The 114,677-nt window shown below is 72.7% G+C and carries 106 protein-coding genes and 1 other RNA gene (2 of these 107 running past the window's edge); 49 read left to right on the forward strand and 58 right to left on the reverse strand.

Annotated features, from left to right (window positions below; translation table 11 throughout):
• The 4 genes from M3666_RS09380 to M3666_RS09395 form a co-directional block, all read left to right on the forward strand.
• Nucleotides 1-608 carry the 3' portion of a PspA/IM30 family protein gene (locus M3666_RS09380; RefSeq protein ID WP_066654658.1) on the forward strand. The gene continues 118 nt to the left of window position 1, outside the view, so 608 of the gene's 726 nt are visible here — the last part of the coding sequence; the start codon falls outside the window, past its left edge; it ends in the stop codon at nt 606-608.
• A gap of 45 nt (nt 609-653) precedes the next feature.
• Complete coding sequence (locus M3666_RS09385; protein ID WP_251155065.1) at nt 654-1,484, forward strand: arginase family protein; 831 nt, start codon at nt 654-656, stop codon at nt 1,482-1,484.
• Nucleotides 1,485-1,552: 68 nt separating this feature from the next.
• On the forward strand, nt 1,553-2,956 hold the full coding sequence (locus M3666_RS09390; RefSeq protein ID WP_251155066.1) for an NAD(P)/FAD-dependent oxidoreductase: 1,404 nt from the start codon (nt 1,553-1,555) through the stop codon (nt 2,954-2,956).
• A gap of 2 nt (nt 2,957-2,958) precedes the next feature.
• Nucleotides 2,959-3,315 carry a Fe-S oxidoreductase gene (locus M3666_RS09395; RefSeq protein ID WP_066654662.1) on the forward strand — a complete coding sequence of 119 codons (357 nt, stop codon included), beginning with the start codon at nt 2,959-2,961 and terminating at the stop codon, nt 3,313-3,315.
• A 204-nt stretch (nt 3,316-3,519) separates the two neighbouring features.
• Here M3666_RS09395 and M3666_RS09400 read toward each other — a convergent pair whose 3' ends face one another.
• Together M3666_RS09400 and M3666_RS09405 are read right to left on the reverse strand one after the other, a co-directional pair.
• Nucleotides 3,520-4,293 carry an ABC transporter ATP-binding protein gene (locus M3666_RS09400; RefSeq protein WP_251155149.1) on the reverse strand — a complete coding sequence of 258 codons (774 nt, stop codon included), beginning with the start codon at nt 4,291-4,293 and terminating at the stop codon, nt 3,520-3,522.
• 62 nt (nt 4,294-4,355) lie between these two features.
• Entirely contained in the window at nt 4,356-5,285 is a 930-nt protein-coding gene (locus tag M3666_RS09405; protein ID WP_066654664.1) for a siderophore-interacting protein, read from the reverse strand.
• A 60-nt stretch (nt 5,286-5,345) separates the two neighbouring features.
• Between M3666_RS09405 and M3666_RS09410 the strand changes: the two genes are divergently transcribed.
• The 6 genes from M3666_RS09410 to M3666_RS09435 all read left to right on the forward strand — a co-directional run bounded on the left by M3666_RS09410 (nt 5,346) and on the right by M3666_RS09435 (nt 11,469).
• Entirely contained in the window at nt 5,346-6,290 is a 945-nt protein-coding gene (locus tag M3666_RS09410) for an alpha/beta fold hydrolase (protein ID WP_066654666.1), read from the forward strand.
• 60 nt (nt 6,291-6,350) lie between these two features.
• Entirely contained in the window at nt 6,351-7,871 is a 1,521-nt protein-coding gene (locus tag M3666_RS09415) for an ABC transporter substrate-binding protein (RefSeq protein WP_251155067.1), read from the forward strand.
• A 79-nt stretch (nt 7,872-7,950) separates the two neighbouring features.
• Nucleotides 7,951-8,904 carry an ABC transporter permease gene (locus M3666_RS09420; RefSeq protein ID WP_066654670.1) on the forward strand — a complete coding sequence of 318 codons (954 nt, stop codon included), beginning with the start codon at nt 7,951-7,953 and terminating at the stop codon, nt 8,902-8,904.
• The gene (locus M3666_RS09425) at nt 8,901-9,881 is read left to right on the forward strand and encodes an ABC transporter permease (protein WP_251155068.1); all 981 of its coding nucleotides are present in this window, start codon (nt 8,901-8,903) and stop codon (nt 9,879-9,881) included. Before M3666_RS09420 ends, M3666_RS09425 begins: the two co-directional genes overlap by 4 nt.
• On the forward strand, nt 9,878-10,690 hold the full coding sequence (locus tag M3666_RS09430; protein WP_251155069.1) for an ABC transporter ATP-binding protein: 813 nt from the start codon (nt 9,878-9,880) through the stop codon (nt 10,688-10,690). The genes M3666_RS09425 and M3666_RS09430 overlap by 4 nt, the downstream gene beginning before the upstream one ends.
• Complete coding sequence (locus tag M3666_RS09435) at nt 10,687-11,469, forward strand: ABC transporter ATP-binding protein (RefSeq protein WP_209682341.1); 783 nt, start codon at nt 10,687-10,689, stop codon at nt 11,467-11,469. Before M3666_RS09430 ends, M3666_RS09435 begins: the two co-directional genes overlap by 4 nt.
• 369 nt (nt 11,470-11,838) lie before the next feature.
• On the opposite strand, the gene M3666_RS09440 is transcribed toward M3666_RS09435, so the two are convergent.
• Together M3666_RS09440 and M3666_RS09445 are read right to left on the reverse strand one after the other, a co-directional pair.
• Nucleotides 11,839-13,278 carry an amidase gene (locus M3666_RS09440; protein ID WP_251155070.1) on the reverse strand — a complete coding sequence of 480 codons (1,440 nt, stop codon included), beginning with the start codon at nt 13,276-13,278 and terminating at the stop codon, nt 11,839-11,841.
• An 11-nt stretch (nt 13,279-13,289) separates the two neighbouring features.
• The gene (locus tag M3666_RS09445) at nt 13,290-14,204 is read right to left on the reverse strand and encodes an NmrA family NAD(P)-binding protein (RefSeq protein WP_251155071.1); all 915 of its coding nucleotides are present in this window, start codon (nt 14,202-14,204) and stop codon (nt 13,290-13,292) included.
• Between the two features lie 121 nt (nt 14,205-14,325).
• Between M3666_RS09445 and M3666_RS09450 the strand changes: the two genes are divergently transcribed.
• Genes M3666_RS09450 through M3666_RS09460 form a run of 3 tightly spaced genes read left to right on the forward strand, consistent with a single transcriptional unit; the run spans nt 14,326 to nt 17,343 of the window.
• Nucleotides 14,326-15,297, forward strand: coding sequence for a CPBP family intramembrane glutamic endopeptidase (locus tag M3666_RS09450; protein WP_251155072.1), 972 nt, complete (start codon nt 14,326-14,328; stop codon nt 15,295-15,297).
• Nucleotides 15,284-16,678: a sensor histidine kinase gene (locus M3666_RS09455; protein ID WP_251155073.1), complete on the forward strand. Its 1,395-nt coding sequence runs from the start codon at nt 15,284-15,286 to the stop codon at nt 16,676-16,678. Before M3666_RS09450 ends, M3666_RS09455 begins: the two co-directional genes overlap by 14 nt.
• A complete protein-coding gene (locus M3666_RS09460) occupies nt 16,675-17,343 on the forward strand; it encodes a response regulator (protein ID WP_251155074.1) in 669 nt (222 codons plus the stop codon). The genes M3666_RS09455 and M3666_RS09460 overlap by 4 nt, the downstream gene beginning before the upstream one ends.
• Before the next feature lie 7 nt (nt 17,344-17,350).
• Here M3666_RS09460 and M3666_RS09465 read toward each other — a convergent pair whose 3' ends face one another.
• The 3 genes from M3666_RS09465 to M3666_RS09475 form a co-directional block, all read right to left on the reverse strand.
• The gene (locus tag M3666_RS09465) at nt 17,351-18,052 is read right to left on the reverse strand and encodes an HAD family hydrolase (RefSeq protein WP_251155075.1); all 702 of its coding nucleotides are present in this window, start codon (nt 18,050-18,052) and stop codon (nt 17,351-17,353) included.
• Nucleotides 18,049-18,645 (reverse strand): NAD(P)H-dependent oxidoreductase, encoded by a 597-nt coding sequence (locus M3666_RS09470; RefSeq protein WP_251155076.1) that lies wholly within the window; start codon nt 18,643-18,645, stop codon nt 18,049-18,051. The genes M3666_RS09465 and M3666_RS09470 overlap by 4 nt, the downstream gene beginning before the upstream one ends.
• Nucleotides 18,646-18,745: 100 nt before the next feature.
• On the reverse strand, nt 18,746-19,609 hold the full coding sequence (locus M3666_RS09475) for a 3-hydroxyacyl-CoA dehydrogenase family protein (RefSeq protein ID WP_066654690.1): 864 nt from the start codon (nt 19,607-19,609) through the stop codon (nt 18,746-18,748).
• Between the two features lie 76 nt (nt 19,610-19,685).
• Between M3666_RS09475 and M3666_RS09480 the strand changes: the two genes are divergently transcribed.
• The 4 genes from M3666_RS09480 to M3666_RS09495 all read left to right on the forward strand — a co-directional run bounded on the left by M3666_RS09480 (nt 19,686) and on the right by M3666_RS09495 (nt 23,772).
• Entirely contained in the window at nt 19,686-20,438 is a 753-nt protein-coding gene (locus M3666_RS09480; protein WP_251155077.1) for an acetoacetate decarboxylase, read from the forward strand.
• Between the two features lie 9 nt (nt 20,439-20,447).
• Nucleotides 20,448-21,059 carry a TetR/AcrR family transcriptional regulator gene (locus tag M3666_RS17080; RefSeq protein WP_251155078.1) on the forward strand — a complete coding sequence of 204 codons (612 nt, stop codon included), beginning with the start codon at nt 20,448-20,450 and terminating at the stop codon, nt 21,057-21,059.
• A gap of 30 nt (nt 21,060-21,089) precedes the next feature.
• Nucleotides 21,090-22,754 (forward strand): ABC-F family ATP-binding cassette domain-containing protein, encoded by a 1,665-nt coding sequence (locus tag M3666_RS09490; RefSeq protein ID WP_251155079.1) that lies wholly within the window; start codon nt 21,090-21,092, stop codon nt 22,752-22,754.
• Between the two features lie 94 nt (nt 22,755-22,848).
• Nucleotides 22,849-23,772, forward strand: coding sequence for a L,D-transpeptidase (locus M3666_RS09495; protein WP_251155080.1), 924 nt, complete (start codon nt 22,849-22,851; stop codon nt 23,770-23,772).
• A gap of 6 nt (nt 23,773-23,778) precedes the next feature.
• Here the strand turns inward: M3666_RS09495 and M3666_RS09500 are convergent, their stop codons facing one another.
• Together M3666_RS09500 and M3666_RS09505 are read right to left on the reverse strand one after the other, a co-directional pair.
• Nucleotides 23,779-24,327 carry a gluconokinase gene (locus M3666_RS09500; RefSeq protein WP_066654701.1) on the reverse strand — a complete coding sequence of 183 codons (549 nt, stop codon included), beginning with the start codon at nt 24,325-24,327 and terminating at the stop codon, nt 23,779-23,781.
• Entirely contained in the window at nt 24,327-25,892 is a 1,566-nt protein-coding gene (locus M3666_RS09505; protein WP_251155081.1) for a GntP family permease, read from the reverse strand. The genes M3666_RS09500 and M3666_RS09505 overlap by 1 nt, the downstream gene beginning before the upstream one ends.
• 255 nt (nt 25,893-26,147) lie before the next feature.
• Between M3666_RS09505 and M3666_RS09510 the strand changes: the two genes are divergently transcribed.
• Nucleotides 26,148-26,888 carry a FadR/GntR family transcriptional regulator gene (locus tag M3666_RS09510; protein ID WP_251155082.1) on the forward strand — a complete coding sequence of 247 codons (741 nt, stop codon included), beginning with the start codon at nt 26,148-26,150 and terminating at the stop codon, nt 26,886-26,888.
• Nucleotides 26,889-27,258: 370 nt separating this feature from the next.
• Here the strand turns inward: M3666_RS09510 and M3666_RS09515 are convergent, their stop codons facing one another.
• From M3666_RS09515 to M3666_RS09535, 5 genes are all read right to left on the reverse strand, one after another.
• The gene (locus M3666_RS09515; protein ID WP_209682310.1) at nt 27,259-27,867 is read right to left on the reverse strand and encodes a GNAT family N-acetyltransferase; all 609 of its coding nucleotides are present in this window, start codon (nt 27,865-27,867) and stop codon (nt 27,259-27,261) included.
• A 53-nt stretch (nt 27,868-27,920) separates the two neighbouring features.
• A complete protein-coding gene (locus M3666_RS09520) occupies nt 27,921-28,601 on the reverse strand; it encodes a uracil-DNA glycosylase (RefSeq protein WP_251155083.1) in 681 nt (226 codons plus the stop codon).
• A 5-nt stretch (nt 28,602-28,606) separates the two neighbouring features.
• Nucleotides 28,607-29,326 (reverse strand): Type 1 glutamine amidotransferase-like domain-containing protein, encoded by a 720-nt coding sequence (locus tag M3666_RS09525; RefSeq protein WP_251155084.1) that lies wholly within the window; start codon nt 29,324-29,326, stop codon nt 28,607-28,609.
• Nucleotides 29,323-29,856: a phosphoribosyltransferase gene (locus tag M3666_RS09530; protein ID WP_235426338.1), complete on the reverse strand. Its 534-nt coding sequence runs from the start codon at nt 29,854-29,856 to the stop codon at nt 29,323-29,325. The genes M3666_RS09525 and M3666_RS09530 overlap by 4 nt, the downstream gene beginning before the upstream one ends.
• Before the next feature lie 94 nt (nt 29,857-29,950).
• Nucleotides 29,951-30,760: an SDR family oxidoreductase gene (locus tag M3666_RS09535; RefSeq protein WP_251155085.1), complete on the reverse strand. Its 810-nt coding sequence runs from the start codon at nt 30,758-30,760 to the stop codon at nt 29,951-29,953.
• 71 nt (nt 30,761-30,831) lie between these two features.
• Between M3666_RS09535 and M3666_RS09540 the strand changes: the two genes are divergently transcribed.
• A complete protein-coding gene (locus M3666_RS09540) occupies nt 30,832-31,929 on the forward strand; it encodes an acyltransferase family protein (RefSeq protein ID WP_251155086.1) in 1,098 nt (365 codons plus the stop codon).
• A gap of 4 nt (nt 31,930-31,933) precedes the next feature.
• On the opposite strand, the gene M3666_RS17235 is transcribed toward M3666_RS09540, so the two are convergent.
• Entirely contained in the window at nt 31,934-32,476 is a 543-nt protein-coding gene (locus tag M3666_RS17235; RefSeq protein ID WP_374109576.1) for a DivIVA domain-containing protein, read from the reverse strand.
• Between M3666_RS17235 and M3666_RS09550 the strand changes: the two genes are divergently transcribed.
• The 5 genes from M3666_RS09550 to M3666_RS09570 all read left to right on the forward strand — a co-directional run bounded on the left by M3666_RS09550 (nt 32,385) and on the right by M3666_RS09570 (nt 38,451).
• Entirely contained in the window at nt 32,385-33,716 is a 1,332-nt protein-coding gene (locus M3666_RS09550; RefSeq protein ID WP_066654715.1) for a bifunctional o-acetylhomoserine/o-acetylserine sulfhydrylase, read from the forward strand. The genes M3666_RS17235 and M3666_RS09550 overlap by 92 nt on opposite strands.
• A 104-nt stretch (nt 33,717-33,820) precedes the next feature.
• Nucleotides 33,821-35,020, forward strand: a complete 1,200-nt coding sequence (locus M3666_RS09555) for a homoserine O-acetyltransferase (protein WP_251155087.1) — start codon at nt 33,821-33,823, stop codon at nt 35,018-35,020.
• A 186-nt stretch (nt 35,021-35,206) separates the two neighbouring features.
• Nucleotides 35,207-36,364 carry a sensor histidine kinase gene (locus M3666_RS09560; protein WP_066654721.1) on the forward strand — a complete coding sequence of 386 codons (1,158 nt, stop codon included), beginning with the start codon at nt 35,207-35,209 and terminating at the stop codon, nt 36,362-36,364.
• Nucleotides 36,361-37,683 (forward strand): hypothetical protein, encoded by a 1,323-nt coding sequence (locus M3666_RS09565; RefSeq protein ID WP_066654722.1) that lies wholly within the window; start codon nt 36,361-36,363, stop codon nt 37,681-37,683. The genes M3666_RS09560 and M3666_RS09565 overlap by 4 nt, the downstream gene beginning before the upstream one ends.
• A gap of 96 nt (nt 37,684-37,779) precedes the next feature.
• Nucleotides 37,780-38,451 carry a response regulator transcription factor gene (locus tag M3666_RS09570; RefSeq protein WP_066654724.1) on the forward strand — a complete coding sequence of 224 codons (672 nt, stop codon included), beginning with the start codon at nt 37,780-37,782 and terminating at the stop codon, nt 38,449-38,451.
• Nucleotides 38,452-38,531: 80 nt separating this feature from the next.
• Here the strand turns inward: M3666_RS09570 and M3666_RS09575 are convergent, their stop codons facing one another.
• Together M3666_RS09575 and M3666_RS09580 are read right to left on the reverse strand one after the other, a co-directional pair.
• Complete coding sequence (locus M3666_RS09575; RefSeq protein ID WP_251155088.1) at nt 38,532-39,797, reverse strand: MFS transporter; 1,266 nt, start codon at nt 39,795-39,797, stop codon at nt 38,532-38,534.
• A gap of 360 nt (nt 39,798-40,157) precedes the next feature.
• Nucleotides 40,158-40,373 (reverse strand): hypothetical protein, encoded by a 216-nt coding sequence (locus tag M3666_RS09580; protein WP_066654728.1) that lies wholly within the window; start codon nt 40,371-40,373, stop codon nt 40,158-40,160.
• Between the two features lie 98 nt (nt 40,374-40,471).
• Here M3666_RS09580 and M3666_RS09585 point away from each other — a divergent pair, with 98 nt between their 5' ends.
• Both M3666_RS09585 and M3666_RS09590 read left to right on the forward strand, forming a co-directional pair.
• Nucleotides 40,472-40,651 (forward strand): hypothetical protein, encoded by a 180-nt coding sequence (locus M3666_RS09585; RefSeq protein ID WP_066654730.1) that lies wholly within the window; start codon nt 40,472-40,474, stop codon nt 40,649-40,651.
• 2 nt (nt 40,652-40,653) lie between these two features.
• Complete coding sequence (locus M3666_RS09590) at nt 40,654-41,094, forward strand: hypothetical protein (protein WP_251155089.1); 441 nt, start codon at nt 40,654-40,656, stop codon at nt 41,092-41,094.
• A 48-nt stretch (nt 41,095-41,142) separates the two neighbouring features.
• On the opposite strand, the gene M3666_RS09595 is transcribed toward M3666_RS09590, so the two are convergent.
• Nucleotides 41,143-41,451, reverse strand: a complete 309-nt coding sequence (locus M3666_RS09595) for a thiamine-binding protein (protein ID WP_066654734.1) — start codon at nt 41,449-41,451, stop codon at nt 41,143-41,145.
• Nucleotides 41,448-42,728: a DUF2029 domain-containing protein gene (locus M3666_RS09600; RefSeq protein ID WP_251155090.1), complete on the reverse strand. Its 1,281-nt coding sequence runs from the start codon at nt 42,726-42,728 to the stop codon at nt 41,448-41,450. Before M3666_RS09600 ends, M3666_RS09595 begins: the two co-directional genes overlap by 4 nt.
• A 61-nt stretch (nt 42,729-42,789) precedes the next feature.
• Here M3666_RS09600 and M3666_RS09605 point away from each other — a divergent pair, with 61 nt between their 5' ends.
• A complete protein-coding gene (locus tag M3666_RS09605) occupies nt 42,790-43,506 on the forward strand; it encodes a YceI family protein (protein WP_251155091.1) in 717 nt (238 codons plus the stop codon).
• A 284-nt stretch (nt 43,507-43,790) separates the two neighbouring features.
• Here the strand turns inward: M3666_RS09605 and M3666_RS09610 are convergent, their stop codons facing one another.
• Complete coding sequence (locus M3666_RS09610) at nt 43,791-44,651, reverse strand: ADP/ATP-dependent (S)-NAD(P)H-hydrate dehydratase (protein WP_251155092.1); 861 nt, start codon at nt 44,649-44,651, stop codon at nt 43,791-43,793.
• A gap of 24 nt (nt 44,652-44,675) precedes the next feature.
• On the opposite strand from M3666_RS09610, the gene M3666_RS09615 reads away from it, so the two are divergent.
• The 4 genes from M3666_RS09615 (at nt 44,676) to M3666_RS09630 (ending at nt 49,113) form a co-directional block, all read left to right on the forward strand.
• Nucleotides 44,676-45,314, forward strand: a complete 639-nt coding sequence (locus M3666_RS09615; RefSeq protein WP_066654754.1) for an HAD family phosphatase — start codon at nt 44,676-44,678, stop codon at nt 45,312-45,314.
• The gene (locus M3666_RS09620) at nt 45,311-46,393 is read left to right on the forward strand and encodes an NADH:flavin oxidoreductase/NADH oxidase (protein WP_251155093.1); all 1,083 of its coding nucleotides are present in this window, start codon (nt 45,311-45,313) and stop codon (nt 46,391-46,393) included. Before M3666_RS09615 ends, M3666_RS09620 begins: the two co-directional genes overlap by 4 nt.
• A 237-nt stretch (nt 46,394-46,630) precedes the next feature.
• A complete protein-coding gene (locus M3666_RS09625) occupies nt 46,631-48,019 on the forward strand; it encodes a hemolysin family protein (protein ID WP_066654758.1) in 1,389 nt (462 codons plus the stop codon).
• A gap of 23 nt (nt 48,020-48,042) precedes the next feature.
• The gene (locus tag M3666_RS09630) at nt 48,043-49,113 is read left to right on the forward strand and encodes a hemolysin family protein (RefSeq protein ID WP_066658342.1); all 1,071 of its coding nucleotides are present in this window, start codon (nt 48,043-48,045) and stop codon (nt 49,111-49,113) included.
• A 241-nt stretch (nt 49,114-49,354) separates the two neighbouring features.
• Here M3666_RS09630 and M3666_RS09635 read toward each other — a convergent pair whose 3' ends face one another.
• Entirely contained in the window at nt 49,355-50,794 is a 1,440-nt protein-coding gene (locus M3666_RS09635; protein WP_251155094.1) for a GuaB1 family IMP dehydrogenase-related protein, read from the reverse strand.
• A 289-nt stretch (nt 50,795-51,083) separates the two neighbouring features.
• Here M3666_RS09635 and M3666_RS09640 point away from each other — a divergent pair, with 289 nt between their 5' ends.
• Nucleotides 51,084-54,830 (forward strand): multifunctional oxoglutarate decarboxylase/oxoglutarate dehydrogenase thiamine pyrophosphate-binding subunit/dihydrolipoyllysine-residue succinyltransferase subunit, encoded by a 3,747-nt coding sequence (locus M3666_RS09640; RefSeq protein ID WP_251155095.1) that lies wholly within the window; start codon nt 51,084-51,086, stop codon nt 54,828-54,830.
• Nucleotides 54,831-54,995: 165 nt separating this feature from the next.
• On the opposite strand, the gene M3666_RS09645 is transcribed toward M3666_RS09640, so the two are convergent.
• From M3666_RS09645 to M3666_RS09655, 3 genes are read right to left on the reverse strand one after another with little or no spacing between them, the layout of a single operon-like run.
• Complete coding sequence (locus tag M3666_RS09645) at nt 54,996-55,436, reverse strand: GNAT family N-acetyltransferase (RefSeq protein ID WP_251155096.1); 441 nt, start codon at nt 55,434-55,436, stop codon at nt 54,996-54,998.
• A 52-nt stretch (nt 55,437-55,488) separates the two neighbouring features.
• Nucleotides 55,489-55,731, reverse strand: a complete 243-nt coding sequence (locus tag M3666_RS09650; protein WP_066654764.1) for a zf-HC2 domain-containing protein — start codon at nt 55,729-55,731, stop codon at nt 55,489-55,491.
• The gene (locus M3666_RS09655) at nt 55,728-56,504 is read right to left on the reverse strand and encodes a sigma-70 family RNA polymerase sigma factor (protein WP_066658348.1); all 777 of its coding nucleotides are present in this window, start codon (nt 56,502-56,504) and stop codon (nt 55,728-55,730) included. Before M3666_RS09655 ends, M3666_RS09650 begins: the two co-directional genes overlap by 4 nt.
• Nucleotides 56,505-56,639: 135 nt before the next feature.
• Here M3666_RS09655 and aroA point away from each other — a divergent pair, with 135 nt between their 5' ends.
• From aroA to M3666_RS09705, 10 genes are all read left to right on the forward strand, one after another.
• On the forward strand, nt 56,640-58,019 hold the full coding sequence (gene aroA / locus M3666_RS09660) for a 3-phosphoshikimate 1-carboxyvinyltransferase (RefSeq protein WP_251155097.1): 1,380 nt from the start codon (nt 56,640-56,642) through the stop codon (nt 58,017-58,019).
• Between the two features lie 4 nt (nt 58,020-58,023).
• Nucleotides 58,024-59,082 (forward strand): ribosome small subunit-dependent GTPase A, encoded by a 1,059-nt coding sequence (gene rsgA, locus M3666_RS09665; protein WP_251155098.1) that lies wholly within the window; start codon nt 58,024-58,026, stop codon nt 59,080-59,082.
• Between the two features lie 221 nt (nt 59,083-59,303).
• The gene (locus tag M3666_RS09670) at nt 59,304-60,344 is read left to right on the forward strand and encodes a hypothetical protein (protein ID WP_251155099.1); all 1,041 of its coding nucleotides are present in this window, start codon (nt 59,304-59,306) and stop codon (nt 60,342-60,344) included.
• Nucleotides 60,345-60,362: 18 nt separating this feature from the next.
• A complete protein-coding gene (locus M3666_RS09675; RefSeq protein ID WP_209682271.1) occupies nt 60,363-61,148 on the forward strand; it encodes an inositol monophosphatase family protein in 786 nt (261 codons plus the stop codon).
• Nucleotides 61,149-61,674: 526 nt separating this feature from the next.
• Nucleotides 61,675-64,401 carry a LuxR family transcriptional regulator gene (locus tag M3666_RS09680; protein WP_251155100.1) on the forward strand — a complete coding sequence of 909 codons (2,727 nt, stop codon included), beginning with the start codon at nt 61,675-61,677 and terminating at the stop codon, nt 64,399-64,401.
• 418 nt (nt 64,402-64,819) lie between these two features.
• Nucleotides 64,820-66,658, forward strand: a complete 1,839-nt coding sequence (gene glmS / locus M3666_RS09685; RefSeq protein ID WP_251155101.1) for a glutamine--fructose-6-phosphate transaminase (isomerizing) — start codon at nt 64,820-64,822, stop codon at nt 66,656-66,658.
• Between the two features lie 167 nt (nt 66,659-66,825).
• The gene (locus tag M3666_RS09690; protein ID WP_251155102.1) at nt 66,826-67,539 is read left to right on the forward strand and encodes a M50 family metallopeptidase; all 714 of its coding nucleotides are present in this window, start codon (nt 66,826-66,828) and stop codon (nt 67,537-67,539) included.
• A gap of 195 nt (nt 67,540-67,734) precedes the next feature.
• Complete coding sequence (locus tag M3666_RS09695) at nt 67,735-68,307, forward strand: NUDIX hydrolase (protein ID WP_251155103.1); 573 nt, start codon at nt 67,735-67,737, stop codon at nt 68,305-68,307.
• A 75-nt stretch (nt 68,308-68,382) separates the two neighbouring features.
• Nucleotides 68,383-69,786, forward strand: coding sequence for an O-acetylhomoserine aminocarboxypropyltransferase/cysteine synthase family protein (locus M3666_RS09700; protein ID WP_251155104.1), 1,404 nt, complete (start codon nt 68,383-68,385; stop codon nt 69,784-69,786).
• A gap of 2 nt (nt 69,787-69,788) precedes the next feature.
• Nucleotides 69,789-71,093 carry an LLM class flavin-dependent oxidoreductase gene (locus M3666_RS09705; protein ID WP_251155105.1) on the forward strand — a complete coding sequence of 435 codons (1,305 nt, stop codon included), beginning with the start codon at nt 69,789-69,791 and terminating at the stop codon, nt 71,091-71,093.
• 20 nt (nt 71,094-71,113) lie between these two features.
• Here M3666_RS09705 and M3666_RS09710 read toward each other — a convergent pair whose 3' ends face one another.
• The 7 genes from M3666_RS09710 to M3666_RS09740 form a co-directional block, all read right to left on the reverse strand.
• Nucleotides 71,114-71,944: a hypothetical protein gene (locus M3666_RS09710; RefSeq protein ID WP_251155106.1), complete on the reverse strand. Its 831-nt coding sequence runs from the start codon at nt 71,942-71,944 to the stop codon at nt 71,114-71,116.
• A 174-nt stretch (nt 71,945-72,118) separates the two neighbouring features.
• Nucleotides 72,119-72,496, reverse strand: a transfer-messenger RNA (tmRNA) gene (ssrA, locus tag M3666_RS09715).
• Nucleotides 72,497-72,628: 132 nt separating this feature from the next.
• Complete coding sequence (gene smpB / locus M3666_RS09720; RefSeq protein WP_066654782.1) at nt 72,629-73,105, reverse strand: SsrA-binding protein SmpB; 477 nt, start codon at nt 73,103-73,105, stop codon at nt 72,629-72,631.
• A gap of 213 nt (nt 73,106-73,318) precedes the next feature.
• On the reverse strand, nt 73,319-74,233 hold the full coding sequence (gene ftsX, locus M3666_RS09725) for a permease-like cell division protein FtsX (protein ID WP_209682249.1): 915 nt from the start codon (nt 74,231-74,233) through the stop codon (nt 73,319-73,321).
• On the reverse strand, nt 74,230-74,988 hold the full coding sequence (gene ftsE, locus M3666_RS09730; RefSeq protein ID WP_066654786.1) for a cell division ATP-binding protein FtsE: 759 nt from the start codon (nt 74,986-74,988) through the stop codon (nt 74,230-74,232). Before ftsE ends, ftsX begins: the two co-directional genes overlap by 4 nt.
• A gap of 72 nt (nt 74,989-75,060) precedes the next feature.
• The gene (prfB, locus tag M3666_RS09735) at nt 75,061-76,170 is read right to left on the reverse strand and encodes a peptide chain release factor 2 (protein ID WP_066654787.1); all 1,110 of its coding nucleotides are present in this window, start codon (nt 76,168-76,170) and stop codon (nt 75,061-75,063) included.
• 108 nt (nt 76,171-76,278) lie between these two features.
• The gene (locus tag M3666_RS09740; RefSeq protein WP_251155107.1) at nt 76,279-77,442 is read right to left on the reverse strand and encodes a cysteine desulfurase family protein; all 1,164 of its coding nucleotides are present in this window, start codon (nt 77,440-77,442) and stop codon (nt 76,279-76,281) included.
• Nucleotides 77,443-77,502: 60 nt separating this feature from the next.
• Between M3666_RS09740 and M3666_RS09745 the strand changes: the two genes are divergently transcribed.
• The 3 genes from M3666_RS09745 (at nt 77,503) to glgB (ending at nt 84,410) form a co-directional block, all read left to right on the forward strand.
• Nucleotides 77,503-79,557 (forward strand): glycogen-debranching protein, encoded by a 2,055-nt coding sequence (locus M3666_RS09745; protein ID WP_251155108.1) that lies wholly within the window; start codon nt 77,503-77,505, stop codon nt 79,555-79,557.
• 153 nt (nt 79,558-79,710) lie between these two features.
• A complete protein-coding gene (locus M3666_RS09750) occupies nt 79,711-81,711 on the forward strand; it encodes an alpha-1,4-glucan--maltose-1-phosphate maltosyltransferase (protein ID WP_251155109.1) in 2,001 nt (666 codons plus the stop codon).
• The gene (gene glgB, locus M3666_RS09755; protein WP_251155110.1) at nt 81,708-84,410 is read left to right on the forward strand and encodes a 1,4-alpha-glucan branching protein GlgB; all 2,703 of its coding nucleotides are present in this window, start codon (nt 81,708-81,710) and stop codon (nt 84,408-84,410) included. The genes M3666_RS09750 and glgB overlap by 4 nt, the downstream gene beginning before the upstream one ends.
• Before the next feature lie 276 nt (nt 84,411-84,686).
• Here glgB and M3666_RS09760 read toward each other — a convergent pair whose 3' ends face one another.
• Both M3666_RS09760 and M3666_RS09765 read right to left on the reverse strand, forming a co-directional pair.
• Nucleotides 84,687-85,721 (reverse strand): tetratricopeptide repeat protein, encoded by a 1,035-nt coding sequence (locus tag M3666_RS09760; protein WP_251155111.1) that lies wholly within the window; start codon nt 85,719-85,721, stop codon nt 84,687-84,689.
• Nucleotides 85,718-87,457: a hypothetical protein gene (locus M3666_RS09765; RefSeq protein ID WP_066654797.1), complete on the reverse strand. Its 1,740-nt coding sequence runs from the start codon at nt 87,455-87,457 to the stop codon at nt 85,718-85,720. The genes M3666_RS09760 and M3666_RS09765 overlap by 4 nt, the downstream gene beginning before the upstream one ends.
• A 185-nt stretch (nt 87,458-87,642) precedes the next feature.
• On the opposite strand from M3666_RS09765, the gene M3666_RS09770 reads away from it, so the two are divergent.
• Nucleotides 87,643-89,490: a hypothetical protein gene (locus tag M3666_RS09770; RefSeq protein ID WP_066654799.1), complete on the forward strand. Its 1,848-nt coding sequence runs from the start codon at nt 87,643-87,645 to the stop codon at nt 89,488-89,490.
• Nucleotides 89,491-89,667: 177 nt separating this feature from the next.
• Here the strand turns inward: M3666_RS09770 and M3666_RS09775 are convergent, their stop codons facing one another.
• The 10 genes from M3666_RS09775 to M3666_RS09820 form a co-directional block, all read right to left on the reverse strand.
• Nucleotides 89,668-90,396 carry an alpha/beta hydrolase gene (locus tag M3666_RS09775; RefSeq protein ID WP_209682241.1) on the reverse strand — a complete coding sequence of 243 codons (729 nt, stop codon included), beginning with the start codon at nt 90,394-90,396 and terminating at the stop codon, nt 89,668-89,670.
• Nucleotides 90,393-90,698 (reverse strand): hypothetical protein, encoded by a 306-nt coding sequence (locus M3666_RS09780; RefSeq protein ID WP_066654803.1) that lies wholly within the window; start codon nt 90,696-90,698, stop codon nt 90,393-90,395. Before M3666_RS09780 ends, M3666_RS09775 begins: the two co-directional genes overlap by 4 nt.
• Nucleotides 90,699-90,712: 14 nt before the next feature.
• Nucleotides 90,713-91,693: a transglycosylase SLT domain-containing protein gene (locus tag M3666_RS09785; protein ID WP_251155112.1), complete on the reverse strand. Its 981-nt coding sequence runs from the start codon at nt 91,691-91,693 to the stop codon at nt 90,713-90,715.
• A 60-nt stretch (nt 91,694-91,753) separates the two neighbouring features.
• Nucleotides 91,754-92,302, reverse strand: coding sequence for a DivIVA domain-containing protein (locus tag M3666_RS09790; protein WP_200884098.1), 549 nt, complete (start codon nt 92,300-92,302; stop codon nt 91,754-91,756).
• A gap of 72 nt (nt 92,303-92,374) precedes the next feature.
• Nucleotides 92,375-93,385, reverse strand: coding sequence for a phosphatidate cytidylyltransferase (locus M3666_RS09795; RefSeq protein WP_081984918.1), 1,011 nt, complete (start codon nt 93,383-93,385; stop codon nt 92,375-92,377).
• A complete protein-coding gene (gene frr, locus M3666_RS09800) occupies nt 93,385-93,939 on the reverse strand; it encodes a ribosome recycling factor (RefSeq protein ID WP_066654807.1) in 555 nt (184 codons plus the stop codon). Before frr ends, M3666_RS09795 begins: the two co-directional genes overlap by 1 nt.
• Nucleotides 93,940-93,984: 45 nt before the next feature.
• A complete protein-coding gene (gene pyrH, locus M3666_RS09805; RefSeq protein WP_058729969.1) occupies nt 93,985-94,704 on the reverse strand; it encodes a UMP kinase in 720 nt (239 codons plus the stop codon).
• A gap of 155 nt (nt 94,705-94,859) precedes the next feature.
• Entirely contained in the window at nt 94,860-95,687 is an 828-nt protein-coding gene (gene tsf, locus M3666_RS09810) for a translation elongation factor Ts (protein ID WP_066654809.1), read from the reverse strand.
• Between the two features lie 80 nt (nt 95,688-95,767).
• Entirely contained in the window at nt 95,768-96,676 is a 909-nt protein-coding gene (gene rpsB / locus M3666_RS09815) for a 30S ribosomal protein S2 (protein WP_251155113.1), read from the reverse strand.
• Nucleotides 96,677-97,116: 440 nt separating this feature from the next.
• Nucleotides 97,117-98,556 (reverse strand): sugar porter family MFS transporter, encoded by a 1,440-nt coding sequence (locus M3666_RS09820; RefSeq protein ID WP_066654813.1) that lies wholly within the window; start codon nt 98,554-98,556, stop codon nt 97,117-97,119.
• 396 nt (nt 98,557-98,952) lie between these two features.
• Between M3666_RS09820 and M3666_RS09825 the strand changes: the two genes are divergently transcribed.
• Nucleotides 98,953-99,567, forward strand: coding sequence for a M23 family metallopeptidase (locus M3666_RS09825; RefSeq protein WP_251155114.1), 615 nt, complete (start codon nt 98,953-98,955; stop codon nt 99,565-99,567).
• A gap of 72 nt (nt 99,568-99,639) precedes the next feature.
• Here M3666_RS09825 and M3666_RS09830 read toward each other — a convergent pair whose 3' ends face one another.
• From M3666_RS09830 to rplS, 9 genes are all read right to left on the reverse strand, one after another.
• Nucleotides 99,640-100,644, reverse strand: a complete 1,005-nt coding sequence (locus M3666_RS09830) for a tyrosine recombinase XerC (protein ID WP_251155115.1) — start codon at nt 100,642-100,644, stop codon at nt 99,640-99,642.
• A gap of 27 nt (nt 100,645-100,671) precedes the next feature.
• Nucleotides 100,672-101,922 (reverse strand): DNA-processing protein DprA, encoded by a 1,251-nt coding sequence (dprA, locus tag M3666_RS09835; protein WP_066654817.1) that lies wholly within the window; start codon nt 101,920-101,922, stop codon nt 100,672-100,674.
• Entirely contained in the window at nt 101,919-103,439 is a 1,521-nt protein-coding gene (locus M3666_RS09840) for a YifB family Mg chelatase-like AAA ATPase (protein ID WP_251155116.1), read from the reverse strand. Before M3666_RS09840 ends, dprA begins: the two co-directional genes overlap by 4 nt.
• Nucleotides 103,436-103,789, reverse strand: a complete 354-nt coding sequence (locus M3666_RS09845) for a YraN family protein (RefSeq protein ID WP_066654820.1) — start codon at nt 103,787-103,789, stop codon at nt 103,436-103,438. The genes M3666_RS09840 and M3666_RS09845 overlap by 4 nt, the downstream gene beginning before the upstream one ends.
• A 153-nt stretch (nt 103,790-103,942) precedes the next feature.
• Complete coding sequence (locus tag M3666_RS09850; protein WP_066654821.1) at nt 103,943-104,299, reverse strand: Lsr2 family protein; 357 nt, start codon at nt 104,297-104,299, stop codon at nt 103,943-103,945.
• A gap of 135 nt (nt 104,300-104,434) precedes the next feature.
• On the reverse strand, nt 104,435-104,758 hold the full coding sequence (locus tag M3666_RS09855) for a DUF2469 family protein (RefSeq protein WP_058730091.1): 324 nt from the start codon (nt 104,756-104,758) through the stop codon (nt 104,435-104,437).
• Nucleotides 104,759-104,807: 49 nt separating this feature from the next.
• Complete coding sequence (locus M3666_RS09860) at nt 104,808-105,512, reverse strand: ribonuclease HII (RefSeq protein WP_251155117.1); 705 nt, start codon at nt 105,510-105,512, stop codon at nt 104,808-104,810.
• The gene (gene lepB / locus M3666_RS09865; RefSeq protein ID WP_066654826.1) at nt 105,509-106,252 is read right to left on the reverse strand and encodes a signal peptidase I; all 744 of its coding nucleotides are present in this window, start codon (nt 106,250-106,252) and stop codon (nt 105,509-105,511) included. The genes M3666_RS09860 and lepB overlap by 4 nt, the downstream gene beginning before the upstream one ends.
• A gap of 183 nt (nt 106,253-106,435) precedes the next feature.
• A complete protein-coding gene (gene rplS / locus M3666_RS09870; protein ID WP_058730094.1) occupies nt 106,436-106,789 on the reverse strand; it encodes a 50S ribosomal protein L19 in 354 nt (117 codons plus the stop codon).
• A 164-nt stretch (nt 106,790-106,953) separates the two neighbouring features.
• On the opposite strand from rplS, the gene map reads away from it, so the two are divergent.
• Nucleotides 106,954-107,745, forward strand: coding sequence for a type I methionyl aminopeptidase (gene map / locus M3666_RS09875; RefSeq protein WP_066654828.1), 792 nt, complete (start codon nt 106,954-106,956; stop codon nt 107,743-107,745).
• 217 nt (nt 107,746-107,962) lie between these two features.
• Here the strand turns inward: map and trmD are convergent, their stop codons facing one another.
• From trmD to M3666_RS09900, 5 genes are all read right to left on the reverse strand, one after another.
• Nucleotides 107,963-108,655 (reverse strand): tRNA (guanosine(37)-N1)-methyltransferase TrmD, encoded by a 693-nt coding sequence (gene trmD, locus M3666_RS09880; RefSeq protein ID WP_066654831.1) that lies wholly within the window; start codon nt 108,653-108,655, stop codon nt 107,963-107,965.
• Nucleotides 108,656-108,657: 2 nt separating this feature from the next.
• A complete protein-coding gene (gene rimM, locus M3666_RS09885; RefSeq protein WP_374109577.1) occupies nt 108,658-109,218 on the reverse strand; it encodes a ribosome maturation factor RimM in 561 nt (186 codons plus the stop codon).
• A gap of 19 nt (nt 109,219-109,237) precedes the next feature.
• The gene (locus M3666_RS09890; RefSeq protein ID WP_058730104.1) at nt 109,238-109,474 is read right to left on the reverse strand and encodes an RNA-binding protein; all 237 of its coding nucleotides are present in this window, start codon (nt 109,472-109,474) and stop codon (nt 109,238-109,240) included.
• Nucleotides 109,475-109,478: 4 nt separating this feature from the next.
• Nucleotides 109,479-109,895: a 30S ribosomal protein S16 gene (gene rpsP / locus M3666_RS09895; protein ID WP_066654835.1), complete on the reverse strand. Its 417-nt coding sequence runs from the start codon at nt 109,893-109,895 to the stop codon at nt 109,479-109,481.
• 183 nt (nt 109,896-110,078) lie between these two features.
• The gene (locus tag M3666_RS09900; RefSeq protein WP_251155118.1) at nt 110,079-112,229 is read right to left on the reverse strand and encodes an FAD-dependent oxidoreductase; all 2,151 of its coding nucleotides are present in this window, start codon (nt 112,227-112,229) and stop codon (nt 110,079-110,081) included.
• Between the two features lie 79 nt (nt 112,230-112,308).
• Here M3666_RS09900 and M3666_RS09905 point away from each other — a divergent pair, with 79 nt between their 5' ends.
• Nucleotides 112,309-113,439, forward strand: a complete 1,131-nt coding sequence (locus M3666_RS09905; RefSeq protein WP_209682218.1) for a glutamate--cysteine ligase — start codon at nt 112,309-112,311, stop codon at nt 113,437-113,439.
• A gap of 71 nt (nt 113,440-113,510) precedes the next feature.
• Here the strand turns inward: M3666_RS09905 and ffh are convergent, their stop codons facing one another.
• On the reverse strand, nt 113,511-114,677 hold the 3' portion of the coding sequence (gene ffh / locus M3666_RS09910) for a signal recognition particle protein (RefSeq protein ID WP_066654840.1). 390 nt of this gene lie beyond the right edge of the window; only the last 1,167 of its 1,557 coding nucleotides appear in the window; its start codon lies off the right edge, out of view; the stop codon is at nt 113,511-113,513.

The following is a 114,677-nucleotide window of genomic DNA, read 5'->3' on the forward strand; positions in this document are numbered from 1 at the left end:
CGAACAACATCGCCGACGCGAAGACGGCGATCGCGCAGACGATCGGCAACCTCCGCCTGCTCGAGCAGGACCACGAGGAGGACAAGCGCGCGGCGACCGAGTGGGGTCAGAAGGCCGCCAACGCCTCGGCCGCCGCCGACAAGTACCGCGCCGAGGGCAAGACCGCGGACGCCGACAAGTTCGACAACCTCGCGAAGATCGCGATCGGCAAGCAGATCGCGGCCGAGCAGGAGGTCAAGGACAACGAGGGCCCGCTCGCCACGCAGAACGAGCAGGTCGAGAAGCTCAAGTCCGGGCTGGCCGGCATGGAGCAGAAGCTCGAACAGCTCAAGGCCAAGCGCGACTCGCTCGTCGCCCGGCAGAAGACCGCCGAGGCGCAGTCCAAGGTCAACGACGCCATCGGCAACATCGACATCACCGATCCGACGAGCGACCTCAACCGCTTCGAGGAGAAGGTCCGCCGCGAGGAGGCGAAGGTCCTCGGGCAGCAGGAACTGCAGTCGTCGAGCCTGGACGCGCAGTTCGAGAGCCTGGAGGACGTGGGTCGCGACGCCGAGGTCGAGGCACGTCTCGCCGCACTGAAGAACGGCGGGTCCGCGGGTATCTGACGCGGAACTGCGGACGGCGCCGGACCCGGCTGCCAGACTGAGACGATGCAGTTCCTCGTCGTCGGTCAGTGGCAGGGTTCGGCGTCGTCGCGCGCGATGCGCCTCGGCGACGGAGCACAGGCCATCGCAGCCGATCTCCCCCGCGCCGCCACGACCGTCGTCGACGTGCCGGCCGGCGCGGGCGACCGGCTCGAGACCGCCGTCGCCCGCTACACGTCGGTCCGTGCCGTGGCCGACCGCGTCGCCGAGGAGACCGGCGTCGCGAGCGAACCCGTCCTGGTGGTCGGTGGTGACGGGTCGAGCGTGCTCGGCGCCTCCGTGCTCGTGCGTCCGGACACCGCGTTCGTGCGCATCGCCGGATCGAGCGGCTACCGGTCGCTGAACCGCGCACAACCCGTCGCAGCCGAGACCGCCGTCCTGCGCCTGCTCGTCGACCGCCCGGAGGACCTCTTCCCCGACCTGCCGGTCCTGCACCCGGCCAGGGTCGTGCTCGCCGGGGTCCGCGGAGTCGAGGACGCCGAGATCGCCGCCCTCGACCGGGTCGGGATCACCCACCTCGACGTGGACGCGGCGACGCCGGACGCGATCGCGGTCGCGGTCGGGTCCACCGGCGCCGAGCGCGTCTTCGTCCACGTCGACCTCGACGTGCTCGACCCGGCCGAGGTGGACGGGCTGCTCGAGCCGGTGCCCTTCGGGATCGACGCCTCCGGTCTGGTCGAGCGCATCCAGGCCGCGACGCGGGGACGGCGACTCGTCGGGGCCGCGCTGACCGGCTTCGCACCGGTGGACCCCGACCGAGCGGTCGACGACCTGGGCGTGATCCTGCGTGCGGTCGGTGCCCTGACGACCGCGTCCCGCACCACCGACCGCGGCTGACCGGTCCTCCGCATCCGCGCCGCGCCGTGCACGGCCGACGCCCCGCCGCTCCGCGTAGGTTCGGGAGCATGACGGACTACGACCTCATCGTGATCGGCGCCGGCGCTGTCGGCGAGAACGTGGCGGACTACGCCCACAAGCGCGGCCTGTCGGTCGCCGTGGTCGAGGCCGAACTGGTCGGCGGTGAGTGCTCCTACTGGGCGTGCATGCCGTCGAAGGCGCTCCTCCGCAGCGGCCACGCGGTCGCGGCTGCGAAGCGCGTCGACGGTGCCGCGCAGGCGGTCACCGGGCACGTGGACGCCGCGAAGGTGCTCGCGCGCCGCAACTCCTTCACCTCCGACTACCAGGACGACAGCCAGGTGGCCTGGCTCGAGTCCGCCGACATCGCCCTGATCCGCGGCCACGCCCGCATCACCGGCGAGAAGACCATCGAGGTCGGCGGCGAGACGCACACCGCACGCGCGGCCGTCGCCGTCGTGACCGGTTCGCTGCACCAGCTGCCGGACGTCCCCGGTCTCGCGGATGCGCAGCCGTGGGGCACCCGCGAGGGCACCAGCGCCCAGCAGGTCCCGGAGAGCCTGCTCGTCATCGGCGGCGGCGTCGCCGGCTCCGAGCTCGCGACCGCGTGGGCCTCCCTCGGGTCGAAGGTCACCCTGGTCGCCCGGCACGGGCTGCTCGGCGGCATGGAGCCGTTCGCCGGTGAGCTCGTCGCCGACGCGATGCGGGAACTCGGCATCGACGTCCGCACCGGTGTCAGCCCGACGCGCGTCGACCGCGACGAGCACGGCCTGGTCACCACGACGCTCGACGACGGCACCACGGTCGTGACGAGCGAGGTCCTCGCGGCGACGGGTCGGAAGGCGCACACCGCCGACCTCGGCCTCGACTCCGTGGGGCTCACCCCGGGCGACTGGCTGCAGGTCGACGACACGATGCTCGTGCAGGGCACCGACTGGCTCTACGCCGTCGGCGACGTCAACCACCGCGCACTCCTCACCCACCAGGGCAAGTACCAGGCACGCGCCGCCGGCGAGGCCATCGCCGCACGAGCGCAGGGCCGCCCGGTGCACGCCGAGCCCTGGGGCGCCCACGTCGCGACCGCCGACCACGCAGCCGTCCCGCAGGTCACCTTCACCGACCCCGAGGTGGCGAGCATCGGCCTGACCGAGGCCGCGGCACGCGAGCAGGGCATCGACGTCCGCGCGGTCGAGTACGACCTCGGTGCGATCGCCGGCTCGGCGCTGCAGGCCGACGGCTACACCGGCCGGGCGAAGATGGTCGTCGACGAGTCCCGCGGCGTCGTCGTCGGCGTGACCTTCGTCGGACAGGACGTCGCCGAGATGCTCCACGCGGCGACGGTCGCGGTCGTCGGCGAGGTCCCCGTCGACCGGCTCTGGCACGCGGTCCCGGCGTACCCGACGATGAACGAGGTCTGGCTCCGCTTGCTCGAGACCTACGGCCGACCGGAGTAGGGGTGCGCAACCCGCTCCTCGACTCCCCCGTCTCGCGCGCCGGTTGGGTGTTCGCGACCGCGGTCGGACTGGCCGTCGGGGTGCCCTTCTCGACCGGGCGGATACGGGTCGAGGACGGGTTGATCGTGTGCACGGGGCTGCCGCGCTGGGCGTTCCGGCGCGGCGGCACGTGCGTCGGGTCGGTGTACCTGACGCGGGACAACGACGGCCCGCGCGTGCTGCGGCACGAACGGGTGCACGTGACGCAGTGGCGTCGCTACGGCATGCTCATGCCGCTGCTCTACGCCCTCGCGGGGCGCGACGCCGCCCGCAACCGCTTCGAGGTGGAGGCCGGTCTCGAGGACGGCGGCTACCGCTGACCGGGTGACCCACCACCGGACGGGAGGCGCACGGCGGGTCCGCCCCGTGCCTCCCGTCCGTCAGGCGGTCCGCTCCGAGCCACCGAGCGGGCCGGATCCGTCACCCTCGTCACCCCGGACCGACGGATCGCACCCGCTCGACGAACGCGAGCGGCATGTCCTGCCCGCTCGGGGCAGGCAGCACCCGCGCCGAGCCGTCGGCGGTCAGGCGACACGCCGGCGTGGCACCACCAGGGGTGTCCCGGTCTCCGGGTCGGGCACGACCACGCAGGGCAGTCCGAAGACGTCCTCCACCAGCTCCGAGGTCAGCACCGCGGCCGGCGTGCCCTGTGCCACGATCGCCCCGTCGCGCATCGCCACGAGGTGCGTCGCGTACCGGGCGGCCTGGTTCAGGTCGTGGAGCACCGCCACGACGGTGCGGCCCGCCGCGTGCAGTGCCGAGGCGAGCTCGAGCACGTCGTACTGGTGCGCGATGTCGAGGAACGTCGTCGGCTCGTCGAGCAAGACGATGTCGGTCTCCTGCGCCAGCACCATCGCGATCCACACGCGCTGCCGCTGCCCACCCGAGAGCTCACCGACGCTCCGGTCGGCGAGCGACACGGTGTCGGTCTGCTCCAGCGCGGCCTGCACGGCGGTGCGATCGGAGCCGGACGACGGGTGCAGCAGGTCCTGGTGCGGGAAGCGGCCGCGGGACACGAGGTCCCGGACGATGATGCCCTCGGGTGCGACGGGCGTCTGGGGCAGCATGCCGACCCGACGGGCGACGGCCTTCGGGCGGAGCGAGTCGATCGGGGTGCCGTCGAGGAACACCGTACCGGCGCTCGGCCGGAGGGTGCGGGCGAACGCCTTCAACAGGGTCGACTTGCCGCAGGCGTTCGGACCGACGATCACGGTGAGTTCCCCGTCGGGCACGTCGACGTCGAGCGACGACACCACGGTCCGGTCGTCGTACGCCAGGGTCAGCCCGCGCGCCCCCAGGGCCGTCGTCGGGACGGGACCACCGGCTCGCCCGGACGGCGCCGGGGCGGACGCTGCCGTGTTCAGTGCTCGGCCTTGCCGTGCCGCCAGTACCCCATGAACGCGACCTGCCGACGGTCGAGTCCGACGCCGCGCACGAGGTGTCGGCGGAGCTCCTTCACGCAACCGGCCTCGCCCGCGATCCAGGCGTACACCGGTCGTTCGTCGAGCGCGGCCGGCACGTCCCAGAGCACCTGCTCGTCGACGTCCACGTCGGCCAGGTCCACGGCGCCGCGCACCGGCTCCGCCACCGAGGCGGCCCCGGTCGTGACCTCGGCGGCCCAGGCGTGCACCTGGTCCGTCATCCGGACCCCGTGCGAGGCACCGTTGCGGGCGATCCACCGCACCTCGACACCGGCGGGTGCGGTGACCGGCAGCCGGTCGGCGTCGGTCGGGACCTCGATGAAGACGTGTCCGACGGTCGCCACGTCGAGTGCCTCGAGGATGGCGCAGATCGCGGGAGCGGCGGTCTCGTCCCCGGCGAGCAGGATCCGGGTCGCGCTCCCCGGCGCGAACTCGGCGGCGCCGCTCGGCAGCTCGGCGGGCGAGGACGGCACGGCCGGACCGACGATGCGGAGCTCGTCCCCGACACGGCACGCCGACACCCACCGCGAGGCCGGTCCGGTGTCCCCGTGCGCCACGAAGTCGATGTCGAGCTCGCGGGCGTCCGGACGGAAGGACCGGACGGTGTAGGTGCGCAGCGGGTTCCGCTCGGCGTCGGGCAGTGCGCGCCACGCGCCGTACCAGTCGTCACCGTCGGGCAGGTCGGTGAACCCGTGTCCGGGGATCGGCAGGACGACCTTGATCCGCTGGTCGAGCCCGACCGCGGAGAAGTCCGCGAGCGCGTCACCGGTGAGCGTCACCCGGACGAACGACGGGGTGAGCGCCGACACGGCCGCGACGCGGACGGAGAAGACTCGGTACCGGGCTGCCACGAGGTACGAGTATGGCATGCCTTACCTAAGGCTTCCAGGGTGCAACGGGGTACCCGACGAGGTGCGAGGATCGGACCCGTGCACGAACCCGACGACGAATTCTCGGACCTGGCCGCGCTGGCGGCTGCGAGCGGCGTGACGGAGCCGCTCCGCGCCTCCCGGCAGGTGGTCCGGACCGACGACGGACGCGAGACCGCGGCGATCCGCTGGGACACGGCGGACGGCCGGGAGGCACGGATCACCTACCTGCACGGGCTCGGCATCGACGCGCACAGCTTCGACCAGACCGCGATCGCGGTCGGGCAACCGGCGGTCGCCCTCGACCTGCCCGGGCACGGCCGGTCGTCCTGGCGGGACGACGCCGACTACGGCGCGAGCGCGACGGCGCCGCAGGTGCTGGCCGCGCTCGACGCCCTCGGGGTCCCGCCGGGCGTGGTCGTCGGCCACTCGCTCGGTGCCATCCTCGCCGCCCGCCTGGCCGCGACCTCACCCGAGCGTGTCACCGGCCTGGTGCTCGTGGACATGTCCCCGGACTTCGCGCAGCGCGCCGTCGACCGCATCGCCCGGGCGCTGGAGGACGAGACGCCGTTCGCATCGCTCGACGAGGTCGTCGACCGCGCCGTCGAGGCCCGCGTCGGGGACGACCGCGCGGTGCTCCTCCGCGAGGCCCGGCACACCACCCGGCTCGGCGAGGACGGCCGGCTCGTCCGCCGGCACCACTTCCCCCACCTGCCCTCGGGCCGGACGGCGTCGGTGGGGCGGTTCGCCGACGCGTGGCCCGACCTCGAGGCCCTCGCCGTGCCGGTGCTGCTCGTCCGGGGTGACCGCGGGTACGTCTCGCCGAAGCTGCACGCCGGCTTCACCGAGCGGCTCCCGGACGCCGAGGTCGTGACGGTGACGGCACGGCACGCGGTGCAGAACCAGGCCCCCCTCGAACTGGCGTCGGCGATCCGGGCATGGGGAGCACGGCACCGGTTGTTGCACGAGGTCCAACAACCGTCATCCGGCCCCGAACGCCGGTAACCTCGTGCGAGCGCGCCGCGACGACCGTCGCCCCACGCGCCCGGAAGGAACCCACAACCCATGAGTCCGCTCCTCCCCCGCCGCGGTGGCCGTGCAGCACGCGTCGCCCTGGCCGCCACCGCGGTCGCCCTAGCCTCTGCCCTGACGCTCACCGCCTGCTCGGGCTCCGACAGCAGCAGCGGTGGCGACGACGCCACCGTGCGCGTCGGCCTCGTGCTCGAGCCCACGAGCCTCGACATCCGCACGCAGTCCGGTGCCGCGCTCGACCAGGTGCTCATCGACAACGTGTACCAGGGCCTGGTGGGCCGGACGGCGGACGGGAAGATCCGCGACGTGCTGGCGTCGAAGCACGAGGTCTCGTCGGACGGGAAGACGTACACGTTCACCCTCCGCGACGGCACGACCTTCCAGGACGGCAAGCCCGTCACCGCCGCCGACGTGGTCTGGTCGCTCCAGCAGGCGAAGGACAACTCGTCGTACGTGGACTCCGCCAAGCTGGCGGGCGTCTCGTCGATCAGCTCCCCGTCGGACGGGGTCGTCGAGCTGCAGCTCGAGGCGCCGGACTCCGATCTGCTCTTCAACCTGACCGGCCGCGCCGGACTCGTGCTCGAGCAGGCCGCGACGAACGACCTCTCCGACAGCGCCAACGGCACCGGACCGTACGAGGTGTCGGCGTGGAAGCAGGGCGACTCGCTCACCTTCAGCCGGAACGACGACTACTGGGGCACCGAGCCGAAGGTCGCGAAGATCGTGTTCCGGTACATCACCGACCCGTCGACCGCCGTCAACGCGATGGCCAACGGCGACCTCGACGTGCTGAACCCCGTCGACGGCACCCTGCAGGGCCAGCTGCAGGGCAACCCGGACATCGAGCTGCACCGCGGGAAGACGACCGACAAGTACACGCTCGCCTTCAACGACGCCCAGGTGCCCTTCACCGACGAGCGGGTGCGCCGGGCGATCCGGCAGGCGATCGACCCGAAGGCGCTCATCAAGGCCATCGGCGGCACGGGCGTCGAGCAGGGCGGACCGATCCCCGAGCTCGACCCCGGGTACGAGGACCTGACCGACATCGACGCGTACGACCCCGACAACGCGAAGAAGCTGCTGGCCGAGGCGGGGAAGACCGACCTGGACCTGACCCTCACCTACGCCAACGTCTACCCGGCGACGATCGGTGACGTGCTGAAGTCGCAGCTCGCCGACGTGGGCATCACCCTGAAGGTGGAGCGGGTCGACTTCGCGACGTGGCTCGACCAGGTCTTCACGAAGAAGGACTTCCAGCTCTCGGTGGTCGACCACGTCGAGGCCCGCGACTTCGGCAACTGGGCGAACCCGGACTACTACTTCGGGTACGACAACCGCGAGGTGCAGCGGCTCTACGCGGAGTCGATCGCCGCGACCTCGCAGACCGAGAAGGAACAGGCACTCCGCAAGGCTGCGCGCATGGTCAGCGAGGACGCCGCCGGCGAGTGGCTGTACACCGCGACGGAGATCACGGCCGTGCGCAAGGGCGTGACCGGGTTCCCGGTCGACGGCGGCAACTCGCGGCTCGACCTGGCCGGACTGGCCGTCCGGTGACCACTGCCCTGCCGGTCGCCGGGCGCTCGTCCGGCGCTGCGCTCCGGGCTCGCGCCGCCGCCCCCGTAGCATCGGACGCGTGACCCGGTTCCTCGTCGGGCGACTGCTGCTGCTCGTCGTCGGCCTGCTCGTGGCGAGCATCATCGTGTTCGCCACGCTGCGCGTGCTGCCCGGCGACGTCGCGCAGATCGTCGCCGGCACCCAGTCGACGCCGGCCCAGGTCGAGCAGCTCCGGCAGCAGCTCGGCCTCGACCGACCGGTCGTCGTGCAGTACCTCGACTGGATCGGCGGCGTGCTCCGCGGTGACCTCGGCCGGTCGCTCGTGACGAACGGCGCCGTCGGTCCGGAGATCGCGCAGAAGCTCGCCGTCACGCTGCCGCTCGCGGGGATGTCGCTCGTGGCCGCCCTCGTGCTCGGCGTCCCGCTCGGGGTGCTCGCCGCGGTGCTGCGCCGTCGGGCCGGCGGTGCGGTGATCGGCTTCGTCGCACAGGCGGTCGCGGCGGTCCCCGTGGTCTGGGCCGGCATGCTCCTCATCGCGCTGTTCGCCGTCACGCTGCACTGGCTGCCGACGCAGGGCTTCCCGCTCGACGGGTGGGACGAACCCGGTCGCGCGTTCTCGTCGCTCGTGCTCCCCGCGCTCACCATCGGCGCCGTCGAGGGTGCCGTGATCCTGCGCTTCACCCGCTCCGCCACGCTCACCGTGCTCGACGCCGACCACGTCCGGACCGCGGCGGCGATCGGCCTGACGCGCACGCGGGCGCTCCTGCGGCACGGCCTGCCGTCGGTGGCGCTCACCGTGCTGGCCGTCCTCGGCGTGCAGATCGCCGGTCTGCTGGTGGGGGCCGTCGTCGTCGAGCAGCTCTTCTCGCTCCCGGGGGTCGGACGGATGCTCGTGACCGACGTCGGGCGACGCGACGTCACGAAGGTGCAGTCGGAACTCCTCGTGCTCACGAGCCTGGTGCTGGTCGTCGGCTTCGCGGTCGACGTCGTGCACCGTGCGCTCGACCCCCGGCAGCGGGAGGTGGGCGAGTGATCCGCCGTCTCCTCGCCCGACCCACCGGCTGCTTCGCCGTCGTCGTGCTGACGCTCCTCGTCGTGCTCGCCGCGGTGTCCCTCGTGTGGACGCCCCAGGACCCGTTCCGCGCCGACCCCTTCCAGCAGTGGGCGTCACCGAGCCCCGCGCACTGGTTCGGCACCGACGCCGCAGGGCGGGACATCGCGAGCTACCTGCTCGCCGGTACCCGGACGACCGTGCTCGTCGCGGTCGGCTCCGGCGTCGTCGCGAGCGTGGTCGGCATCGTCCTGACGGCGATCGGCTCGCTGACCACGAGGTGGGTCCGCGAGGGCACCGCCGTCCTCCTCGACATCCTCGTCGCGTTCCCCACGCTGCTGACCGCCATGCTCCTGACGGCGGTGTTCGGCGGGTCGCTCGGCGTCGTGGTGGTGAGCGTCGGGCTGTCGTTCGGCGTGACGATCGCCCGCGTCGCGCGCGGCGAGATCCGCCGCATCGCCCGGAGCGACTACGTCGTCGCCGCTCGGGCCTCCGGCGTCGGGCCCCTCGGCGTGCTCACCCGCCACCTGGTGCCGAACGCAGCGCCACTGTTCACCGTGCAGCTCTCGCTCGCGATGGCGACGGCGGTCCTCGCCGAGGCCGGCCTCTCCTACCTCGGCTACGGCGCGGGGTCGGACACGGCGTCGTGGGGCAACCTGCTCGCCGACCTGCAGACGTACATCGGCGTGCACCCGTGGAGCGCGACCTGGCCGGGCGCCGCGATCGCCCTCGTCGTCGCCGCGCTCTCGCTGCTCGGTGACGCGGTGCGCGACGCGACCGACCCGCGCCTGACCACCGGCGACCGAGCGGTCACGGGCTCGCCGACTGCGACGGGCACCCCGGCCGGCGACGACCCGGCCCCCGGCGAGCCGACCGACGACGACCCGGCCACCGGCGCCCCGGGCGCAGACCGACGCGCACCGGGCGGCACCACGACGACCCCGGGGGTGACGGCGTGAGCGACCACCGGACCGGACGCGACGGTCTCGAGGTGACCGGACTCACGGTCCGCATCGCGGGGCGGACGGTGCTCGACGACGTGACGTTCACCGTGCCTCCCGGCCGACGCGTCGGCGTGATCGGCGCGTCAGGATCCGGCAAGTCGATGACCTCGCTCGCCCTGATGGGCCTCCAACCGACGGGGGCCGAGGTGACCGGGAGCATCCGCCTCGACGGCACCGAGCTCGTGGGGATGCGTGATCGGGACCGTGCGCGCCACCGCGGATCCGGCATCGGCATGGTGTTCCAGGAGCCCGCGACCGCCCTGGACCCGCTCCGCCGGATCGGTGCGCAGGTGGCGGAACCGCTCCGACTGCACCGCGGGCTGGACCGCCGTGCGGCCGCCACCGCCGCGGTCGCACTCGCCGACGCCGTCGGACTGCCCGACCCCGCCGCGCTGCTCCGCCAGTACCCGCACCAGCTGTCCGGTGGGCAGCGGCAGCGCATCTGCATCGCGATGGCGATGGCCGGCTCCCCCGCCTACCTCGTCGCCGACGAGCCGACGACCGCGCTCGACGTCACCACCGAGGCCCGGATCCTCGAGCTCTTCGAACGGCTCTCGACCGAGCGCGGGACCGGCATGCTCTTCGTGACGCACGACCTCGCGGTGCTCGCCCGCATCGCCGACACCGCCGTCGTCCTCGATCACGGCCGCGTGGTCGAGCAGGCATCGGTGCGGTCGCTGCTCGACGCCCCGCAGCACCCGGCGACGGCGGCCCTCGTCGACGCCGCCCGCGCCACCGCCCGCCGCACCGGAGGCTCCGCATGACCGACGCGCTGCACGCCAGCGGCCTCCACCGCACGTACCGCCTGCCACGCCGTGGCCCCTTCGAACCCGGGCCGGTGCGGACCGCCGTCGACGGGGTCGACCTGACGGTCGCCTCCGGGGCGCGGCTCGGCATCGTCGGTGAGTCCGGTTCCGGCAAGTCGACGCTGGTGCGGCTGCTCGCCGGCCTGGAGGCACCCACCGCGGGCTCCGTGACGGCCGGCGGTCGTCCCGTGGTCGCGTCGGCCTCCGCGGCCGCGATGCGCTGGTTCCGTCGCGAGACCGGGGTGGTGTTCCAGGACCCGTACGCGTCCCTCGACCCGCGGATGCGCGTCGGCGCGATCGTCGCCGAGCCGCTCCGTGCGCTGCAGCTACCGGGTGACCACCGCGCGCTCGTGGCCTCGGTCCTGGAGCGCGTCGACCTGCCCGCCGACGCCGCCGACCGGTACCCGCACGAGTTCTCCGGCGGGCAGCGGCAGCGCATCGCGATCGCCCGTGCGGTGGTGCACTCCCCGCGGATCCTGTTCGGGGACGAGCCGATGAGCGCCCTCGACGTGGTCGTCCGCGCGCGGGTGATCGACCTGTTCCGCTCGCTCGCCGACGACCTCGGGCTGACGCTCGTGCTCGTGTCGCACGACATCGGCGTGGTGCAGCGGCTGTGCGACACCGTGGCGGTGCTCTCCGAGGGGCGGATCGTGGAGCAGGGGCCGGTGTCGCTGCTCGACGACCCGCGGCACCCGGTGACGCGCGCGCTGGTGGCGGCGGCGCCGACGCTGCCGTAGGGGCGCGGCGGTGGTCGGGGGTCGGCGTCGTCGGCGGTCATCGTCGGTCATCGTCGGCGGTCGGCGTCGTCGGCGTCGTCGGCGGTCATCGTCGGCGGTCGGCGTCGGTGGGGGTCGGTCGGCGGGCGTCGCGCGGGCGGAGTGGGCGATGTGGGCGATGCGACACTTCCGCTGTCGTACGACGACCACGGTGTCGCTCGGCCCGACAGCCGCGACCGGGCTCCGGTCAGGACGACAGATGCGCTGTCGTACGACGACCACGATGTCGCGCCATCCTCCCGAGCCGCGACATCGCACGCGTCGATCGACGTGCGCATCGTCGCAGTCGCGACGCGCCGACGCCGGTGACCAGCCCGCGTCAGCCCGGCGTCACCACGTCGCCGGGTGCCGCCGCTGCCACCGCAGCCGCCGCTCGAGCTGCGCCCCGATGGCGAGCAGCACGCGCTCCCCGCCCGGCCGTCCGATGAGTTGCACACCCATCGGTAGGCCCGCCCCGTCCGGGTGGTCGTCGTCCGTCACCCCGACCGGCAGCGTGATCGCGGGCAGCCCCGACACGTTCGCCATCGAGGTCCAGGGCGAGTAGGCGCACTGCCGCCGGAAGTCCTCCTCGGGGTCGTCCCCGTACCAGCCGAGCGGCCGCGGGGTCAGCGCCAGCGTCGGGGTGAGCACGGCGTCGTACGGCGCGAACGTCCGGATCAGCCCGGCCGAGAACGCGTCGAGCGTCGTCATCGCGTCGAGCACCTGCGTCGCGGTCAGCGCACGTCCGCGCTCCACCAGCCACGACACCAGCGGGGTGAGCGCGGACAGGTCGATGCCGGGCACGCGGGGCAGCCCCGCAGCGCCGGACTCCCACGCCACCCGGAACGCCTCGGCGTACGGCAGCCGGGGCATCGCGACGTCCTCGACCCCGTGCCCGACCTCGCCGAGCACCCGCACGGCGGTGTCGACCGCTGCCCGGGCGGCGGGGTCGACCACGACGTCGACGGTGTCGTCCCACGGCGAACCGTCGAGCACGCCGACCACGAACCGCCCCTCGCCGCGCACCGCAGCGGCGGTGAAGGGCCCGTCCCCGACGTCGGGCGTGACCAGCGCGTACGGCGAGGGCTCGGGCAGCCCGGTCGGTGCGACCAGGGCGTCGAGGAGCATCCCGGCGTCGGCGACGTTCCGCGTGATCGGCCCGGCGACGCTCAGCCCGCCGAGGCCGGACCGACCGGGCATCGACGGCACCCGGCCACGGCTCGGCTTCAGTCCGACGAGACCGGTCGCTGCGGCGGGGATGCGCACCGATCCCCCGCCGTCCGTCCCCACGGCCGCGGGCACGAGTCCGGCGGCGACGGCCACGGCGGTGCCGCTCGACGATCCTCCGGGCGCCCGCGTGGTGTCGTACGGGTTCCGGGTGGTACCGATCCGGGTCTCCGACGATGACGACATGCCGAACTCCGGCGAGGTCGTCTTGCCGAGGCTCACCGTCCCCGCTGCGGCGAGCGCCGCCACCAGGGGGTGGTCGGCGGTCGCGGGTGTCACCGGCAGCGCGGCGGAGCCGTGCCGGGTGGGCACACCGGCGCGGTCGTACAGGTCCTTGTCGGCGGTGGGCAGGCCCCAGAGCGGCCGGGAGGTCGGGAGGAGCGTCCCCAGTCGCGCCGCGTGCTCGCGTGCGGTGTCGGCGGTGACGGCGACGAACGCCCCGAGGGACGGGTCGAGCCGCTCGATGCGGGCGAGGTAGTGCTCGGTCACCTCGAGCGCGGTCGCGTCCCCCCGACGGATCCAGTCCCAGAGTTCCTGCGCCGAGAGGTGGTGGAGTTCGAACACGGTCCCCGAGCCTAGGCCTGCAGGTGCACGGCGAGCACGTCCCGCACCGTCGTCCAGTCGTGCGGCCCGTAGCGGTCGTTCGCGACGTGGTGGAGCTCGGCCTCGCCGCTGAACATGCTGACGAAGTACTGCATCCCCTGCCAGGCGGGGAACGGCTCCGCGTCGTCGGCCCGCGAGAGCCGTCGTCCGACGCGTGCCATCGCGGAGAGCGTCCCGGAGGTCCCGGCCCACTGCGTGCGGAACCGGGTGCCGGTGAGCCGCGAGAGGGTGTCGGCGACGCGCCGGGCGGTGACCCGGTCGCCGGCGACCTCGACGACCCGCGGTGCGTCGGGGTCGAGGGCGACGCGCGCGGTGACCCAGGCGGTGTCGTCCTTCGTGGTGAAGTCGAGCACCTGGTCCGGGGACGACCAGTACAGGACGGTGCGACGGTCGAACAGGATCATCGGGGCCTGTCCGGTGAGCATGTCGGTGAACGCGCCGTTCAGCACGGAGGTCGCCCGGATCGGTGCGGCGTCCAGTGTCGCGGCGAACTCGCGGCGCAGCTCGAAGTTCCGGTTCGTCCCGGGGGTGATCGCGCGGTAGTCGGCCGAGTAGTCCGACGGGACGAACCGCGGGACGCCGGCGTCGACCGCCGCGGCGAGCAGCGCGGTCTGTGCGTCGACGACCACGGAGCGGGTGCCGCTCACCGCCGAGACGACGACGTCGACCCCGGCGAGCGCCGTCACGAGTCCGTCGTGGTCGTCGTAGGCGGCGCTGACGACGGAGACACGGTCGGACCGTGCGGTGAGCCGGTCGGCCGCGGGCCCGGTGGCCGAGCGGCTCAGTGCTCGGATCCGGACGTCGGGGTCGGCCGCGAGGAGCGCGTCGACGATGCGGGAACCGAGGTCCCCGGTGGCGCCGGCGACGAGGACGGTGGTGCTGGTCATGCACCCGACGCTACGCACGGGCGTCCGGCTCCGTCCGTCACCTGCATCCTTCGGTGGAACTCCCGGTGGTGCATCCCTCCGCCGGTCGTCCCGACGAACGGTCCTCCCTAGCGTCGGTGTCATGACGAACACGACCGAAGTCCGGCCCGGAGCCGGCACCGCTGCACCCCGTGCGACGGGGGTCCGGGGTGTGGTGTCCCGGCACCCGCTCGCCTCCTTCGCCACCCTGGCGCTCGGCCTCAGCTGGCTCGCGTGGGTGCCCTACATCCTGAGCCCGCACGGCCTGGGCGTGTGGGACCTGCACTTCCCGGAGTTCCTCGGCACGGCCCAGTTCACCGGGATCCTGCCCGGCGCGCTCCTCGGCCCGCTCGGCGGTGCGTTCGTGGTGACCGCCCTCGCCGACGGCCGTCCGGGCCTGCGGCGCTGGGTCGGTCGGCTCTGGCGGTGGCGGGTCTCCTGGTACTGGTACGCACTGGCACTGGTCGGCGTCCCGGCGCTCATCGTCCTGACGGGTCTGCCGTTCTCCGGCGGGAACGTCCAGGCACCGACCGCCCTCGCCCTGCTCGCCCTCGTGCCGGGTCTCGTGGTGCAGCTGTTCACCACCGGCCTGTCGGAGGAGCCCGGCTGGCGCGACTTCGCCCTCCCCCGACTGCAGGACCGCTTCGGACCGCTCGGCGCCGCCGCGGTGCTCGGTCCGCTGTGGGCGCTGTGGCACATGCCGCTGTACCTGTCGGACTGGGGCGGATGGCCGGACGCGCACTGGTCGGAGCCGGTCGTCTTCGCGCTCTTCACGATCACGTTCAACGTCGTGATGTCGTGGGTGTTCAACCGCACCGGCGAGAGCCTGCCGATCGCACTGCTGCTGCACGTCGGCGTGAACAACACCATCTCCACCCTGTGGGCGGACATGTACCCGGGGATGACCGCGGGCACGATGATGCACGGGCTCACGATCGTCTCGACGGTGGCCGCCGCCGTCCTGCTGGTCGCCACCCGGGGCCGGCTCGGGTACGACCGCCGGCCGGGAGGCTCGGACCACCTCCCCGCGTCGACCTCCGCCCGCCTCGTAGGATCGAACGATGGCACCCGCTGAAGCGAGTGCGGCTCGCGTCGCCGCCGACCCCCGCACCGCGCGGGAGGTCAACGGCGACCGTCGCCTGCGCCGCACCGACGTCCTGGTCGCGGTCGCCACCGCCGTCGTCTCGCTCGCGCTGCTGCTCGGGCTGCCGCCGCTGGATGCAGCCGATCCGGACACGCTGGGTCGACCGCTCACGTCCCCGGCTGTCGGGAGCCTGCCGTGGATCGTCCTGCTGCTGGGACTCCTCGGGCAGTCCGCGGCGCTGCTGGCCGCACGCCGGGTGCCGCGCGCGGTGCTCGTCGCCGGCGCCGCGGTCCCGGTGGTGGTGGCCGGTCTCATTCCCGGCGGCAGTGACCTGTTCGGCCTGACGGCGCTTCCCGTCGTCGTCGCCGTCGTCCTCGCCGCCGTGCGGGCGCCGCTCGTCCGGCTGTGGCCGGCGCTCGTCGCCGCCGCGGTCCTCGTGACGCTCGGCACCGCCTGGCACTGGGTCGTCCTGAGCGGACTCGACCGGAGTCGACCGTTCCTCCTCGCGCTCGGAGAAGCATTGCCCCAGGGTGTCACGCAGGCCATCGGGGCCGTCGGGCTCCCGCTCGTCGTGGCGCTCGTGGTGCGGTCCCGGCGCGAGGTCCGGGCCGCGAGGGACGCCGAGGTCGTCGCCCGGACCGCGGAGGCCTCCGCCGCGGTCCGCGAGCAGGACGCCCGGGTCGACGCAGCCGTGTCCCGCGAACGAGCGGCCATGGCGCGGGAGCTGCACGACATCGCGGCCCACCACCTGTCCGGGATCGCCCTCATGTCGGCCGTCATCGACCGGCAGATCGACACCGACCCGACCGCGGCGCACGAGGGCGTCCGTCAGGTGCGGGAGCAGAGCACCGCGGTGCTCGAGGACCTCCGTCGCCTGGTCGGCCTGCTGCGGGACGACGCCCCCGCGGAACGTGCCGTCGAGACCGTCGCGGGCATCGTGGACCTGGTCGAGCGTGCCCGGTACCGGTCGGACGTGCGGCTCGAGGTCCTCCGCGGTGCGCACGAGGTCGCCGAGGGCGTCGGGCCCCTGGCGCAGCTCGCGGCCTACCGCACCGCGCAGGAGGCACTGGCGAACGCCGCCCTGCACGCACCCGGCGCCGTCGTCACGGTCACGCTCGACGACCGTGCAGTCGACCACCTGGAGCTGACCGTCGAGAACGCCGCACCCGCGGTGTCCGCGCCGAGCGCGGACGCTCCCGCTGGACCGGGCGAGCCGACCCCGGAGGGTCCGGGAGCAGGCGGCAACGGACTGCGCGGGATGCGTGAGCGGGCGGACCTGGTGGGGGCGCGCCTCCAGACCGGGACCACACCGGACGGCGGCTGGGTCGTGACGCTGCGACTCGGACGCGAGACGCCCGAGGTGACCCGGTGATCCGGGTCCTGGTGGCGGACGACCAGCCGCTCGTCCGGGCGGGGGTGTCGGCGCTCCTGGCGGCCGAACCGGACGTTGAGGTGGTCGGCGTGGCGGCGGACGGCGGCGAGGCCCTTACGCTCGCACGGAGCACGCGGCCGGACGTGGCGGTGCTCGACATCCGGATGCCGGTCCGGAACGGCATCGAGGTGGCGCGGGAGCTCTGCGCTCCTGACGCGGACCCGGCGGTGCCGGTGCTGATGCTGACGACCTTCGACCTCGACGACCTGGTGTTCGGGGCGCTCGAGGCGGGGGCGTCCGGGTTCCTGCTCAAGGACGCGGAGCCGGACGTCATCGTCGGTGCGGTGCGGCAGGTCGCCGCCGGGAACGGCACGATCGACCAGAGCCTGACGCGGCGGGTGCTGCGGGAGTTCGTGTCGCGGCGGAGCCTGCAGCCGGTGACGGGCGACCGGGCCTCGGAGCTGCTGACCGCGCGGGAGCGGGACGTGCTGCTGCTCCTCGCACAGGGGATGTCGAACGAGGAGATCGCCGAGGCACTCGTCGTCGAGGTCTCCACGGTGAAGTCGCACCTGGCGCGGATGCTGCCGAAGCTCGGGGTGCGCTCGCGCCTGCAGGCGGTGGTCTGGGCGTACCAGAACCGCGTCGTGGCCGTCCCCGAGGGCTAGGGGGCGGTCACCGCCGTCCGGTGCCCGACGCCCCGCGCAGGGCCGACAGCACGGAGGACCGGACCGCGGCGTCGCCGTCGCGGGCCGGGTCGACCAGGACCGCGCGCATCCCCGCGGCACGTGCCCCGGCGACGTCACGCTGCGGGTCGTCGCCGACGAACAGGCACGCGGCGGCCGGCACGCCGAGCTCGTCGGCGACCTGCTCGAACGCGCGTCGGTCCGGCTTGGCCACCCCGATCCGCTCCGACGTGCACACGACGTCGACGAGGTCCGACAGCCCCGTGGCGGCGAGCTTGTCGCGCTGCTGCTCCTCGGTCCCGTTCGTCAGGACACCCACGGCCCGGTCGGCGTCGCGGACCGCGCGCAGGAGCGGAGCACTCCCGGGGAACGGACGCCAGGCGGCCCGGTACGCGGCGAGGTAGCGGCCGAACAGGAGGTCGAGCTCGTGCGGGTCGTGCGGTGGCCGGAGCCCGGCGAGGGGCAGGACCTCGACGAGCCGGGCTCGACGCTGCTCGGCGAAGTCGACCTCCCCGCGTCGCCACCGTTCGAAGTGCCGTTCCTCCGCCTCGGCCCACGCGGCCCGCAGGCGGTCGGTCGCGGCGACACCGAGCGCGCCGAGGAGGTCGTCGACGGCTCGCGCCGCTGCTCCCGCGTGGTCGAACAGGGTGCCGTCGAGGTCGAACACCACGGCACGGACGTCGAGGGTCATCCCCGCACCGCGTCGACGACCCGTCCGACCGCGGCCGCGACGGCCCGCTCGCGCACGGTGGGGTCCTCGTGCTCGGACTCGTGGACGAACGCCGTCGCCCCGCGGGCCGCGCCGCAGAAGTCCACGACGCCGTGCTCGAGCTGCGTCCGCAGTGCCTGCTCGTACCCGTGCCGCTCGTACACCCCGGCGTCGTCCCCGGCGATCGGCAGCAGGTGCACCGTCAGCCGGCCGAGCCGACGGTCGATGCGCCCGTCCTCGCCGACGCCGAAGGCCCACCCGTTCACGAACACCCGGTCGAGCCAGCCCTTGAGCAGCGCGGGCACCGACCACCACCAAACCGGGAACACGAGCACGAGGTGGTCGATCCCGTCGAGGCGCGCCTGTTCGGCCGCGACGTCGGGCGCCGGGTCGGTCCCCGTCCGGTAGGTGTGCCGGTCGGCGGCGGTGAACCGGGGGTCGAAGCCCTCGGCGGCGAGGTCGGCGACCGTGACGGGGCCCGCGCCGGCGGCGTCGAGCGCCGCCTCGAGGCGGTGGGCGACGGCGAGCGTCAGCGAGTCGGGGTCCGGGTGGGCGGTCACGATGAGCGTCGACACGGCTCGATCCTGCCAGCAGCGGGTGCACGGACGCCCCACCGGACGGGAGGCGCGGTGCGGGCCGGCACCGCGCCTCCCGTCCCGGCGGGTGGGGACGACGTCAGTCGTCGTAGCGGTAGAAGCCCTGTCCGGTCTTCACGCCGAGACGGCCGGCGTCGACGTGCTCGCGCAGCAGGCGACGCGGACCCTCCGGCAGGCGCGGGTCCTCGGCCGCGTAGTGCTCCTCGATGTCGAGGACCACGTCGAGGCCGACCTGGTCCATCATCCGGAAGGGCCCGGCCGGTGCGCCGCTGTTCACCTGCCACATGGCGTCGACGTCCTCGGGCGTGGAGACGCCGTCGGCGACGACCGCGAGCGCCTCGCGCTTGATGGCCGCCCAGATGCGGTTGAAGATGAAGCCGGTCGACTCGCGGCGGGCCAGGAACGGGTGGACGCCGTAGCGGGGCAGCGCCTCGAGCAGCAGGTCGATCACGGCGGGGTCGGTCTGGCCGTCGCTCATCAGGTCGACGGCGTTCTGCTGCGGCGGCATGTAGAAGTGCACGTTGAGGACGCGCTCGGGGTGCGCGACCTCGTCGATCACCAGGCGGCTGGCGTACGAGGACGAGTTCGTCGCGAGGATCGTGTCCGCGGCGACCAGTGCGTCGAGCCGTCCGAACAGCGGGGTCTTCAGGTCCAGGCGCTCGGGCACGGCCTCGACGACGAGCCAGGCGTCGACCACCGCGGCCTCGAGGTCCGCCTCGCCACGGACCGTCCCCGCGGTCGCGCCGTCGCGCGCGGCCACGATCCCGGGCAGGGTCTCCTCGACGTACGCGACGGCGGCGGCACGGACCTCCTCGGACAGGTCGTGGATCCGGACCTCGGCACCGCCGCTGGCGAACATCAGGGCGATCCGGCGTCCGAGGGTGCCACCGCCGATCACGGTCACGGGGCGGTCGGCGGTGTCGCGGGGCGGCTGGTAGGGCACGGGTTCCTGCTCTCGGTCGAGTTCGGTACAGTTCGTATTCGATACAGATCGTATCCAAGTTCCGAAGGAGATGGGCATGCGCGCCGACGACGTCCTCCAGCACCTGACCACCCCGCTCGCCGCGCCGGTCTACCCACTCCGGCCGACCCGGTTCACCGGCCGCGAGTACTTCAACGTCGTCTACCGCACCGACCCCGACGCGCTGCGCGCCGTGGTCCCGGAGCCGCTCGAGGTCACCGAACCGCTCGTCCGGTTCGAGGTCATGAAGATGGGCGAGGTCGACGGGTACGGCCCGTACGTCGAGTCCGGGCAGGCGATCCAGGTCGAGCACGAGGGCGAACGCGGCGAGTACCTGCACGCGATGTACCTCGACAATGCGGCCGCGACCCTCGCCGGCCGTGAGCTGAGCGCCTACCCGAAGGTCCTCGGCACGCCGGCGCTCCGCGTCGACCAGGGCGCGCTCGTCGGCACCCTCGACCGCGGGACCGAGCGGGTGGCCACCGCGACCATGGCGTACGAGTGGGAGCCGCTCGCCCACGACGCCGCCCTGGCGGAGATCACCGTGCCGACCTTCATGGTGAAGCTGGTCCCGGACCTTCGGACCCAGCGCCACCTGGTGGCCGACCTCGTCCGCACCGAGATCACCGACGTGACCGTCGAGCAGGCCTGGACCGGACCCGCCCGACTCCAGCTGTTCGCACACGCCCTCGCACCGATGGCGGACCTGCCGGTGCTCGAGGTCGTCCGCGCCTCGCACATCCTGACGGACCTGACCCTCGCCCCGGTGCGCACCGTGCACGACTACCTGGCCGACCGGCACTCGGCCTAGCCTGGAGCCGTGACCGAACCAGCCGCGCCGCGCGCCGTCCGCCGGCGGAGCAGCACCCGGGCGACGCTCATCGCGGCCGCGGAGGCGATCTTCCAGGAGACCGGGTCGACCTCGGTCAGCGTCGAGGCGGTCGTCGCCCGCGCCGGGTTCACGCGCGGGGCGTTCTACTCGAACTTCCGGACGGTCGACGAGCTGTTCTTCGCGGTCTACGAGCAGCAGGCCGAAGCCGTCTTCGCCGTGCTCGAACACGAGCTCGGCGCCGCACTCGACGGGCACCCGACGGTCGACGGGGTCGTGCAGGGCGTCGTGCACGGCCTGCCGCCCGAGGACCGCTGGTACGCGATCCGCTCGGTGCTCACCACGCGCGCCCGGCACGACCCCGAGGTGAACGCCCTGCTCCGCGCGCACACCGACCGGTTCCACGCGACGCTCCAGCCACTCCTCGTCGCAGCGTTGGAACGAGCCGGCCGGGTCCCCACCGTCGACCCGGCGCTCTACACGCGTGCGGTGGTGGCAGCCCACGTCGGGGCGGTCAGCCAGAGCGTGCTGTTCGACGGGACGGACGCGGTGCGGGTCGCGGCGGTCGAGGGGTGCATCCTCGGGCTCACGCGCCCGGCCTGAGCGCCGTCCCGGCCGTGGGACGATTGCCGGATGACCGCCACGCTCGTCGCCAAGGACCTCGCCGGCGGGTACGCCGCCCGCACGCTCTTCGAGGGCCTCGACCTCACCGTCGCCCCGGGTGACGTGATCGGCCTGGTCGGTGTGAACGGGGCGGGCAAGTCCACGCTCCTCCGCCTCCTCGCCGGCGTCGACGAGCCCCTCGCCGGGACGGTGTCGACGAACCCGCCGGACGCCTTCGTCGGCTGGCTCCCCCAGGAGCACGAGCGCATCGCCGGGGAGTCGGTCGCGGCGTACGTCGCCCGGCGCACGGGCTGCGCCGACGCCACGACGGACATGGACCGTGCTGCCGAGGCCCTGGGCGACCTGGACGGCGGCGACGCAGCGGCCGACCGGTACTCCACCGCGCTGGAACGCTGGCTGGCGTCCGGTGCCGCCGACCTCGAGGAGCGGCTGCCCGTCGTGCTCGCCGAGCTCGGGCTGGAGGCGACCCCGGACGGCTCCGGCGTCGGCCCGGACTCGCTGATGACCGCGCTGTCCGGCGGACAGGCCGCCCGGGTCGGCCTGGCCGCCCTGCTGCTCTCCCGCTTCGACGTCGTGCTGCTCGACGAGCCGACGAACGACCTCGACCTGGACGGGCTCGACCGACTCGAGCAGTTCGTCCGGGGGCTGCGCGGCGGTGCCGTCATGGTCAGCCACGACCGCGAGTTCCTCGCCCGATCGGTGACCGCCGTGCTCGAGCTCGACCTGGCGCAGTCGTCGCACCGGCTGTTCGGCGGCGGCTACGAGGCGTACCTCGAGGAACGCGAGATCGCCCGGCAGCACAAGCGCGACGCGTACGACGAGTACGCCGCGACGAAGGCCGACCTGGTCTCACGCGCACGGACGCAGCGCGAGTGGTCGAGCCAGGGCGTGCGGAACGCGATGAAGAAGAACCCCGACAACGACAAGATCCGCCGCCGGGCGGCGAGCGAGTCGAGCGAGAAGCAGGCGCAGAAGGTCCGGCAGATGGAGTCGCGCATCGCCCGGCTCGACGAGGTCGAGGAGCCCCGCAAGGAGTGGCAGCTCGCCTTCACCATCGGCAGTGCCCCGCGGTCCTCGGCCGTCGTCGCCACGCTGTCCGACGCCGTCTACGAGCAGGGCGACTTCACCCTCGGGCCCGTGTCGCTGCAGGTCGCCGGTGGCGACCGGATCGGCATCACCGGCCCGAACGGCGCCGGCAAGTCGACCCTGCTCCGCGCCCTGCTCGGCAGGACGGCGCCGACGAGCGGTTCGGCGTCGCTGGGCTCCAGCGTCGCGATCGGCGAGGTCGACCAGGCCCGCGCGGCGTTCGCGGGCGAGCAGCCCCTCGCCGCGGCGTTCGAGGAGCTCGTCCCCGAGATGACCACCGCCGACGTCCGGACCCTGCTCGCCAAGTTCGGGCTGAAGGCGGAGCACGTCGGTCGCCCGTCCGCTGCGCTCTCACCCGGTGAGCGGACTCGTGCCGGCCTCGCGCTGCTGCAGGCCCGCGGTGTGAACGTGCTCGTGCTCGACGAGCCGACGAACCACCTCGACCTGGCTGCGATCGAACAGCTCGAGCAGGCCCTGGAGTCCTACGACGGCACCCTGCTGCTCGTCACGCACGACCGGCGGATGCTCGACACCGTCCGACTGGACCGGCGCTGGCGGGTCGAGGCGGGTCGCGTCACCGAGGTGTGACGGGACGGCGGGGAGGCCCGTGGTGGACCCGTCGAGCGTCTCCTGAGACACGCTCACGGCCGCGATCTGGTGAACTGGGTGCGGGAGGGGACACATGCGACGCAGGACCTGGGGCATCACGATCGCCGCGGTGGCGGCAGCGACGCTGGCCGCGGTGGGGATCGGCGCGGCCGTGCAGCAGCCGGGACCGGCGGCCACGACCGCCGCACGGGCGACGTCGGTGCCGACCCGGACGGCCACCCCGACGCCGACACCGAGGCCGACGCTGCCCGCGATCCCGGCTGCCGCGTCCGACGCCGAGCTCGCGGCACTCCCCCTGGCGTTCCACGACGCGGTCGTCCCGGAACTCCTCGACGGCAGCACCGTCCGACCGGACAACCAGTGGCAGATCGCCACCCCGAAGCAGCGCCTCGTCGCGCTCTACGCCGCCCCCTCGGCGGATGCGCGCCCGGTCGCCACACTCGCCTCGACGGTCTCCACGATCGAGACGCCCGCAGCGACCGCCGTCTGGGGCCGGTCGGACGGGGAGGACGGCGGCATGGTCCTCGTGTCGACCCCCGCCCGGAACCGCACGCCCGGCGACGGCGGCGACCCGACCGCGCCGAGCGCCACCTTCGCGTGGGCGCGTGCGTCGGACTTCTCGATCGCGTCGGTCGACCGGATGGTCCGCGTGGACGTCGCCGCGTCGACGGTGTCCGTCGTGCACCAGGACGACTCGGTGTCGGCGTCGGAGCCCGCCCGCCTGGGGACCCCGGACGACCCCACACCCACCGCGACCGCGACGTACGTCGAAGCCGCCTACGTCGATGCGCGCGTGACCTACACGCAGGGCAACCCGATCATCCTGACCGGGGCGCACTCGTCACGCATCCCGCAGTACGGCGGCAACGCGGCCCTCACCGCCCTGCACTACTACCCGGACCCGAACGGCAGCTCGCACGGGTGCGTCCGGATCTCCGCGGCGATGACGAAGACGCTGGCCGAGCTGCCCGTCGGGACCGCGATCTGGTTCACCTGACGTCGGTCACCGGCCGGTGGCGAGCCCCAGGCGCTCCACGACGTCGGCGCTCTCCTCGTCGGGCGAGCGCTCGGCCGACACGGTCAGGTGCGCCTCGTCCGGCTGCGGCGGCTCGAGCGTCGCGAGCTGCGAGGCGAGCAACGACGTCGGCATGAAGTGCCCGGCCCGTGCGGACATCCGCTGCTCGACGAGGGCGGGGTCGCCGGCGACGTGCACGAACACCACGCCGGGCGCCCGGAGCACGTCGCGGTAGGAGCGCTTCAGCGCCGAGCAGGTGACGACCCCGGGGGCGTCGTCGGCCAGATGCGACCGGATCCACTCCGCGATCGTCCCGAGCCACGGCCAGCGGTCCTCGTCCGTGAGCGGGGTGCCCTCCTCCATCTTCGCGACGTTGGCGGGCGGGTGCATGTCGTCGCCCTCCGCGAACTCCCACCCGAGCCGCGCTGCGACCGTCGCGGCGAGCGTCGACTTGCCGGAGCCGGAGACCCCCATCACCACGAGGACGCGCGGCTCGGTGCCGTCGGTGCCGACCGGAGCGTCGTCGGTCGCCGCCATCAGAAGAACACCCCCGCGATGAGCACGCCGACCAGACCGATGACGGAGATGAGGCACTCGAGCACCGTCCACGTCTTGAACGTCTGCCCGACCGTGGTGCCGAGGTAGCCCTTGACGAGCCAGAAACCCGCGTCGTTGACGTGCGAGAGGAACACCGACCCGGCGCCGATCGCCAGCACGAGCAGCGAGGTCTCCGGCGTGGACAGGTCGGCTGCGATCGGTGCCATGATGCCGGCGGCGGTGACGGTCGCGACGGTGGCGGAACCGGTGGCGACGCGGACGAGGGCGGACACCACCCACGCGACGAGCAGGACCGAGATGCCGGACTCCTGCACCGCGTCGGCGATCACCCCGCCGATGCCGGTGTCGATGAGCACCTGCTTGAAGCCACCGCCCGCGCCGACGATGAGCAGCACGCCGGCGACCGGGGGCAGCGCGTCCTCGAGGGACTTCGCCACGGCGCTCCGGTCCATGCCGCCGCCGATCGCGAAGAAGACCATGGCGAAGACGGTGGCGATCCCGATGGCGATCATCGGGGTACCGAGGAAGTCGAGCAGCGACACCCAGCCGCCCGCGGCGTCGGGGGCGACCGCCTCGCGGACCGCCTGGGCGAGCATGAGCACGACCGGCAGCAGGATGCCGACGAGCGCGACGGCGAACGACGGGCTGCGCGGTTCGCTGATGACGCGGGTGAAGTCGCTCTTGCCGTTCGGCAGGGACGCGGTGTCCTTCGTGGCGGGGCCGCGACGTGCCTCCCGGCCGGCGTGCGCGGGGTCCGACGGCCCCGAGCCACCGCTGCCGGACGTGCCGGAACCGCGCGAGCCGAACATGGCCGGTGCGGGGATGTCGACCCAGCGGGCCGCGAAGCGCGCGAAGACGGGACCGGCCAGCACGATCACCGGGATCGCCAGGACGATGCCGAACGCGAGCGTCGTGCCGAGGTTCGCGCCGACCGTCGAGACCGCGACGAGCGGCCCGGGGTGCGGCGGCACGAAGGCGTGCATGGTGGAGAGGCCGACCAGGGCGGGCACCGCGATCTTCATGATCGGGACACCGCTGCGCTTCGCGACCAGCACGATGATCGGGATGAGGAGCACCAGGCCGACCTCGAAGAACATCGGGAGGCCGATCAGCGCGCCGATGAGCGCCATCGTCCACGGCAGCGCGGCCTTCGACGAGCGACGGACGAGGGTGTCGACCACGCGGTCGGCGGCCCCGGAGTCGACGAGCATCCGACCGAACATCGACCCGAGGCCCACCAGGATGCCGACGCTCGTCATCGTCGACCCGAAGCCGGTGCCGAAGCTCGTGACCGTCTTGTCGGGCGCCAGACCCGCACCGATCCCGACCCCGAGCGCGCCGATCGTCAGCGCGACGAACGGGTGCACCTTGAGCCAGGTGATCAGCACGATGATGACGACGATGCCGAGCAGCGCCGCGACGATGAGCTGACCGATCGGACCGGACGGGTCGACGGTCTGCGTGCCGCCGCCCTCCGCGGCCAGGACCGTGAGGCCGTGCACCGCGTCGGCCGCCGCGGTTCCTCCGGTGGGTGCGTGAGGCATCTGTGCCCCTTCCTGGAGCCGCTGCCTCGCGGCTCCGTCGCCTTCGTGTGCGTGTCGTACGCTCCGGACGGCCGCTCGGCGCGGCCGCCCCCGGGTGTCCGATCGGGCACCCCAATAATCTGATAAATCAGACTGTACAACGATCTGCCGCGCGGCACCCGCCGTCCGGCGCATTCTGCCGCTTCGATGGAGTCCGCGTCACAGGGACGGGACCGTCACGCGCCGTCCGTCCCGCAGAGCACGACCGGAGGAACGATGACCACCGCCCGCGGCCTCCATGCGCACGTGCTCGAGACCCTCGGCCAGCGCATCGTCGACGGGGTGCTGCCCGCCGGCACCGTCGTCCGACCGGAGCTCGTCGCATCCGAGTCCGGCGTCTCCCGCTCCGTCGTGCGCGAGGCCCTGCGCGTCCTGCAGTCCCTCGGCCTGGTCGAGCCCCGGCAGCGGGTCGGCACGCAGGTGCTCCCCGTGTCGTCGTGGGAGCTCCTGGCGCCGACCGTCATCCGGTGGCGCGGCGCCTCGCCCGCGTACTTCGTGCAGCAGCGGGAGCTGCTCGAGCTCCGTCTCGGGGTCGAACCCGTCGCAGCGGCCCTCGTCGCGGGGAACGCCGGAGCGTCCGACGACTCCGGCTCGCCCGGCGACACCGGCTCGCCCGGTCAGGCGGTCCTGCTCGCGGCGCGGGACATGCTCGACGCCTGGGGCCGGGAGGACAGTCGCGCCTACCTCGAGGCCGACGTCCGCTTCCACCGCGCACTCCTGACCGGGTCGGGCAACGCCGTGTTCACGCACTTCGCCGGCACCGTCGAGGCACTCCTGCGGACGCGGACGTCGGAGTCGCGGGACACCATCTCCCGCTGGACCCGCGACGCCGCGGTCCGTCACGAGGCGGTGGCGCTCGCCGTGGTCGCCGGGGACGCCGCCGCTGCCGGCGAGGCGGCCACGGCGCTGCTGCGCGTGACCCGTGACGAGTTCATCGCCGAGGCGCCGGGCGCCTGACGGAACCGGGCGAGCCCGGCGCAATCGGGCGGACCTGACGGAACCGGGCGTACCTGACGGAACCGGGCGTACCTGACGTTCCCAGAGCACCAGGGACGCCCGGAACGACCAGCCATCGCACACGTCATGGGAAGGATCGGGCAGCCGGGAGGCTCGGGGCGACCCCGCCACGCGCCTCCCGCCCGGCGCCGCCCGACACCGAAGGGCCCGCACCCGTGCAGGACGCCGCAGGATGCTCGAGACGCCGACCGGGTGGCGAGACGCCGCGATCCGGGCGGCGTCTCGCGCACGTCGAGGGCGCTCCGCGCCGACGCCGGCGTCTCGCGCACGTCGGACACCGCCACGAGGGCGCAGCCTCGGAGCGCTCGCGTCAGCGCCCGGCGCGCGCGAACAACCGTGGGCCGCGCAGGCGCAGCCGCATCGTGACGGTGCCGAGCCAGCGGTCGTACTTGTAGCCGACCTTGCCCATGCGGCCGACCTCCTCGAAGCCGAGTCGCTCGTGCAGCCGGATCGAGGCCTCGGCCTGCCGGTCGGCGATCACGGCGATGACCTCGCGGACGCCGGCGGCACGGCACTCCGCGAGCAGCGCCTCCATGAGAGCCCGTCCGAGACCCTTCCCGCCCGACGCGGCACCGAGGTAGATCGAGTCCTCGACCACGTGGTTCGACCGGTCGCGGGGGTTCCAGGGGTCGACCAGGGCGTAGCCGAGGATCTGCCCCGAGGGGTTCTCGGCGACGAGGAACGGCAGCCCGCGCCGGCGCACCTCGTCGTAGCGCTGCTTCCAGCGGGCGAAGGTGAACGCCGACGGGTCGAAGGTCACCGACGAGTTCCGGACGTAGTGCGTGTGGATCTCGCGCACGTCCGGCAGGTCCCGCGGTTCAGCGGCCCGGATCGTGTACGAGAACGTCGCCTCGGCGGGCACGGGCGCACGCAGGTGTCGCGGCAGGACACGACGGCGCTGGTATTCCTCCTCGAGCACGGTCCGAGCCTACGGGCTGCGATGCGCCCGGGGCCATCGCACCACGAGGGGTGTCAGGCGGGGAGCGTCCAGTCGACCGGGTCGGCACCCTGCTCGCGGAGGAGCGCGTCGACCTGCGAGAACGGCCGGCTGCCGAAGAACCCGCGGGAGGCGCTGAGCGGGGACGGGTGCGCCGACGCCACGACCGGGGTGTCGCCGAGCAACGGGCGGACCGACGCGGCCTGCGCGCCCCACAGCACGGCGACGAGGGGCTTCCCCCGCGCGACGAGCGCACGGACGGCCTGGTCGGTGACGGCCTCCCAGCCCTTGCCGCGGTGGCTGCCGGCGGCACCGTCCTCGACGGTCAGCACCCGGTTGAGCAGGAGCACGCCCTGCTCCGACCACGCCCGCAGGTCGCCGTGCGGCGGGGGCGTCACCCCGAGGTCGTCGTGCAGTTCGCGGTAGATGTTCGCCAGGCTGCGCGGGACCGGTCGCATGTGCGGGTCGACGGCGAAGGACAGTCCGATCGGGTGTCCGGGCGTCGGGTACGGGTCCTGGCCGACGACGAGCACCTTCACGTCGTCGAACGGCTGCGTGAAGGCACGCAGCACGACGTCACCGGCCGGCAGGTAGCGCCGACCCGCGGCGACCTCGTCGCGGAGCCAGTCGCCCATCCGGTGCACGTCGGCCTCGACCGGCGCGAGGGCCTCGGCCCACCCGGGGTCGACGAGGTCGCGCAGCGGGTGCGGGTGCACGGGGGTCAGGCGCCCATGGTCGCGACGGAGACGGACTCGTCGCCGGCGACCACACGCCAGACGCTGCCCGTCCCGCGGACCTCGAGCGCACCCTCGCCGACGACCAGCGCGGTGTCCTCGTCGATCGCGAGCCCGGCCGTGACGAACTCCGCCTCGGCCGCCGCGATCAGTCGGGCCAGCGTGCCGGCCTGCACGGCGTGCACGTCGATCGTCAGGTCGACCAGCCCGAGCCCCTCGCGGAGCTCGACCTCGTCGAGGCCCTCGGACGACTCCTGCGGGCAGACCTCGACGCCGCCGATGCGCCACCCGCCCACGAGCGCCCGGTCTGCCGCGACCATCGCACCGGCGGAGTAGCCGAGGTACGGCAGTCCGTCGGACACGAGGAGCCGGATCTGGTCGACGAGGGGCTGGATCGCGTCGAGGTACGCCGGGGTGACCCCGCCGCCGATCACGAGCGCGTCCACGTCGCTCAGGACCGTCGTGGCGAAGACCTCGCCCGCGCCGACCTCGGTCACCAGGACCTCGGCCTGTCGGGCGCCACCGAGGACCTCGGCGATGTCGGCGGTCGACGACGGGGCGGCACCGGACGGGCCGGCCACGGAGAGCAGGGCGATCCGGGGCACGCTCCGGCCGACCGCGGCGGAACGCGCGGCGGCCTCGGCCAGGAACGGGGCGGCGACGTCGGCCGCGACGAGGGGACCCCCGCCGACGAGGTGGATGCTCACGACTCGGCCGTCACCGGGGCGAGGGCGCTCCACGGGAAGGTGATCCACCCGTCGACACGACGCCACACGTGGTCGGGCTCGAGCACGGTGCCGGGCTTCGAGTACAGGCAGGCGCTCCGCACGTCGGCGCCGGCGTTCCGGATGATGTCGACCACCAGGCGCAGGGTGCGGCCGGAGTCGGAGACGTCGTCGACCACGAGGACGCGCTTGCCCGCCAGGCTCGGCGCGTCGAGGGCGGGCGAGAGGATGACCGGCTCGTCGAGACGCTGCTCGACGTCGGTGTAGAACTCGACGTTGATCGAGCCGCACTCCTTGGTGCCGAGCGCGTACGCCACGGCGCCGGCGATGATGAGCCCGCCGCGCGCGACCGCCACGACGACCTCGGGCTCGAAGCCGGACGACAGGACGTCCTTGGCGAGCAGCCGCGCCGCGTCACCGAACTCCAGCCAGCCGAGCACCTCGGGCCCGCTCGTCACGGTCACGGTCGAGGGAGCCTGCGCGGCTTGCCCGGGTTCGCTGCTGATCGGCATCCGCCCACGGTACCGGCAGGGAGCCACCCGCCGCGACCCGCGCCCGGACACCGCGCGCGCCGGGACCGGCGCACGGCCCCGGACGGGCCCGGTGTCAGCTCCGGGGCGTCAGCGGCCCGCGGGCGAGCTTGTGCTGTGCCGACTGCGCGACCGGTCGCACCGTCACCAGGTCGAGGTTGACGTGCGCCGGCAGCTCGACCGCGTGCACGACGGCTTCGGCGACGTCCTCGGCGACGAGCGGCCCCGGCACGTCGGTGTACACCGCCTCGGCCTTCTCGCGGTCGCCCCGGAAGCGCGTCAGGGCGAACTCGTCGGTCTTGACGAGCCCGGGCGCGATCTCGACCACGCGCAGCGGCTCGCCGTTCAGCTCGAGCCGCAGGGCGCCGACCAGGGCGTGCTCGGCGAACTTGGCGGCGTTGTACCCGCCGCCGTTCTCGTAGGCCACGTGTCCCGCGGTGCTCGTCACGGTCACGATGTCCGCGACCCCGGCCGTGGCCGCACGGCGCCGGAGCTGCGGCAGCAGGGCGGCGGTGACCCGCTTCGTGCCGATGACGTTCACCTCGAACATGGCGCGCCAGTCCTCCACGTCGGACTCCTCGACGCTCGCCGAACCGAGTGCTCCGCCGGCGTTGTTCACGAGCACGTCCGCGCCGCCGGCCTCGTCCACCCGGGCGGCGAGCGCCGCGACGGCGTCGGCGTCGGTGACGTCCGTGACCAGGAACGACGCCCCGGTCTCCGCGGCGAGCGCCTCGAGCCGGTCCTGGCGACGGGCGACGGCGAGCACCTGCCAGCCGCGCTCGCGGAACAGCCGAACGGTGGCGGCACCGATGCCGGAGCTCGCCCCCGTGACGACGGCGAGCCGCTCGGTGGTGTCGGGTCGACCGGTGTCGGGACGTGCTGCCATGGCTTCCTCCAGTGGGTGTCGGCACCACCGTACCGACCCGTCGAGGTCACGATCCGGTAACGTGACCGGCCATGACGACGGACGCCGCTCCCCCCGCGCCCTCGGCTCCGGCGACGCCGCTCGAGCCGGGCCGGTCGCCGCGACGCATCCCGATGTGGGACACGGCTCGGTTCGTCGCCGTCACGCTCGTCGTGATCGGTCACGCGATCCAGCGGCAGACGGCCGGCAGCGAGCACGCCCTCGCGCTCTACACCTTCATCTACGCGTTCCACATGCCCGCGTTCGGCGTCATCAGTGGGTACTTCTCGTCGGCGGCGACCCCGACCGCAGAGCGGATGCGGCGGACCTTCACGGACATCGTGGTGCCGTACATCGTCATGCAGACGATCTGGACGGTGGTGCAGGCGATCGTCGAGGGCGGCAAGGAGTTCAACCCGACGAAGCCGACCTGGACGCTGTGGTTCCTGCTCGCGCTGGGGATCTTCCGGCTGATCCTGCCCTACCTGGCGATCCTGCGGTGGCCGCTCGTCTGGGCCGTGGTGCTCAGTGTCGGCGTCGGGTACCTCGACAACGTCGACTCGACGTTCTCCCTGGGACGCGCGATCAGCCTGCTGCCGTTCTTCCTGCTCGGGTGGCAGGTCAAGCAGTGGGGGGTGTTCGACCGCTGGTACGAGGCCCCCCGCCGGGTCGTGGTCCGTCTCCGCGCGGCCGCGGTCGTCGTCTTCGCGGTGTGGGCGGCCGCGTGCGTGCTGTTCATCCCGCAGTTCAAGGGCTTCGACCTGCACCACTGGTTCTTCTACGACGACTCGTACTCCGGGCTCGGCGAGGACGCCTGGTGGGCCGGCAGTGTCCGCCTCGGCCTGGTGCTGCTCGCCACCGTGCTGACGGCGTCGTTCCTGCTGCTCGTGCCCCGCAGGACGGTCTGGCTCACCCGGTTCGGCGCAGCGACCATGTACGTCTACCTGCTGCACACGTTCGTGCTCTACCCGATCCGCGAGTCCGGCGTCCTGGCCGGGGAGCACTCGGCGTGGCCGTACGTGCTGCTCATGGTCGCCGTGGCGTGCGCGGTGAGCCTGTTCCTCGCGCAACCGTTCGTGCGGCGCGGCATGCGCTGGCTGCTCGAGCCGAACGTCGACTGGCTGTTCCGCCGGGAGCCCGTCGAGCGCTGACCGCTCAGCGGGCGAGTGCCCGGAGCGCGACCACGACCTCGACGAGGAAATCGTCGACCTCGTCGCAGTCGTACCCGGACTTCATCCGGGTCCGACGGAAGCGCCAGGTCGTCCACGTCGTCCTGCGAGTACCCGTTCCGGAACACCGTCGGCTGGAACTTCCTGTCCGCCACGTCCTGAGCGCGCACGACGCCCCCTCTCGTCCCGTCCGATCCTGCCAGGCGGGGGCCGACGCGTCCGGCCGGGAGGCACGGCGCACCGCACCGCGCCGCTGCCGTCCCTCGGCTGGTCGCGTCGACTCCACGGACGCGCCACGCACGCGCGTTACGTCGCGAGGCGGCCCCGCTGGTGCCCGCCCCGCCACCTGCGTAGCGTGACGGACGTCGCGACGACGCCCCGGGCCTCCCGGTCGTCCGCGGCGACGCCATGACGGACCGAACCCGACAGGAGCCCCGATGAGCACGAACGACGCAGCCGCCTGGCGGTTCGAGACGACGCAGGTCCACGCCGGCGCGCAGCCGGACCCGACCACCGGCGCACGGGCCACGCCGATCTACAGGACGACGTCGTACGTGTTCGAGAACTCGGACCACGCCCGCGACCTGTTCGCGCTGGCGCAACCGGGCAACATCTACTCGCGGATCATGAACCCGACGAACGACGTCGTCGAGCAGCGCATCGCCGCGCTCGAGGGCGGTACGGGCGCGCTGCTGGTGTCGAGCGGTCAGGCGGCCGAGACGTACGCCGTGCTGAACATCGCGGGGGCCGGTGACCACATCGTCTCGTCGTCGTCGATCTACGGCGGCACGTACAACCTGTTCAAGTACACGCTGGCGAAGCTCGGCATCGAGACGACGTTCGTCGAGGACCAGGACGACCTCGAGGAGTGGCGTCGCGCCGTCCGCCCCAACACGAAGCTCTTCTTCGCCGAGACGATCGGCAACCCGCGGATCAACGTGCTCGACATCGCGGGCGTCAGCAGCGTCGCGCACGAGTCCGGCCTGCCGCTCATCGTCGACAACACGATCGCGACGCCGTTCCTCATCCGGCCGTTCGAGCACGGTGCCGACATCGTGGTGCACTCGGCGACGAAGTTCCTCGGCGGCCACGGCACCGTCATCGGCGGCGTGATCGTCGACGGCGGACGGTTCGCCTGGTCGGAGCACGCCGACCGCTTCCCGGAGTTCAACTCCCCCGATCCCTCGTACCACGGCGCGGTGTTCGCGCAGGCGGTCGGCAACGAGCTCGCCTACGTCGTGAAGGCCCGGGTGCAGCTGCTCCGCGACCTCGGCGCGTCGAACTCGGCGGACACGGCGTTCGCGCTGCTCCAGGGCATCGAGACGCTGTCGCTGCGCATGGAGCGGCACGTGGCGAACGCCCAGGAGATCGCGGAGTGGCTCGACCGGCACCCGGAGGTGGCCTCCGTGTCGTACGCCGGGCTGCCGACGTCGCCCTGGTACGCGGCGGCGAACCGGTACGCGCCGCGCGGTGTCGGTGCCGTGCTGTCGTTCGAGCTCAAGGGCGGGGTGCCGGCCGGCAAGGCGTTCGTCGACGAGCTGCGGCTGTTCTCGCACCTGGCGAACATCGGCGACGTGCGCTCCCTCGTCATCCACCCGGCGTCGACGACGCACTCGCAGCTCACGCCCGAGCAGCAGCTCACCACCGGGGTCACCCCGGGCCTGGTGCGGCTCTCGGTCGGCATCGAGAACGTCGAGGACCTCCGTGCGGACCTCGAGGCGGGGCTCGCGGCGGCGCGGGCCGTCTCGCAGGAGGGCCAGCGGGCGTAGCGCCCCGGCCCGGCCCGTCCCCCTCGCGGAGCACGCGCCGGTGACGCGCCGGGCATGACGTAACACGGCGGAGGTGGGGCGTGCCTCCCGGCAGACTGGACACGATGGACTGGCAGACGATCCCCGAGGACTCGGTCCCGTCCACCCTCGTGCCCGGGACCGAGCTCGGGACGCTCGGCAAGCCGCCCGTGACCGGCGCCTGGCGTCCCGGCGACCACCCCGGCTCCCGGCGGTTCACCGCGCTCGGCGAGCAGTGGGTGCGCGGCGGACGGATCCCGTCGGTGCGGGTGGCCTACGAGACGTGGGGCGAGCTGGACGCCGCGCGCAGCAACGCGGTGCTGCTCCTGCACGCCATGACCGGCGACTCGCACGTCACCGGTCCGGCCGGACCCGGGCACCGCACGGCGGGCTGGTGGGGCGACGTCGTCGGACCGGGCCTGGCGATCGACACCGACCGGTGGTTCGTCGTCGCCCCGAACATGCTGGGCGGGTGCCAGGGCACGACCGGCCCGTCCTCGGTGGCGCCGGACGGCGTCGAGTGGGGGTCACGCTTCCCGTTCGTGACCGTCCGCGACCAGGTCGCGGTCCAGGTGCAGCTCGCCGACGCGCTCGGCATCGACGTCTTCGCCGCCGTCGTCGGCGGCTCGATGGGCGGCATGCACGCGCTCGAGTTCGCGGTGGCGCACCCCTCCCGGGTCGCCCGGCTCGCGGTCCTGGCGTCGACCGCCCAGACCACGGCGGACCAGATCGCCGCGAACTCGCTGCAGCGTGCCGCGATCCAGACCGACCCCGCGTACGCCGGCGGCGACTACTTCGAGGCGGCGGTCGGCGAAGGACCGCACCGCGGGCTGTCGCTCGCGCGGCGGATGGCACTGATGACCTACCGCGCGCCGGACGAGCTCAACGGGCGGTTCGCGCGGTCGTGGCAGAGCGACGTCTCCCCGCTCGGCGACGACGGTCGGTTCTCGGTCGAGAGCTACCTCGACTTCCACGGCAACCGGTTCACCCGGCGGTTCGACGCCTCGTCGTACGTCGCGCTCACGCACGCGATGGACTCGCACGACGTCGGGGCCGGGCGCGGCGGGGTGACGGCGGCGCTCGCGGCGGTGACCGCCAGGACGCTGGTCGTCGGGGTGTCGAGCGACCGTCTGTTCCCGCTCGAGGACCAGCACCGGATCGCGGCGGGGATCCCCGACACGCTGGACGGGGACCGGGCCGCGGTGCTCGACAGCGAGTTCGGACACGACGGCTTCCTCATCGAGCACGAGGCGGTCGGGGCGCACCTGCGACGGCTGCTCGACTGAACGGCCCGGTACGGCCGCGGCACGGGCGCGGCGCGCCCGGCGCACCCGCGGACCGATCTGTCCACGTCCGCGTGCCGAACACCCCACAACGGGTGGGCCGCGTGGAATGATGGCGACGGGTACCCCGCCCGCGGGGTCCGGCGAACCACCGGACCCGACCGAACCGACGTCACCACCAGGACACCGATGGACTTCATCGCACAGGAACGCGACCGCTTGCTGCGGTCGACGACCCGTGTCGTCGGCATCACCTGCGCCCTGGTCTCCGTCGTCGGCATCGTCAGCTCGCTCGCGGTCCCCCTGGTCCCCCTGCTCGGCGCACTCGCCTGCATCGCGGTGCTCATCGCGGCGCTGCTCGTCTTCGGCACCAACGGGTCGGTGTGGTGGACCGCCCTCGCACTCGCCTCGGGCCTCGGGGCCCTCGCGCTCCTGCTGCTCGGTGCCGACCCCGACGTGCGGTCCGTCGTCGCCAGCGCCGTCGTGCCGCTGGCGGCCGGGTCGTTGTCCGCCCCGCTGATGGCGCAGCGCGGCGCGCCGGTCGGGCTCGCGATGACGATCGTCGCCGGTGTCGCGGCCGTCGGCGCCGTCGTCTGGGCCTCGGGCGGCCCGCTCTCCGGCCCGACCGCCGGTGTGGTGCTCGGCTGGGTGCTCGTCGCCGTGGTCTCGGTGTGGATCGCGCGCAGCATCCCCCGCGTCGCCCGGCGCATCCAGAGCATCGGCACGGCGCACCGTGCGGAACGGCAGGCGAGCGAGACCGAGGCGCAGCGACGCCAGGGCGCCCGACTGCTGCACGACACCGTGCTCGCGACCCTCACGCTCCTGGCCCACTCCGGGGTCGGCGTGTCCGAGCAGGCGATGCGCGAGCAGGCCGCCGAGGACGCCAGGCTCCTCCGGCACCTGCGACTCGGCGCGACCCCGCAGCCCCAGCAGTCCGGCGACTACTCGCTCACCCGCGTCGAGGAGTCGCCGCTCGGCCAGACCCTCGAGTCCGTCAAGCAGCGCTTCGGCCGGATGGGGCTCGAGGTCAGCTGGCACGGCACCGGTCAGGTCCTGCTGCCGTCGAACGTGCTCGACGCGTTCCTGCTGGCCCTCGGCGAGTGCCTCGAGAACGTCCGGCGCCACGCCGGCGTCGGTGAAGCGCACGTCACGATCGTCCACGACCAGGAGACCGTCCGCGCGATGGTGACCGACGCCGGTGTCGGCTTCGACCTCGACGCGGTGAGCGCGGAGCGCCTCGGCTACAAGGAGAGCGTCGTCAACCGCCTCCGCGAGGTCGGCGGCGACGCCAAGCTCTTCTCCGCCCCGGGATCGGGCACCACCGTCGTCCTGGAGGCTCCCCGATGACCCGCGTCCCCGAGGACACCATCAACCGCGGGCTCCCGGGCGAGACCGTGCAGCCGGCACCGCGCACCCGTCGCGAAGCGCGCGAGCGCTACCGGGGCAGCGAGCGACGGCAGGCCCGCGGGCTCCCCTCGACCTCGACGGGTGCCCGTTCGCTCCGGCAGGCCGCCAAGCCCGGTGCGTCGCTCGGAGCCGGCTACCTCGGCCTCGGCGCCGCGGTCCTCACCGCGATCGAGGCCGTCGCCGGCATCGTCTTCTTCCTGGTCCGGCTGCCGGACTACGCGAACCCGTGGCTGCCCGCCGGCGCCTGGGCGCTGTACCTGGTCGCGGCGATCGGCGTCGGCCTCAGCCTGATGACCTACGGCGAGCGGCTCACCGGCACCGCGTTCGCGCTGATCTGCGCCGTCCTGGCGTGCGTCGTGACACTCGACTTCGTCGGGATCCTCCCCGAGCACGACATCGCGCACACCGCCAGCGCCTCGGTCGCCGCCGGCTTCGCCCTGCTCCCGGTGGCGACGCTCCGGCCCGCGCGCGAGGTCGCCGCCGCCATCGCGGTGCTCGGTCTCGGGTTCGCCGTGATGGCGGCCGTGTCGACGCCGATCACCCCGGCGACCCTGCCGGGCATCGTTTCGCTGCTGGCGCTCGTGGTGGTCCCGCCGTCGATCGCACTGTTCGTGGTGCACCGCTTCCGCCAGCTCGTGCAGCGCGAGCTGGACCGGGTGCTCGTGCAGAGCAACGTCCAGGCGCCGCAGTTCGCCGTCGGGATGCTCGCGTCGGACGAGCTCGCCCGGCTCGACCTGGCCGCCGAGAAGCTCCTCGACGCCGTCGCGAACGGCTCGGACCCGCTGCCGCTCTCGGACGCCTCGGCCTCCGTCGCCGCGTCGCTGGCGACGGAGCTGCGCCTGCACCTCATCGAGGGACGCCGCGAGACGTGGCTGTACCACGCGATCACGGAGTCCGACCACCTCGGGCGCGCCGTCAGCGTGGCCGATCCGCAGTCCCTCGCCGGGCACCTCGGCCCCGCCCAGCGGGACGGCCTGCTGCAAGCCCTGTGGCAGATGGTCGGCGACGGTCGCCCCGCACAGCCGGGTGCCCCCGTCGTCTCGGTCACGCTCGGTCCGATCGGCTCCGACGGGCACCCGGTGTCCGACGAGCGCATGGACGTCCCGATCGTGTTCGAGTCGCGCGGGACCCCGCGCCGACGCCTCGGCCCGACCGCGTGGAGCGCCCTGCAGCGCATCGGCCCGTACACCGAGTCGTTCCGCGACGGCGTGCTCCGCGTCGTCTCGCACTGCGTCGTCGATCGACACCCGTCGATGTAGACGGGCGCGAACTGCCGGACACCCGGCCGACATCCCCAGCCCGGACGGTCCCGACACCTAGGATCGGCGTGCACCGCCTTCGAGAAAGGACGCCTGATGGCGACTCCAGAGCAACCGATCCGACTCGCACTGGTCGACGACCACCGGATGCTGCTCGGCGCGCTCACGGAGTGGATCCGCAGCGCCGCCGACGACATCACGCTCGTCGCCGCCGTCACGACCTGGCCGGAGCTCCTGACGAGCCCGGCGTTCCCGGTCGACGTGGTGCTGCTCGACCTCGACCTCAAGGACTCGATCCCGGTCTCGCTGAAGATCTCGACGCTCAAGACCGCCGGCGTGAAGACCGTCGTGATGAGCACGTACTCGGAGCCGAACGTCGTCCGCGAGGCCCTCGGCTCCGGCGCTCTCGGCTACCTCGTGAAGAGCGAGGACGCCGACATGATCGTCGAGGCGATCCGTGCCGCGCAGCGCGGCGAGCAGTACGTCTCCGCCGAGCTCGACCTGGCGATCAACAGCGGCGACGTCGGCGGCGTGCCGAAGCTCAGCGCGCAGGAGCGCCGCGTGATGGCGCTGTACGGCGGTGGCGAGCCCGTCAAGAGCGTCGCCTACCAGCTCGGCATCTCCGAGGAGACCGCGAAGAGCTACCTCAAGCGCATCCGCGAGAAGTACCGCGTCGCGGGCTTCGACGTCGGCACGAAGGTCGCGCTGCGGAAGCGCGCGATCACCGACGGCATCATCGTGCAGGACGGCAGCCCGGTCGGGCTGTAGTCGCTCCACACGACGGACGGGAGGCCCGTGGCGACACCGCCACGGGCCTCCCGTCCGTCGTGTGGGTGCGTCGGCTCCGGTCAGGCCGTCGGCACCGGCGCGGTGATCGGCCCGGTCGACGGCGACGACGACCGCAGGGCGGAGCGGCGGTCCGTCCGCCGTTCGACGCCGTAGCTGACCATCGTCACGAGCAGACCGAGCAGCGCGAGGACGATACCGAGCCACGCAGGGGCCAGGAACCCGAACCCGGCTGCGATGACCGCTCCACCGAGCGCCGCGCCGAGCGAGTTGCCGATGTTGAACGCCGAGTGGTTCAGCGCCGCCGCGATGGTCCGCGCGTCGCCGGCGACGTCCATCAGGCGAGACTGCACCGCCGGCGGGATCGCCGACGAGGTCGCTCCGAGCAGGAACGCGCCGAGGAACACCCCCCAGACCCACTGGGCGGTGAAGACGGTCACGAGCAGGGCGCCGATGAGCGCGAGCATCCCGATGTAGATCGTCCGCTTGACGCTGTGGTCCGCCAGGTGCCCACCGAGGACCCCGCCGACGACCATGCCGAGGCCGACCACGACGAGCACGAGCGGCACCGCGGACTCGGGCAGCCCGGTGACGTTCTGCACGAGCGGCGAGATGTACGAGTAGACGGCGAAGAACCCGCCGAAGCCCACCGCACCGAGCCCCATCACGATCCAGAGCTGCGGCGACCGGAAGGCCCGGAGCTCCCGTCCGACGGTCGCGTGCTCGTCGGCGGCGCTCCGCGGGACGAAGGCCGCGACGGCGAGGAACGTCAGGGCGAAGAGCAGCGAGACGACGCCGTACGCGATGCGCCAGCCGGCGTTCTGCCCGATCCAGGTGATGGCGGGCACGCCGACGACGTTCGCGATCGACAGGCCGAGCATCACCATCGCGATGCCCTTGCCGCGCTTGCCCGGCCCCATGATCTCGCCCGCGACGATCGACGCGATGCCGAAGTACGCACCGTGCGGCAGACCGGCGACGAAGCGTGCGACGAGCACGAGCCCGAAGTTCGGCAGGACCGCACTCGCGACCGTGGCGACCACGAAGCCGACGAGGAGCACGAGGATCAGGCCCTTGCGCGGGAACGTGGCGGAGATCGCCGCGATCGTCGGCGCACCCACCACGACCCCCAGCGCGTAGGCGCTGACGAGCCAGCCGGCGTGCGCGACCCCGGCGGCGGGGTCGGCCGCGTACTGCGCGGGGAGCAGGGCTTCGGCGATGTTCGGCAGCAGGCCCATCGCGACGAACTCGGTCGACCCGATGGCGAAGCCACCGAGGGCGAGGGCGATGAGGGCGAACGCGCGCTGCGTCGGCGTGGTGAGCGTCATGCGACCTGTCTGGATCGGGGGGGGAACGGGGGGCGGGAGGACGGAGCTGCGTTCCGGCTCGCTCGCCGGGACATCGGCCGGATCGCCACGCTGCACGGCATGCACACGGTCCCGTTCCCGCCGGCACGCGCACGACGGCGGTACGGCGGTGAGACGGCGACGGGGTCGGTCCGTGTTCGGCGTCGAACGGTCCGAGCACACGTGCAGCGGCCCGGTCCCAGCAGTGTAGACCGCTCCAAACAGCCGACGGAAGACGACGGGCCGAATCGATTCGACATCAGCCGGACGCGCGACTGTGGAGCGAGACCGGCTCCCGCCGGAGGAGCGAGCGCGACAGGCACCGTCGCTGCTCGACGGACCTCAGGCCGCGCGGCGCTCCTCGCGCGCCCCGGCCGACGCCAGCTCGGGCAGCTCGTCGCGGTGCACCCACCCGGACCCGCACTCGGTGCAGCTCGCCCAGGCGTCGCCGGTCTGCTCGTCACCGTCGATGACGACCGTCTGCAGGTCGCAGTCGGGGCACCAGCCGTCGTGCATCATCACGCGCTCCTCGTCGTCGTCCGGGTCGTCCCGAGCCACCGGTGCGGCTCGGTGGAGACCATGAGACACCCGACCACCGACACCGCGGGGAGGCGATCGGCGTGTCCTGCACCTCCCAGCTGGCGTAGCATCGGGCCATGGGGTGGTGGATCGTGACCGGAGTCGTCCTGCTCGTCGCGGTGGGCCTGTGGCTGTGGATGCACCACCTGACGGACCTCGGCGCACGCTCGCGGCAGTACGACGGCAGTGACCCCGAGATCGCCGAGGCGCTCCGCCAGGCCGAGCGCGACAGCAACACCGGCCGCATGTACTTCTGACCGTGGCGACAGGACTCCGGACGGGCCTGGCAGCCCTGGTCACCGCGCTGTGCCTGGTGCTGACGAGCTGCGCCGGGTCGATGGCATCCGGACCTCCCGACTACACCGGGACGTGGCAGCTCGCCGGGCAGGACGACACCGAGCCCGCGCAGTTCGTCGTGTCGGCGGACGGTACCTACACCGCTCGCGGGATCCCGGACGCCCTGGCGTGCCGGACCAGGAACGCCGACACGAGCCCTCCCGGTTGCGCCGAGGGCCGTTCCTCGTCGGACTTCTCCGGGCAGTGGACACTCGCGGACGGCAGCGCACCGGGGATCCGGTTCCGGTTCGCGGACCGCTTCGTCCGCCAGGGGTACCCGACCGATGCCGGACTCGCCTTCTTCACCGGATCGCTCGACGTCCCCCGTCCCGACTTCGTGTTCGTCCGCACACCTGCGCGGTGACCGCGCGGGGCCGATCCACGGTGGTGCGGGCGGCCCGGGGCCGGCTGCTCAGTCGCCGAGCGCCGCCTCGAGCCGCTCGAGCTTGCCGTCGATCTCCCCCGTGTGCCCGGGGCGGACGTCGGCCTTGAGCACGAGGGACACCCGGGTGCCGTACGCACCGACGGCCTCGGTGGCGCGCTTGACGACGTCCATGACCTCGTCCCACTCCCCCTCGACCTCGGTGAACATCGACGAGGTGCGGTTCGGCAGACCGGACTCGCGGACGACGCGCACCGCTGCGGCGACCGCGTCGTGCACGGACCCGTCCGACGATGCCGAGGGACCACCGGACGGAGCAACGGAGAACGCGACGATCATGCGTCCATCCTGCCCCGGTCGACTCCCCCGCGCACCGGCGGCTCGGACACCCGCACCGACGAACGCTCCGGCGAGCGCCGCGCGAGCCGTACCAGCACGACCACCGCCCACACCAGCACGGCGACCTCGAGGACGTTCCGCACGGTGAGCACGAACACCATCCAGGTGTGCACCGCGAGGAGCTCGTCGTAGAACCCCGGGTAGATCACCTGCGTCAGCAGCGCCAGGGGCAGCACCCCGATCGCGACCGGCAGGAAGCGCCGCGCGCTCGGGTACCCGGCGACGAGCCCCCAGACGACGGGCACGGCGTACCACCCGACGTACTGCGGCGACCCGACCTTGTTCACCGCGATCAGCACCGCGACGAACAGCAGCGCGAGGACCGGTGCCACCTCGGTGCGACGGGCGCCCCGCCGGACCGCGAGCAGCGCGAGGACCACGCCGCCGATGACGAGCACGGCCATCAGCGGCGTCGACAGCGCGGCCGCTGCGTGGGTGCCAGCTCCGGACACCTCGAACGTCAGGATCTCGCGGTCGTAGTAGACGGCCGCTCCGGGGACCCCGAGCGCTGCCGCCCACATGAAGGGTGTCGCGAGCGGGGCCTCGATCTGCAGCGCCCGGTCGCTCTGCTCGGTCACGAAGGACAGCAGGTACGGCGCTCCGCCGTAGAGCACGTCGACGAGCACGATCAGCCCGGTCACGACGAGTGCCCCGGTCACGACGGCACTCCGGTGTCCCCGACGCAGCAGCACCAGCACGCCCACCAACGCAGCCGGCCACACCTTCGTCCAGGCCGCTGCGGTGAAGAGCGCCGACGCGACCACCGGACGGGTCACGACGAAGGCGACGCCGACGAGGGCGATCGCGGTGGCCACGGTGTCGATCCGGCCGAGTGCGATGGGTCCGAGCGCGAGCAGGAACACGAGCCACCACCAGACGACCCGCACGCCGAACGCACGGAACCGCCAGAGGAAGGCACAGGCGACGGCGTCGAGCAGCACCATGAGCGCGAGCCAGCCGGTCGCGATCGCCGCGGTGCCGCCGAGGGCCGCAGCGGCCATCGGCACGAGCGCGAAGACCGGGTACACCCAGTCGGAGTCGACCCCGACCCACGAGTGGTCGATCCGCCCGACCTCGATCCACCGTCGGTAGGTGATGGTGACGTCACCCAGCGGCAGGTTCGGCGCGGTCGTGGCGAGCCACCAGAGCACAGCGTGCACCACGACGACGACCACGGCGAGCGAGACGCCCTCGACCCACCGGAACCGCTGCTGCACCGTGCGAGCGTAGCGGGCCGCTCCACAGGCGCTCCTGAGGAGGACGTGTCACCGTTCCCGGGTGAGCACCGACCCGCGCCAGCGTCCCACCACCCGCAAGCCCCTCGTCTGGGCGGGGATCGTCCTGCTCGTCGCGGTGCTCGCCGTCGTCGGCGTCGCCGTCGGCACGAACGTGTACACGTCGAGCGAGAACGCGAAGGCGTCGGCGGCTCCCTCGGTCGCCGCGAGCCGCGCCCCGTCCACGCTCGACACGGCCGACCTGTCCGGCAGCTGGACCGTGGGCGGCGACTCCGAGGCCGGGTACCGCGTGCACGAGGTCCTCAACGGCTCCGACGTCACCGTGACCGGGCGCACGGACAGCGTCACCGGTTCGGCGCGGGTCGACGGCACGACGATCACCGAGGCGACCGTCACGGTGCAGGTCGCCGACATCGCCACGGACTCCGCGCAGCGCGACTCGTACTTCCGCGACTCCGCCCTCGACGTCTCGGCCTTCCCGCAGGCGACCTTCACGCTCACCGGACCGATCACCGACGCCGTCCCGAGCGGCTCGGGCACGACCGAGGTCCGGGCCGACGGGGAGCTCACGCTGCACGGCGTGACGAAGCCGGTCCGCGCCGACCTGCAGATCGGGCTCGACGGCGACGGTGTCGCGGTGTCCGGCACGGTCCCGATCACCTTCTCGGACTTCGGCGTGCAGGCCCCCGACCTCGGCTTCGTGAAGGTCGACGACGCGGGCGCCGTCGAGTTCCTCGTGCACGCCACGCCCGCGTCCTGACGCGTCGGTCGAACGCGACCCGGCCCGGTCACGCGACCCCACGTCCCGACGCGCCCCACCACCGGCCGGGAGGCACGCCGGCAGCCCGCCCCGCGCCTCCCGGCCGGCAGCGGGTCACGTCGCCGACACTGCACGCGTCGATCGACACGCGTCACGTCGGACTGTGCGCCCGCATCGGATGCGAACGCATCCTGCGACACCGCGCGCGTCGATCGACGGGCGCGATGTCGCACGCTGGCCCGCCCAGCCCGGCGCCCGCGCCCGCGCCTGCCCGGCCGCGCGCCCTACCCCCGCGCGTCGCCGTCGACGACCAGGTCCCGGACCACGCCGCTCAGCTGCTCGATCAGCGCCGTCATCGTGAACGGACCACCCCGGGACGCACGACGGGCGGCGATCCCGTGCACGACCGCGGCGGTCGCGGCCAGGTGCGCGAGGTCCGACGGGGACAGCGACGCACCGGACGCCTCCGCAGCGCCCTGCCGTGCGGCGACGAGCGCCCCGAGCACCCCGCCGAGCACGTCCCCCGCGCCGGCCGCCGCGAGCCACGGCGTGGCCGACGACGCCACGAGCCGGACCGACCCGTCCGGTGTCGCCACGTGCGTGTCCGAGCCCTTGAGGAGGACGACGCTGCCGGTCCGTTCCGCCGCGCGCACCGCAGCCGTCGCCGGATCACGCTCGACGGCCTCGCGTGAGGTCTCGAGCACCGGGGCGAGCTCCCCCGCGTGCGGCGTCAGCACCGCCAGCGGTCCGAGGTCGACCAGCGGGATCGCCCCGGCGTCGACGACCACCGGCACGCCGTCGTCCGAGGCGTGCCGGAACGCGTCAGCGGTGGACGGGTCGAGCTCGTCGAGCGAGTCCGCGGAGATCCCGGAGCCGACGAGCCACGCCTGCACGCGACCGACACCCGAGACGACCTCCGGACGGCGGGCGAGCACGTGGTCGGTGGCACGGTCCGGTCCGACGTAGCGGACCATCCCGACGCCGGTGTGCACCGCTGCGTCGACGCCCATCACCGCCGCCCCCGGGTACCGGTCGGAGCCGGTCGCGACGCCGAGCACACCCCGGCGGTACTTGGTCGACTCGCCGTGCGGAGCGGTGGTCCAGGCAGCGGCGTCGGTCGGGGCGAAGGGGGCGAAGTCGTTCACGACCGCCACGTTACGGTGGAGCGCATGAGCCTGTTCCTGCCCGGTCGCGTGGTGGTCTTCGACTACGGCGAGGTGATCAGCCGGACACCGCACGGCGCGTGGGACGCCCTCGTCGCGATGACCGGCGTACCCGCGGACGAGCTGCTGCCGGTGTACCAGGAGCTGCGACACGACCTCGACCGGGGCGACCTCACGGTGCTCGAGTACTGGCGCGCGATCGCGGCGCGGACCGGCCGGCGGTGGAGCCTCACCGAGATCCACCGCTTCTGGGCGGTCGACTTCACGGGCTGGTTCGAAGTGGACCCCGAGGCGCTGGCGATCGTCGAGGAGCTGCACGCCGCCGGGACCCGGCTCGCCCTGCTGTCCAACGCCGGGCGCGACTTCGGCGACCCGTACCGCTGGTCGCCGATGGGCTCGGTGTTCGAGACGGTCGTGGTCAGTGCCGAGGAGCACGTCCTCAAGCCGGACGCATCCGTCTACCGCACGACGTGCGAGCGCCTGGGAATCACGCCCGAGCAGATGGTGTTCGTCGACAACAGGGCCGAGAACGCCGCCGGTGCAGACGCGATCGGGGCGGTCGGCCACCACTTCACGTCGCCGGCCGGACTGCGGACCTTCCTGCAGGACCTGGCGGCACGGACCGACGAAGGAGCACCCGCGTGACGCACGCCCTGTTCGAACCGATCACCATCCGCGACCTGACCGTCCGCAACCGGCTCTGGGTCTCCCCGATGTGCCAGTACTCGGTCGAGCAGCAGGACGGCGTCCCGGCCCCCTGGCACCTCGTGCACCTCGGCGGGTTCGCCAAGGGCGGCGCGGGCGCCGTCGTCGTCGAGGCCGCCGGCGTCGTGCCCGAGGGTCGGATCAGCCCGCAGGACGTCGGCCTGTGGAACGACGAGCAGCGCGACGCCTTCCGGCCGATCGTCGACTTCCTGCACGCGCAGGGCGCCGCCGCCGGCATCCAGCTCGCACACGCCGGGCGCAAGGCATCGACCCACCGCCCCTGGTCCGAGGCCTCGGGCAGCGTGCCGGAGGCCGAGGGCGGCTGGGCGACGGTCGCTCCGTCGGCCGTGGCCTTCGACGGCTACGCGGTGCCGCGCGAGCTCGAGCCCGAGGACATCCGCGTCGTGGCGCTCGCGTTCGCCGCGGCCGCACGCCGCGCGGTCGAGGCCGGCTTCGACCTGGTCGAGCTGCACGCGGCGCACGGGTACCTCCTCCACCAGTTCCTCTCGCCGCTGAGCAACCACCGCACCGACGCCTACGGCGGCTCGCTCGAGAACCGCGCCCGCGCCCTGCTCGAGACGATCGACGCCGTCCGCGCCGAGGTCGGCGAGGGCTTCCCCGTGGTCGTCCGCTTCTCGGCCACCGACTGGGTCGACGGCGGACTCACGGTGGAGGACACCGTGCAGGTCGCCCGCTGGGCTGCCGAGCACGGCGCCGACCTGGCCGACGTCTCCACCGGCGGCAACGTCGCGAAGGCTCCGATCCCGGTCGGGCCCGGCTACCAGGTGCCCTTCGCCGAGACGGTCAAGCGCGAGGCCGGCATCGGCACCATCGCCGTCGGCATGATCTCGACCGCCTTCCAGGCCGAGCAGGTCGTCGCCACCGGCCAGGCCGACGTCGTCATGGTCGGCCGCGAGTTCCTCCGCGACCCGTCCTTCGCCCTGCGCGCCGCCGCCGAGCTCGGCGTGGCGATCGACTACGAGCCGCAGCAGTACCACCGCGCGCGCGTCACGGCGTAGGCCGGCGCACCCAGCGCACCGCGCGCCTCGCGACCGGTCACCGACACCGGTCGGGGGCGCGCGGCGTGCGGGCCGGGAGGCACGGCGCGCTCCCTGTACGTGTTCTCGGCTCCGACGCAGCGCACCCACTACGATGTTGCTCACTGTGGACGATCCTCCGAATTCCGTTTCGCCTTCCCACTCATCCGGCGCTCACTCGGTGAGCAGCCCCGCTTCCCGTGCGTCGGGAGGTGGAGAATGAGTCCCCTCGACATCGTCATGCTGGTCGGCGGCATCCTGCTGACCCTCGGTACCGGTGTCTTCGTCGCCTCGGAGTTCGCGCTCGTGAACCTCGACCGCGCCGAGGTCGAGGCCCGGCGCGACCGCGGCGAGTCCGGCCTGGCGCCCGTCATCGCAGCGCTGAAGGTCACGTCGACGCACCTGTCGAGCGCGCAGCTCGGCATCACGCTGACGACCCTGCTGACCGGCTACCTGCTCGAACCGTCGATCGCAACGCTGCTCGAGGCGCCGTTCCTCGCGATGCAGCTGCCCGAGGCACTCGTCGAGACCGTCGGCTCGATCGTGGCGCTCGTCATCGCGACGCTGCTGTCGATGATCCTCGGCGAGCTCGTGCCGAAGAACTTCGCGCTCGCGCTGCCGCTCCAGACCGCGCGGCTCGTCGTGCCGCTGCAGGTCGCCTTCACCACCGTGTTCAAGCCCGCGGTCGCCCTGCTCAACGGCACCGCGAACGCCGTCCTCCGGTCGATGGGCATCGAGCCCCAGGAGGAACTGTCCGGAGCCCGCAGCGCCGAGGAGCTCAGCTCGCTCCTCCGCCGCTCGGCGTCGGAGGGCTCGCTCGAGCAGGACACCGCGACGCTGCTCCAGCGCACCATCGCGTTCTCCGAGCTCGACGCGAGCGACGTGATGACCCCGCGCCCGCGACTGTCGACCATCCGGGTCTCGGAGTCGGCGGACGACGTCATCGCGCTCGCGCGCCGCACCGGCTTCAGCCGCTTCCCCGTGATCGAGGAGGACGCGGACGACGTCGTCGGCATCGTGCACGTGAAGCAGGCCGTCGCGGTCCCGCGCGAGAAGCGCCCCGAGGTGCCGGTCGGCGCCCTGATGACCGAGGCCGAGCGCGTCCCCGAGACCATGCCCGGCGACACCCTGCTCGCCGAGGTCCGGAGCCGCGGCTACCAGATGGTGATCGTCGTCGACGAGTACGGCGGCACCGCCGGTGTCGTCACGCTCGAGGACCTCGTCGAGGAGATCGTCGGCGAGGTGTCCGACGAGCACGACCGCGCACGCATCGACGTCGTGCGCTCCCGGAACTGGTTGACCTTCCCCGGACTCCTGCGTCCCGACGAGCTCGAGGACCGCGCCGGCGTGACGGTCCCCGAGGACGGTCCGTACGAGACCGTGGGCGGGTTCATCATGTCCTCCCTCGGACGCCTGCCCGCCGTCGGTGACGAGGTCGCGCTCGACGACGGCGTCTTCCGCGTCGAGCGGTTGGACGGTCGCCGTGTCGACCGCGTCCGCTGGACCCCGACGCACCCCGATCCCGTCCCGACCACCGGCAGCACCGCGACCGCGCAGCGCCCGGCCACCGGGATCATCATCCCCGCCACGAAGGAGGGCTCCCGATGAGCGCCGCGTCCGTCCACGACGGCATGGTCGTCCTCGCCGCCGGTGAGTCCGCGTCGAGCGGCTCCGACTGGTGGGGCATCTTCTGGCTCGTCGTCCTGCTGCTCGGCAACGCGTACTTCGTCGCCGCCGAGTTCGCCGTGATCTCCGCCCGCCGCTCGCAGATCGAGCCGCGCGCCGAGGCCGGGTCGAAGGCCGCCCAGACGACGCTCGCCGCGATGGAGCACGCCACGCGCATGCTCGCCACCACGCAGCTCGGCATCACGGTCTGCTCGCTCCTCATCCTCAACGTGTCCGAGCCGGCCATCCACCACCTGCTCGAGGTCCCGCTCGGACTGACCGGCTGGAGCGTCGAGGTGATCGGCACCGTGGCGTTCGTCTTCACGCTGCTGCTCGTGTCCTTCCTGCACGTCGTGTTCGGCGAGATGGTGCCGAAGAACATCTCGTTCTCGATGCCCGACCGGGCCGCACTGCTGCTCGTCCCGACGCTCTGGTACATCGGCCACGCCCTGCACTGGGTGATCGTCGGCCTGAACGAGACCGCGAACGCCGTGCTCCGTCTGTTCAAGGTCGAGCCGAAGGACGAGGCCGTCAGCGCGTTCACCGTGGAGGAGGTCCAGACGATCGTCGAGCAGTCCCGCCGCGAGGGCACCCTGACGGACGACGGCAAGCTCGCGATGGCGTTCGAGTTCACGGAGAAGAAGGTCAAGGACGTCGCGGTGCCGATGTCCGACCTGGTCACCCTCCCCGAGGACGCCACCCCCGAGGACGTCGAGCGAGCGGTCGCCCAGCGCGGCTTCTCGCGGTACGTGCTCGTCGGCGACGACGGCGACCCGACGGGCTACGTGCACGTCAAGGACGTCATCGACCTGCGTCCGGACGAGTTCGACGTGCCGGTGCCCCCGAAGCGGATCCGGCAGCTCATCTCCCTGTACACGGACATGGACCTCGAGGACGCCCTCGCGACCATGCGTGCGGCGGGCCGTCACGTGGCGCGGGCGTTCGACGCCGAGGGGCGCACGATCGGTGTGCTGTTCCTCGAGGACATCCTCGAGGAACTGGTGGGCACCGTCGAGGACGCGACCCGGCGGCGCTGACCGCGCCGGACGACGGACGGGCGCGCCCAGCTCAGCGGCGACGCGAAGCGTTGCGCGGGGCGCGCCGACCGAGCCTGCGAGGGAGGACGGTGCCAGCTGGCACCGCGCCTCCCGTCCGCCTGTCGGTCCTGGTCGAGACTCGGCCAGGCGGACACGTTCGGGGCGGTGGGACCGCGAAACTGTCCGTGGAACCGAGACTCGGGCGCCGACGGCGGCCCGCCGACGGCCGCGCCCCGCGCCGCTACCAGCTCACGGGGAGCGGCTTGCCCTCCTCGTAGCCGGCGGCCGACTGGATGCCGACGAGCGCCCGCTCGGCGAACTCGGTCAGCGAGGACGCCCCCGCGTACGTCGCCGAGCTGCGGATGCCGGTGGTGATCATGTCGAGCAGGTCCTCGACGCTCGGCCGCTCCGGGTCGAGGTAGATCGTCGACGACGAGATGCCCTCGGCGAAGAGCGCCTTGCGGGCCCGCTCGTACGGGTCGAGGCGCTCGAAGCGCTCCCGCACGGCCTTCGCCGAGGCCATGCCCCAGCTCTCCTTGTAGGCCTTGCCCGCAGCGTCGCGACGGAGCACGCCCGGCGCCTCGAGCGTGCCGGCGAACCACGAACCGATCATGACGGCGGAGGCTCCGGCGGCCAGCGCGAGTGCCACGTCGCGCGGGTAGCGGACGCCGCCGTCGGCCCAGACGTGTGCGCCGAGCGACCGGGCGGCCGCGGCGGTCTCGAGCACGGCGGAGAACTGCGGGCGACCGACGGCCGTCATCATGCGCGTCGTGCACATCGCGCCCGGTCCGACGCCGACCTTGATGATCGTCGCACCGGCGTCGACGAGGTGCGCGACGGCGTCGGCGGTGACGACGTTGCCGGCGACGATCGGCAGGCCGAGACCCAGCGCCGAGACCGTGCGGAGCGCGCGGAGCATGCCCTCCTGGTGGCCGTGCGCGGTGTCGAGCACGAGCACGTCGACCCCGGCGGCGGCCAGGGCCTTCGCCTTCGCGGCGACGTCGCCGTTGATGCCGACCGCGGCGGCGACCCGCAGGCGACCGTCCCCGTCGACGGCGGGCGTGTAGATGTCGGAGCGGATCGCGCTGGTCTGGCTCGTGGTGCCGACGACCCTGCCGTGCCGGACCACGGGCGCGAAGTCGACCTCGGCGGCGGAGAGCACGTCGTACACGTGCCGCGGGGTACCGGCGTCGTCGGCGTCGATTGCCGTCGAGGGTCCGTGCAGCAGGTCACCGATCGTCGCGTCCGCACCCGCGGTGCCGAGCCGCACGGCGGGCACGCAGCCGAGGTACTCCCCCGCCCCGTCGCGGACCACGACCCCGCGACCTGCCACCGGCAGCAGCTGCTCGAGCGCCTCGGCGACGGTGGTGTCGGCGCGCATGTCGTAGGCGGTGTCGAAGTCGACCGGCTGCTCCTTGACCCAGCGGATCGCGGCGTCGAGGTCCTGCAGGTGCATGTCCTGCGGCAGCACACCGAGCCCACCGCGGCGGGCGAGGGTCGCGGCGAGCCGCGGGCCGGTCACCGAGTTCATGTTCGCGCTGACGATCGGGATCGTGGCGCCCGTGCCGTCGTTCGTGGCGAGGTCCACGTCGAAGCGGCTCGTCACCCCGGACCGACTCGGCACGAGGAAGACGTCGGAGTAGGTCAGGTCGTGCGTCGGCCGCGTCTCGTAGAACCTCATGGGTGCCACTGTACGGCTCCGCAGCCGCGCGGACACGCGTGCGGGAGGTCTCCCCGGCGCACCGTCGACGCCGGAGCAGGACCCCTGCTACGCGACACCCGTCGTCGGGTCCACCGGTCCGGTGGGCGGCCCCCGTCCCGACACGCGCGAGCACGGCCGGGAGGCGCGGCGCGCGTCCGACGGTCACCGAACGGTCGGCGCGGAACGGCTAGGCTGGCGGCCAGTGCGGAGCAGGGTTGCCCCGCACGACACACACGAGCATCTATCGACGGAGAGTGGGCGATCGGCTGTGTCGAGCCATCTGACGGGTACGGACGAGACCGCGGGCGAATTCGGGGCGAACGAGTGGCTGGTCGACGAGCTCTACGAGCAGTTCGTCGCCGACAAGGAGTCCGTCGACAAGTCGTGGTGGCCCGTGCTCGAGAGCTACCACCGCTCGCAGACCGGGGGCGACGCCGCCGCCGGCTCGGCGCCCAGCGCACCCGCCCCCGCGCAGTCCTCGTCGCAGTCGACCACGCAGCAGCCCGCCACGGGTGACGCCCCGGGCGAGGCGAGGCCCGCCGGTCCGATCCAGGCGAAGACGACCTCGCGCCAGCCCACCCCGCAGCCGATCCCGGCCGAGGCCAACGACGAGGCCGACGACCACGAGGAGACCCACGAGGACGTGGCGACCCCGCTCCGGGGCATGGCGAAGACGCTGGCCTCGAACATGGACGCCTCGCTCACGGTCCCGACCGCGACCAGCGTCCGGACGATCCCGGCGAAGCTGATGATCGACAACCGCATCGTCGTCAACAACCACCTGCGCCGGGCCCGGGGCGGCAAGATCTCCTTCACCCACCTGATCGGGTGGGCGATGGTGCAGGCGCTGAAGGACTTCCCGAGCCAGAACGTGTTCTACGAGGAGCGCGACGGCAAGCCCTTCGTGGTGGAGCCCGCGCACGTGAACCTCGGCATCGCGATCGACGTCCCCAAGAAGGACGGCACCCGCTCGCTCCTCGTCCCGAGCATCAAGCGCGCCGAGACCCTGACCTTCGGCCAGTTCCTCGCCGCGTACGAGGACCTCGTCAAGCGCGCCCGCGACAACAAGCTCACGCCGGCCGACTTCCAGGGCACGACGATCTCGCTCACCAACCCGGGCGGCATCGGCACCGTGCACTCGGTCCCGCGCCTGACGAAGGGCCAGGGCTCGATCATCGGCGCCGGTGCGCTCGAGTACCCGGCGCAGTTCCAGGGCTCCGCGACGAAGACCCTGGTCGAGCTCGGCGTCGGCAAGACGATCACGCTGACGAGCACCTACGACCACCGGGTCATCCAGGGCGCCGGCTCGGGCGAGTACCTCAAGAAGGTGCACGAGCGACTCATCGGCGAGCACGGGTTCTACGAGGGCATCTTCTCGGCGCTGCGCATCCCCTACAAGCCCATCCAGTGGGCGAACGACATCAACGTCGACCTGGCCCACCGCGTCAACAAGACGTCGCGCGTGCAGGAGCTCATCAACAGCTTCCGCGTGCGCGGGCACCTGATGGCCGACATCGACCCGCTCGAGTACCGGCAGCGCACCCACCCCGACCTCGAGCTCGAGAACCACGGGCTGACGTTCTGGGACCTCGACCGCGAGTTCGTCACGGGCGGCCTCGCCGGCACCACGACGGCACCCCTGCGCGACGTGCTCGGCATCCTGCGCGACGCCTACTGCCGCACCGTCGGTGTCGAGTACATGCACATCCAGGACCCGGAACAGCGCCGCTGGGTGCAGGGCCACATCGAGGTGCCGTACTCGAAGCCGTCGAAGGACGAGCAGCTCCGCGTCCTCGGCAAGCTCAACGAGGCCGAGGCGTTCGAGACCTTCCTGCAGACGAAGTACGTCGGCCAGAAGCGCTTCTCGCTCGAGGGCGGCGAGTCGACCATCGCGTTCCTCGACACCCTCATCCAGCACGCGGCGGGCGCCGGCCTCGACGAGGTCGCCATCGGCATGGCCCACCGCGGCCGCCTCAACGTGCTGACGAACATCGCCGGCAAGACCTACGGGCAGATCTTCCGCGAGTTCGAGGGGTCGTCGCTCCCGGGTTCCGTGTCCGGTCAGGGCTCCGGCGACGTGAAGTACCACGTCGGCACCGAGGGCGTCTTCCGCGCGTCGGACGGCTCGAGCATCCCCGTCACGATCGCCGCGAACCCGTCACACCTCGAGGCCGTCGACGGCGTGCTCGAGGGCATCGTGCGCGCCAAGCAGGACCGCACCCCGCCCGGCACCTTCGGCGTGCTGCCGGTGCTCGTGCACGGCGACGCGGCCATGGCCGGCCAGGGCGTCGTCGTCGAGACGCTGCAGATGTCGCAGCTCCGCGGCTACCGCACGGGTGGCACGGTGCACCTCGTCATCAACAACCAGGTCGGGTTCACCACGCCCCCGGAGTCCGCGCGCAGCTCGGTGTACTCCACCGACGTGGCGAAGACGATCCAGGCGCCGATCTTCCACGTCAACGGGGACGACCCCGAGGCCGTGGCCCGCGTCGCCGAGCTCGCCTTCGCGTACCGCGAGGAGTTCCACCGTGACGTCGTGATCGACCTGGTCTGCTACCGCCGCCGCGGCCACAACGAGGGCGACGACCCCTCGATGACCCAGCCGCTCATGTACAACCTCATCGAGGCGAAGCGCTCCGTCCGCACCCTGTACACCGAGGCCCTCGTCGGTCGCGGCGACATCACGCAGGAGGAGTACGACGAGGCGCACCGCGACTTCCAGGACCGCCTCGAGCGCGCCTTCGCCGAGACCCACGAGGCGCAGACCGGCACGATGCCCGTCATCACGACGGACGACGACGGCGCCGTGGACGGTCTCGAGCGTCCGACGGCCCAGCGTGACGACGCCGAGGTCGAGGTGCACGAGACGGCGATCTCCGAGGAACTCGTCCGGGCCATCGGCGACGCGCACAGCAACCCGCCCGCCGGCTTCTCGATCCACCCGAAGCTGCAGCAGCTCCTCACGAAGCGTACCGAGATGACCCGCTCCGGCGGCATCGACTGGGCGATGGCGGAACTCATGGCGATCGGGTCGGTGCTGGTCGAGGGCAAGCCCGTCCGGCTCGCCGGCCAGGACGCCCGACGCGGCACCTTCGTGCAGCGCCAGGCGGTCTTCCACGACCGGGTGAACGGGCAGGAGTGGCTGCCGCTCGCCAACGTCGCCGAGGACCAGGCCCGCCTGTACATCTACGACTCGCTGCTCAGCGAGTACGCGGCGATGGCGTTCGAGTACGGCTACTCGGTCGAACGTCCCGAGGCCCTCGTGCTGTGGGAGGCGCAGTTCGGCGACTTCGCGAACGGCGCGCAGACCGTCATCGACGAGTTCATCTCGTCCGCCGAGCAGAAGTGGGGACAGCGCTCCGGTCTGGTGCTCCTGCTCCCCCACGGCTACGAGGGTCAGGGGCCGGACCACTCCTCGGCGCGCATCGAGCGGTACCTGCAGCTCTGCGCCGAGGACAACATGATCGTCGCGCGTCCCTCGACGCCGGCGTCGTGGTTCCACCTGCTCCGTCGCCAGGCGTGGGAACGCCCGCAGAAGCCGCTCGTCGTCTTCACGCCGAAGGCCATGCTCCGCCTCCGCCAGGCGACGAGCCCGGTCGAGGCCTTCACGAACGGCTCCTTCCACGAGGTGCTCGACGACGACCGCGTGACCGACAGGGCCACGGTGCGCCGCGTCGTGCTGCACTCCGGCAAGGTGCACCACGACCTCCGCGCCGAGCTCGACAAGTCCGGCGCGACCGACGTCGCCCTCGTCCGGTTGGAGCAGCTCGCGCCGCTCCCCCTCGACGAGCTGCTCAGGGTGCTCGCGGGCTACCCGCAGGCCGAGGTCGTCTGGGCCCAGGAGGAGCCGGAGAACCAGGGCGCCTGGCCGTTCGTGTGCATGAACCTGTCGCCGCACCTCGACGGCCGTCCGCTCTCCGTGGCCTCGCGCCCGGCGAGTGCCGCACCGGCGACGGGCTCGTCGAAGCGTTCCGCGGGTGAGGCCGCCGACGTCGTCCGCAAGGCACTCGGCTGATCCGCCGCGCCCCCTGACGCACGATGCGCCCCGTGGAGACGGGGCGCATCGTTCGTCAGGGCGCGCATCTCCCGGGCACGCAGACGCACCGACGGCGGCGGCAGCAGCGGCGGCCGCACGCGGCACGCAGCAGCACCGACGTGCAGCGCCAGGGGCTGCCCGACGCTACTTCAGCTTCGTGTAGCGGACCCCGGCCTCGTGGTACCCGCGCTTCTGGTAGAACCGGTGCGCGCTGTCCGTGGCGGCGGCGGACACGGCGCTCAGCCGGTGCGCCCCCTGCTCACTCGCCCACGTCTCGAACGTGTCGATGAGCGCGGAACCGGTCCCGAGCCTCCGGGCCGACGGGTCGACCACCAGCAGCAGGAGCTGCGCGGTGGGCTCGTCGCTCGCGTACGACCACGTGACCTGCGCACCCGCCACGGCGACCGCTCGGCCGTCGTCGCCACGGACCAGCCACGTGCGGTGCACGGCCTCGGGCACGAGCCGTTCCAGCCGTGCGCGCATCGCGGACTCGTCGACGACGTGCCCGAGCAGACGGACGAGGGCGGTGACGTCGGCGACGTCCGTGTCGGACCAGGTGGTGATCGACTCGGCGGTGAGGGTCATGGGGCGACCCTACCCAGCGCCGGCGACGTGTGACGACCGCGGACGGTCGCGCCTAGTGCGTCGCCTGCTCCACGCGGATGCGCGCGAGGATCTCGGTCCGGAGCTGGTCCGGCGCGGTCTCGGCGCACGCGCGCTTCACCGTCTCCATGAGGACGACGCCCACGCGGTGCTCGCTCGTGCAGTCCTCGCAGGACTCCATGTGCTCGCGGATGTCCGCGGCGTCCTCGCGGCAGAGCTCGTCGTGCAGGAACTCCTCGAGCTCGGCCTTGGCCTTCGAGCAGTCGCAGCCGCTCATCGTGCGTCCTTCCCGTCGGTGCGACCAGCGGCCGCAGTCGTCTTCCGGCCCCGCCCGCGCATCGTCGCCGTCGACGCTGCGTCCGGGACGATGCCGGTCTCGCGTGCGTGGTCCGCCAGGAGCCCGCGGAGGAGCCGGCGTCCACGGTGGAGACGGCTCATGACCGTCCCCACGGGGGTCTTCATGATGTCGGCGATCTCCTGGTAGGAGAAGCCCTCGACGTCCGCGAAGTACACGGCCATCCGGAAGTCCTCGGGGATCGACTGGAGCGCGTCCTTCACGGCGGAGGACGGCAGGTGGTCGATCGCGTCGGCCTCGGCGGAACGCGCCGAGACGGACTGCGTGACGCTCTCGGCGCCGCCGAGCTGCCAGTCCTCGAGCTCGTCGATCGTGCCCTGGTACGGGTTCCGCTGGTTCTTGCGGTACGTGTTGATGAACGTGTTCGTGAGGATCCGGTAGAGCCACGCCTTGAGGTTCGTGCCCTGACGGAACTGCCGGAACGCCGCGTACGCCTTGACGAAGGTCTCCTGCACCAGGTCCGACGCGTCGGCCGGGTTGCGGGTCATCCGCATCGCGGCGCCGTAGAGCTGGTCCATGAACGGGAGCGCCTGGTCCTCGAACAGGGAGCGCAGTTCGGCCTCGGACACGGTCTTCTCGTCCGCCGGTTCGGCCTCGGGCTCGAGGGCGTCCGCTTCCTCGGACACCGCGTCGAGCTGCGCCTCGGTCTCCTCGACCAGGTCGTGCGGTGCTGCCTGCGGTTCGTCGGTCGTCATCACGGACGAGTCTAGGCCGAGCCCGCCGAGCGAGCCGTCGATCGTCGTCCGCACGGTCGGCAGTGCCGTCCGTGACCGTTCGAGTGTCGCTGTCGCCAATGGTCCTCCCGCGGTGTTCAGTACCCTGGTGAACCGATGGCCCAGTCGACGCATTCCCAGCAGCCCGATCCCTGGATCGCACCCCTCGCCCGCGGACCCCTGCGCGGCGACGTCGCCCTGCCCGGCTCGAAGTCGCTGACGAACCGGGAGCTGGTCCTCGCGGCGCTGGCCGACGGCCCCTCGACCATCCGGCTCCCCCTGCACTCGCGCGACTCCGCCCTGATGGTCGCCGCGCTCCGGCAGCTCGGCGTCGGGATCGACGAGGTCGCCCCCGCGGACGGCACGGCTCCGAACCCGTACGGGCCGGACCTCCGGATCACACCCGCGCCGATGCACGGCGACGTCGCCGTCGACTGCGGGCTGGCCGGCACCGTGATGCGCTTCCTGCCGCCGCTCGCCGCGCTGGCGACCGGCCCCGTGACGGTCGACGGCGACCCGTACGCGCGGAGGCGACCGATGGGCGCGATCATCCGCGCCCTCGCCGACCTCGGGGTCGACGTGACGGACGACGGCGACGGCGCGATGCCCTTCTCGTTCACCGGCACCGGATCGGTCCGCGGGGGCCGTCTCGAGATCGACGCGTCGGCGTCGTCGCAGTTCGTGTCCGGGCTGCTGCTGTCGGCGCCCCGCTTCGACGAGGGCCTGCACCTCACCCACGTCGGCGAGCGGCTGCCGAGCCTGCCGCACATCGACATGACCGTCGCGGCGCTCCGCGCTCGCGGTGTCCGCGTGGACCAGCCGACCGTCGGCGAGTGGGTGGTGCACCCGGGCCCGATCGCGGCGCGCGACGTCGTCATCGAGCCCGACCTGTCGAACGCCGCGCCGTTCGCGGCGGCTGCGCTCGTCGCGGGCGGCACCGTCCGGATCCGCACCTGGCCGACCGACACCACGCAGGTCGGTGCCGACCTCGAGACGCTCCTGCCCCTGTGGGGCGCGACCGTCACGCGGGACGGCGACGACCTCGTCTTCGACGGCGGCGTCGGGGTGGCCGGTGGAGCCTCCCTGCCGGGTGTGACGCTCGACCTGTCCCGCGGCGGCGAACTCGCACCGGCGCTCGTCGCGCTGTCGGCCCTGGCCGACGGGCCGAGCGAGATCACCGGGATCGGCCACCTGCGTGGCCACGAGACGGACCGCCTCGCCGCGCTCGCGGCGGACGTGAACCGGTCGGGAGGCTCGGTGCAGGAACTCGACGACGGCCTGCGGATCACGCCCGCCCGCCTCCACGGGGGTGGCTGGGCCGCGTACGACGACCACCGGATGGCGACCGCGGGCGCCCTCGTCGGTCTCGTCGTCGACGGCGTCGCCGTCGACGACGTCGGCTGCACGGCGAAGACGCTGCCGCAGTTCCCCGAGCTCTGGGCGGACCTGGTGGCGACCGGTGCGGACCACGCTGCGGGCCACCGGACGGGAGCGTGACGCCGTGAGCTGGTGGGACGACGTCGACGGGGACGACACCGACGAGGACGAGCCGTACGGACAGTACGAGTCGAAGGTGCGGATCCGGCCGAACCCGAAGGGCAACCGGCCCCGCACGAAGACCCGTCCGAACTACGACGACGCCCCGACCGGCTGGGTGACGAACGTCGACCGCGGGCGCTTCGGCGTGCTGGTTCCGGCCGGCCAGGACGACGAGCGGGTGATCACGGCGACGAAGGCCCGGGAGCTCGGCAAGAAGTCGGTCGTGACCGGCGACCGCGTGTCGCTCGCCGGGGACGTCTCGGGCGACGCTGGTTCGCTCGCGCGGATCGTCAAGGTCGCCGAGCGGTCGACCCTGCTCCGCCGGAGCGCGGACGACAGCGACGAGGTCGAGCGCGTGATCGTCGCGAACGCCGACCAGATGCTGATCGTCGTCGCGGCGGCGGACCCCGAGCCGCGCCCGCGACTCATCGACCGGTACCTCGTCGCGGCGTTCGACGCCGGCCTGGACCCGGTGCTCTGCATCACGAAGACCGACCTGGCCGACCCGGCACCGTTCCTGGCGCACTTCGCCTGCCTGGACCTCCGGATCGTCACGAGCCGGTCGGACGACGTGCCGTTCGACGCCCTGCACGAGGTGCTCGACGACACGGTGACCGTCACCGTCGGGCACTCCGGCGTCGGCAAGTCGACGCTCGTGAACGCCATCACCGGCTCGACCCGCGCGACCGGCGTGGTCAACGCGGTCACCGGTCGCGGGCGGCACACCTCGTCGTCCTCGATCGCGCTGCGCGTCCGTGACGGTGGGTGGATCATCGACACCCCCGGCGTCCGGTCGTTCGGGCTCGGGCACGTGCAGCCGGAGAACGTCTTCCGGGCCTTCGCGGCGCACGCCGTCCCGGTGCGCGAGCCCGCCGACGGCATCCCGCTCGCACAGGCGCACGACTGGGAGATCGTCGACCGCGTGCACGACGGGGAACTCGGGGCGACCGGCGTCGAGCGGCTCGACTCCTTCCGCGCCCTGCTCACCGGCATGGGTGCGGAGGACCCCGGCGCGGACTGACCCGAGGCGGGGGTCGTCCCGCGCGCGGGGACCGTCGCGCCCGTGGGGACCGACCGGGCGTGGGGGCCGTCGCGTGCGTGGTGACCGTCGCGTGCGGCGCGGGTGTACCGTTGCCCCTCGTGCCCGAAGTTGCAGAACACAACACAGCCAGACCCGAACCGGTCCACCACGGTGACCACGCGGCGGAGCACCCGTCGCGAGCCGACCGTCCCACGGCGGCGATGGCGGCGGTCCTGCACCCCGAACACCTCGGACGGTCGCTGCGGTCCTTCGGGTCGCACATCCTCGTGCCGCTGTTCCTGGCGGTCGGGATGAGCCTCGCCTACCTCGGCGCGTTCCACGCCCCGACCCCGCACGAGCTCCCGGTCGGCATCGTCGGCCAGGGCCCGGAGGCCCAGGTGTTCGCCCAGACCGTCACCGACGGCTCCGACGGCCGGCTGGTCGCGCACGTCGTCGGCTCGACGGCCGAGGCCGAACGGCAGGTCCGGGACCGCGACCTCGCCGCCGTGTACGCGCCGGGGACGGACGGCGCCGTGCTCTACGTCTCCACGGCCGCGAGCGAGACCACCGCGACCGCAGCCCAGAAGGTCTTCCTGCCGATCGCGTACGAGCAGCACCTGCCGTTCACCGTGCACGACGTCGTGCCCACCGGTGACGAGGACCCGACCGGCCAGGGACTCTTCTTCCTGCTCGTCGGCCTGAGCGTCGGCGGGTACGCCTCCGCGATCGCCGTCGCCGCGGCGGCCGCGAAGCTCCGCGCGCTCTGGACGGTCGTCGTCGGCGCCGTCACCGCCGGGGTCGTCGCCGGCATCGGTGTCCTGGTCGCCGGACCGCTCTACGGCGTCATCCCGGACCACCGCTGGCAGGTCTTCCTGTTCGCGTGGCTCTACGACGCCGTCATCGTCGCCCTCGGCGTCGGGCTGCACCCGCTGCTCGGGCGGTGGACCACCCCGATCCTGACGATGCTCTTCGTGATGCTCAACTTCACGAGCTCCGGCGGGATCTTCCAGCCGTCGTTCCAGCCCGGCTTCTTCGCGGCGCTCAACACGTTCTGGAGCGGCGCGGCCTGGCTCGGCGCCGCGCAGGACCTCGTGTACTTCCCCGGAGCGTCGCTGACCCGGTCGGTGGTCGTGCTCGTGCTGTGGCTGGTCGTCGCGGTGCTGCTCGGTGTCCTCGTGCACGGGCTCGCCGCACGCCGGACCCGCATCGCCCGCGAGCGCGCGGTGTCGCGCTACGAGGAGGAGCAGGTCGTCGCGGCCTAGGGCGCTAGCCTGACCTCCGTGGACCTCAGCGCCGACCTGGACTTCGCCCGCTCCCTCGCCGACACCGCCGACGCGATCAGCCTCGAGCGGTTCCGCGCCGCCGACCTGCACGTCACGACGAAGGCCGACAGCACGCACGTCACGGACGCCGACCAGGCGGTCGAGCGTGCCCTGCGCGAGCGCCTGGCCGCCGAGCGCCCGGACGACGCGTTCCTGGGCGAGGAGACGACGGCGGACACCGGTGCCGACGCCCTGAGCGAGGGGCACCGGCAGTGGGTGGTCGACCCGATCGACGGCACCGCGAACTACCTGCGGGGCGTGCCGGTCTGGGCGACCCTCATCGCCCTCGCCGTCGACGGCCGCCCGGTGCTCGGCGTCGTCAGCGCCCCGGCGCTCGGCAAGCGCTGGTGGGCCGCGGAGGGGCTCGGCGCGCACTCGACCGACGGGCCCCTGCGGGTCTCCGGCGTCACGGCCCTGTCCGAGGCGAGCCTCAGCTACAACAGCATCCAGCAGTGGGACGAGGACGACCGGCTCGACGCCCTCGTCACCCTGTCCCGCAAGGTCTGGCGCACCCGGGCGTACGGCGACATGTGGTCGTACATGCTCGTCGCCGAGGGGGTCCTCGACGTCGCGGGCGAACCCGACCTCAAGCCGTGGGACATCGCGGCCCTCGTGCCGATCGTCGAGGAGGCGGGCGGCCGCTTCACCTCGCTCGACGGCGACCCTGGCCCGTGGCACGGCAGCGCCCTCGCCACGAACGGGCACGTGCACGACGCCGTCGTGGACGTCATCCGGCGTCCGTAGCCCCTGGTCGTCCCGACACGGGCGACACCGGGGCAGGGCGGACGCTGCGCCGCGGTGTACCCCGCTTGTCCCCTGCGCGCGGCCCGGCCGACGGTGCCGGACCCCCGGACGGGGGCAGGGACCCCCCGGACTGGGGCCAGGCGAGTCGGACACTCTGCTGACGAGCACTTCGGTGGCGTCCGATGGGCGGGTTATCGTGCTCACGGCTGATCGGACGCACCGGGTTCCCTAGACCCGGACCGTGTCGGGTCCGTCGTCCATTACTCGTCCGAAAACCCTGACCCGAGGGGTGGTCCAGACGATGACTTCATCGTTCCCAGGCGGAACCGAGTGCACCCTCACTCGTCGTCCGCGTTATCTCACCGACAGCCCTGGTGTGCGCTCCGTCGCCGCCTCGCGTCCGTCCGTCGCCACGGTCCCTGCCCGTGACGCCGACTGGATCCCGTCCGTCGCCGTGGTCTCCCGCCGCGCTGCCGACCGGACGCCCACCGCAGTCTCCGTCCCCGGACCCGGAGGCCGGTGAGTCATGGCACTCACCGGTCGCCGTCTCGAGGTCGACCGGATCGCGACCCTCGCTGTACTCCCTCGTGAGTCCGCGATGGTCGTCGTCGGCGACCCTGGTTCCGGGCGCAGCAGCGTCCTCGACGCGGTCGCTGACCGCGTCTCCCTGCCCGTCGTGCGGGTCGGTGTCAACGGGAGCGAGTCCCGCTGGCCCCTGGCCGGCGTGACCTCCCTGTTCACCGCACTCGACGATCCGCGGGCGACCGCCCACATCGCGCACCTGCTGCAGGCCGGTGGCGCGACGAGCGGGCTCGCCGCCGCGCACGACTTCCTCGAGGCCGTGCAGACCCTGACCCTGCCGCCGACGGTCGTCCTGATCGACGACCTCGACCGGATGGACCGCGAGAGCCAGGAGCTCATCGCGTTCCTGGCGGGTCGGCTCGCCGGCACGGCACTGCGCCTGGTCGCAACGGTCCGGACCGTGCCGTCGGACGGTCCGCTCACGGCCCTCCCCGTGCTGCGGCTCGAACCGCTGGCCGCCGACGTGTCCCTCGCGCTGGCCCGGTCGATGGCACCGGAGGGCGCGAACGACGGCGTCCTCGCGATCCTCGCCGCTGCGACGGGCGGCAACCCCGGCGCGCTCCGCGAGCAGTTCGACATGCTCTCGACCGCCCAGCTGACCGGCACCGAGCCGCTCGTGCTGCCGTTGCGCCCGACCGCCACGACCGAGGCCATCGCGGCACTGACCCTCGACGTGGTCGAGGGTGCCGCCGACACCGACACCGACACCGACACCGACGACGCGGGACGTGGTCTGGACGTCCTCGCCCGGCTGTCCCTCGTGCCGGTCGCCAGGACGACCGGATGGGACCGCGACGCCGTCGACGACCTCGCCGACGCCGGGCTCGTCGTCGTGCGCGGCCAGACCGTCACGGTCCGCGACCCGCTGCTGCGGTCGGCCCTGTACTGGCGGATGTCCGCACGCACCCGGCGCACGCTGCACCGCGAGCTCGCCGCGGCGAGCGCCGAGGCGGATCCGCGCGCCGCCGCGTGGCACCGGAGCTTCGTCGACGACGTCCCCGACGTGGTCGCGCTGCTCGACGCCGCCGCGGGCTACGTCGCCGACGGGGCACCGCACGCCGCGGTCGCCCTGGCCGAGCGTGCCCTGCACGTCGGCTCGGGCGGTGAGGACGAGCGGACGGCACTGCTCGCCGTCACCGAGGCGCTGTTCGCACAGCGTCAGCTCGGGCTCGCCGCGCGCTACCTCACCGCGATGCGCCCGTTCCGGCGCGGGTCGGACGAGGTCCGGCGCCTGCGGGTCCTGTACTCCGTGCAGTACCTGCGCGGCGAGACCGTGCACGCGGACGAGCTCCTCGTGCCCGTGGACGCGGAGGCACCCGAAGCCCCCGCGACCGCCGGGCTCCTGGCGATGGTCGCCAGCTTCCGGGCGGAGACGTGGGACCTCGAGCAGGCCCGCGACCTGCTCGCCCGGGTCGAGCAGCTCGCTCCGGTGGTCACCCCGCACACCGCGGAGATCGCCGGCGCCGTGCAGTGCCTCGTCGCCGCGCTCGACGGTTCGCTGCCCGCCGACACGGAGCTCTACGACGGACTCTCGACGGCGCGGCTGATGGCGATGTCCGACCCGGCACTCCTGCTCGTGGCACACGCGCTGAGCCTCGCCGAGCGGTACCGGAGCGCACGTCGCGTCTTCGCGCTCGTCGTCGCCCGCGGGCAGGACACCGAGGCCGTGTGGGTCGAGGGAGCCCGCTACCTGTCCGCCGAGAACGAGCTGCGCTCCGGCAACTTCCGGCAGGCCCTCCGCGCGATCGACGCCTGGGAGGCCGGGAGCGCCCTGTCCGCGCAGCGGCTCCGCGAGCCGTCGCGGGCGGTCGCGGTCGCGTGGCGCCACTTCGCCGAGGGCCGTTCGCTCGAGGCGCTCGAGGTGGTGGACCGGTGCCTGGCGCTCCGCTCCACGGTGCTGCTCTGGGGCACCACGGCCCGGCTGCACGCACTCCGCGGGCGTGTGCTGCTGCTCGACGGTCGTGTCGACGAGGCGGTGACCGCCCTCGAGGCGGCGGACGCCGTCGGCCGGTCGCTGCGCAACCCGACCGTGCTGCGGCACCTCGGCGACCTGGTCGAGGGCTACGTGCGCCTCGGCCGGATCGACGACGCCCGGAACGCGACGGCCCGGCTCGCGGCCGACCACCACGCCCGGCCGTCCCGCTGGGGGGCGCTCGTGCTGGCCCGCAGCCTGGCGCTCGTCGCCGACGACGCCACCCGTGAGACGGCGCGTCGTCGAGCCCTCGAGCTGTTCCAGCCGCACGACTCGCAGTACGAGCGCGCTCGCACCTTCGCCGCCCTGACGGCGGTGGGCACGGACGCCGAGCGGCCCCGCCTCGGCGCCGCCGCCGCGGCCGCGTACGAGGCGGCCGGTCTGCGACGACCGCTGGCGACGCCCGCGCCGACGGCGGTCATGCCGGCCTTCGGCGTGCCGACGTCACTGCGGTCCGGACCGGTGCTGTCCGCCCCGGTCCCCGGGTCACCGCGGAGCGCCCCGGACGCGTCCGTCGTGCTCACCCAGCTGACCGCGGAGGAGCGCGCCGTGGTGCAGAAGGTGACCGAGGGCTACCGCAACCGCGAGATCGCCTCGTCGCTGTTCATGTCCCAGCGCACCGTGGAGCTGCGCCTGACGCAGATCTACCGGAAGGTCGGTGCGCGCTCGCGCTCGCACCTCGTCGCGCTGCTCACCTGATCGCGCGACCCGCGGACGCAGGGCGACCGCTCGACGGACGGGAGGCCCGGTACCAGCTGGTACCGGGCCTCCCGTCCGTCACGCCCGACGTCGGACCGCGAGCCGGCTTGCGGGAGTCCGCACCGACGACACGTCGGGTCGCACCGCTCGCGCGGTGAACCGCAAGAGCCGCTGCGCGGTGTTGTCCCGGCGGACCCGCCGGGCGAGGCTCGTGGTGCACCGACCGTCGTGCCCTTCCCGGAAGGGCCCGTCCGCGGATCACGACCGTCCGGTACCCGAACCGCCGACCCTCCCGGTCCGCCCCCGCCTGATCCGCGGGTGGACCGGCCGGGCGACGGACCCGGACCCGCGGCAGACCCGGCGGCGGTCGGTGCCGCTCCCCGGCACCGGGCCGGTCCACCACCCGAACGGACATCGTATGTGCGGCATCATCGCGGCGCGCGTCAGCGACGACGTGACCCCCTTCCTGCTCGACGGTCTCGAACGGCTGGAGTACCGGGGGTACGACTCCGTCGGCGTCGCGGTGCGGACCGCCGCCGGTCGGATCGCCACGGTCCGGTCGGTGTCCCGCGTCGCGGACCTGCGGGCGGACCTCGCTGCACGGGCGGCCGCGGTACCGGCAGAGGACGCCTCGACCGGGCTCGGGATCGGGCACACCCGCTGGGCGACCTGCGGGACGGTGCGCGAGGAGAACGCGCACCCGCACGCCGACTGCTCCGGCCGGATCAGCGTCGTGCACAACGGGACCGTCGAGAACGCGGGACGGTTGCGGGCGACGCTCGAGCAGCAGGGGCACGTCTTCCGGTCCGAGGTCGACTCCGAGGTCATCGGGCACCTGGTCGAGCGTGCACTCCGCGTCGACCCCGACCTCGTGCTCGCGGTGCAGATCGCGACCGCGCAACTGCGGGGCTCCTGGGCGATCGTCGTGCTCGACGCCCGGGACGGCCGCATGGTCGCCGCCGCGAACCGGTCGCCCCTCGTCGTCGCACGCTCGGCACGGGGTGACTTCGTCGCGAGCGACGTCGGCACCATCGCCCGGTGGTGCGAGACCTTCGTGCCGCTCCGGGACGGCGACGTCGTCGAGCTCGGCGAGGCGTGGAGCTGGTCGTCGGAGGGCATCGCCGTGCCCGTGCCCTTCCCCACCCCGTCCCCGTTCGCCACGACCGCGCTCGACGTCGACCTCGGCGACCACCCGGACCACACGGCCAAGGAGATCGCCGAACAGCCCCGGGTCGTCGCCGACCTGCTCGAGCGCGTCCGGCAGCGCACCGCGGACGGCAGCACCTGGACGGGGCTCGGGCTACCGGCGTTCGAGCGGCTCGCCGTCGTCGCCTGCGGGACGTCGCTGCACGCCGGCCAGGTCGTCGCCGGGACCGCGCGCACCCTCGGCGGCGTGCCCACCGACATCGTCGTCGCGAGCGAGGTGGACCACGCCGTCCTCGGTCGCGACACCCTCGTCGTCGCCATCAGCCAGTCCGGGGAGACCGCGGACGTCCTCCGGGCGCTCGACCGGCTCGACGACCGGTACCCGGTCCTGGCGCTGACGGACGACGTGCACTCGTCCCTCGCCCGCCGAGCCGACGCGGTGCTCGCCTGCCACACCGGCCCCGAGGTCGGGCTCGCCGCGACGAAGACCTTCACGGCGCAGGTGGTCGTCGGCGTGACCGCGGTCCTGTCGGCACTGGTCGCCTCGGGCCGGCTCGAGCCGACCCGCGCCGCAGCCCTGGTCGACGAGCTCTCCGGACTGCCCGAGCGGATGGCGGCCGCCGCCGCGGTCGCAGCCGAGCGCATCCCGCTCCTGGCCGCGACGGTCCGTGACGCGCCCGGGTTCCTGTTCGTCGGCCGCGGGCCCGGGCTGCCCTACGCAGCCGAGGGTGCGCTGAAGGTGGAGGAGCTCGCCTACCGGTGGGCACGGTCCTGCCCCGTCGGTGAGCTCAAGCACGGTCCGCTCGCGCTCGTCGACGACGGCACCCCGGTCGTGGTGGTCGACCACGGGGACCCGCGCATCGCCTCCGCCGTCGCCGAGGTCCGGGCCCGCGGGGGCCTCGTCGTCACGATCGGCCGTGCGGGCTCCGACGTACCGGCGATCACCGACCGCGCGGAGGCCACCGACCTGGCCTGGGGACGGTCGCTCGCACCCTGGGGTCCGGTCGAGGCGGTCGTGCCCCTGCAGATGCTGGCGCGTGAACTCGCGCTGCAGCTCGGTTGCGCGGTGGACAAGCCCCGCGCCGCCGCGAGGTCGGTGACGGTCGAGTAGCCAGGCACGTGCAGCGCAACCGGGTGACGGTGTTCCTCGTCGTCCTGACCGGCCTGGCGGTCGTCGCGACGGTCGTCGTGGTGGTGCTCGTCGTCGTGGACGCCGTCCGCTGACCCGACGGCCCGCGCGGTCAGCGTCCTCTTGGTGGGTGCTGCCATCCTGGCGTCTTGACCGCAGCAGCCCCGCCCCTCGTGTTCGTCGCCGTCCTGGTCGGCGCCGTCCTGCCCGTCGTGCCCCTGGTCGGCCGGGTCGCCCGGATCGCGGGCACCATCGTGCACGAGGTCGGCCACTGCGTCGTCGTGGTGCCGTTCGGCGGACGCATCGACCGGATCGACCTGCACGCCGACGGCTCCGGCGAGGCCTGGGTCCGACTCGGGCGCGTGCCGGCGGCGATCCGCTGGCTGGTCCGGGTCCTCAACCTCTTCGCCGGGTACAGCGCGCCGCTCTGGGCCGGGGTGCTGCTCGTCTCCGGGGTGCTCCAGGGGTCGCGGTGGCTCCCCGTGGTGGTGCTCGCCGTCGTCGGCCTGGTGGCCCTGGCGTTCGTGCGGAACTGGTTCGGCCTGCTCGTCGTGCTCGGTTTCGACGCGCTCGCGCTGTGGGTGGCGGTCCGGCCGTCGGAGGCCACCGTGCTCGTCGTCGCCGCGGTCGGCACCGCGTTCGTGGTGGACGGTCTGCGGTCCCTCGTGCACGTCGCCCGCTGGCTGCTGACCGGCGCCCGGGTGCAGACGGACTTCCACATCGCCGCCGCCGAGATGCGGGTGCCGGCCGTGCTGTGGTTCGTGCTCTTCGTGGCGGTGAACGGGGTGGCGGTGTGGCTCGCCCGGGAGCCGCTCCTCGCCATGTGGGACACCGTCGCCGCCGGGGTCCGCGCGCTGTTCTGACCCGGGGCCGAGGCGTCGGCGGACCGGCGTCGGCAGCCCGGCCGCGCTCCTGCGACATCGCACGCGTCGATCGACCGGTGCGGTGTCGAACGATGCGCACGGACACGACGTCGGCGCACGAACCGACGTCCCACGCGTCGATCGACACGCGTCTCGTCGCGTGCCCGTACCCGTCCGCCGTGCCACGATCGTCGGATGCGCCCCGCCGATGCCCTCGCCGCGCTCACCGACGCGCCGTCGCCCGACCGCGAGCGGTTCGTCGGGTTCGTCCGCAGCACCGGGGACGCTGCACTCGACCGGTCCCTCGGCACGGAGCACCTGACGGCGTCGTGCTTCGTGTTCTCGCCCGACCGGTCCCGCGTCCTGCTCTGCCTGCACCGCAAGGGCCGGTTCTGGGTGCAGTTCGGCGGGCACCTCGAGCCGCGGGACCCCGACCTGGCCGGGGCGGCTCGGCGCGAGGCCCGCGAGGAGTCCGGCATCGTCGGCCTCGAGCTCGACGACGGCGTCGTGGCCGACCTGGACCGCCACGACCTGCACGGCGGCTTCTCCTGCGCGGCGCACTGGGACGTCGGCTTCGTCGCCACGGCGGCCCCCTCCACCCGGACCGCGGTGAGCCACGAGAGCGAGGACGTCCGGTGGTTCCCGGTCGACGCGCTCCCGGATCCGATCGCCCCGGGACTCCCCCGACGCCTCGCCGCACTGCTCGCCGACGCAGACGCAGACGCGAGCACGGCCGCTCCCGCTCGGGGTGGCACCGCCGGCCCGTAACCCGACGCCGCAATGCCCCACCGGGCCGTCCGGCCTGCGAGAGTACCCGCACGACGGACACGCCAGGAGGACCCCATGTCGAACGACGGCCACGGCTTCGCCACCGAGCAGGTGCACGGCGGGTTCCTGCCCGACACCGCACACGGAGCGCGGGTCCCAGCGATCCACATGACCTCGGGCTTCCTCTTCGACGACTTCGAGCAGGCCCGCGAGCGCTTCGCCGGTGCCGACGACGGGTACACCTACACACGGCTGGGCAACCCGACGAACGCCGACGTCGAGCGCCGCGTCGCACTGCTCGAACGGAGCGCCGAGGCGATCCTCGTCGGCAGCGGCCAGGCGGCGGTGACGGTGGCGCTCCTCGGGCTCCTGCAGGCGGGCGACCACGTCGTGAGCGCCCGGAGCATCTACGAGGGCACGAAGGGCCTGCTCCTGCAGAACCTGGCGCGCCTCGGCATCGAGGTCGACTTCGTCGCGGACCAGCGCGACCTCGACGCGTGGGCCCGCGCGGTTCGGCCGAACACGAAGCTCTTCTTCGCCGAGACGATCCCCAACCCGAAGAACGACGTCCTCGACATCGCCGGGGTCGCCGACACCGCGCACCGGGCGGGCGTGCCGCTCGTCGTGGACAACACCCTGGCGACGCCGTACCTGGTGCGGCCGGTCGAGCACGGCGCCGACGTCGTGGTGCACTCCGCGTCGAAGTTCCTCTCCGGGCACGGTGCCGGCCTGGGCGGGCTCGTCGTCGACGGCGGGACCTTCGACTGGGGCCGTACGCCGGAACGCTTCGCCCACCTCACGACGCCGGACCGCGCCCTCGGCGGGCAGAGCTACGTCGAGCGCCACGGCAGCCGGGCCTTCGCGGTGTACGCGCGTGACGTCGTCGCGTCGCGGATCGGTCCGACGCCGTCGCCCTTCAACGCCTTCCTGCTGCGTCAGGGCATCGAGACGCTGTCGCTCCGCGTCGAGCGCCACGTCGCGAACGCGCTGGCCGTCGCGTCCTTCCTGGAGCGCCAGCCGGAGGTGACGAGCGTCGACCACGCGGGGCTCGCCTCCAGTCCGTACCACGACCTCGCCCAGCGCTACCTGCCCCGTGGGGCCGGCTCGGTCTTCGCCTTCACGCTCGCCGGTGGCGAGTCGGCCGCCCGCGCCTTCATCGACGCGGTGCAGCTCATCAGTCGGATGACCCACCTGGGTGACGTGCGCTCGCTCGTGCTGCACCCCGCGACCACCACGCACGCCGGCCGCACCGCGGCCGAGCGGGCCGAGCTCGGCATCGGCGACGGCCTGGTCCGGCTGTCCGTCGGCATCGAGGACGTCTCCGACCTGCTCGCCGACGTGGAGTGCGGCCTCGCGGCGGTCCGTGCGGCCACCGGACGGGACGGCGCCGGCCGGGAGGCCCGCCCCGCCCCCGCCACCGAGGTCGCGGCCCTCGCACGCGCCGTCCCGCAGGGCCACCTCGTCGCGCAGGAGGTCTGACGGTGGGCGATCTGCAGCACTTCGGGTACTTCTTCTCGCGGGGGTTCGGCCCGCAGGCGTGGGGACGGTCCGACTGGGACTGGGGCCACGACTGGACGAAGCCCGACCTGTACCAGCAGTCCGTCCGGGCGCTCGAGCAGGCGGGGATGGACCTCGTGATCGCCGAGGACGCGATCTCCCTCGGCAGTCCGGCGACCCTCGACCTGCGGATCCGGCAGGCGTACGGCGGTCCGAAGCACGACCCGCTGCTGCTCGCGCCGTACCTGTTCGCGGTGACGCAGCACATCGGCATCGCACCGACGGTGAACGCCGGCATCACACCGCCGTACCTCGCCGCGCGGCAGGCCGCGACACTCGCGCACCTGTCCTCGGACCGCTTCGGGCTGAACGTCGTGACCGACACCGGCAGCGCCCGGCACGTCGGAGCGGCACCGCTCCCGCACGACGCCGCGTACGACCGCGCCGAGGAGTGGATCACGCTGCTCCGACGGCTCTGGCACTCGTGGGGCGACGGCTACGTCGGGGACCCGACGGACTGGCACTTCGCCGACGGCGACGCACTCGACGCGTTCCACCACGAGGGCGCGTACTTCACCGCCGACGGCCCGCTCAACGCGCTCCCGCTCGACGCTGACCCGGTCGTGGTCTCCCCCGGCGGATCCGGACGCGGGCTCGGGTTCGCCGGGACGCACTCGGACGTGCAGCTCGCACTCGCACCGTTGACGGCCGAGGCGGTCCGTGCGTACCGGTCGCGGGTACTGACCGCCGCGACCGACGCCGGGCGCAGCGCGGACGACCTGCGGGTGCTGTTCGTGCTCAAACCGGTCCTGGTGCCCTCGGTCGAGGAGGCCGAGCGCGTCGTCGCCGCGTCACGACACCCGTCGGATGCCGATCTCCGAGCCGCCGCCGTCGCGTGGTCGAGCGACTCCGAGACGGACCTGCTCGCCCTCGACCTGGACGCACCGATCCCGGACGGGACCTTCGGCGACCACGTGTCCGCGGGCACGGTCCGTGGGCTGGTCGGGGACACGCCGGACGCGCCCCTCCGGGAACTCCTGACCCGGAAGGCCCGGCTCGGGCGGATCAGCGCGCACGAGGGGTTCGTCGGGACGGCCGAGGAGTTCGCGGACTTCGCGGAGGAGCTCGGGGCGGACGCGGACAACGACGGGTTCATCCTGTCCGGCGACCTGCACCCGGCACAGGTGTACCGGCTGACGGGCGACCTCGTGCCCGCACTGCGCCGCCGGGGGCTGCTGCGCTGGGAGTACGGCAACGGCGGCCTGCGGGCGAACCTGTTCGACTTCTGACCCGGCCCTACCGCGTGGTCCTACTGCTTCTTGTCAGACTTCTTCTTGTCGGACTTCTGCTTGTCCTTCTTCTTCTTGTCCTTCTTCTTGCCGTCCTTCTTCTTCTTGTCCTTCTTCTTGTCCTTCTTCTTCTTGTCGGACTGCTTCTCGTCCTTGTCCTTGGTCTTCGTGCCCTCGTCCTGCTCGCCGGGCTGTTCCGCCGGGAAGTCGTCGTCGACCACCGTGCGCGAGGCGCGGACACCGGAGGGCGCGATCCCGTCGACCGGCTCGACCACGACGGACGTGCTGGTGTCCGAGAGCACGTCGACCTGCTGCTCCTCGACCACGGGTGCCAGGGCGTCCTCGACCCGCTCCACCACGAGCTCCGCCCCGTCCTCGGCGAGCCGCAGGAGCGCCTGGGCAGCACGGACCCGCGTGGTGGTCCTCCGTGCGAGCACGTCGGCCCGGGCTCCCTCGAGGAACCCACGCAGCGCCCGCTCCACCGCCGAGCGACCACGCGGCGCCGACCGATCGAGGCGGTCGAACTCGCCGGCGATGCCCGCGACGTCGTCCTCGACGTGCTCGTCGCGCACCGACGTCACCAGCGCGGCCACCGCCGACGCTGCCCGTTCGACCGTGGCCGAGCGCTGGTCGAGCACGACGAGCATCTCGAACACGGTGCCGTACGACACCGTCTCGAGGCGCACCGGCTCGGCACCAGGACCGCGGACGACGAGCCGTGACCCGGGCGTCGGCAGCCAGGCGACGACGGCGGCGACGGTCGCGACGGACCCCACGATCCGCTCGTACTCCGCCAGTCCCAGACGGTCCTGCTCGCGCAGACGGACTCGGATCGCGATCTCCTGCACCACGTGCTGCCCTCCCGGTCGGGTCGACGCAGGACCAGCCCCGCGCTCGCTCCGGACAGTAGTCCGGGACCCCGGGGGAACGACGAACGCCCCGGCGCCGTCCTGGGGGACGACGACGGGGCGTTCGGGTGGCGATCTCGGTTCGATCAGCGCGACAGCGGCTCGACGGCACGGCGTTGGTGGAGATGGGGGGAATCGAACCCCCGTCCATCGCTGCGGTTCGACGTCTTCTACGGGCGTATCCGGATGAGTCGTTCTGCTCGGCCCCGTCCTTTGCTACCGGCTTCTAGGACGACGGGCCCAGTCTCAGTGCAAGTCCCGCACGGCCCTGAGGCGCAACCGTGCAGCAAGTCCTCTGGATGACGCCGGAACTCAGGTTAGAAGACGATCACCTGGCCGACGGACTTCATGTGCTGGGCTGCTTACGCAGCGAGAGCGAAGTCAGTGCGCTTGGAATTGGCACTTGTTGTTTTCCACGGATCGTTCACGAGATGACCGTGGGTCCTCGGCCCGCTTCCCGTCGGCACACAGGCAATGTCGAAACCGATCATCCCCGTACGGGCCGTGACGTGCGAGCCGCTGTCACGCTGTTGAGTTGCCAATGCTCCCCGTGAGGAGCGGACCCCAGCCTAGCGGGGTGTGCTGGACGACGCCACCGACGTTCGCCGAGGGCTCACCCCGCCGCGCTCACTCGCCGAGGCGGTTGCGCGAGCGCATGGCGCGCTCGGCCTCGCGCTTGTCGGTCTTCTCGCGCAGGGCCTGACGCTTGTCGAACTCGCGCTTGCCCTTGGCGACCGCGATCTCGACCTTCGCCCGGCCGTCGTGGAAGTAGATCTTCATCGGCACGAGCGTGTACCCGCCCTGCGCGGTCTTGTGCGAGATCTTCACGATCTGCTGCTTGTGCAGGAGGAGCTTGCGCTTCCGCCGCGGCGCGTGGTTGTTCCACGTCCCCTCGGTGTACTCGGGGATGTGCACGGAGTCGAGCCAGGCCTCGCCACCGTCGATGAACGCGTAGCCGTCGACGAGTGAGGCCCGCCCCTCGCGGAGGGACTTCACCTCGGTACCCGAGAGCACCATGCCCGCCTCGTACGTGTCCTCGATCAGGTAGTCGTGGCGCGCGCGACGGTTGGTCGCCACGATCTTCTCGCCGCGTTCCTTCGCCATGGTGACTCCCTTCGTGACCGGGCACGGGCCCCGGTGCTGCTGCGCAGCCCTACAGCCTAGTGAACACGACGACCGCGGCGCACCTTCCCGGCGCGCCGCACTGCGCCGGCGACCCGAGGCTCGCGCAGGCGGACACGTTGTTGGCAGGACCACCGCGAAGATGTCCGCCACGGCGAGCCTCGCGCCGGACGATCGACCGCCGCTCGGGCCGGGTCAGACGCGCAGGTACCGGCGGATCGCGATGAGCGCCGAGACCCCGGCCAGGAGCACGCCGATCACGATCACCGCGGGCACGACCACGGCCGCGTCGCTCATGCCGATGAAGGCGGTGCCGGAGAACCGCTGCGCCAGGTAGTTCCGGACGAAGAACCAGACCACCGCGGTGATCGCGCCACCGGCGAGCACCGCTCCGATCGCGGCGGCGATCACCCCCTCGAGCACGAAGGGTGTCTGGATGAACCGGTTCGACGCCCCGACCAGGCGCATGATGCCGAGCTCACGTCGCCTGCTGAACGCCGAGAGTCGGATGGTGGTCGCGATGAGCAGCACGGCCGCCACGAGCATCAGCGACGCGATGCCGATCGCCGTGTACGACGATGCGTTGAGCAGGTTGAAGATCGGCTGCAGGTACCCGCGCTGGTCGACGACGCTCTGCACGCCGGCGACCTTCGACAGGCTCTCGACGAGCACGTCCGCCTGCGACGGGTTCTTCAGGTTCACCCAGAAGGTCTCGTTGAGGTACTCCGGCTTCACGAACTCGGTCGCGGGCGAGTCCTTGAACTGCTCCTTGAACCGCGTGAACGCCTGGTCCTGGTCCTCGTAGTACGTCTTCTCGATGTACGGCTTCAGGGTGGACGAGTCGAGCTGCGCCTGGACCTGCTCGCGCTGGTCCTCGGTCGCCTTGGCACCGGTGCAGTTGCCGGTGGTGTCGGTGTCGGTGCACAGGTACACCGCGACCTGCGCCCGGTCGTACCAGTACCCCTTCATCTGGTTGATCTGCATCTGCAGCAGGATCGCCGTGCCCACGAAGGTGAGCGAGATGAAGGTCACCAGGACGACCGAGACCACCATCGACGCGTTGCGCCGCAGGCCCGAGCCGACCTCGGACATGACGAGCCCGAGCCTCATCGGATGAGCCCCGGGATCGTCTGGATGCCGGTCGTGTTCGAGACGCCGGAGCCGCGCTGGATCGGCAGCGCCTGCGTCTGGTACCCGCCGGACTGCTCGTCGCGCAGGACGGTGCCGTTCGAGAGCTCGATGACCCGGCGCTGCATCTGGTTCACGATGCTGGCGTCGTGCGTCGCCATGAGCACGGTGGTGCCTCCCTGGTTGATGCGTTCGAGGAGCGCCATGATGCCCGCCGAGGTGGTCGGGTCGAGGTTGCCGGTGGGCTCGTCGGCCAGCAGGATCGCCGGCTTGTTGACGACCGCACGGGCGATCGCGACGCGCTGCTGCTCACCACCGGAGAGCTCGTGCGGCATCCGGGTGGCCTTGCCGGCCAGGCCGACGAGCTTGAGCACGTCGGTGACGGCCTCGCTGATGAAGCCCTTGCTCTTGCCGATCACCTGGAGCGAGAACGCGACGTTGTCGAAGACGTTCTTGTTCGGCAGGAGCCGGAAGTCCTGGAAGACCACACCGAGGTTGCGGCGGAAGTACGGGACCTTGCGCGACGACAGCGCGCCGAGGCGCTGGCCGAGCACGTGGATCTGCCCGCGGGTCGGCTTCTCCTCCTTGAGCACGAGGCGGAGGAAGCTCGACTTGCCGGAGCCGGACGCGCCGACGAGGAAGACGAACTCACCCTTGAGGATCTCGAGGGAGAGGTCGTCGAGCGCGGGACTCGGGTTGCCCGAGTAGACCTTGGTGACCTGGTCGAATTTGATCATGACCGGATCAGGCTAGGTCGGGTGGGCCGGAAGTCAACCGAGGCGCGCGGCTCGACTCCCCCGCGAGCTCGCTCAGGAATCGTCGCCCTGCTTGCGCCAGCGGATGCCCGCGTTGATGAAGCCGTCCAGGTCCCCGTCGAACACCGACGACGGGTTGTTGACCTCGTGCTCGCTCCGGAGGTCCTTGACCATCTGGTACGGCGCGAGGACGTACGAGCGGATCTGGTCACCCCAGCTCGCCGTGATGTTGCCGGCGAGCTCCTTCTTCTTCGCGTTCTCCTCCTCCTTCTTCAGGAGCAGCAGGCGCGACTGCAGCACGCGCATGGCGGCTGCGCGGTTCTGGATCTGCGACTTCTCGTTCTGCATGGACACGACGGTGCCGGTCGGCAGGTGGGTCAGGCGGACGGCGGAGTCCGTGGTGTTGACCGACTGGCCACCGGGGCCGGAGGACCGGAACACGTCGACCCGGATGTCGTTCTCCGGGATGTCGATGACCGCGGTCTCCGGCATGAGCGGGATGACCTCGACCGCGGCGAACGAGGTCTGGCGCTTGCCCGCGGCACCGAACGGCGACATGCGGACGAGGCGGTGCGTGCCGGCCTCGACCGAGAGCGTGCCGAAGGCGTACGGCGCGTCGACCTCGAACGTCGCGGACTTGATGCCCGCTTCCTCCGCGTAGGAGGTGTCCATGACGGTGGTCTTGAAGCCGTGCTGCTCGGCGTAGCGCAGGTACATGCGGAGGAGCATCTCGGCGAAGTCCGCCGCATCGACACCGCCGGCACCGGCGCGGATCGTGATCACCGCGGGGCGCTCGTCGTACTCGCCGTCGAGGAGGGTCTGCACCTCGAGGTCGCCCATGGTCTTCTGGATGGCCTTGAGCTCGTCCTGCGCCTCGGCCGCGGAGTCGGCGTCGTCGGCCTCGTTCGCCATCTCGACGAGGACCTCGAGGTCGTCGATGCGCTGCTCGGTGTCGGTCATCTTCCGGAGCTCGGCCTGCTTGTGCGAGAGCGCGCTCGTCACCTGCTGCGCGTGCTCGACGTCGTCCCACAGGTCCTGGGCACCCGCCTGCTCGCTCAGTTCGGCGATCTCGCGCTGGAGCCGGTCGACGTCGACGACCGAGCGGATGTTGCCGAAGGTCTCGCGGAGGGCGGACAGCTGCTCGGTGAAGTCAAGTTCGACCATGGTCACCGATCCTACCGGTGCCCACCGGCCGGGAGGCTCGCCGCACTCCGCCGTGTGGGCTCGCGTCCGGCAGGTGGCCGCTGTGGAGGACCGTGGGGACCTGGTCGCTCAGCGTCCGAGCAGAGGCGTCCGGGACGCCAGGCCGGCTGCGCCGGCCCGGGCGACCGCGTCGGGCAGCGCGGCGAGGAAGGCGTCGACGTCGGCCTCGGTCGAGGTGTGCCCGAGCGTGATGCGCAGGGCGCCGCGGGCCTCGTCCTCGGACAGGCCCATGCCGAGCAGCACGTGCGACGCCTCGGGGATGCCGGCCTGGCAGGCGGACCCGGTCGACACGGCGACCCCGGCCGCGTCGAGCAGGAACAGCAGCGAGTCGCCCTCGCACCCGGGGAAGGTGAAGTGGGCGTTGCCGGGGAGCCGGTCGACCGGGTCGCCCATGAGCACGGCGCTCGGGACGCGTTCCAGGACCCCCGCGACGAGCCGGTCGCGCAGGGCCGACGCGTCGTGCAGCCCGGCGTCGGCGGCGACCCCGAAGGCCGCCGCCGCCGGGGCGTCCTGCGTCCCGCTGCGGACCTGTCGCTGCTGGCCACCGCCGTGGATGAGCGGCTCGACCGTCGCACGGCGCCCGAGGACCAGCGCGCCGATCCCGACCGGCCCACCGATCTTGTGCGCCGACACGCTGAGCGCGTCGAGGCCGGAGGCCGCGAACGACACCGGGACCTGCCCGTACGCCGCGACGGCGTCGCTGTGCACCGGCACACCGGCGGCGTGCGCCAGCTCGACGATGCGGTCGACCGGCTGCAGGGTCCCGACCTCGTTGTTCGCCCACAGGAACGTGACCAGGGCGACGTCCGAGGCGTCGGCGAGCCGTGCCTCCAGGCCGACGAGGTCGACGCGACCCTGCGCGTCCAGCGGGACCACGTCGACGACGGCGCCCTCGTGGCGCTCGAGCCACTCGACCGTGTCGACGGTGGCGTGGTGCTCGCCCGCCGGCACGACGATGCGCGGCCGCGGACGGTCCTGCTGCCGCGCCCAGTACAGCCCCTTGAGCGCGAGGTTGATGCTCTCGGTGCCGCCGGAGGTGAAGACGACCTCGACCGGCTCCGCGTCGAGCGACCGGGCGACCGCGGCGCGACCGTCCTCGAGCAGCATCTTCGCGCGCTGGCCGGCGCTGTGGATCGACGACGGGTTGCCCACCGTGGCCAGGGCCCGGGTGAACGCGGCGAGCGCCGCGGGCAGGATGGGCGTCGTCGCCGCGTGGTCGAGGTAGACCGGCATGACTGCGCCCCTTCCGTGTGCGTTCACAGGATACCTCCGGCCCCTCGTACCCTGGTCGTCATGCACCGCACCGCGATCGACGAGACCCCCGGCTTCCGCCTCGGTGACGGCGTGCCCCGCTTCTCGGTGCGTTCCGCCTCCGCGACCGCGGTGACCCTCGTGGTCGTCGACGCCGACGGTGTCGAGACCCGCCACGTCCTGTCGCGGACCGACGGCACCGACCGGTGGGCGGCGGAGACGCCGGACGTGCGGCCGGGCGATCGGTACCACCTGCTCGTCGACGGTCCGGACGGACCCCGCCACGCGTTCGACCCCGCGCGACCGCTGCTCGACCCGTACGCGCGTGGCATCGTCCCCGCGGCGACGGCCGCTGGGAGCGGCGGCCCACGGTGGACGAGCGTCGTGGTCGACGATGCCTTCGACTGGGGCGGTGTGCCGAAGCCCGACGTCCCCCTGGACCGGACCGTCGTGTACGAGGCGAACGTCCGCACGCTCACCGCTGCGAACCCCGACGTCCCCGAGCACCTGCGCGGGACGTACGCCGGCGTCGCGCACCCGAGCACCATCGCCCACCTGCGCCGCATCGGCGTGACGACCCTCGAGCTGCTGCCCGTGCACGCGTTCGACACCGAGGCGTGGCTCCGGGACGCCGGTTGCGAGAACGCCTGGGGCTACAACACCCTCGGGTTCTTCGCACCGCACGCGGCCCACGCCTCGTCGGACGCCCGTGCAGCGGGTGCCTCCGCGGTGCTCCGCGAGTTCAAGGGCATGGTGCGACTCCTGCACGAGGCGGGCGTCCAGGTGCTGCTCGACGTCGTCTACAACCACACCGCCGAGGAGGGCACCGGCGGACCCACCACCTCGCTGCGCGGCATCGACGGGGCGGGGCGGTACCGCTGGACCGAGGACGGTGCGTCGTACTACGACACCACCGGCTGCGGGAACACGCTCGACACCTCGGTCGAGGCCACCGCGGACATGGTCGTCGACAGCCTGCGCTACTGGGCGCGCGAGGTGCAGGTCGACGGGTTCCGGTTCGACCTGATGGCGGCGCTCGCCCGCGACGAGCACCACGTGTTCGACCCGGCGCACCCGTTGCTCGAGCGCATCCGGCAGCACCGGGACCTGCAGGACGTGCTCGTCGTCGCCGAGCCGTGGGACGTCGGTCCCGACGGGTGGCGCACGGGGGCGTTCGGCCCCGGCACGAGCGAGTGGAACGACGGGTTCCGGAACACCGTCCGCCAGTTCTGGCTGACCGACGTCGCCGAGGAACGCCGGAACGGCACCCCGCAGGCGGGCATCGGTCGGCTCGCCGAGGCGCTCACCGGGTCCCGCGGCACCTTCGGCCAGGAGCGCGGCCCCCTCGCGAGCGTCAACTTCGTCACGGCCCACGACGGCTTCACGCTGCTCGACCTCGTCTCGCACGACCGCAAGCACAACGAGGCGAACGGCGAGGACGGGCGGGACGGGTCCGACGACAACCGCTCGTTCAACCACGGGATCGAGGGCGACACGGCCGACCGCGGGGTGCGTGCCGCCCGGGGCCGGTCGATGCGGAACCTCGTCGGCACCCTGATGCTCTCGGCGGGCATCCCGATGCTGACCGCCGGCGACGAGCGCAGCAGGACGCAGCACGGCAACAACAACGCCTACGTCGTGTCCGACGACCTGACCGCCGTCGACTGGTCGGACGACGAGGACGCCGAGGCGATGACCGAGGCGGTCGCGGCGCTCACGCGGCTGCGCGCAGCGCACCCGGCGCTCCGGCCGACGCGCTTCGGGGTCGAGGGGCGGGAGACGCCCGGAGCGTCGCGCATGGCGTGGTACGGACCGGACGGGCAGCCGATGACCCCCGAGGGGTGGGACCAACCCATCCACCGGGTCGTGCAGTACTTCGCCGAGTCGACCCCGGAGCACGAGCCGTTCGACCGGGTGCTCGTGGTCGTGCACGGCAGCGGGCGGACGCGGGACCTGACGCTGCCGGCGCGCCAGGACGTGCTCGGGTACCGGTTGGCCTGGTCGAGCGAGAAGCACCGCGACCACGAGCGGCTCCGGCCGGGCGGGCAGGTCTTCACCGCGTACGGCCCCGGCATCCACGTCTTCGAGGTGGCGTAGGGGGGTCGTGGCCCTCCGCGCGCCCGTCCGGGGAAGGAACGGGCGACGGAGCCCGCACGTGCGCGTCCTGCACAGGCCGTGTGACGCGCCCGACACTGCACAGGGAACGCGTTCCGGGGAACGCGAGCGCTCCGGCCGGGTAGCGTCGCCTCCGTGGCCACCGCAGATCGACCCCGCCGACCGAAGATCGGACGCATCCCGATCACCCAGCTCGCGCCGACGACCCCGAACGGGTTCCCGGGCAAGGCGTTCGACGGCGAGGTGATCACGTTCGGCGCGACCGTCTTCCGCGAGGGCCACGGGGTCATCGGCGCCGACCTCGTGCTCGAACGCCCGGACGGCGGCACACGCACCGTGCCGATGCTGCTCGGCGCCCCCGGCACGGACCGCTACGAGGCCACCGTGCAGGTCGACCACGTCGGCGTCTGGACGTGGCACGTCGAGTCGTTCTCCGACGACTGGGCGACGTGGCTGCACGCCGCCCGGCTCAAGATCGCCGCCGGTGTCGACACCGAGGCGACGCTCCTCGACGGCGCCGTCCTGCTCGACCGACTCGCCGCCGAGACCGACTCCAGCGCCGCCGTCCGCGCGGCCGAGCAGCTGCGGGACACCGACCTCGAGCCGACCGAGCGCCTCACGGCCGTCGACGACCCGCGCATCACGGGTGAGGTCGAGGACTCCCCGCTGACCTCGCTCCGGACGCACTCCCCCACGCAGCTCCTCGACGTCGAGCGGCAGCGCGCGGGCGTCGGCGCCTGGTACGAGTTCTTCCCCCGCAGCGAAGGGGCGAAGAAGAACGCCGACGGCTCGTGGAGGAGCGGCGACTTCCGCACCGCGGCCCGCCGGCTCCCGGCCGTCGCGCGCATGGGCTTCGACGTGGTCTACCTCCCGCCGATCCACCCGATCGGCACCACGGCGCGCAAGGGCCCGAACAACACGCTCACCCCGGGACCGCACGACCCGGGCAGCCCGTGGGCGATCGGTGGTCCCGAGGGCGGGCACGACGCGATCCACCCCGACCTCGGCACCGAGGACGACTTCCGCGTCTTCGTCGAGACGGCGAAGAACAGCGGGATGGAGGTCGCGCTCGACTTCGCACTCCAGTGCTCCCCCGACCACCCGTGGGTGGACCAGCACCCCGAGTGGTTCACGGTCCGGGCGGACGGGTCGATCGCCACGGCCGAGAACCCGCCGAAGCGGTACCAGGACATCTACCCGATCCAGTTCGACAGCGACCCCGAGGGCATCGTCACCGAGGTCCTGCGGGTCCTCGAGCACTGGATCGCGTTCGGGATCCGCATCTTCCGCGTCGACAACCCGCACACCAAGCCGCTCTGGTTCTGGGAACGCGTCATCCGCGAGGTCCGCGACCAGCACCCGGACACGGTGTTCCTCGCCGAGGCCTTCACCCGCCCGGCGATGATGCGCGCCCTGGCCGAGGCCGGGTTCCAGCAGTCGTACACGTACTTCACGTGGCGGAACACGAAGGAGGAGATCCAGGACTACTTCGCCGAGCTCAGCCACGAGACGAGCGCCTACCTGCGCCCGAACCTCTTCGTGAACACCCCCGACATCCTCACCGAGTACCTGCAGTTCGGCGGTCGCGCCGGTTACAAGGTGCGCGCCGCGCTCGCCGCGACCGGGGCGCCGACCTGGGGCATGTACGCCGGGTACGAGCTCTTCGAGGACGTCGCACGCCCGGGGTCCGAGGAGAACATCGACAACGAGAAGTACGAGTACAAGCCGCGCGACTTCGCCCTGGCCGAGGCCGAGGGCGCGAGCCTCGCGCCCTACGTCACGATGCTCAACCGCTTCCGTCAGGCCCACCCCGCGCTGCGTCAGCTCCGGAACCTGCACGTCCACGACGCCGAGGACCCGGCGATCGTCGTCTACTCGAAGCACCTGCCCGCCGAGTTCATCCGGTCGGGCCGCGCGGACACGGTGATCGTCGTCGCGAACGTCGACCCGCACTCGGCGCGCGAGACCACCGTGCACCTCGACCTCGCCGCGCTCGGGCTGCCGAACGAGCAGCCGTTCGTCGTCCGCGACGTCGTCACCGGGCAGCGCTGGGAGTGGGGTTCGTCCAACTACGTCCGCCTCGACGCCTTCCAGGAGCCCGTGCACCTGCTCGTCGTGGAGGGACCCGTCCGATGACCGACAGCGACCCGAAGGGGACCCCGCCGATGGGCTCCGACCGTCCCACCCCCGCCACCCCGGACCGAGGCCAGGGGCCGAGCGTCCCGCCGGTGCCGCCCCCGCCGCCGCCCGTGACCCGCTCCCGTGCCCCGGGCGAGGTCCCGCCGGCCGACCGACCGGCCCCCCGGTACGAGCCACGGGTCTCGGCACCGCACGAGGACCTCCCCGGCGCCGCGCCCGTGGCGAAGGAGACGCCGGACCGCGGGGTCCCGGAGTCGGCGACCCTCGCCGGCGCAGCTCGTGACGGCTCCCCGGCACCGACCGGCCCGGAGCCCACGGACCCGACCGGTCTGTCGGCGGACGGCGCGGACGCACCGCTCTCCGAGGGTGGACGCTCGGCGGCACCGGGAGCGACGGCGACCGCGGCGGACCTCGTCCCAGCACCCGAGTCCGCAGCACCACAGCCCGCGGCACCGCAGCACGCAGCACCGCAGCACGCAGCGCCCGCCGGCGGCTCCGACGTCGCCCCGACCTCGGGAGCGGCTCCCCGGCCGGCGCCGGTCGAGGACTGGCTCCGCCAGCAGGTGGCCGAGGGCCGTTGGTCCCAGCCGCACGACGTGCTCGGTCCGCACCCGGTGGACGGGGGCACGAGCGTGCGCGTCGTCCGGCACCTCGCGACGGCCGTCCGCATCGTGCGCCCCGACGGCGACGACGTCGAACTGACCCACGAGGGCGACGGTCTCTGGGCGGGCGCCACGACCGGCACGCTCGGTCGGTACCGCGTCGAGGCCGACTACGACCTCGACGAGTCCACCGACGCCGACGACGCGACGTGGACCACCGACGACGCCTACCGCTTCGCGCCGACCATCGGCGAGCTCGACCTCCACCTGTTCGGCGAGGGCCGTGACGAGCAGCTCTGGCAGCACCTCGGCGCGCACGTCCGCACCGTCGACGGCGTCGACGGCGTCGCGTTCACCGTGTGGGCACCCCGCGCCACCGCCGTCCGCGTGATCGGGGACTTCGAGGGGTGGGAGGGCCGCACCACCGCGATGCGTCGCCTGAACGACCTCGGCGTGTGGGAGCTCTTCTGGCCCGGCGCCCTCGTCGGGCAGCGGTACAAGTTCCAGATCCTCACCGACTCCGGCTGGGTCGAGCGAGCGGACCCGTTCGCCCGACGCACCGAGGTCCCGCCGCTGACCGCCTCGGTCGTCACCGCCTCCGACCACACGTGGTCCGACGGCGACACCGCCTGGATGGAGCGTCGAGCGCAGACGACGACCCACGATGCGCCGATGAGCGTCTACGAGGTGCACCTCGGATCGTGGCGCCCCGGGCTCTCCTACCGCGAGGCCGCCGATGCGCTCATCGGCCACGTGCAGCACCTCGGGTTCACCCACGTCGAGTTCCTGCCGCTCGCCGAGCACCCGTTCGGTGGCTCGTGGGGCTACCAGGTCACCGGGTACTACGCTCCGACCGCGCGCTTCGGCACGCCGGACGACCTGCGCTACCTGATCGACCGCCTGCACAGCGCCGGCATCGGCGTGATCATGGACTGGGTACCGGGACACTTCCCGAAGGACGAGTGGGCACTCGCGAAGTTCGACGGCTACGCGCTGTTCGAGCACCCGGATCCGCGTCGCGGTGAGCAGCTCGACTGGGGCACCTTCGTGTTCGACTTCGGGCACCCGCAGGTCCGCAACTTCCTGGTGGCGAACGCGCTCTACTGGTTCGAGGAGTTCCACATCGACGGCCTGCGGGTCGACGCCGTGGCCTCGATGCTGTACCTCGACTACTCCCGCACCGAGTGGCTGCCGAACATCCACGGCGGTCGCGAGAACCTCGAGGCGATCTCGTTCCTGCAGGAGACGAACGCCACGGCCTACAAGCGCTACCCCGGCATCGTGATGGTCGCCGAGGAGAGCACCTCGTGGCCCGGTGTCACCCAGCCGACGAGCGCCGGCGGGCTCGGCTTCGGCCAGAAGTGGAACATGGGCTGGATGCACGATTCGCTGCAGTACATCGAGCGTGACCCGGCGTACCGCGCGTACCACCACGACGAGATCACGTTCTCGCTGGTCTACGCCTTCAGTGAGCAGTTCACCCTGCCGATCAGCCACGACGAGGTCGTGCACGGGAAGGGCTCGCTCTACGGGAAGATGCCCGGCGACGAGTGGCAGAAGCTCGCGAACGTCCGGGCGTACCTCGCGTTCATGTGGGCGCACCCCGGCAAGCAACTGCTCTTCATGGGCCAGGAGTTCGCCCAGCCGTCGGAGTGGTCCGAGGCCCGGGGGCTGGACTGGTGGCTCCTCGACGATCCGGGACACCTCGGCGTGCAGGACCTCGTGGCGTCGCTGAACCGCGTCTACAAGGAGACCCCGGCGCTGTGGACGCACGACTCCTCCCCCGAGGGCTTCGAGTGGATCGAGGGCGGCGACGCGCCGCACTCGACGCTCGGGTTCCTCCGGAAGGACGGCGACGACCGCCTCGCGGTCTTCGTGAACTTCTCCGGGGTACCCGTCGAGCGCCGGTTCGGGCTGCCCGCTGCGGGCACCTGGCACGAGGTGCTCAACACCGACGCCACGGAGTACGGCGGGTCCGGTGTCGGCAACATGGGTTCGGTCACGGCCGACGAGACGCCGTGGGCCGGCCGCCCGGCCTCGGCCCACCTGGTGGTCCCGCCGCTGGGTGCGGTCTGGCTGCGACTGGCCGACTGACCCCGCCGCCGCGCGGACGCGACCGCGGGACGGACGGGAGGCCCGGTGCCAGCTGGCACCGGGCCTCCCGTCCGTCGTCCGCCCGTGTCGTCCGCGGTGCACGCCGCGCGAGACGCCCCCGAACACAGGAGACGCCCCCGTTCCCGGGGGCGTCTCGTGGTTCCTGCGGCGTCTCGCACTGACGCCGGCGTCTCGCACCGACGCCGGCGTCTCGCACTGACGCCGGCGTCTCGCACCGGCGCTGGCGTCTCGTACCGGCCGACGGTGGCGCGTCGGTCAGTACAGTGCGCTCGCCAGACGGCGCCGTGCCGCGGCCACACGCGGGTCGTCCACCCCGATCAGCTCGAAGTACTCGACGAGCCGGACGCGCAGCGTCTCACGGTCCGCACCGAACACCGTCGGGACCAGGTCGAGCAGCCGCCCGAAGGCGTCCTCGACGTGCCCTCCGCTGACGTCCAGGTCGGCGACGGCCATCTGTGCCTCGACGTCCTGCGGCGCCGCGGCCGCGGCACTGCGGAGCTCGTCGGCCGTGCGACCGTTCAACCGGTCGAGCAACGAGACCTGCGCGAGCCCGGCGACGGCCATCTGGTCGTTCGGGTCCTGCGCGATCGCGGTCTTGTACTCCTGCACGGCGGCGGCGTAGTCGCCCCGCTCGATGGCGTCGTACGCTGCCTGGTGGTGCGGCGGCAGCGGCTCGGGAGCCGGCTCGCCCTGGGGCTCCGTCTCGGCAGCGCCGTCGACGGTGACCCGACCGGTCACGCCGTTCTGCTCGGCAGCGGCGACGACCTGCTCGAAGACGTCGCGCACCTGTGCCTCGGGCAGCGCGCCGACGAAGAGTCCGAGCGGCCGACCACCGATCACGGCGGCGACGGTCGGGATCGACTGCGCCTGGAACGCCTGCACGAGCTGCGGGTTGGTGTCCGCGTCGACCTTGGCGAGCACCACGCGACCGTCGTACTCCGCGGTCAGCTGCTCGAGGATCGGCGAGAGCTGCTTGCACGGCCCGCACCACTCCGCCCAGATGTCGACGATCACCGGGACGACGGACGAGAGCTGCAGGACGTCCTGGAAGCTCTGGTCGGTGACGTCGATGACGAGCGACGGGACGGTCAGGTCGGCATCGGGACCGGCACCGGTCGCCGGGACGCCGCCCGGCACGGCAGCGGCGCCGGCGCCGCCGGTGCCCGCGGCTGCGCCCGGGCCTCCGGTGGGAGCACCCGCTTGCTGCGTCGGCCGCTGAGCGCGGTCGACGAGGGACGACAGGTCGACGGCTCCGCGGAGACCGGACGGGGTCGGGGGGACGTTGGTCATTGCACCTCACTCGCTGCGGTCAGGCCCTGCGTGAACCCGAGCAGGACCACCTTCTCATCACTGCCGACCGGCGGCACGGAGAACAGCAGCTGGACGCTGTACGTCGCGCTGATCCCCTTCGTGCTCGAGTCGACGCCGGAGAGGGCCTTGACCGCCCCCTCGGTGTTGACCTCGGCGCCGGCCGCGGTCGGGGTCACCTTCTCGACCTCGTCGAGCGAGGCCGACACGAGCGCACCCGCGCCGTCCGTGGCGATCGCCACGGCGCCGTCGTCGGGCACCTCGGACGAGTACTCGATCTTCGCGGTGTCCGGCAGCGACTCGGCCTTCTTGTCCTTGTACGCCTTCCCGATCGTCGAGCGCAGACCGTCGCCGTCGGAGGCGAAGAGCGAGGCGGAGTCGCTGTCCGAGTCCTTCGCCAGCACGTCGCCGTACGCGGCTGCGATGTCGTCGGGCGCGATGCGCAGGAGCTTCGTGTCCCCGGCGAGCCGTGCCGCACCGATCGACGTCGGCGCCAGGCTCGGGATCTCCGCAGCGGCCTCGAGCGACACGTCGTAAGCGACCTTGTAGTCGTCGCGCGCGCTGTCCTGCACCAGGGTGAGGGCCTGCGGAGCGGTCTTCGCGGAGCAGTCCTCGGCGACGACCGTGAAGATCGTGCGCGGCCAGCTGTCGGTCTGCTGCGGGAGTGCCACGCAGACCTGACCGGCCGAGATCGCAGGCGGCGTCTCGACGTCGGTGTCCTTCTCGCGGATCGCGTAGTTCGCCTTGCGGAAGTCGAGGGCGGCTCCGGTGAAGCGGGTCTCGAGCAGCGTCGCGTCACGGTCGGCATCGGCCTTCGACGCGACCTCGGCGACCCGCTCGACGATCCGGCGGATCTGCTGCTCGGTCGCAGCGGTCGGTTCGGTCGAGTCCGCGGCGCCGGTGGCCGAGGCGGTCGGCGTCGGGGTGGCGCCGGAGCCACCGCCCTGCGGCCAGTAGTCCGACGAGCAGCCAGCGAGACCGAGCGCCCCCACGAGCACGATCGGCACGGCCACCAGGGAACGACGGCCACGACGACCGCGGACCGGCACCTGTGCCCCCGCGGCGGCTGCACGACGCGACGCCCGCACGCGCGGCGGACGCGACCCACCGCTGCGGCGACGCGGACCACGACCACGACGCTGGTGCAGGAACGCCCAGACCAGCAGCGCGACGCCACCGACCAGGAAGAGTCCGCCCGCGACGAGGAGCGGACCGACGGAGGGCGTCGCGGTGTCCCGCGGCCAGGTCACCGACACGTCGGTCGGCGCGGCGTCGGACCCGTCGGCGAGCACCACGACCGAGACGTCGGCGGGCAACCGGACGGTGAACCGTCCCGCACCGTCCCACTCCTGGTACCAGAGGTCGCTGCCCTTCGGGTCCGGCACGGAGTCGGCCGATCCCGTCGTGCGGCCGACCAGGCGGTCCTGCTCGGCGTCGAAGCGCAGGGTGGTGTGCTTCGCGTCACCGATCCACGCGTCGACGTCGGCGGTCCTGCCGTAGGCCGCGAACACCGTCCCGGAACCCGAGACGTCGATGCGCTGGTACCCGGGGTTCGCGTTGAGCGTCGACCCCGGGATCACGGTCACCGGGGCCGAGGCCGTGCTCGAGGACTCTGCGACGAGCGACGAGGGCGGCGCGAACACGGTGCGCTGCCCGACCGCGAGACCGACGAGCAGCAGACCGATGACGAAACTGACGATCGCCAGGACGAATCGCACGGATCTTCTCCCTACCGCGCCGGGGGTGGGGGGATCGGCGCGCGAATCAGCGCTCCAGGATAGCGAGGCACCCTGGACATCGCATCCCCCACCGCTGTCCACGGGCTCAGTCGGCGCCGGTGGGCCGCCACTAGACTCGTCCGCGGGCCAAGGGCTGGCCCTCCGCCGACCCCCAGGAGCAACACGTGGCGAACGACGAGGCCGAGTTCGGGACCGAGCTGCGCGGGTACCGCCGCGACGAGGTGGACCGCTCGGTGAACGAGCTCCGCCGCGAACTCATCAAGTCGAACACCGACCGCGCCGAGGCCGCCAAGGAGATCCGTCTCCTGCAGGCGCGTGTCGCGGACCTGCAGGGCGAGCTCGACGAGGCCGGCACCCCGACCTACAGCGGGCTCGGCACCCGCCTCGAGTCCACCCTGCGCGTGGCCGAGGAGCAGTCGACACGGCTCATCAGCCAGGCGGACATCGACGCCCAGCGGCTCCGCGCATCGAGTCGGCACGAGGCCGAGCGTCTGCTCCGCGAAGCCCGGCAGGAGGCGTCGGAGACCCTCGAGGACGCCCGCTCCCGTGCGACCGACGAGCTCACCCGCGCCCGGGCCGAGTCGTCCGACACGATCGAGCGTGCCCGTGCCGAGGCCGGCCTGCTGACCCAGGACGCCCGCAACGAGGCCGCCGCCGTCCGGGGTGCAGCCGTCACCGAGGCCGCCGAGGTCCGCTCGGTCGCCATCCGCGAGACCGATGCCCTGCGTGCCCGTGTCGAGCGCGAGGTCGCCGAGCTGCGCGAGGACGCGCAGCGCGCGGCCGAGGACGCCCGTCGCGCCGCTGCCGACCTCGACCGGGAGACCGAGCACCGACGCAGTGTGTTCGAGGCCGACCACGCCCGGCGCACCGCGGACCTCGACCGCGAGGAGACCACGCGGCGCGCCGCCCTCGAGCGGGAGGTCGCCGAGGGCCGCGCTGCCTGGCAGCGCGAGCGCGACGAGCAGCGCCGAGCGCACGAGCTCGCGCTCGAGACCGGCCGGGCCGAGCTCGAGTCCGAGGTCGAGCGCGGCCGGGCCGCACTCGAGGCGGAGACCAGCGACCGTCGTCGTGAGCTCGACGCCGAACTCGGTGCCGCCCGCGCACGCTGGGAGCGCGAGGCAGCCGAGGCCCGCACCGCCCTCGACCAGGAGCTCGAGGCCGCCCGTGCGCAGCTCCGTGTCGACGAGGAGCAGACCCGGGCCGAGAACGCACGCCTGGTGGAGGAGACCGCTGCCCGCATCGCCGCGGAACTCGAGGAGCACCGCGCCCGCCTCGAACGCGAGCGCGCCGAGGCCGACGCCGCCGCCGAGCGCGCCGCGCGCGAGCACGCCGACGAGCTCGCTGCGCGCCGCGAGCGGGAGCACGCCGAGGTCGACACCGAGATCGCCGACCGCCGCACGGCCGAGCTCTCCGACCTCGAGGCCGAGCGCACGGCGCTGCAGCAGGAGGTCGACACGGTGCGCGCCGACCTGCAGCAGGAACGCGATGAGGTCCGCACGGCGATCGCCCGAGAACGCGACGAGGCCCGCGCGGCGCTCGAGTCCGAGCTCGCCGCCCGCCGTGACGACGCCGAGCAGGACTACCTGCAGAAGCACCAGGAGACGGTGGCCGAGACGCAGAAGTACCTCGACGAGGCCAACCTGCAGCTCGCCGAGGCGACCCGCCGCGCGTCCGAGGCGCGGGAGCGCGCCGAGCGGCTGCAGCAGGAGGCCGACGACCTCGAGCGCACGAGCACCGCGCAGGCACAGGAACGTGCACGCACCATCGTCAGCGACGCCCAGGAGCGAGTCCACCGGATGATCGCGGAGGCCGAGGAACGGTCGGCCGCGGCGATCGCCGAGTCCGAGGACCGGCTCGCCGCCATCCGCACCGAGCGCGACGCGGTCGCCGGGTACCTGGAGAACCTGCGCGGCGTGCTCACGCACGCCACCGGGCTCCTCGACGAGTCCCCCGTGGCGGCCGGCCGGCCGGCGGACGACGAGGCCCTCGACGAGGACGCCACCGCCCGCTGAGGACGGCATCCGCGACCCGGCCCGGAGGCGCACCGCGCGCCTCCGGGCCGGGTCGCGTCCCCCCGCGCCAGCCGTGGCGCTCCCCGCTCACCCGGGACGGTCGGCTCGCGGGGCACGGTCGCCGTCCGGCCCTGACCGGTCGGTGGCGTCAGCCCGGTCGCGACGCCGACCGTGTGGTCAGTCGTCGAGGTGCGTCGGCAGCGGCGCGCTGCCCGGGACCACGAGGTCCGCGACGGCGTCGAGGACCGTGCGGACGTACCGTTCCCCGACCCACAGGTGCTTCGCGCCCGCGACGGGGACGACCCGCACGTTCGGCGCGACGGCGAAGCGGCGGACCGCGTCCTCCGGCTGCAGGAAGTCGTCGTGCTCCGGGACCAGCGCGACGACCGGGACGTCCACGTCCGCCCAGCGTCGGAGCTCGTCGTCCGAGGTCCGGTGCAGCGGGGGCGACAGCAGCACCACGCCGGCGACGTTCCCCGCGGCGACGTGTTCGAGGCCGTGCTTGAGGACGACCTCGGTGCCGAACGACCAGCCGAGGAGCCACGGGGTCGGCAGTCCGCGTGCGACGGTCTCCTGCACGGCGGCGCGGAGGTCGAAGCCCTCGGACTCACCGTCACCGAAGACGCCCTCGGACGTGCCCCGTGGCGAGGTCACCGACCGGAAGTTGAACCGCAGCACCGCGATGTCGGCCAGCGCGGGCAGGCGCGAGGCAGCCTTCTTCAGCACGTGGCTGTCCATGAACCCGTGCGCGGTCGGCAGCGGGTGGAGCGTCACGAGCGTGCCCCGCGCAGGCCGGTCGAGCGGCTCGGCGAGCTCGCCGACGAGGGTGAGGTGGTCGTCCGTCACCAGTTCGATGTCGGTACGTCGGGCGGGGAGCTCGGTGTTCGAGCGGATCTCGGTGCTCATGCGATGCTCCAGCAGTGGTTGTGCCAGTGTCGGCGGGACGCCAGGTCGGCGTCGTCCCCGAGCACACCGTCCGCGCGCCAGACCACCACGTGCGCGACACCCGGCAGCACGGCCAGGCCGCAGCCCGGACAGACGTACTCCTTCTGTGCGGACGCCGCGGACACCGGTTGCACGGTGAAGGTGCGACCGCGACGGACCTCGGTCCGCCTCCACGAACTCAGGAGGCGGTCGAGACCGGTCTCGTCCTCGGTCGGCTCGGGACCACGACCACGGGGTCGCCGCGGTCGGTTGCTGCGCGGCACCCCGGAACTGCCGATCAGTACCAGTTGTAGGACTGGCTGTGGCCCCACGCGCCGCAGGGGGTGCCGTAGACGCCGGAGATGTAGTTGAGACCCCAGGTGATCTGCGTCGCGGGGTTCGTCTGCCAGTCCGCACCGGCCGTGGCCATCTTGCTGCCGGGCAGCGCCTGCGGGATGCCGTAGGCACCGCTCGGGTTGTACGCGTTGACGCGCCAACCCGACTCCTTGTTCCACAGCGACACGAGGCAGTTGAACTGCTCGCTCCCCCAGCCGCGTGCGGCGACCATCTGCTGGGCGATCTCCTGCGCGCTGCCCGGGTTCGGCGTCGCGGCCGTCGCCGCGAGCGTGTTCGACGGCGTGACGGCCGTGCTCTTCGCTGCCGGGTCGGCCTGGTCGTCGGTGGCTTCGGCCGGCTTCTCCTCGACCTTGGGCTTCGGCAGCGTGACGCCGTAGCCGTCGCGCGTCACGTCGAACGCGGCGTACGTGCCGTGTGCCGTGAACTGCTGCGGCTCCACGGGCGCCTTGACGAGCACCGGAGCGACGACGGCGGCCTGGGCGACGTCGGGCTGCATCGGGTTGAACAGCGAGCCGCCGACGAAGCCGAAGACGGCGAAGAACGACAGCGTCGGGATGGTCGCGCGTCCGCGCATGAACGAGTTGAGGGTCCGGACGGCCTTCGGCTTCGCCGGTGCGGCGACCGCGCGTCGCTGCTGGACGATGCGCGGGTCGGCAGCACCGGTCGGTGCGATCGGTCCGCGGACGAGGACCGGAGCGGTCGCCGGTGCGGCGGACGTCGCGACCGGGGTCGGCGCCGTCACGGGTGCGCCCAGCGGTGTCGACGGCAGCGCTGCCGTCTCGACCCGCGGGGTCTCGTGGAGGACCGAGTGCCCCGTCGTGCGGAGTCGGTCGCGTGCCGCGCGGCGCTCACCGACGACCGGACGGTCGAGGTGCTCGCGGGTACCGCGGTCGGAGCTGAGGTCTGCCGTGTGCCTGCCCATGAGTGGGTCCAGGATAACGGAACGGTCACGGGAAGAGAAGCACCGGTGTCCCGCGCGTCGTCAGCGGACGGCGAGCATGACCTCGACGACCGCGTCGAGCAGCGCGTCCACCTGCGCCTCGCGGTAGCCGCCGTGCTTCGGGCGGAACACCACCGACCGGACCTCGGTCAGGCTGAGCGGCTTGCCGTCGCGGAAGTAGCCCGCCAGCCGCTCCGCGAAGACGTCGACGTCCTTCGGGTGGTAGCCGGTGCCGAGCGGGCTGGTGCGTGCGAACCGCTGCCCGGTGGGACGCTCGAGTCGCGCGACGACGTCCGACGCCTTGGCGCGGGCCTCGGCGTACCAGGCCTTCTGACCCGTCTCGGCGATCTCGCGCTCCCGCTCGCGAGCGGCGAAGGCGTCCTCGAGGCGCTCGAGCGCGGCGTCGACGTGTGCCGTGGAGTAGCCGCCCTTGCGCATGGAGAAGGCGGTCCTGCGGATCTTCGCCGCCTCGATGCCGGGAGCGGTGTCGCCGGCGGTGTACGCACGACGGGCGTCCTCGAGGAACCGCTCGACCTCGTCGACGTCGTACCCGAGGGACTTGCGGTCTGCGGAGGGGAAGGTCGTGGCCACGGCGACATTCTGCCAGCACCGGACCATGGCGCCACCTGGACGCGCGGTCCGACAGGGCGTCGGGCGCTCAGGTCAGTGGACGACCACCAGGAACAACACGTAGGCCACGGCCGACGACGGCAGGATGCTGTCGATGCGGTCGAGCAGCCCACCGTGCCCGGGCAGGAACGACGAGATGTCCTTGATGCCGAGGTCGCGCTTGATCATCGACTCGGTCAGGTCGCCGAGCGTGGCGGAGCCCGAGATGAGGACACCGAGGACGATGCCGGTCCACCAGGGCAGACCGAGCATGAGCCAGGTCACCACGATGCCGACCAGGATGCTCGCGGCGACCGATCCCGCGAAGCCCTCCCAGGTCTTCTTCGGGCTGATCCGCGGCGCCATCGGGTGCTTGCCGAGGTTGAGCCCGGTGGCGTACGCACCCGTGTCGACGGCGACGACCACCAGGATGAAGGCGATCACCCACAGCTCACCGCGGGGCTGGGCCGAGAGCAGCACGATGCACGCACCGAGCAGGGTGATGTAGGCCTGCACGAACAGACCGTTCGTCAGGTCGCGGGCGACGTGACCGGCCGGCGGCTTCTCCCGCGCGATCGCGACCTCGACGAGCCGCCAGACCGCGATGAGGACGATGCCGCCGAGGATCGCGAACAGCGCCGCGACCTGCCCTCCGAGGAACGCTGCCGGGACCATGACGACGGCCGCGGCCACGCTCGGGATGCGCGGCACGTCGCGCCCGGCGAACCGCATCGCACTCGCGAGCTCGTAGACGGCCACCCCGAGCAGGAAGGCCGCGACGACCATGAACGCCGGCTTCCAGATGAGGAGCGACCCCAGCATGACGACCGCGAACGCCAGGGCGATGGCGATCGCGGCCGGCAGGTTGCGGCCGGTGCGGGCGGTCAGTGCCTCGTTGCGCGCGCCGAAGTCCGCCTTGCGCTGCTTGAGCTGCGCCTCGAAGTCGGCGCGCGCCGCACGGGCACGGGCATCGAAGTCCTGTCGCAGCCCCTTCTTCGTGGTCGGGGCTGCTCCGGTCGGGCGCGGTTCTGTGGGGCGGTCGCCGCCCGGCTCGGGGAGACGCATCAGACCTCGAGGAGTTCGGCTTCCTTCTTCTTCAGCGCGTCGTCGATCTGGTCGACGTGCTTCTTCGTCAGGGCCTCGAGGTCCTTGTCGCCCCGGGCGATCTCGTCGTCGGAGATCTCACCCTTCAGCGCGTCGAGGTCGTCCTTCGCGCGGCGACGGATGTTCCGGATGACGACCTTGTGGTCCTCACCCTTGCCACGCACGAGCTTCACGAACTCCTTGCGGCGGTCCTGCGTGAGCTCCGGGATCGTCACGCGGACGATCTCGCCGTCGTTCGACGGGCTGGCGCCGAGGTTCGGGAACGTCGCGATCGCGCGTTCGATCTCCTTCAGGGCCGACTTGTCGTACGGCGTGACGATGAGCGTGCGTGCCTCGGGCGTCTGGAGCGACGCGAGCTGCGCGAGCGGCGTCGGGGTGCCGTAGTAGTCGACCGGGATCTTCTGGAAGAGGGCGGCGTTGATGCGTCCGGTACGGACGGTCGCGAAGTCGTCCTTGGCGACGTCGACGGCCTTCGCCATCTTCTCGGTGGCTTCGGTCAGGACATCACTGATCACGGTGGTTCTCCTTCGGTACTGCGTCGAGTCTAGTCAGCGTGCGGGTCAGTTGCTGACGACCGTGCCGATGCGCTCCCCGCGGATGGCGGCCGCGACGTTGCCCTCGCCCTCCATGCCGAAGACGTGCATCGGCATGCCGTTGTCCATGCAGAGCGAGAACGCCGTCGCGTCGACGACCTTCAGGCCCTGCAGCAGGGCGTCCTGGTACGTGACGTGGTGCAGCTTCTCGGCGGTGGCGTCCTTCTTCGGGTCGGCGGTGTACACACCGTCCACGCCGTTCTTGGCCACGAGGACCTCGTGCGCGTCGATCTCGAGCGCACGCTGGGCGGCGACCGTGTCGGTCGAGAAGTACGGCAGGCCCGCACCGGCGCCGAAGATCACGATGCGCCCCTTCTCGAGGTGCCGCTCGGCGCGCCGCGGGATGTACGGCTCGGCGACCTGGGTCATGCTGATCGCGGACTGCACCCGGGTCGCCGCTCCGGCCTGCTCCAGGAAGTCCTGGAGCGCGAGCGCGTTCATCACGGTGCCGAGCATGCCCATGTAGTCGGCACGACCGCGGTCCATGCCGCGCTGCGAGAGCTCGGCACCGCGGAAGAAGTTGCCGCCGCCGACCACGATGGCCACCTCGACGTCCTGCGCGGCCTGCGCGATCTCCTTGGCGATGGTGCTGATGACGTCCGGGTTCACCCCGAGGGACCCCGCCCCGAACGCCTCCCCCGACAGCTTCAGCAGGACCCGGCGGCGTCCGGTCTTCTCGTTCGTCATGTGGCGCACCCTTCGTCGAATGTCTCGTGGGAATCTACCCGGCCGCAGCCGGTCCGGCGGAGGAGGTCGTGCCTCCCGGCCGGCTCCGCGCGTGTCGCAGCGCGCAGAAAACGGGGCCCGGAACCGATGTGGTTCCGAGCCCCGTCACGGGTTCGTTACGCGCCGACCTTGACGCGGGCGAAGCCCTGGATCGTCAGACCGGCGTTCTCGGCGGCCTTCGCGACGGACAGCTTGTTGTCCTTCGCGTAGTCCTGCTCGAGGAGCGCGACCTGCTTGCGGTACGCGTTGAGGCGACCCTCGACGATCTTCGGCAGGGCGGCCTCCGGCTTGCCCTCCTCGCGCGTGATCGCCTCGACGGTCGCGCGCTCCTTCTCGATGGCCTCGGCCGGGATCTCGTCGCGGGTCAGGTACGTCGGGTTCGCGAACGCGACGTGCTGGGCGATCGACCGCGCCTCGGCGGCGTCGGAGCCCGCGTAGGCGATGACGACGGCGATCTGGGGCGGCAGGTCCTGGCTGGTCTTGTGCAGGTAGACCTCGAAGGCGTCGCCCTCGACACGGACGACGGTGCGCAGCGCGAGCTTCTCACCCAGCGCGGCGGCGGCCTCGTCGATCGTCTCGGCGACGGTCTTGCCGTCGAGCGGCGCGGCGTTGCCGGCCTCGACGTCGGACGCACCGGCGGCGGCGACCGCGGCCACGACCTTGTCGGCGAGGGTGGTGAACTTCTCGTTCTTCGCGACGAAGTCGGTCTCGCTCGCGAGCTCGACGACGGTGGCGGCGCCACCCTCGGTCGTCGCGACGACGACGCCCTCGGAGGTCGCACGGTCGTCGCGCTTGGCGACGGCCTTCGCGCCCTTGATGCGGAGCAGCTCGACGGCCTTGTCGTAGTCGCCGTCGGCCTCGACGAGCGCGTTCTTCGCGTCCATCATGCCGGCCCCGAGGTCCTCACGGAGCTTCTTCACGTCAGCAAGGCTGTAGTTGGCCATTGACTGGAGTCCTTTCTGGACTGGTGTTGTGGAGAGAGAGGGAAGGGGCGCCGAGCCGACCGGCCCGACGCCCCCGGTGACTACTCGGCCGAGGTGGCTTCGGCGTTCTTGGCCTCGTCGGCGATCGGCTCGCCGATCTCCTTCGCGGCGACCTGCGCGTCGGCGTCGTTCTCCTCGACGGGAGCCTCGGCTACGGGGGCGGCCTCGGCTGCCGGAGCGGCCTGCGCGCCACCCTGCTCACCGGAGAGGAGCTCCTGCTCCCACTCGGCCAGCGGCTCGGCCGTCTCCTCGTCGCCGCCGTTGTGGCGGGTCTTCAGGCCCTCGGCCGCGGCGTCGGCGACGATGCGGGTCAGGAGACCGACGGAGCGGATCGCGTCGTCGTTGCCCGGGATCGGGTAGGTGATCTCGTCGGGGTCGCAGTTGGTGTCGAGGATGCCGATGACCGGGATCCCGAGCTTCTGCGCCTCGTCGATCGCGAGGTGCTCCTTCTTGGTGTCGACGACCCAGAGCGCGCTCGGGGTCCGCGTGAGGTTGCGGATACCACCGAGGGTCTTGTGGAGCTTGTCCAGCTCGCGCTTCTTGATGAGGAGCTCCTTCTTGGTGAAGCCCTTCGTCGTGTCGTCGAAGTCGATCTCCTCGAGCTCCTTCATGCGCGCGAGGCGCTTGGAGACCGTCTGGAAGTTCGTGAGCAGACCGCCGAGCCAACGCTGGTTGACGTACGGCTGGCCGACGCGGGTCGCCTGCTCGGCGATGGAGCCCTGCGCCTGCTTCTTGGTGCCCACGAAGAGGATCGTGCCACCGTGCGCGACCGTCTCCTTGACGAAGTCGTACGCGCGGTCGATGTAGGCCAGCGACTGCTGCAGGTCGATGATGTGGATGCCCGAGCGCTCGGCGAGGATGAAGCGCTTCACCTTCGGGTTCCACCGACGGGTCTGGTGTCCGAAGTGGACGCCGCTGTCGAGCAGCTGGCGGATGGTGACGACGGCCATGCCGTCCCTCCTTGTTCTCGGCACACGACTGTTCGGCCGTGCGCACGGTTGCGGTTGTGTCGGTCGCGACCGGTGGCCGTGACCCCTGGCGCCCTGTCCGCGCGGCCGCCCGCTCGTGAGAGCAGGACCGGTGGCCGCGGAACGTGTCGTGGCGAGAGCACTGCTGTTGGACGAGCACTGCTGTTGCACGAGCACTGTGGACGCGCGAAGTCAGCGCGCCGGAGCGCGCTGCGGTCGCAATGTTAGCAGGTCCGGACGCCCAGGCCGTCGCCGGACACGACGGAGCCCGGACACGACCGCGCCCGGTACGACGGCGCCCGGACACGACCGTGCCCGGGACACGACCGCGCCCGGGACACGACGGAGCCGGGACGCACGGGAGGCGCGGTGCGGGTCCGACCCGCACCGCGCCTCCCGTCAGGTGGTGACGCCGGTGGACGCTACTTCGCCGACACCGTGTCGCCCTCTGCCGTGATGCCCATCTCCTCGAGGGAGCGGCCCTTCGTCTCCGGGATCTTCGCGATGACGAAGAACAGCGAGAGCAGGGCGAACAGGGCGTAGATGCCGTAGGTCACCGTCAGGTTGAAGCCGGAGAGCACCGGGAACGAGATGGTGACCACGAAGTTCGCGATCCAGTTGGCGGCCGAGCCGACGCCGAGCGCGGTCGCACGGATGCGGTTCGGGAACATCTCGCCGAGCAGGACCCACATGAGCGGACCCCAGGTGGCGCCGAAGGAGACCACGAACAGGTTGGCGAAGATCAGCGCGATGATGCCCCAGGAGCCGGGCAGGCTCGGCGCGCCGTCCACGATCGTGGCCTGCGAGAACGCGATCGCGACCATCGTGAGCGAGACGAACATGCCCGACGAGCCCGCCACGAGCAGCGGCTTCCGGCCGAGCTTGTCCACGGTGAAGATCGCGATGAACGTGACGGCGACGTTGACGATCGACGTGATCGTCGAGATGAGGAACGAGTCGCTCTCCTTGAACCCGACCGCCTGCCAGAGGGTCGTCGAGTAGTAGAAGATCACGTTGATGCCGACGAACTGCTGCAGCACGGCGAGGATGATGCCGACCCAGACGATGGGCTGCAGACCGAAGCGGTTGCCCCGGATGGAGCCCTTCTTCTCGTTGGCCTCCTTCTTGATGCCGTCCTGGATCTCCTCCAGGCTCGTGTTCACGGTGTCACGCGGGACGATCTTGCCCATGACCTCGCGGGCGTCGTCGGCGCGGCCCTTCGAGAGCAGGAAGCGCGGGGACTCCGGCAGGGTGATCGCGAGCACGCCGTAGACGACGGACGGCACGACACCGACGAGGAACATCCAGCGCCAGGCGGCGAGGCCGAGGACCTGCTCCGAGGCGCCACCGGCGGTCACCGCGAAGAGCTGGTCGGAGAGCAGGGCGGCGAAGATGCCGAGCGTGATGGCGAGCTGCTGGAAGGACGCCAGTCGGCCGCGGATCGCCTTCGGGGAGACCTCGGAGATGTACGCGGGGGCGATCACCGACGCGGTACCGATGCCGAGGCCACCGACGAGACGCCAGATGACGAGGTCCCAGGTCGCGAACGCGAAGGCCGAGCCGATCGAGCTGACGAAGAACAGCACCGCTGCCCAGAACATGACGCGCGTCCGGCCCCAGCGGTCGGCCAGGCGACCGGCGAAGTAGGCACCGAAGGCACAGCCGATGAGCGCGGAGGCGACCGCGAAGCCGCTGGCGGCCTCGGACAGGCCGAACTCGCCCTTGATCGCGTCGACGGCTCCGTTGATGACGGAGGAGTCGAATCCGAAGAGGAAGCCGCCGACTGCCGCCGCGATGGCGAACAGGGTGACCTTCCCCTTGAACGCACGGTCCTCGCCGTGCTGGGTGGACGTGTTCGACACGGTGCTCCAGGTTCTTGCCGCCGTGCTGGGTGGCGCACGGTGCCCCGGCGGTCGGCTGGTTCGCCGTCCGAGCGGCGTTGCGTGTTCCGGAGCGGCCCCGACTGTACTCGCTGGCGGCTCGCGGGGCACATCGGGGCGCGGCGGCGCGGCGGCGCGGCGGCGCGGCGGGGCATACGGGGTTGGACGCGTTCTGGGGTCGCCGTGGATCGCACGGGTTCGCCGACGTTGCACGCGTCGATCGACGCGTGTCGTGTCGCAGCCGGCACCGCGAGAGGACGTGGTGTGGCGCGGCGCCGTCCGACAGCCGTCCCTGCACAGCCCTGGAGGCAGCGGGCACCGTCCCCAGATCGGCCCGCCGCCGCCCGTGCCCGGGCGCGTCTCGACGACCCTCGTCACATGAGACGGTCACCGCTCCTCCCTCGGCCCGGGCGGCCGGGTGGGCTCCTCGTCCTCGCGGTCGCACTCCCGGTCGCACTCGCGGGTCCGCTCGTGGTCGCGCTCGCGAGTGCGCTCCTGTCGGGGCACCCGGCGACGTCCGACGAGGCTGGCCGCTCGGCCGGAACGATCGTGGCGAGCGAGGACGTCGCTCCGGCGCCGTGGGTCTGGCCGACGGGCACGCGCGAGGTGGTCCGACCGTTCGAGGCACCCGCGGACGACTACGCGCCCGGTCACCGCGGCATCGACCTGGCTACGTCCGTCGGTACCCCTGCGGTCGCGGTGGCGGACGGCACGGTGTCGTTCGCCGGGCAGGTCGCCGGCAGGGGCGTCGTGACCATCGACCACGGGGAGGGCCTCGTGAGCACGCTGGACTCCGTCGAACCCTCGGTGGCGACGGGCGACGCCGTCCAGCAGGGGATGGTGGTCGGTGTCGTCACGGTCGGACACTGTCCCGCCGCCGATCCGTGCCTGCACCTCGGCGCACGGGTCGAGGGTCGCTACGTCGATCCGCTGCGGTTCCTGTCGCCGGCTGCCTGGCCGGTCCTGCTCCCGGAGTCGGCGTGGCCGGGGTGACGTGCCGGAGGCCGCGAGGCCGCGAGGCCGTGCGGCGGAACGGCGTCGGGACTCCCGCCCGGCCGTTCGCCGTCAAGCGCGGGGGTGCGCCGTTCGGTAGACCTCCCGGAGCCGGGCGGACGAGACGTGCGTGTAGATCTGCGTCGTCCCGAGGCTCGCGTGCCCGAGGAGCTCCTGCACGGCCCGGAGGTCCGCTCCCCCGTCGAGCAGGTGCGTCGCCGCGGTGTGCCGGAAGGTGTGCGGCCCGCTCGGACCGGCGCCCGGCAGGTCTCCGAGCGCTCGAGCGACCACCCGGTACACGCTGCGGACCCCGAGTCGGCCACCCCGGTCGCCGAGGAAGAGCGCGGGCCCGCCGGAGCGCTGCACCTGCTGCTCGGAGGGGTCCGGCTGCGGGGAGGTGTCCGACTGCCGGGCGGGGGCCGGTGACCGCTCGGCAGCGCGCGCAGCGAGGACCGGGCGACCCCGTTCGAGCCAGGCCTCGAGCGCGTCCCTTGCGGGCACGCCGAACGGCACCACCCGTTCCTTGCCGCCCTTGCCGAGCACTCGCACGGTCAGGCGGTCTCGGTCGACGTCCTCGACGCCGATGCCGACGAGCTCGCTCACCCGGATCGCCGCGGCGTAGAGCAGTTCGACGACCGCCAGGTCGCGGAGCGCAGCAGGGTCGTCCGTGTCCGCCCGAGCCGCGAGTCCGTCGAGCACCGTCCGGACCTGGTCGGTCGACACGACGCGCGGCAGGTGTCCCGCCCCCTTCGGCGCGCGCAGCCGGGCGCCGGGGTCGGTGTCGAGCAGACCGGTCTCGCTGGCCCAGCGGGTGAACGCCCGCACCGACGACGACCGGCGCGCGATCGTGGACCGGGCGAGCCCGCGTCGGTCCGCTTCCCACAGCCAGTCGCGGAGCACCTCGAGACCGAGGTCCGCGGTGGCGGCGATCCCCCGCTCGTCGGCGAACTGCACCAGCTGGTCGAGGTCGTTCGCGTAGGCACGGACGGTCTGGTCGCTCAGACCCCGGGCGCCACGGACGTGGTCGAGGAACGACTCCACCGCCGCCACGAGTCGCCCGTCCGTCTGCTCCGCCACGGGCCCCAGGGTAAGCGTCCGGCGCCGTCACGACCTGGTCCACCCGCCGACGGTGTGCGTGACGAGCCCCTGCAGTTCGGCCAGCGCGAGCGCGTCCGCCACCGCACCCGCCGACATGCCCGAGCGCACGGCGATCTCCTGCTCGCCGAGCGCCCGCCGTCCCAATGCGTCCAGGACCCGGACCACCTCGGGGTCCTGCCGACCACCGATCGGCTCGTCGGCGTGCGTCGGCCCAGCGTCCCTCGACGGGTGTCCTCGCCCGGATCCGCGTCGTCCGACGACGGCCTCGACGGGGTCGCCCGGACCCACGACGATCTGAGCACGCCCCTGCGCCACGAGACGGTGGCACCCGACCGACGCCGACGACGAGAACGCCCCTGGGACGGCGAACACGGGTCGGCCGAGCTGCGCAGCGTGGTGCGCCGTGTTCAACGCACCCGAGCGGGCCCCGGCCTCGACCACGACGGTCGCCGCACCCAGCGCCGCGATCAGTCGGTTCCGCGCGAGGAACCGCCACCGTGTCGGCCGGGTACCCGGCGGGGACTCGGCCAGCAGGCTGCCCTGCCGTGCGACGTTCCGCAGCAGTTCGACGTTGCCCGTCGGGTAGAGCTGGTCGATCCCGCCGGCCAGGACCGCCACCGTCGGCGTGCCCGCCGCGACCGCGACCCGGTGCGCGGTCGCGTCGATGCCGTAGGCCCCACCGCTCACCACCGTGCACCCGGCGTCGGCGGCGGCCGAGGCGATCTCCGCGGTCGCCTCGGCCCCTGCGACGGTGTTCGCCCGCGAGCCGACGACGGCCAGGGCAGGACCGGAGGCCCGACGCCCCGACCGCGTCCAGAGCACGACGGGCGCGTGCGGCCCGAGGTCGTCGACGCCGGTGGGCCACCCGGCCGTGCCCGGCACGACGAGCCGCGCACCGACCGCGCGCGCGGCCTCGAGCGTCGTCAGCACGTCGACCCGGGCGAGCCGTGGGCGCCAGCGCTCGAGGGCGACCCGCAGCGTGCGGGCGAAGGGTGCCGGGGACTCAGCCCCCGGGACACCCCGGTCGATGCAGGAGTCGAGCAGGCCCACGGGTCCGTCGTCGCACGCCGACCGGACGAGCGCGAACGAGCGCTCGGCCCCGAGCCCCTGGACGAGCATCCCCGCCACCGCGTCCCCCGGCTCCACGACGGCCGACCACGCCACGCGCGCCGCTGCCTCGACCGGGTCCACCGCGTCGGCCACAGCCCGACCGAGGAGCACCGCGACCGTCTCGAGCAGGTCGGGCGCCCCGGTCACAGCGCACTCCGGAGGGCGAGGGCCTCGCGCACGTGCCGTTCACCCGGCCGGTCGTCCCCCTGCAGGTCCGCGAGCGTCCAGGCGAGGCGCATCGTCCGGTCCCAGCCGCGCATCGTCAGCGTGCCGAGGTCGAGCGCCTGGTCGAGCGCCGTCGTCGCCCGCCGGTCCACCCGCCCGGGTCCGCGGAGCCACGCCCCCGACACCTCGGCGTTCCGGGTCCACCCCGTACCGCCGAGCCTGGTGCGCATCGCGTGGCGTGCCGCCTCGACGGTCGCCCGAGCCTGCGCCGTACTGGGGGTCGTGCCGTCCTCACCGCGGATCAGGCCGGTGGTCACCCGCGGCACGCGCACCCGGATGTCGATGCGGTCGAGCAACGGCCCGGACATGCGGCCGAGGTACCGGCGGACGGTGGCCGGAGCGCACTCGCACGGTTGCCGCATCGAGCCGGCGTTGCCGCACGGACACGGGTTCGCCGCGAGCACGACCTGACAGCGTGCGGGGAACTCGGCGGCCCCGGCTGCCCGGTGCACCGTGATCCGTCCGGACTCCAGGGGCTGTCGCAGCGCGTCGAGCACCGCGCGCGGGAACTCCGGGGCCTCGTCGAGGAACAGCACGCCCTGTGTCGCACGCGAGACGGCGCCCGGTCGGACCGTGCCGGAGCCGCCACCGATGAGGGAGACCGCGGACGCCGAGTGGTGCGGGGCCTCCCACGGAGGTCTCGTGGTCCACGATGCGACCCCGTGCCCGGCGACCGACCGGACCGCCGCGACCTCGAGCGCCGCGTCGTCGTCGAGGTCCGGTAGCAGACCCGGCAGCCGTTCCGCGAGCATCGTCTTGCCGGCGCCCGGCGGTCCCACGAGCAGGGCGTGGTGTCCGCCGGCGGCCGCCGCGACGAGGGCACGGACGCCGGTGGGGTTGCCCACGACCTCGGCCAGCTCGGCGACGGGTGATCGCTCGGGGAGGACCGGCGGTGCGGCGACCGGGTCGACCTCGACCGGCGGGAGGAGCGCCCCGGCGTCGATCGCGGCGGCACGGAGCGAGTCCACGGCGCGGACGTCGACACCGCGCACGAACCGGGCCTCCTCGGCGTTCCCCGTGGGGAGCACCACCCGCTCGGCTCCGGCGTCCCGTGCCGCGAGCAGCATCGGCACGACCCCGGGTACGGGCCGGAGTCGCCCGTCGAGCCCGAGCTCCCCGATGTACACGACCCGTTCGCTCACGCAGGGCGCGACGTCCGCGCCGGCGAGCACCGCCATGGCGATCGCCAGGTCGAAGCCCGATCCGCGCTTCGGGATCGCCGCCGGCGTCAGGTTGACCGTGATCCGCCGGGCCGGCAGGGGCGCCCCGGCGTTCGCCGCTGCGGCCCGGACCCGCTCTCGGGCCTCGCCCAACGAGGTGTCCGGCAGTCCGATGATGCTGAAGGCGGGCAGCTGGCTCGTCAGGTGCGCCTCGACCTCGATCCGCCGTCCGGTCACGCCGAGCAGGGCGACCGCGGCGGACCGACCGATGCCGGTCACAGGATCCCCGTCAGGTGCTCGATGCCGTGCCGGTCACCGGCCACGTGCACCGCCAGCGCATCGAGACGGACCGCCGGGGCGTGCGTGTCGGGATGCGCCGCGAACCACATCGGCACCAGCCGTCGGAGGCGCGCGGTCTTCGCCGTGGTGATCGCCTCGAACGGGTGCCCGGTCGCCGTGCCCGCTCGCGTCTTGACCTCGATGAACACGAGTGTCCGCCCGTGCCAGGCGACCACGTCGACCTCGCCGCGTGCGCACCGCCAGTTCCGTTCCACCAATCGGTACCCGCGCGCCGTGAGCCATTCCACCGCGCGGTCCTCGCCGTACTGCCCGAGTGTTCGTCGTTCCATGTCGTCGCCTCCACCGACGACGATGCGGCAATGCAACCGGCGCCGTCGGTCGGATGGCGGAACTGTGGATGAGCACTCTTGATGGAAATGTTGTGCAGGAATGACGAGACCCCGGATGTCGTCAGGACATCCGGGGTCTCGTGAGGTCGTGCGTCAGTGCGCGGCTGCGTACGCTTCCTGCACCTGGGTCGAGATACGGCCGCGGCTCGAGACCTCGTACCCGTTCTCCTTCGCCCAGTCGCGGATCTTCGCGAGTTCCTCGGAGTTCCCGCGCTTGGGCGCGGACTTCGGCGCGGAACCGCTGCTGCCACCGGAACGACGACCGGAGACCTTCCGTGCCGCTGCGACGTAGTCCGAGATCGCTTCGCGGAACTTGTCCACGTTGTCGTCGGACAGGTCGATCTCGTAGTTCGAACCGTCGAACGCGAATTCCACGGTGCGGCCTTCGCCGGCGGCGATGGGCGAATCGTCGAGGTCGTCGACGAGCTGGACGGTGACCTTCTGTGCCATGTCGTGCTCCTGGGTCGAGGGGTGGTGATCCCCGTGACGGTGGGTCACGGGAAAAGCTTCACCACCACCGTAGCGCGACAATTGCGGGAATGTCGTCGGAAGAAGCCCGAGTCGCAATTCCAGAAAAGCTGTGGATCACTCGTCGAGTGCGAGTTCCTTGGGCAGTTCGAGTTCCCGCGACGTGAGTTCCTCGACGTTCACGTCCTTGAACGTGAGGACACGCACGGACTTCACGAACCGGTCGGAACGGTAGACGTCCCACACCCACACGTCGTTCATCGTGAGCTCGAAGTAGAAGTCGTGCTCGGTGTCACGGCGGACGAGGTCGACCTCGTTCGCCAGGTAGAACCGCCGCTCGGTCTCGACCACGTACCGGAACTGCGACACGACGTCGCGGTACTCGCGGTACAGGGCAAGTTCGACCTCGCGGTCGTAGTCGTCGAATTCGTCGTCATCCATCGCCCGCACAGTCTACGGCGAGCCGACCGACGATGGACGACGAGGTGGGTCAGCCGGTGACGGCCAGCTCGTCGAACCCGTCCAGGGCGACGCTCGACGCCTGGTGCAGCCAGCTCTTCCGGTGCAGCGCGTGCGCCCCGACGGACCGGATCCCGTCGTAGTGCGCCGTGGACCCGTACCCCTTGTTCGACGCCCACCCGTAGTGCGGAGCCCCCTCGTGCGCAGCGACCATCAGGGCGTCGCGCTCGACCTTCGCCACCACGGACGCTGCGGCGACGGAGGCGCAGTCGCGGTCCGCCTTCACGCGCACCACGACGTCGAGCGGCCGGGCGGACGGGACCAGTGCTGTGGGGACGGCACGGGACAACCAGTCGAACGAGCCGTCCAGCACCACGACGGCGTCGTCGAGGCACAGCCCGTCGTCGACGAGCGCGCCGAGCGCCGCCGCACCGGCCTGGCCGAGCGCGGGGACGATCCCCTGCTGGTCGACCACGACCGCCGTCGCCATGCCCACGGCGGTCCGTGCCCACCGTCGGACGACGGGCTCGAGCTCGGTGCGCCGAGCGGCTGACAGCAGTTTCGAGTCGGCGAGCCCCTGGGGCACGCGTCCGATGTCGATCGTCACCGCCGCGACCCCGACGGCCACCGGACCGGCGATCGCCCCACGGCCGACCTCGTCCATGCCGATCACGGTCACGCGACCGGAGCCGAGCAGCTTCTTCTCGACCCGGAGCGATGGCCGGACCGGGGTCACCGGTCCTTCTCCTCCACACCCGCGAACACGTCGGGGTAGTCGTCGAGCCACGTCCAGCGGCTCGTGGGCCACGAGATGACGAACGCCCTGCCGGTGACGTCCGACAGCGGCACGAAGCCCTTCGACGGGGTGTCGCGGTTGTAGCGCGAGTCCTTCGAGTCGTTGCGGTTGTCGCCCATCACCCAGATCGTGCCCTCGGGGACGGTCACCGAGAACGGGTCGGCCGACGCCGGGGCGCCGCTCGGCAGCAGCGTGTACGGCTCCTTGATGGGCACGCCGTTCACGGACATCTGCCCGAGGTCGTTGCAGCACGTGACCTTGTCCCCCGGCAGGCCGATGACCCGCTTGATGAGGTGGTCGTCGCTGTCGCCGGTCCCGAGACCGACCTGGGTGAGGAGCCAGTCGATCGCCTTCGCCGGCTGCGTGGTCGGCGCGACGCCCGGCACGTTCGTGCCGGTCAACCAACCGCCCGGGTCCTTGAAGACCACGACGTCACCGCGCTTGAGCGACACCACGTCCGGCACGAGCTCGTTGACGATCACCCGGTCGTTCACCTGCAGGGTGTTCTCCATCGACTCCGACGGGATGTAGAACGACCGGATCAGGAACGTCTTGACGAGGAACGAGACGAGCAGTGCCGCGAGGAAGATGATGACGAGGTCCCGCAGGAACGTCAGGACGCCGTTGCCCTTGTGCTCAGCCCGTGGGCGGCGTCCCGATCCTTCGGTGGTGTCCGTCATGTCCGCTCTCGTTCACATGCACGCTCGACCAGCGTGCCGACCCACACCCGCACTCGTCGGACGTGGAAGACCCTGCGCTCCGTGGAGCGCGCACAACGGGAAAGCCCCCCGTCGATGCACAACCGTACATCGGCGGGGGGCGTCCAGTGGAACCCGGCTCGCGGGCCCTCACTGTGAAGGCGATCAGGCGTCGCGCTTCTCCTTGATCTTGCGGCGGGCCGCCTTGCCGCGGAGCTCGCGCAGGTAGTAGAGCTTCGCGCGACGGACGTCACCGCGGGTGACGACCTCGATGTGGTCGATGATCGGCGAGTGCACCGGGAACCAGCGCTCGACGCCGACCTGGAAGCTCACCTTGCGGACCTTGAAGGTCTCGCCGAGGCCGTGGCCCTGGCGGGCGATGACGACACCCTGGAACACCTGGACACGCGAGCGCGTGCCTTCGATGATGTTGACGTGCACCTTGATGGTGTCGCCGGGGCGGAAGTCCGGGACGTCGGTGCGCAGGGACGCTGCGTCGACGTGGTCGAGGAGCTGCATGTTCGTTCACTCTCTGCGGACGCGCACGGGTCGCCGCGGATCGGTGTGTGGAAAGAAGTGTGCGTGCCCGGAATCGGCGACTCCCCCGTGGCAGAGTCCAGCCAGGGCACAGCGGTCCATCATGCCACAGGGAAGCCCGCTCGCAAAACGACCAGGATGGACGCATGATCGAACTCCGCACCCCCGCCGAGCTGGAGGGCCTGCGCGCCGCCGGACGGTTCGTCGCCGACGTCCTCGACGAGCTGCTCGAGACCGTCGACGTGGGCGTGAACCTGCTCGACCTCGACCGCGTGGCCGCTCGGATGATCGCCGACCGTGGCGCCGTGAGCTGCTACGTCGACTACCACCCCTCGTTCGGCAACTCCCCCTTCGGCCGGAACCTGTGCACGTCGGTGAACGACGCGGCTCTGCACGGCCTGCCGTACGACCGCGTGCTCGTCGACGGCGACCTCGTCAGCCTGGACTTCGCCGCGAGCGTCGACGGCTGGGTGGCGGACTCCGCCGTCACGGTGCAGGTGGGCACGGCCCGCGACGAGGACCAGCGACTCGTCGGGACGGTCGAGCGCGCGCTGCTGGCCGGCATCGAGCAGTTCCGACCGGGCAACAAGCTCGGCGACGTCTCCTACGCCATCGGCAGGGTGGCGAAGGACGCCGGCTACAGCGTCAACACGCAGTTCGGTGGGCACGGCGTCGGCCGCACGATGCACGGTGACCCGCACGTGCCGAACGACGGCCGCCCCGGCCGCGGCCTGAAGCTCCGCACGGGCCTCGTGGTCGCGATCGAGCCGTGGCTCATGCAGGGCACCGACGAACTCGTGCAGGACGAGGACGGCTGGACGCTGAAGAGCGTCGACGGATCCCGTGCCGCGCACGTCGAGCACACCGTGGCGGTCACCGACGACGGTCCCGAGGTGCTCACCCTGCGACGCGCCCAGCGCACCGAGGCGACCGCCTGACGGCCGGGAGGCGCGGCGCGACCCCGCCCCGCGCCTCCCGTCCGTTCGTCCATCCATCCGTCGGGACGCGGGCGCCCTCGTCGCGCGACCTGCCGCTCACGATCCAGCCCGGCGGCACGTCGCGCGACCGGAACGTGCGCCGGCGGCACGTCGTGCGACCGGAACGGCGCGGAGCACCACTGCCGGAGGCGCCGGCACCGCGGCGATGCGGCCGGCGCTACGCGTCGGGCAGCAGGTCCGGGCGGACGCGACGGGTCCGCTCCACCTGCTGCTCGTGCCGCCAGGCGGCGACGCGCGCGTGGTGCCCGCTGAGCAGGACGTCAGGCACCTCGAGGTCCCGCCAGAGGGCCGGCTTCGTGTACGACGGGTACTCGAGCAGGCCGTCCTCGTGGGACTCCTCGACGAGTGACTCCGGGTTGCCGACGACCCCGGGGACGAGACGGCCGACCGCCTCGATCATCGCCATGGCCGCGACCTCGCCGCCGTTCAGCACGTAGTCACCGAGCGAGAGCTCGACGACCGAGCACCGCTCGGCCGCCCACGCGAAGACGCGGGCATCGATGCCCTCGTACCGCCCGCAGGCGAACACGAGGTGGTCGTGCTCGGACGCGAGCGACCGGGCGATCGACTGACGGAAGGGGGTGCCGGCCGGCGTAGGGACGACGAGCGTCGACGAACCGTCCTCGCGCAGGATCGACGAGAGCGCCTGCGCCCACGGCTCGGGCTTCATCACCATGCCCGCGCCACCGCCGTACGGGGTGTCGTCGACCGTGCGGTGCCGGTCGGTCGTCCAGTGCCGCAGGTCGTGCACGTGCACGTCGAGCAGCCCGTCCGAGCGGGCCTTGCCGAGCAGCGAGACGTCGAGGACGGAGAAGAACTCCGGGAAGATCGTGACGATGTCGATGCGCACGATCAGCCCTCGCGGTCGGTCGGTGTGACCGTCTCGGGCCGCGAGGTGTCCTCGGGGTCCTCGAACAGTCCCGTCGGGGGCGTCACCGTGACGGTCCCGGCCGTGATGTCGACCGTCGGCACGATGGCCGAGACGAACGGCACCAGGACCTCGCCGCGGGAGGGGGTGTCGATCGCGAGCAGGTCCTGCGCGGGCAGGTGGTCGACGCGGGCGACCGTGCCGACCTCGACGCCGTCGCGGAGCACGCGCAAGCCGACCAGCTGGTGGTCGTACCAGGCGTCGTCCTCACCGGTCTCGGCGTCGGCGTCCTGCTCGACCCAGAGGATCGCCCGCGCGAGGGTCTCAGCGGCAGTGCGGTCCGCGACGCCCTCGAAGAAGGCGACCGGGTGGCCGTTGTACCAGCGGAGCTCGTCGATGGTCAGGGTCTTGCCCGACCACGGCGAGTCCGAGGGGACCTGGAGCGTGAACTCCGCCCCCGGCGTGAACCGACGATCCGGGTCGTCGGTGTAGAGCTCGAGCTTGATGCCGCCCTTGAGCCCGTGCGCCTTCGTGATGCGACCCACCCGGAGTTGGGTCGTCTCCCTAGGAATCGGTGTCGACCACGTCGACCCGCACCCGCTTGCCGTCGGCGAGAGCCGAGACGAGGGTGCGGAGCGCCTTTGCGGTCCGTCCGGCGCGACCGATCACGCGACCGAGGTCCTCGGGGTGCACACGCACCTCGAGGACCTCGCCACGCGCAGAGGTGGAACTGGCGACGCGGACGTCGTCCGGGTGATCGACGATCCCCTTGACGAGGTGCGTCAGCGCAGAGTCGAGCAAGGAATCAGGCCTCGGTCGTCTCTGCGGCGTCGTCGGCCGACTCGGCCGGAGCGGCGGCGGGGGCCGTCTTCTCCGACTTCGGCTTCAGGACGGCCTTCTTGGCGGTGTCCGCGACGAAGGCCTGCTTCGGCTCGGCGACCTTGACGGTGGACTCGGTGTTGCCCTCGCCCTTGAACTTGCCCCAGTCGCCGGTGAGCTTGAGGAGCGCCGCGACCTGCTCGGTCGGCTGCGCGCCGACGCCGAGCCAGTAGAGCGCACGCTCGGACTCGATCTTGATGACCGAGGGCTCCTCGGTCGGGTGGTACTGACCGATCTCCTCGATCACACGACCGTCGCGCTTGGTGCGCGAGTCGGCGACGACGATGCGGTAGTAGGGCGCACGGATCTTGCCGAGACGCTTGAGACGGATCTTGACAGCCACAATTACTCCTGTTGCGTGTTGTTGTGGTTGAACCGGAACCGCGGGCGTGGGGGCACGCGCGGTGGAAGCTCGAAGGAAGTCGCGACCTGCTGGATAGAGGGTCGAGCAGACGCGATTCGACCGTTCATTCTTGCAGGTTTCCGCCGGAGAAGCGAGCCGGGACGCGCCGTGGCCGCCGTGTCGTCACGGTGCGAGGGCGCGCACGGCCTCGATCGCCTCGCTCGTGGCACGGACCGCGTCGACGCTCCTGGCGTCCCGGGCACCGCCGACGACGGCGTACGGCACCCCCGCGGCGGCCAGGCCCGGTGCGAGCCCTCCCCCTGCGACGGCGACCCCCGACGCGTCCTCGGCCTCGTCGCCCTCGACCGCGGGTGCACGTTCCTGCCCGGCGCACACGACGACGTGGTCGGCCGGTACCGCGGTCTCCCGACCGTCCTCGTCCCGGATCCACAGCGTCCCGGGCTCGATGCGCAGGTACTCCTGCACCCCGCCGACCATCCGCACCCCGGCGTCGCGCAGTCGTCCGACCGCCACCCAGCGCGAGGTGATGCCGATCCCCTGGCCGAACTTCCCGGACCGACGGAGCACCGTGACGTCGGCGCCGGGGCGGAGCGTCCGTGCCACCGCGGGAAGCCGTTGCGGGACGTCGCCGACCAGGTCGTCGGCGACGGTGACGTCCCAGCGCGCCGCGAACTCCGCCGCGCGCACCGCCTCGTCGGGCGACTCGACCAGGAAGGCCGCCGTGTCGACCCCGATGCCGCCGCCGCCGACCACCGCGACGGTGCCGGGCGGGACCCCGTCGCGCAGGGCGTCCTCGTAGGACACCACGTGGGGCAGCTCGGCGCCCGGGATGTCCAGCACGCGGGGCACGACCCCTGCCGCGAGCACCACGGCGTCGCTGTCGAGCAGGTCGGCGACGGTGGCGGCACGGCCGGTGTGCACGGTCGCCCCGCGGTCGTCGAGCTCGGCGCGCGCCGCCCGGACGGTCGCGGCGTAGTCCTCCTTGCCGGGGATCGCCGCGGCCAGGGCGAACTGCCCGCCGAGGGCGTCGGTCGCCTCCCACAGCGTCACGGCGTGCCCGCGCCGCGCGGCGTCCACCGCGGCGGCCAGCCCGGCCGGGCCACCGCCGACCACGTCGACGCGCTTCGGCTCGACGGTCGGCCGGAGCGGCATGGTCAGCTCGCGGCCGGCGCGGGGGTTCACGAGGCAGGACACGGGCCGTCCGACGATGGAGTGGTCGAGGCACGCCTGGTTGCAGCCGATGCAGGTGTTCACCAGGTCGAAGCGACCGTCGAGCGACCGGCGGACGATGTCCGGGTCCGCGAGGAACGGACGGGCGAGCGCGACGGCGTCGACCTGCCCGCCGCGGAGCACCGCCTCGCCGTCGCGCAGGTCGGTCATCCGGTTCGACGCGATCACCTGCACCTCTGGGTGCGCGGACCCGCGGACCACGCCCGCGACCCGCTCGGCGTACGCCAGCCACGCGCCGTGCGGCACCGCTGCCTGCACGGTCGGCGTGCGCGACTCGTGCCAACCGATGCCGACCGAGATGCCGTCGAGGCCCAGCGGCAGCAGGTCGTGCACGAGCGCGTCGACCTCGGCGTCCGTCGTCGACCCGGGCATGAGGTCGGCACCGGACAGCCGGATCGTGACGGCCAGGTCGGGCACGGCGGTGCGGACGGCCCGGACGACCTCGACCGCGAAGCGGCGGCGTCGCTCGGCGTCCCCACCCCAGTCGTCGTCGCGGAGGTTCGTCAGCGGCGACTGGAACTGGTTGACCAGGTAGCCCTCGGACGCCATGATCTCGACGCCGTCGAAGCCGATCGCCGCGGCAGACCGGGCGGCGGCGGCGAAGTCGTCGATCGTCCGGCGGACCTCGGCGTCGGTGAGCGCGACCGGCTGGACCCCGCGCGCCGCCGCCCACGGCAGCGCCGACGGAGCCACCACGCGCTGAGGTCGGCCGTACCGGTCGACCAGGCCGTTCGCGAGGGCGTACCGGCCGGCGTGGAAGAGCTGGGCGAGCACGGCTCCGCCCTCGTCGTGCACGGCCGCGACGGCGACCCGGAACCGTTCGTCCGCGCCCCCGGTGCCGAACACCGCGAAGTCCGGACCACCACGGGCCTCGTCGCTGATCCCGATCCCGCCGGTGACGATGCAGCCGACGCCGCCCGCCGCGCGCTCGCGGTAGAACGCGGCCATCGCGGCACCGCCGTCGTCGAGGACCTCGAGCCCGGTGTGCATCGACCCCATCACCACCCGGTTCCGCAGGTGGAGCGGTCCGAGGTCCCAGGACGAGGAGAGGACTGCGAGGTCGGGCACGGCAACGCTGCTCATGGCGACCACTCTGCCGGACGACGTGCCCGGGACCGAACTCCTTGTGCCGACCCTCCAAGCCGACGGGCAGGATGGCCCCATGGACATCCGCTTCACCGAGTCCCGCCCGTCGACCCTCGGCGTCGAGTGGGAGCTCCCGCTGGTCGACCGCGGCACCGGCGACCTCGCGCCCCGTGCCCCCGCCGTGCTCTCCGCCGTGCAGGAGCGCCTCGGCGATCCCGACCGGGTGACCGAGGAACTCCTCACGAACACCGTCGAGGTGGTCACGGGGGTGCACGACACCGTCGGTGGGGCGACGAGCGAGCTCGCGGGCATCATCGGCGAGGTGATCGACGCCGCCGAACCGCTCGACGCGCAGGTGATGTGCTCCGGCACCCACCCGTTCGCGCAGTGGGACCAGCAGGAGATCACGGCGGACAGCGAGCACTACACCACGCTGATCGACCGCACGCGCTGGTGGGGTCGGCAGATGCTCATCTGGGGCGTGCACGTGCACGTGGGGATCGACGACCGCGACAAGGCGGTCCCGATCATGAACGCGATGCTCGCGTACGTCCCGCACCTGCAGGCGTTCACCGCGTCGAGTCCGTTCTGGGGCGGGACCGACACCGGGTACGCCTCGAACCGCGCCCTCATGTTCCAGCAGCTCCCCACCGGCGGCCTGCCGCCGGGCATCGACGACTGGACCGGCTTCGAGACCGTCGTCGACGACCTGACGAAGACCGGTGTGATCGACGGGTTCAAGGACCTGCGCTGGGACATCCGCCCTTCGCCGGGGTGGGGGACGCTCGAGAACCGCGTCTCCGACGGCATCTCGACCCTCCACGAGGTCGGCGCCGTGACCGCGTTCGTCCAGTGCCTCGTCACCGCGCTCTCGGACCGCCTCGACCGCGGCGAGACGCTGCCGTCGATGCAGCCGTGGTTCATCCGCGAGAACAAGTGGCGCGCGGCCCGATACGGCATGGAGGCCGAGATCATCACCGACGCCGCCGGCCACGAGCGCCTGGTCACCGACGAGGTCCACGACCTGGTCCAGCGGCTCGACCCGATCGCCGACCGTCTGGGCTGCCAGCAGGAGCTGCACCACCTGGACACGATGATCGCCGACGGCGCGTCGTACCAGCGGCAGCTGCGGGTGGCGCAGGAGAACGGCGGGGACCTCCGCGCGGTGGTCCGCCACCTGGTGACGGAGCTGCGGGAGTCGCTCTAGACGACACCACGGAACGGACGGGAGGCCCGGTACCAGCTGGTACCGGGCCTCCCGTCCGTCATGGGTCGCGTCTAGCGGCCGAGGAACTTCTGCAGGCTGGCCAGCTCTTCCTCGGTGGGCGCCTTGCCGCCCTTCGGACCGCCGAGTCCGAGACCGGACCCGGTGGGTGCCTGCTGCTGCGGCTGCGCCGCCGCACCCGACGCGAGCGCCGCGCGCTTGGCGGGGTTGCCGACCTTCTTCTTCTTGGCGCCGCCCTGCTGCTGCTTCTTCTTGCCGCCGTGCATGCCCGGGATCGGCCCCATGCCCGGCATCTGCGGCACGCCACCACGGGCGACGGTGCGCATCATCTTCGCTGCCTGCTCGAAGCGGTTGACGAGCGCGTTGACCTCGGTCACCGTGGTGCCGGAACCCTTCGCGATGCGGAGTCGACGCGAGCCGTTGAGGAGCTTCGGGAGCTCGCGCTCCTGCTTCGTCATCGACTGGATGATCGCCTCGGTCCGGACGATCTCGCTCTCGTCGAAGTTGTCGAGCGCCTCGCGCATGCCCTTGGCGCCCGGGAGCATGCCGAGCATGCCCTTGATCGAGCCGGCCTTGCGGAGCTGCTGCATCTGCGCGAGGAAGTCGTTCAGCGTGAACGAGTCGGTCGCGATCTTCTCGGCGACCTTGCGCGCCTCGTCCTCGTCGAACGCGGACTGCGCCTGCTCGATGAGCGACAGGATGTCGCCGAGGTCGAGGATGCGGCTCGCCATGCGGTCCGGGTGGAACGGCTCGAAGTCGTCGAGCCCCTCGCCCGTGGACGCGAACATGATCGGGCGGCCCGTGACGCTGGCGACCGACAGGGCCGCACCACCGCGGGCGTCGCCGTCGAGCTTGGACAGGACGACACCGGTGAAGTCGACGCCCTCCTGGAAGGCGCGAGCGGTCGCGACGGCGTCCTGACCGATCATCGCGTCGATGACGAACAGGACCTCGTCCGGGTCGACGGCCTTGCGGATGTTCGCCGCCTGCTTCATGAGCTCGGCGTCGACACCGAGTCGACCGGCGGTGTCCACGATGACGGTGTCGTACTGCTGGTCGACCGCGGCCTTGATCGCGTTCTTCGCGACCTTGACCGGGTCGCCGACGCCGTTGCCGGGCTCGGGAGCGAACACGTGCACGCCGGCCTGCTCGCCCACGACCTGGAGCTGCTGCACGGCGTTGGGACGCTGGAGGTCCGCCGCGACGAGCATCGGCGTGTG

Source organism: Curtobacterium sp. ODYSSEY 48 V2, from assembly GCF_023712625.1.
Taxonomy (GTDB): Bacteria; Actinomycetota; Actinomycetes; order Actinomycetales; family Microbacteriaceae; genus Curtobacterium.

Excerpts from the sequence above, each read along its gene's own strand:
- M3666_RS09745 (WP_251155108.1), top strand. The coding sequence starts at position 77,503 with ATGCACCGCACCGCGATCGACGAGACCCCCGGCTTCCGCCTCGGTGAC.
- ftsE (WP_066654786.1), bottom strand. The coding sequence starts at position 74,988 with ATGATCAAATTCGACCAGGTCACCAAGGTCTACTCGGGCAACCCGAGT.
- M3666_RS09575 (WP_251155088.1), bottom strand. The coding sequence starts at position 39,797 with ATGACGCTCACCACGCCGACGCAGCGCGCGTTCGCCCTCATCGCCCTC.
- map (WP_066654828.1), top strand. The coding sequence starts at position 106,954 with ATGATCGAACTCCGCACCCCCGCCGAGCTGGAGGGCCTGCGCGCCGCC.
- M3666_RS09435 (WP_209682341.1), top strand. The coding sequence starts at position 10,687 with ATGACCGACGCGCTGCACGCCAGCGGCCTCCACCGCACGTACCGCCTG.
- tsf (WP_066654809.1), bottom strand. The coding sequence starts at position 95,687 with ATGGCCAACTACAGCCTTGCTGACGTGAAGAAGCTCCGTGAGGACCTC.
- M3666_RS09535 (WP_251155085.1), bottom strand. The coding sequence starts at position 30,760 with ATGGCAGCACGTCCCGACACCGGTCGACCCGACACCACCGAGCGGCTC.
- M3666_RS09900 (WP_251155118.1), bottom strand. The coding sequence starts at position 112,229 with ATGAGCAGCGTTGCCGTGCCCGACCTCGCAGTCCTCTCCTCGTCCTGG.
- M3666_RS09845 (WP_066654820.1), bottom strand. The coding sequence starts at position 103,789 with ATGGAACGACGAACACTCGGGCAGTACGGCGAGGACCGCGCGGTGGAA.
- M3666_RS09760 (WP_251155111.1), bottom strand. The coding sequence starts at position 85,721 with ATGACCAACGTCCCCCCGACCCCGTCCGGTCTCCGCGGAGCCGTCGAC.
- pyrH (WP_058729969.1), bottom strand. The coding sequence starts at position 94,704 with ATGACGAACGAGAAGACCGGACGCCGCCGGGTCCTGCTGAAGCTGTCG.
- M3666_RS09540 (WP_251155086.1), top strand. The coding sequence starts at position 30,832 with ATGACGACGGACGCCGCTCCCCCCGCGCCCTCGGCTCCGGCGACGCCG.
- M3666_RS09635 (WP_251155094.1), bottom strand. The coding sequence starts at position 50,794 with ATGAGGTTCTACGAGACGCGGCCGACGCACGACCTGACCTACTCCGAC.
- lepB (WP_066654826.1), bottom strand. The coding sequence starts at position 106,252 with ATGACGGACACCACCGAAGGATCGGGACGCCGCCCACGGGCTGAGCAC.
- rplS (WP_058730094.1), bottom strand. The coding sequence starts at position 106,789 with ATGCAGCTCCTCGACCACGTCGACGCAGCGTCCCTGCGCACCGACGTC.
- M3666_RS09555 (WP_251155087.1), top strand. The coding sequence starts at position 33,821 with ATGGACTGGCAGACGATCCCCGAGGACTCGGTCCCGTCCACCCTCGTG.
- M3666_RS09465 (WP_251155075.1), bottom strand. The coding sequence starts at position 18,052 with ATGACCCTCGACGTCCGTGCCGTGGTGTTCGACCTCGACGGCACCCTG.
- glmS (WP_251155101.1), top strand. The coding sequence starts at position 64,820 with ATGTGCGGCATCATCGCGGCGCGCGTCAGCGACGACGTGACCCCCTTC.
- M3666_RS09785 (WP_251155112.1), bottom strand. The coding sequence starts at position 91,693 with ATGGGCAGGCACACGGCAGACCTCAGCTCCGACCGCGGTACCCGCGAG.
- M3666_RS09390 (WP_251155066.1), top strand. The coding sequence starts at position 1,553 with ATGACGGACTACGACCTCATCGTGATCGGCGCCGGCGCTGTCGGCGAG.
- smpB (WP_066654782.1), bottom strand. The coding sequence starts at position 73,105 with ATGGCGAAGGAACGCGGCGAGAAGATCGTGGCGACCAACCGTCGCGCG.
- M3666_RS09495 (WP_251155080.1), top strand. The coding sequence starts at position 22,849 with ATGCGACGCAGGACCTGGGGCATCACGATCGCCGCGGTGGCGGCAGCG.
- M3666_RS09565 (WP_066654722.1), top strand. The coding sequence starts at position 36,361 with ATGACCCGCGTCCCCGAGGACACCATCAACCGCGGGCTCCCGGGCGAG.
- M3666_RS09630 (WP_066658342.1), top strand. The coding sequence starts at position 48,043 with ATGGTCGTCCTCGCCGCCGGTGAGTCCGCGTCGAGCGGCTCCGACTGG.
- M3666_RS09645 (WP_251155096.1), bottom strand. The coding sequence starts at position 55,436 with ATGACCCTCACCGCCGAGTCGATCACCACCTGGTCCGACACGGACGTC.
- M3666_RS09505 (WP_251155081.1), bottom strand. The coding sequence starts at position 25,892 with ATGCCTCACGCACCCACCGGAGGAACCGCGGCGGCCGACGCGGTGCAC.
- M3666_RS09550 (WP_066654715.1), top strand. The coding sequence starts at position 32,385 with ATGAGCACGAACGACGCAGCCGCCTGGCGGTTCGAGACGACGCAGGTC.
- M3666_RS09585 (WP_066654730.1), top strand. The coding sequence starts at position 40,472 with ATGGGGTGGTGGATCGTGACCGGAGTCGTCCTGCTCGTCGCGGTGGGC.
- M3666_RS09480 (WP_251155077.1), top strand. The coding sequence starts at position 19,686 with ATGCGCGCCGACGACGTCCTCCAGCACCTGACCACCCCGCTCGCCGCG.
- M3666_RS09850 (WP_066654821.1), bottom strand. The coding sequence starts at position 104,299 with ATGGCACAGAAGGTCACCGTCCAGCTCGTCGACGACCTCGACGATTCG.
- M3666_RS09670 (WP_251155099.1), top strand. The coding sequence starts at position 59,304 with ATGGCGGCGGTCCTGCACCCCGAACACCTCGGACGGTCGCTGCGGTCC.
- M3666_RS09510 (WP_251155082.1), top strand. The coding sequence starts at position 26,148 with ATGACCACCGCCCGCGGCCTCCATGCGCACGTGCTCGAGACCCTCGGC.
- M3666_RS09450 (WP_251155072.1), top strand. The coding sequence starts at position 14,326 with ATGACGAACACGACCGAAGTCCGGCCCGGAGCCGGCACCGCTGCACCC.
- M3666_RS09655 (WP_066658348.1), bottom strand. The coding sequence starts at position 56,504 with ATGACGACCGACGAACCGCAGGCAGCACCGCACGACCTGGTCGAGGAG.
- M3666_RS09650 (WP_066654764.1), bottom strand. The coding sequence starts at position 55,731 with ATGAGCGGCTGCGACTGCTCGAAGGCCAAGGCCGAGCTCGAGGAGTTC.
- rpsB (WP_251155113.1), bottom strand. The coding sequence starts at position 96,676 with ATGGCCGTCGTCACCATCCGCCAGCTGCTCGACAGCGGCGTCCACTTC.
- M3666_RS09680 (WP_251155100.1), top strand. The coding sequence starts at position 61,675 with ATGGCACTCACCGGTCGCCGTCTCGAGGTCGACCGGATCGCGACCCTC.
- ftsX (WP_209682249.1), bottom strand. The coding sequence starts at position 74,233 with ATGAGGCTCGGGCTCGTCATGTCCGAGGTCGGCTCGGGCCTGCGGCGC.
- M3666_RS09740 (WP_251155107.1), bottom strand. The coding sequence starts at position 77,442 with ATGCCGGTCTACCTCGACCACGCGGCGACGACGCCCATCCTGCCCGCG.
- M3666_RS09700 (WP_251155104.1), top strand. The coding sequence starts at position 68,383 with ATGTCGAACGACGGCCACGGCTTCGCCACCGAGCAGGTGCACGGCGGG.
- M3666_RS09455 (WP_251155073.1), top strand. The coding sequence starts at position 15,284 with ATGGCACCCGCTGAAGCGAGTGCGGCTCGCGTCGCCGCCGACCCCCGC.
- M3666_RS09405 (WP_066654664.1), bottom strand. The coding sequence starts at position 5,285 with ATGCCATACTCGTACCTCGTGGCAGCCCGGTACCGAGTCTTCTCCGTC.
- M3666_RS09500 (WP_066654701.1), bottom strand. The coding sequence starts at position 24,327 with ATGGCGGCGACCGACGACGCTCCGGTCGGCACCGACGGCACCGAGCCG.
- M3666_RS09615 (WP_066654754.1), top strand. The coding sequence starts at position 44,676 with ATGAGCCTGTTCCTGCCCGGTCGCGTGGTGGTCTTCGACTACGGCGAG.
- M3666_RS09795 (WP_081984918.1), bottom strand. The coding sequence starts at position 93,385 with ATGCGTCTCCCCGAGCCGGGCGGCGACCGCCCCACAGAACCGCGCCCG.
- M3666_RS09570 (WP_066654724.1), top strand. The coding sequence starts at position 37,780 with ATGGCGACTCCAGAGCAACCGATCCGACTCGCACTGGTCGACGACCAC.
- M3666_RS09530 (WP_235426338.1), bottom strand. The coding sequence starts at position 29,856 with ATGCCGATCAGCAGCGAACCCGGGCAAGCCGCGCAGGCTCCCTCGACC.
- M3666_RS09855 (WP_058730091.1), bottom strand. The coding sequence starts at position 104,758 with ATGGATGACGACGAATTCGACGACTACGACCGCGAGGTCGAACTTGCC.
- prfB (WP_066654787.1), bottom strand. The coding sequence starts at position 76,170 with ATGGTCGAACTTGACTTCACCGAGCAGCTGTCCGCCCTCCGCGAGACC.
- M3666_RS09595 (WP_066654734.1), bottom strand. The coding sequence starts at position 41,451 with ATGATCGTCGCGTTCTCCGTTGCTCCGTCCGGTGGTCCCTCGGCATCG.
- M3666_RS09415 (WP_251155067.1), top strand. The coding sequence starts at position 6,351 with ATGAGTCCGCTCCTCCCCCGCCGCGGTGGCCGTGCAGCACGCGTCGCC.
- M3666_RS09560 (WP_066654721.1), top strand. The coding sequence starts at position 35,207 with ATGGACTTCATCGCACAGGAACGCGACCGCTTGCTGCGGTCGACGACC.
- M3666_RS09445 (WP_251155071.1), bottom strand. The coding sequence starts at position 14,204 with ATGACCAGCACCACCGTCCTCGTCGCCGGCGCCACCGGGGACCTCGGT.
- M3666_RS09385 (WP_251155065.1), top strand. The coding sequence starts at position 654 with ATGCAGTTCCTCGTCGTCGGTCAGTGGCAGGGTTCGGCGTCGTCGCGC.
- M3666_RS09905 (WP_209682218.1), top strand. The coding sequence starts at position 112,309 with ATGGACATCCGCTTCACCGAGTCCCGCCCGTCGACCCTCGGCGTCGAG.
- M3666_RS09775 (WP_209682241.1), bottom strand. The coding sequence starts at position 90,396 with ATGAGCACCGAGATCCGCTCGAACACCGAGCTCCCCGCCCGACGTACC.
- M3666_RS09825 (WP_251155114.1), top strand. The coding sequence starts at position 98,953 with ATGAGACGGTCACCGCTCCTCCCTCGGCCCGGGCGGCCGGGTGGGCTC.
- glgB (WP_251155110.1), top strand. The coding sequence starts at position 81,708 with ATGACCGACAGCGACCCGAAGGGGACCCCGCCGATGGGCTCCGACCGT.
- M3666_RS09490 (WP_251155079.1), top strand. The coding sequence starts at position 21,090 with ATGACCGCCACGCTCGTCGCCAAGGACCTCGCCGGCGGGTACGCCGCC.
- M3666_RS09625 (WP_066654758.1), top strand. The coding sequence starts at position 46,631 with ATGAGTCCCCTCGACATCGTCATGCTGGTCGGCGGCATCCTGCTGACC.
- M3666_RS09695 (WP_251155103.1), top strand. The coding sequence starts at position 67,735 with ATGCGCCCCGCCGATGCCCTCGCCGCGCTCACCGACGCGCCGTCGCCC.
- aroA (WP_251155097.1), top strand. The coding sequence starts at position 56,640 with ATGGCCCAGTCGACGCATTCCCAGCAGCCCGATCCCTGGATCGCACCC.